At 66.4% G+C, this 110,917-nt stretch carries 116 protein-coding genes (2 of these 116 running past the window's edge); 53 read left to right on the plus strand and 63 right to left on the minus strand.

Going from position 1 to position 110,917, the window contains the following annotated elements; translation table 11 throughout:
* A protein-coding gene (locus CAL19_RS13905; RefSeq protein WP_094797082.1) for a DUF748 domain-containing protein crosses the window boundary here: on the minus strand, positions 1-3,254 show its 5' portion. 214 nt of this gene lie to the left of the window's left edge; the window shows 3,254 of its 3,468 coding nt (coding positions 1-3,254); the start codon lies at positions 3,252-3,254; its stop codon lies off the left edge, out of view.
* A gap of 128 nt (positions 3,255-3,382) precedes the next feature.
* Here CAL19_RS13905 and moaC point away from each other — a divergent pair, with 128 nt between their 5' ends.
* The 5 genes from moaC to CAL19_RS13930 are packed head-to-tail and all read left to right on the plus strand — an operon-like array spanning position 3,383 to position 6,320.
* Positions 3,383-3,871 carry a cyclic pyranopterin monophosphate synthase MoaC gene (moaC, locus tag CAL19_RS13910; RefSeq protein WP_026639734.1) on the plus strand — a complete coding sequence of 163 codons (489 nt, stop codon included), beginning with the start codon at positions 3,383-3,385 and terminating at the stop codon, positions 3,869-3,871.
* The gene (locus tag CAL19_RS13915) at positions 3,852-4,103 is read left to right on the plus strand and encodes a MoaD/ThiS family protein (protein ID WP_026639735.1); all 252 of its coding nucleotides are present in this window, start codon (positions 3,852-3,854) and stop codon (positions 4,101-4,103) included. Before moaC ends, CAL19_RS13915 begins: the two co-directional genes overlap by 20 nt.
* A complete protein-coding gene (locus CAL19_RS13920; RefSeq protein ID WP_094797083.1) occupies positions 4,100-4,588 on the plus strand; it encodes a molybdopterin synthase catalytic subunit in 489 nt (162 codons plus the stop codon). The genes CAL19_RS13915 and CAL19_RS13920 overlap by 4 nt, the downstream gene beginning before the upstream one ends.
* Positions 4,585-5,106: a molybdenum cofactor biosynthesis protein B gene (moaB, locus tag CAL19_RS13925; protein WP_026639737.1), complete on the plus strand. Its 522-nt coding sequence runs from the start codon at positions 4,585-4,587 to the stop codon at positions 5,104-5,106. Before CAL19_RS13920 ends, moaB begins: the two co-directional genes overlap by 4 nt.
* Positions 5,107-5,114: 8 nt before the next feature.
* Positions 5,115-6,320 (plus strand): molybdopterin molybdotransferase MoeA, encoded by a 1,206-nt coding sequence (locus CAL19_RS13930; RefSeq protein WP_094797188.1) that lies wholly within the window; start codon positions 5,115-5,117, stop codon positions 6,318-6,320.
* 188 nt (positions 6,321-6,508) lie between these two features.
* On the opposite strand, the gene moaA is transcribed toward CAL19_RS13930, so the two are convergent.
* Positions 6,509-7,621: a GTP 3',8-cyclase MoaA gene (moaA, locus tag CAL19_RS13935; RefSeq protein ID WP_026638607.1), complete on the minus strand. Its 1,113-nt coding sequence runs from the start codon at positions 7,619-7,621 to the stop codon at positions 6,509-6,511.
* Positions 7,622-7,628: 7 nt separating this feature from the next.
* Positions 7,629-8,744, minus strand: a complete 1,116-nt coding sequence (locus CAL19_RS13940) for a substrate-binding domain-containing protein (protein ID WP_026638608.1) — start codon at positions 8,742-8,744, stop codon at positions 7,629-7,631.
* Positions 8,745-8,897: 153 nt separating this feature from the next.
* On the opposite strand from CAL19_RS13940, the gene CAL19_RS13945 reads away from it, so the two are divergent.
* The 7 genes from CAL19_RS13945 (at position 8,898) to CAL19_RS13975 (ending at position 17,283) form a co-directional block, all read left to right on the plus strand.
* Positions 8,898-9,458, plus strand: a complete 561-nt coding sequence (locus CAL19_RS13945; protein WP_094797084.1) for a formate dehydrogenase subunit gamma — start codon at positions 8,898-8,900, stop codon at positions 9,456-9,458.
* Entirely contained in the window at positions 9,455-11,023 is a 1,569-nt protein-coding gene (locus CAL19_RS13950) for a formate dehydrogenase beta subunit (protein WP_094797085.1), read from the plus strand. Before CAL19_RS13945 ends, CAL19_RS13950 begins: the two co-directional genes overlap by 4 nt.
* 16 nt (positions 11,024-11,039) lie before the next feature.
* Positions 11,040-13,916 (plus strand): formate dehydrogenase subunit alpha, encoded by a 2,877-nt coding sequence (fdhF, locus tag CAL19_RS13955; protein ID WP_026638611.1) that lies wholly within the window; start codon positions 11,040-11,042, stop codon positions 13,914-13,916.
* Between the two features lie 8 nt (positions 13,917-13,924).
* Positions 13,925-14,758 (plus strand): formate dehydrogenase accessory sulfurtransferase FdhD, encoded by an 834-nt coding sequence (fdhD, locus tag CAL19_RS13960; protein WP_026638612.1) that lies wholly within the window; start codon positions 13,925-13,927, stop codon positions 14,756-14,758.
* A gap of 5 nt (positions 14,759-14,763) precedes the next feature.
* The gene (locus CAL19_RS13965; protein WP_094797086.1) at positions 14,764-15,018 is read left to right on the plus strand and encodes a formate dehydrogenase subunit delta; all 255 of its coding nucleotides are present in this window, start codon (positions 14,764-14,766) and stop codon (positions 15,016-15,018) included.
* 105 nt (positions 15,019-15,123) lie between these two features.
* On the plus strand, positions 15,124-16,251 hold the full coding sequence (locus tag CAL19_RS13970) for a methyltransferase (protein WP_094797087.1): 1,128 nt from the start codon (positions 15,124-15,126) through the stop codon (positions 16,249-16,251).
* 141 nt (positions 16,252-16,392) lie between these two features.
* Positions 16,393-17,283, plus strand: coding sequence for an EamA family transporter (locus CAL19_RS13975; RefSeq protein WP_094797189.1), 891 nt, complete (start codon positions 16,393-16,395; stop codon positions 17,281-17,283).
* A 34-nt stretch (positions 17,284-17,317) separates the two neighbouring features.
* On the opposite strand, the gene CAL19_RS13980 is transcribed toward CAL19_RS13975, so the two are convergent.
* On the minus strand, positions 17,318-17,701 hold the full coding sequence (locus CAL19_RS13980; protein WP_094797088.1) for a COG4315 family predicted lipoprotein: 384 nt from the start codon (positions 17,699-17,701) through the stop codon (positions 17,318-17,320).
* 98 nt (positions 17,702-17,799) lie between these two features.
* Positions 17,800-18,282 (minus strand): YajQ family cyclic di-GMP-binding protein, encoded by a 483-nt coding sequence (locus tag CAL19_RS13985; RefSeq protein ID WP_026638616.1) that lies wholly within the window; start codon positions 18,280-18,282, stop codon positions 17,800-17,802.
* A 145-nt stretch (positions 18,283-18,427) separates the two neighbouring features.
* Between CAL19_RS13985 and CAL19_RS13990 the strand changes: the two genes are divergently transcribed.
* Positions 18,428-18,895: a CopD family protein gene (locus CAL19_RS13990; protein ID WP_026638617.1), complete on the plus strand. Its 468-nt coding sequence runs from the start codon at positions 18,428-18,430 to the stop codon at positions 18,893-18,895.
* A gap of 6 nt (positions 18,896-18,901) precedes the next feature.
* On the opposite strand, the gene CAL19_RS13995 is transcribed toward CAL19_RS13990, so the two are convergent.
* From CAL19_RS13995 to CAL19_RS14035, 9 genes are all read right to left on the minus strand, one after another.
* Entirely contained in the window at positions 18,902-19,885 is a 984-nt protein-coding gene (locus CAL19_RS13995; RefSeq protein ID WP_094797089.1) for a Bug family tripartite tricarboxylate transporter substrate binding protein, read from the minus strand.
* A 167-nt stretch (positions 19,886-20,052) separates the two neighbouring features.
* Complete coding sequence (locus CAL19_RS14000) at positions 20,053-20,475, minus strand: nuclear transport factor 2 family protein (RefSeq protein ID WP_051423656.1); 423 nt, start codon at positions 20,473-20,475, stop codon at positions 20,053-20,055.
* A 23-nt stretch (positions 20,476-20,498) separates the two neighbouring features.
* A complete protein-coding gene (locus CAL19_RS14005) occupies positions 20,499-21,740 on the minus strand; it encodes an NAD(P)/FAD-dependent oxidoreductase (protein ID WP_094797090.1) in 1,242 nt (413 codons plus the stop codon).
* Positions 21,737-22,057 carry a non-heme iron oxygenase ferredoxin subunit gene (locus CAL19_RS14010; protein WP_026638621.1) on the minus strand — a complete coding sequence of 107 codons (321 nt, stop codon included), beginning with the start codon at positions 22,055-22,057 and terminating at the stop codon, positions 21,737-21,739. The genes CAL19_RS14005 and CAL19_RS14010 overlap by 4 nt, the downstream gene beginning before the upstream one ends.
* Positions 22,058-22,059: 2 nt before the next feature.
* Positions 22,060-23,328 (minus strand): aromatic ring-hydroxylating dioxygenase subunit alpha, encoded by a 1,269-nt coding sequence (locus tag CAL19_RS14015; protein ID WP_026638622.1) that lies wholly within the window; start codon positions 23,326-23,328, stop codon positions 22,060-22,062.
* 22 nt (positions 23,329-23,350) lie between these two features.
* On the minus strand, positions 23,351-23,839 hold the full coding sequence (locus CAL19_RS14020; protein WP_026638623.1) for an aromatic-ring-hydroxylating dioxygenase subunit beta: 489 nt from the start codon (positions 23,837-23,839) through the stop codon (positions 23,351-23,353).
* A gap of 78 nt (positions 23,840-23,917) precedes the next feature.
* The gene (locus CAL19_RS14025) at positions 23,918-25,015 is read right to left on the minus strand and encodes a cupin domain-containing protein (RefSeq protein WP_094797091.1); all 1,098 of its coding nucleotides are present in this window, start codon (positions 25,013-25,015) and stop codon (positions 23,918-23,920) included.
* A gap of 74 nt (positions 25,016-25,089) precedes the next feature.
* Complete coding sequence (locus CAL19_RS14030) at positions 25,090-26,085, minus strand: ornithine cyclodeaminase family protein (RefSeq protein ID WP_026638625.1); 996 nt, start codon at positions 26,083-26,085, stop codon at positions 25,090-25,092.
* Positions 26,078-26,956 (minus strand): fumarylacetoacetate hydrolase family protein, encoded by an 879-nt coding sequence (locus CAL19_RS14035; protein WP_026638626.1) that lies wholly within the window; start codon positions 26,954-26,956, stop codon positions 26,078-26,080. The genes CAL19_RS14030 and CAL19_RS14035 overlap by 8 nt, the downstream gene beginning before the upstream one ends.
* 190 nt (positions 26,957-27,146) lie before the next feature.
* Here CAL19_RS14035 and CAL19_RS14040 point away from each other — a divergent pair, with 190 nt between their 5' ends.
* A complete protein-coding gene (locus CAL19_RS14040; protein ID WP_026638627.1) occupies positions 27,147-27,872 on the plus strand; it encodes a GntR family transcriptional regulator in 726 nt (241 codons plus the stop codon).
* A gap of 13 nt (positions 27,873-27,885) precedes the next feature.
* Here the strand turns inward: CAL19_RS14040 and CAL19_RS14045 are convergent, their stop codons facing one another.
* From CAL19_RS14045 to CAL19_RS14060, 4 genes are all read right to left on the minus strand, one after another.
* Entirely contained in the window at positions 27,886-28,941 is a 1,056-nt protein-coding gene (locus CAL19_RS14045) for a mandelate racemase/muconate lactonizing enzyme family protein (protein WP_094797092.1), read from the minus strand.
* A gap of 23 nt (positions 28,942-28,964) precedes the next feature.
* Complete coding sequence (locus CAL19_RS14050; protein ID WP_026638628.1) at positions 28,965-30,050, minus strand: ABC transporter ATP-binding protein; 1,086 nt, start codon at positions 30,048-30,050, stop codon at positions 28,965-28,967.
* Positions 30,051-30,060: 10 nt separating this feature from the next.
* On the minus strand, positions 30,061-31,791 hold the full coding sequence (locus CAL19_RS14055; protein WP_081745630.1) for an ABC transporter permease: 1,731 nt from the start codon (positions 31,789-31,791) through the stop codon (positions 30,061-30,063).
* A gap of 87 nt (positions 31,792-31,878) precedes the next feature.
* Positions 31,879-32,910 carry an ABC transporter substrate-binding protein gene (locus CAL19_RS14060; protein WP_170941538.1) on the minus strand — a complete coding sequence of 344 codons (1,032 nt, stop codon included), beginning with the start codon at positions 32,908-32,910 and terminating at the stop codon, positions 31,879-31,881.
* A gap of 182 nt (positions 32,911-33,092) precedes the next feature.
* On the opposite strand from CAL19_RS14060, the gene CAL19_RS14065 reads away from it, so the two are divergent.
* Positions 33,093-33,809 carry a GntR family transcriptional regulator gene (locus CAL19_RS14065; RefSeq protein ID WP_094797095.1) on the plus strand — a complete coding sequence of 239 codons (717 nt, stop codon included), beginning with the start codon at positions 33,093-33,095 and terminating at the stop codon, positions 33,807-33,809.
* Positions 33,810-33,842: 33 nt separating this feature from the next.
* On the opposite strand, the gene CAL19_RS14070 is transcribed toward CAL19_RS14065, so the two are convergent.
* From CAL19_RS14070 to CAL19_RS14090, 5 genes are all read right to left on the minus strand, one after another.
* The gene (locus tag CAL19_RS14070; RefSeq protein ID WP_026638632.1) at positions 33,843-34,832 is read right to left on the minus strand and encodes a Bug family tripartite tricarboxylate transporter substrate binding protein; all 990 of its coding nucleotides are present in this window, start codon (positions 34,830-34,832) and stop codon (positions 33,843-33,845) included.
* Between the two features lie 92 nt (positions 34,833-34,924).
* Positions 34,925-36,154, minus strand: a complete 1,230-nt coding sequence (locus tag CAL19_RS14075) for a pyridoxal phosphate-dependent aminotransferase (protein WP_026638633.1) — start codon at positions 36,152-36,154, stop codon at positions 34,925-34,927.
* A 29-nt stretch (positions 36,155-36,183) separates the two neighbouring features.
* Entirely contained in the window at positions 36,184-36,534 is a 351-nt protein-coding gene (locus tag CAL19_RS14080; RefSeq protein WP_026638634.1) for a RidA family protein, read from the minus strand.
* Positions 36,531-37,454, minus strand: coding sequence for an NAD(P)-dependent oxidoreductase (locus CAL19_RS14085; RefSeq protein ID WP_026638635.1), 924 nt, complete (start codon positions 37,452-37,454; stop codon positions 36,531-36,533). Before CAL19_RS14085 ends, CAL19_RS14080 begins: the two co-directional genes overlap by 4 nt.
* 23 nt (positions 37,455-37,477) lie before the next feature.
* Entirely contained in the window at positions 37,478-38,224 is a 747-nt protein-coding gene (locus CAL19_RS14090) for a GntR family transcriptional regulator (RefSeq protein ID WP_094797096.1), read from the minus strand.
* 146 nt (positions 38,225-38,370) lie between these two features.
* On the opposite strand from CAL19_RS14090, the gene CAL19_RS14095 reads away from it, so the two are divergent.
* Both CAL19_RS14095 and CAL19_RS14100 read left to right on the plus strand, forming a co-directional pair.
* A complete protein-coding gene (locus tag CAL19_RS14095; RefSeq protein ID WP_094797097.1) occupies positions 38,371-40,032 on the plus strand; it encodes a thiamine pyrophosphate-binding protein in 1,662 nt (553 codons plus the stop codon).
* Between the two features lie 322 nt (positions 40,033-40,354).
* Complete coding sequence (locus tag CAL19_RS14100) at positions 40,355-41,044, plus strand: GntR family transcriptional regulator (protein ID WP_249276315.1); 690 nt, start codon at positions 40,355-40,357, stop codon at positions 41,042-41,044.
* 55 nt (positions 41,045-41,099) lie between these two features.
* Here CAL19_RS14100 and CAL19_RS14105 read toward each other — a convergent pair whose 3' ends face one another.
* Positions 41,100-41,780 (minus strand): TetR/AcrR family transcriptional regulator, encoded by a 681-nt coding sequence (locus CAL19_RS14105; protein WP_094797190.1) that lies wholly within the window; start codon positions 41,778-41,780, stop codon positions 41,100-41,102.
* A gap of 262 nt (positions 41,781-42,042) precedes the next feature.
* On the opposite strand from CAL19_RS14105, the gene CAL19_RS14110 reads away from it, so the two are divergent.
* The 4 genes from CAL19_RS14110 (at position 42,043) to CAL19_RS14125 (ending at position 43,857) form a co-directional block, all read left to right on the plus strand.
* Entirely contained in the window at positions 42,043-42,357 is a 315-nt protein-coding gene (locus CAL19_RS14110; RefSeq protein WP_094797099.1) for a DUF4148 domain-containing protein, read from the plus strand.
* Positions 42,358-42,438: 81 nt separating this feature from the next.
* The gene (locus CAL19_RS14115) at positions 42,439-42,753 is read left to right on the plus strand and encodes a DUF4148 domain-containing protein (protein ID WP_094797100.1); all 315 of its coding nucleotides are present in this window, start codon (positions 42,439-42,441) and stop codon (positions 42,751-42,753) included.
* Positions 42,754-42,832: 79 nt separating this feature from the next.
* Complete coding sequence (locus tag CAL19_RS14120) at positions 42,833-43,168, plus strand: DUF4148 domain-containing protein (RefSeq protein WP_051423665.1); 336 nt, start codon at positions 42,833-42,835, stop codon at positions 43,166-43,168.
* Positions 43,169-43,284: 116 nt separating this feature from the next.
* Entirely contained in the window at positions 43,285-43,857 is a 573-nt protein-coding gene (locus tag CAL19_RS14125; RefSeq protein WP_094797101.1) for a TetR/AcrR family transcriptional regulator, read from the plus strand.
* Between the two features lie 75 nt (positions 43,858-43,932).
* Here CAL19_RS14125 and CAL19_RS14130 read toward each other — a convergent pair whose 3' ends face one another.
* Entirely contained in the window at positions 43,933-44,508 is a 576-nt protein-coding gene (locus CAL19_RS14130; RefSeq protein WP_094797102.1) for a TetR/AcrR family transcriptional regulator, read from the minus strand.
* Between the two features lie 141 nt (positions 44,509-44,649).
* On the opposite strand from CAL19_RS14130, the gene CAL19_RS14135 reads away from it, so the two are divergent.
* Positions 44,650-45,306, plus strand: a complete 657-nt coding sequence (locus tag CAL19_RS14135; RefSeq protein ID WP_094797103.1) for an HD domain-containing protein — start codon at positions 44,650-44,652, stop codon at positions 45,304-45,306.
* A gap of 32 nt (positions 45,307-45,338) precedes the next feature.
* A complete protein-coding gene (locus tag CAL19_RS14140; protein ID WP_094797104.1) occupies positions 45,339-46,406 on the plus strand; it encodes an NADH:flavin oxidoreductase/NADH oxidase in 1,068 nt (355 codons plus the stop codon).
* 37 nt (positions 46,407-46,443) lie between these two features.
* Here CAL19_RS14140 and CAL19_RS14145 read toward each other — a convergent pair whose 3' ends face one another.
* Complete coding sequence (locus CAL19_RS14145; RefSeq protein ID WP_038852037.1) at positions 46,444-47,685, minus strand: MFS transporter; 1,242 nt, start codon at positions 47,683-47,685, stop codon at positions 46,444-46,446.
* Between the two features lie 185 nt (positions 47,686-47,870).
* Here CAL19_RS14145 and CAL19_RS14150 point away from each other — a divergent pair, with 185 nt between their 5' ends.
* From CAL19_RS14150 to CAL19_RS14165, 4 genes are all read left to right on the plus strand, one after another.
* The gene (locus tag CAL19_RS14150) at positions 47,871-48,971 is read left to right on the plus strand and encodes an NAD(P)H-dependent flavin oxidoreductase (RefSeq protein WP_094797105.1); all 1,101 of its coding nucleotides are present in this window, start codon (positions 47,871-47,873) and stop codon (positions 48,969-48,971) included.
* Positions 48,972-49,064: 93 nt separating this feature from the next.
* The gene (locus tag CAL19_RS14155) at positions 49,065-50,471 is read left to right on the plus strand and encodes a cytochrome ubiquinol oxidase subunit I (protein ID WP_026638646.1); all 1,407 of its coding nucleotides are present in this window, start codon (positions 49,065-49,067) and stop codon (positions 50,469-50,471) included.
* Positions 50,461-51,468: a cytochrome d ubiquinol oxidase subunit II gene (cydB, locus tag CAL19_RS14160; protein WP_026638647.1), complete on the plus strand. Its 1,008-nt coding sequence runs from the start codon at positions 50,461-50,463 to the stop codon at positions 51,466-51,468. Before CAL19_RS14155 ends, cydB begins: the two co-directional genes overlap by 11 nt.
* Positions 51,468-51,599, plus strand: a complete 132-nt coding sequence (locus CAL19_RS14165) for a DUF2474 family protein (RefSeq protein ID WP_081745634.1) — start codon at positions 51,468-51,470, stop codon at positions 51,597-51,599. The genes cydB and CAL19_RS14165 overlap by 1 nt, the downstream gene beginning before the upstream one ends.
* Before the next feature lie 4 nt (positions 51,600-51,603).
* Here CAL19_RS14165 and CAL19_RS14170 read toward each other — a convergent pair whose 3' ends face one another.
* The 10 genes from CAL19_RS14170 to CAL19_RS14215 form a co-directional block, all read right to left on the minus strand.
* Positions 51,604-52,128 carry a GNAT family N-acetyltransferase gene (locus CAL19_RS14170; RefSeq protein WP_051423659.1) on the minus strand — a complete coding sequence of 175 codons (525 nt, stop codon included), beginning with the start codon at positions 52,126-52,128 and terminating at the stop codon, positions 51,604-51,606.
* 122 nt (positions 52,129-52,250) lie between these two features.
* Positions 52,251-52,820, minus strand: coding sequence for a helix-turn-helix domain-containing protein (locus CAL19_RS14175; protein WP_026638648.1), 570 nt, complete (start codon positions 52,818-52,820; stop codon positions 52,251-52,253).
* A 107-nt stretch (positions 52,821-52,927) separates the two neighbouring features.
* Positions 52,928-53,221, minus strand: coding sequence for a hypothetical protein (locus CAL19_RS14180; RefSeq protein ID WP_094797106.1), 294 nt, complete (start codon positions 53,219-53,221; stop codon positions 52,928-52,930).
* Between the two features lie 90 nt (positions 53,222-53,311).
* Complete coding sequence (locus tag CAL19_RS14185) at positions 53,312-53,698, minus strand: DUF488 domain-containing protein (RefSeq protein ID WP_094797107.1); 387 nt, start codon at positions 53,696-53,698, stop codon at positions 53,312-53,314.
* 43 nt (positions 53,699-53,741) lie between these two features.
* On the minus strand, positions 53,742-54,404 hold the full coding sequence (locus CAL19_RS14190; protein ID WP_094797108.1) for a thiopurine S-methyltransferase: 663 nt from the start codon (positions 54,402-54,404) through the stop codon (positions 53,742-53,744).
* Positions 54,405-54,591: 187 nt separating this feature from the next.
* Complete coding sequence (locus CAL19_RS14195) at positions 54,592-55,068, minus strand: hypothetical protein (protein WP_026638652.1); 477 nt, start codon at positions 55,066-55,068, stop codon at positions 54,592-54,594.
* Positions 55,046-55,435 (minus strand): phage holin family protein, encoded by a 390-nt coding sequence (locus tag CAL19_RS14200; RefSeq protein ID WP_026638653.1) that lies wholly within the window; start codon positions 55,433-55,435, stop codon positions 55,046-55,048. Before CAL19_RS14200 ends, CAL19_RS14195 begins: the two co-directional genes overlap by 23 nt.
* A 61-nt stretch (positions 55,436-55,496) precedes the next feature.
* Positions 55,497-56,075 carry a YceI family protein gene (locus tag CAL19_RS14205; protein WP_094797109.1) on the minus strand — a complete coding sequence of 193 codons (579 nt, stop codon included), beginning with the start codon at positions 56,073-56,075 and terminating at the stop codon, positions 55,497-55,499.
* A 112-nt stretch (positions 56,076-56,187) separates the two neighbouring features.
* Positions 56,188-57,651 (minus strand): amidase, encoded by a 1,464-nt coding sequence (locus CAL19_RS14210; RefSeq protein WP_094797191.1) that lies wholly within the window; start codon positions 57,649-57,651, stop codon positions 56,188-56,190.
* Between the two features lie 77 nt (positions 57,652-57,728).
* Positions 57,729-57,956: a DUF3079 domain-containing protein gene (locus CAL19_RS14215; RefSeq protein ID WP_094797192.1), complete on the minus strand. Its 228-nt coding sequence runs from the start codon at positions 57,954-57,956 to the stop codon at positions 57,729-57,731.
* 218 nt (positions 57,957-58,174) lie between these two features.
* Here CAL19_RS14215 and CAL19_RS14220 point away from each other — a divergent pair, with 218 nt between their 5' ends.
* Positions 58,175-58,609 (plus strand): GNAT family acetyltransferase, encoded by a 435-nt coding sequence (locus CAL19_RS14220; RefSeq protein WP_094797110.1) that lies wholly within the window; start codon positions 58,175-58,177, stop codon positions 58,607-58,609.
* 166 nt (positions 58,610-58,775) lie between these two features.
* Here the strand turns inward: CAL19_RS14220 and CAL19_RS14225 are convergent, their stop codons facing one another.
* Positions 58,776-60,251 carry a SulP family inorganic anion transporter gene (locus CAL19_RS14225; RefSeq protein WP_094797111.1) on the minus strand — a complete coding sequence of 492 codons (1,476 nt, stop codon included), beginning with the start codon at positions 60,249-60,251 and terminating at the stop codon, positions 58,776-58,778.
* 318 nt (positions 60,252-60,569) lie between these two features.
* Here CAL19_RS14225 and sodC point away from each other — a divergent pair, with 318 nt between their 5' ends.
* A complete protein-coding gene (gene sodC, locus CAL19_RS14230; protein ID WP_094797112.1) occupies positions 60,570-61,100 on the plus strand; it encodes a superoxide dismutase family protein in 531 nt (176 codons plus the stop codon).
* A gap of 77 nt (positions 61,101-61,177) precedes the next feature.
* Here the strand turns inward: sodC and lon are convergent, their stop codons facing one another.
* The 3 genes from lon to CAL19_RS14245 form a co-directional block, all read right to left on the minus strand.
* Positions 61,178-63,517 (minus strand): endopeptidase La, encoded by a 2,340-nt coding sequence (gene lon, locus CAL19_RS14235; protein WP_094797113.1) that lies wholly within the window; start codon positions 63,515-63,517, stop codon positions 61,178-61,180.
* Complete coding sequence (locus CAL19_RS14240; RefSeq protein WP_026638661.1) at positions 63,514-63,921, minus strand: Hsp20/alpha crystallin family protein; 408 nt, start codon at positions 63,919-63,921, stop codon at positions 63,514-63,516. The genes lon and CAL19_RS14240 overlap by 4 nt, the downstream gene beginning before the upstream one ends.
* Positions 63,922-64,098: 177 nt before the next feature.
* Complete coding sequence (locus tag CAL19_RS14245; RefSeq protein WP_094797114.1) at positions 64,099-65,121, minus strand: aldo/keto reductase; 1,023 nt, start codon at positions 65,119-65,121, stop codon at positions 64,099-64,101.
* A 218-nt stretch (positions 65,122-65,339) separates the two neighbouring features.
* Here CAL19_RS14245 and CAL19_RS14250 point away from each other — a divergent pair, with 218 nt between their 5' ends.
* The 3 genes from CAL19_RS14250 to CAL19_RS14260 all read left to right on the plus strand — a co-directional run bounded on the left by CAL19_RS14250 (position 65,340) and on the right by CAL19_RS14260 (position 68,159).
* Entirely contained in the window at positions 65,340-66,128 is a 789-nt protein-coding gene (locus CAL19_RS14250; protein ID WP_026638663.1) for a class II aldolase/adducin family protein, read from the plus strand.
* 112 nt (positions 66,129-66,240) lie between these two features.
* The gene (locus CAL19_RS14255) at positions 66,241-67,200 is read left to right on the plus strand and encodes a Bug family tripartite tricarboxylate transporter substrate binding protein (RefSeq protein ID WP_026638664.1); all 960 of its coding nucleotides are present in this window, start codon (positions 66,241-66,243) and stop codon (positions 67,198-67,200) included.
* Positions 67,197-68,159, plus strand: coding sequence for an NAD(P)-dependent oxidoreductase (locus CAL19_RS14260; protein ID WP_094797115.1), 963 nt, complete (start codon positions 67,197-67,199; stop codon positions 68,157-68,159). Before CAL19_RS14255 ends, CAL19_RS14260 begins: the two co-directional genes overlap by 4 nt.
* Positions 68,160-68,212: 53 nt before the next feature.
* On the opposite strand, the gene CAL19_RS14265 is transcribed toward CAL19_RS14260, so the two are convergent.
* The gene (locus tag CAL19_RS14265; protein WP_026638666.1) at positions 68,213-68,464 is read right to left on the minus strand and encodes a hypothetical protein; all 252 of its coding nucleotides are present in this window, start codon (positions 68,462-68,464) and stop codon (positions 68,213-68,215) included.
* 240 nt (positions 68,465-68,704) lie between these two features.
* Here CAL19_RS14265 and CAL19_RS14270 point away from each other — a divergent pair, with 240 nt between their 5' ends.
* On the plus strand, positions 68,705-69,184 hold the full coding sequence (locus CAL19_RS14270; protein ID WP_094797116.1) for a carboxymuconolactone decarboxylase family protein: 480 nt from the start codon (positions 68,705-68,707) through the stop codon (positions 69,182-69,184).
* 27 nt (positions 69,185-69,211) lie between these two features.
* Here the strand turns inward: CAL19_RS14270 and CAL19_RS14275 are convergent, their stop codons facing one another.
* The gene (locus tag CAL19_RS14275) at positions 69,212-69,700 is read right to left on the minus strand and encodes an RrF2 family transcriptional regulator (protein WP_026638668.1); all 489 of its coding nucleotides are present in this window, start codon (positions 69,698-69,700) and stop codon (positions 69,212-69,214) included.
* A gap of 136 nt (positions 69,701-69,836) precedes the next feature.
* Here CAL19_RS14275 and CAL19_RS14280 point away from each other — a divergent pair, with 136 nt between their 5' ends.
* Genes CAL19_RS14280 through CAL19_RS14295 form a run of 4 tightly spaced genes read left to right on the plus strand, consistent with a single transcriptional unit; the run spans position 69,837 to position 74,223 of the window.
* A complete protein-coding gene (locus CAL19_RS14280) occupies positions 69,837-70,568 on the plus strand; it encodes a DUF3348 domain-containing protein (RefSeq protein ID WP_026638669.1) in 732 nt (243 codons plus the stop codon).
* 10 nt (positions 70,569-70,578) lie between these two features.
* Positions 70,579-72,906: a DUF802 domain-containing protein gene (locus CAL19_RS14285; RefSeq protein ID WP_094797193.1), complete on the plus strand. Its 2,328-nt coding sequence runs from the start codon at positions 70,579-70,581 to the stop codon at positions 72,904-72,906.
* On the plus strand, positions 72,903-73,550 hold the full coding sequence (locus tag CAL19_RS14290; protein ID WP_026638671.1) for an OmpA family protein: 648 nt from the start codon (positions 72,903-72,905) through the stop codon (positions 73,548-73,550). The genes CAL19_RS14285 and CAL19_RS14290 overlap by 4 nt, the downstream gene beginning before the upstream one ends.
* Positions 73,543-74,223 (plus strand): DUF2894 domain-containing protein, encoded by a 681-nt coding sequence (locus CAL19_RS14295; protein WP_249276316.1) that lies wholly within the window; start codon positions 73,543-73,545, stop codon positions 74,221-74,223. The genes CAL19_RS14290 and CAL19_RS14295 overlap by 8 nt, the downstream gene beginning before the upstream one ends.
* 9 nt (positions 74,224-74,232) lie before the next feature.
* Here the strand turns inward: CAL19_RS14295 and CAL19_RS14300 are convergent, their stop codons facing one another.
* From CAL19_RS14300 to CAL19_RS14310, 3 genes are all read right to left on the minus strand, one after another.
* A complete protein-coding gene (locus CAL19_RS14300; RefSeq protein WP_094797118.1) occupies positions 74,233-74,865 on the minus strand; it encodes a Vgb family protein in 633 nt (210 codons plus the stop codon).
* A gap of 48 nt (positions 74,866-74,913) precedes the next feature.
* On the minus strand, positions 74,914-76,131 hold the full coding sequence (locus CAL19_RS14305) for a helix-turn-helix domain-containing protein (RefSeq protein ID WP_094797119.1): 1,218 nt from the start codon (positions 76,129-76,131) through the stop codon (positions 74,914-74,916).
* A gap of 133 nt (positions 76,132-76,264) precedes the next feature.
* Entirely contained in the window at positions 76,265-76,876 is a 612-nt protein-coding gene (locus CAL19_RS14310) for an NAD(P)H-dependent oxidoreductase (protein ID WP_026638675.1), read from the minus strand.
* A gap of 131 nt (positions 76,877-77,007) precedes the next feature.
* On the opposite strand from CAL19_RS14310, the gene CAL19_RS14315 reads away from it, so the two are divergent.
* The 3 genes from CAL19_RS14315 (at position 77,008) to CAL19_RS14325 (ending at position 80,405) form a co-directional block, all read left to right on the plus strand.
* Positions 77,008-77,622, plus strand: coding sequence for a TetR/AcrR family transcriptional regulator (locus tag CAL19_RS14315; RefSeq protein ID WP_026638676.1), 615 nt, complete (start codon positions 77,008-77,010; stop codon positions 77,620-77,622).
* Positions 77,623-77,837: 215 nt separating this feature from the next.
* Positions 77,838-78,779 (plus strand): Bug family tripartite tricarboxylate transporter substrate binding protein, encoded by a 942-nt coding sequence (locus tag CAL19_RS14320; protein WP_051423660.1) that lies wholly within the window; start codon positions 77,838-77,840, stop codon positions 78,777-78,779.
* A gap of 24 nt (positions 78,780-78,803) precedes the next feature.
* Positions 78,804-80,405, plus strand: a complete 1,602-nt coding sequence (locus tag CAL19_RS14325; RefSeq protein WP_026638677.1) for a gamma-glutamyltransferase family protein — start codon at positions 78,804-78,806, stop codon at positions 80,403-80,405.
* A 30-nt stretch (positions 80,406-80,435) separates the two neighbouring features.
* On the opposite strand, the gene CAL19_RS14330 is transcribed toward CAL19_RS14325, so the two are convergent.
* The 10 genes from CAL19_RS14330 to CAL19_RS14375 form a co-directional block, all read right to left on the minus strand.
* A complete protein-coding gene (locus tag CAL19_RS14330) occupies positions 80,436-80,936 on the minus strand; it encodes a MarR family winged helix-turn-helix transcriptional regulator (protein WP_051423661.1) in 501 nt (166 codons plus the stop codon).
* Between the two features lie 94 nt (positions 80,937-81,030).
* Positions 81,031-82,005 (minus strand): 2-hydroxyacid dehydrogenase, encoded by a 975-nt coding sequence (locus CAL19_RS14335; RefSeq protein ID WP_094797120.1) that lies wholly within the window; start codon positions 82,003-82,005, stop codon positions 81,031-81,033.
* A 25-nt stretch (positions 82,006-82,030) separates the two neighbouring features.
* Positions 82,031-83,104: an Ldh family oxidoreductase gene (locus CAL19_RS14340; protein ID WP_094797121.1), complete on the minus strand. Its 1,074-nt coding sequence runs from the start codon at positions 83,102-83,104 to the stop codon at positions 82,031-82,033.
* Positions 83,101-84,780 (minus strand): ABC transporter ATP-binding protein, encoded by a 1,680-nt coding sequence (locus tag CAL19_RS14345; RefSeq protein WP_094797122.1) that lies wholly within the window; start codon positions 84,778-84,780, stop codon positions 83,101-83,103. The genes CAL19_RS14340 and CAL19_RS14345 overlap by 4 nt, the downstream gene beginning before the upstream one ends.
* Positions 84,777-85,706 carry an ABC transporter permease gene (locus CAL19_RS14350; protein WP_038852039.1) on the minus strand — a complete coding sequence of 310 codons (930 nt, stop codon included), beginning with the start codon at positions 85,704-85,706 and terminating at the stop codon, positions 84,777-84,779. The genes CAL19_RS14345 and CAL19_RS14350 overlap by 4 nt, the downstream gene beginning before the upstream one ends.
* A gap of 2 nt (positions 85,707-85,708) precedes the next feature.
* Positions 85,709-86,623, minus strand: coding sequence for an ABC transporter permease (locus CAL19_RS14355; protein WP_094797123.1), 915 nt, complete (start codon positions 86,621-86,623; stop codon positions 85,709-85,711).
* A gap of 68 nt (positions 86,624-86,691) precedes the next feature.
* A complete protein-coding gene (locus CAL19_RS14360) occupies positions 86,692-88,200 on the minus strand; it encodes an ABC transporter substrate-binding protein (protein ID WP_026638684.1) in 1,509 nt (502 codons plus the stop codon).
* A gap of 103 nt (positions 88,201-88,303) precedes the next feature.
* On the minus strand, positions 88,304-89,209 hold the full coding sequence (gene kdgD, locus CAL19_RS14365) for a 5-dehydro-4-deoxyglucarate dehydratase (protein ID WP_026638685.1): 906 nt from the start codon (positions 89,207-89,209) through the stop codon (positions 88,304-88,306).
* A gap of 63 nt (positions 89,210-89,272) precedes the next feature.
* Complete coding sequence (locus tag CAL19_RS14370; RefSeq protein WP_026638686.1) at positions 89,273-90,022, minus strand: FadR/GntR family transcriptional regulator; 750 nt, start codon at positions 90,020-90,022, stop codon at positions 89,273-89,275.
* Positions 90,023-90,135: 113 nt separating this feature from the next.
* The gene (locus CAL19_RS14375) at positions 90,136-91,680 is read right to left on the minus strand and encodes an argininosuccinate lyase (RefSeq protein ID WP_026638687.1); all 1,545 of its coding nucleotides are present in this window, start codon (positions 91,678-91,680) and stop codon (positions 90,136-90,138) included.
* 223 nt (positions 91,681-91,903) lie between these two features.
* On the opposite strand from CAL19_RS14375, the gene CAL19_RS14380 reads away from it, so the two are divergent.
* The 13 genes from CAL19_RS14380 to CAL19_RS14440 all read left to right on the plus strand — a co-directional run bounded on the left by CAL19_RS14380 (position 91,904) and on the right by CAL19_RS14440 (position 103,648).
* Positions 91,904-92,641, plus strand: coding sequence for a GntR family transcriptional regulator (locus tag CAL19_RS14380; protein WP_026638688.1), 738 nt, complete (start codon positions 91,904-91,906; stop codon positions 92,639-92,641).
* Positions 92,638-93,387, plus strand: a complete 750-nt coding sequence (locus tag CAL19_RS14385) for an ABC transporter ATP-binding protein (RefSeq protein ID WP_026638689.1) — start codon at positions 92,638-92,640, stop codon at positions 93,385-93,387. The genes CAL19_RS14380 and CAL19_RS14385 overlap by 4 nt, the downstream gene beginning before the upstream one ends.
* A complete protein-coding gene (locus CAL19_RS14390) occupies positions 93,384-94,199 on the plus strand; it encodes an ABC transporter permease (RefSeq protein WP_026638690.1) in 816 nt (271 codons plus the stop codon). The genes CAL19_RS14385 and CAL19_RS14390 overlap by 4 nt, the downstream gene beginning before the upstream one ends.
* A 17-nt stretch (positions 94,200-94,216) precedes the next feature.
* A complete protein-coding gene (locus tag CAL19_RS14395; protein ID WP_094797124.1) occupies positions 94,217-95,212 on the plus strand; it encodes an ABC transporter substrate-binding protein in 996 nt (331 codons plus the stop codon).
* A gap of 46 nt (positions 95,213-95,258) precedes the next feature.
* Complete coding sequence (locus tag CAL19_RS14400) at positions 95,259-96,263, plus strand: zinc-binding dehydrogenase (protein WP_212589901.1); 1,005 nt, start codon at positions 95,259-95,261, stop codon at positions 96,261-96,263.
* Positions 96,264-96,277: 14 nt separating this feature from the next.
* Complete coding sequence (locus CAL19_RS14405) at positions 96,278-96,703, plus strand: PaaI family thioesterase (protein ID WP_026638693.1); 426 nt, start codon at positions 96,278-96,280, stop codon at positions 96,701-96,703.
* Positions 96,704-96,717: 14 nt separating this feature from the next.
* Entirely contained in the window at positions 96,718-98,226 is a 1,509-nt protein-coding gene (locus tag CAL19_RS14410) for a class I adenylate-forming enzyme family protein (protein ID WP_094797126.1), read from the plus strand.
* A 27-nt stretch (positions 98,227-98,253) separates the two neighbouring features.
* On the plus strand, positions 98,254-99,333 hold the full coding sequence (locus CAL19_RS14415) for an ABC transporter substrate-binding protein (protein ID WP_094797127.1): 1,080 nt from the start codon (positions 98,254-98,256) through the stop codon (positions 99,331-99,333).
* On the plus strand, positions 99,330-100,625 hold the full coding sequence (locus tag CAL19_RS14420; protein WP_094797128.1) for an acyl-CoA thioester hydrolase/BAAT C-terminal domain-containing protein: 1,296 nt from the start codon (positions 99,330-99,332) through the stop codon (positions 100,623-100,625). Before CAL19_RS14415 ends, CAL19_RS14420 begins: the two co-directional genes overlap by 4 nt.
* Positions 100,622-101,380 carry an ABC transporter ATP-binding protein gene (locus tag CAL19_RS14425; RefSeq protein ID WP_026638697.1) on the plus strand — a complete coding sequence of 253 codons (759 nt, stop codon included), beginning with the start codon at positions 100,622-100,624 and terminating at the stop codon, positions 101,378-101,380. The genes CAL19_RS14420 and CAL19_RS14425 overlap by 4 nt, the downstream gene beginning before the upstream one ends.
* On the plus strand, positions 101,373-102,185 hold the full coding sequence (locus CAL19_RS14430; protein ID WP_094797129.1) for an ABC transporter permease: 813 nt from the start codon (positions 101,373-101,375) through the stop codon (positions 102,183-102,185). The genes CAL19_RS14425 and CAL19_RS14430 overlap by 8 nt, the downstream gene beginning before the upstream one ends.
* A gap of 157 nt (positions 102,186-102,342) precedes the next feature.
* Positions 102,343-102,786, plus strand: coding sequence for an SRPBCC family protein (locus tag CAL19_RS14435; RefSeq protein ID WP_026638699.1), 444 nt, complete (start codon positions 102,343-102,345; stop codon positions 102,784-102,786).
* Between the two features lie 82 nt (positions 102,787-102,868).
* Positions 102,869-103,648, plus strand: a complete 780-nt coding sequence (locus CAL19_RS14440) for an alpha/beta fold hydrolase (RefSeq protein WP_026638700.1) — start codon at positions 102,869-102,871, stop codon at positions 103,646-103,648.
* A 1-nt stretch (position 103,649) separates the two neighbouring features.
* Here the strand turns inward: CAL19_RS14440 and CAL19_RS14445 are convergent, their stop codons facing one another.
* The 8 genes from CAL19_RS14445 to CAL19_RS14480 all read right to left on the minus strand — a co-directional run.
* Positions 103,650-104,249: a helix-turn-helix domain-containing protein gene (locus CAL19_RS14445; protein ID WP_026638701.1), complete on the minus strand. Its 600-nt coding sequence runs from the start codon at positions 104,247-104,249 to the stop codon at positions 103,650-103,652.
* Between the two features lie 67 nt (positions 104,250-104,316).
* On the minus strand, positions 104,317-105,237 hold the full coding sequence (locus tag CAL19_RS14450; protein WP_094797130.1) for an N-carbamoyl-D-amino-acid hydrolase: 921 nt from the start codon (positions 105,235-105,237) through the stop codon (positions 104,317-104,319).
* Positions 105,238-105,257: 20 nt separating this feature from the next.
* The gene (locus CAL19_RS14455; RefSeq protein ID WP_094797131.1) at positions 105,258-106,709 is read right to left on the minus strand and encodes an N-acyl-D-amino-acid deacylase family protein; all 1,452 of its coding nucleotides are present in this window, start codon (positions 106,707-106,709) and stop codon (positions 105,258-105,260) included.
* Positions 106,710-106,732: 23 nt separating this feature from the next.
* Positions 106,733-107,722 carry an ABC transporter ATP-binding protein gene (locus tag CAL19_RS14460; RefSeq protein ID WP_094797132.1) on the minus strand — a complete coding sequence of 330 codons (990 nt, stop codon included), beginning with the start codon at positions 107,720-107,722 and terminating at the stop codon, positions 106,733-106,735.
* Positions 107,723-107,754: 32 nt separating this feature from the next.
* Positions 107,755-108,732 (minus strand): ABC transporter ATP-binding protein, encoded by a 978-nt coding sequence (locus tag CAL19_RS14465; protein WP_094797133.1) that lies wholly within the window; start codon positions 108,730-108,732, stop codon positions 107,755-107,757.
* 12 nt (positions 108,733-108,744) lie between these two features.
* Positions 108,745-109,611, minus strand: a complete 867-nt coding sequence (locus CAL19_RS14470; protein WP_094797134.1) for an ABC transporter permease — start codon at positions 109,609-109,611, stop codon at positions 108,745-108,747.
* A gap of 5 nt (positions 109,612-109,616) precedes the next feature.
* Complete coding sequence (locus tag CAL19_RS14475) at positions 109,617-110,552, minus strand: ABC transporter permease (protein WP_026638707.1); 936 nt, start codon at positions 110,550-110,552, stop codon at positions 109,617-109,619.
* A gap of 39 nt (positions 110,553-110,591) precedes the next feature.
* Positions 110,592-110,917: the end of an ABC transporter substrate-binding protein gene (locus CAL19_RS14480; protein ID WP_094797135.1), read on the minus strand. Its footprint extends 1,258 nt past the window's final position; 326 of the gene's 1,584 nt are visible here — the last part of the coding sequence; the start codon falls outside the window, past its right edge; it ends in the stop codon at positions 110,592-110,594.

A 110,917-nucleotide genomic window follows, 5' to 3' on the forward strand; every position in this document is an offset into this window, starting at 1 on the left:
ACTGATTTGGAAAAGCCCAGGAAGTTGCGCGGCTTGTCTTCGATGTCGGTATCGTCGTAGGCCTCTTCAAGATACTTGGCGCGCTCCGGGCCGGAAACGGTGATGCCGGCGGGGTCGGGCTGCCGGCCCCGGCCTGCGGTGGCGGCGGCCTTGGCCTTGCGTATCTGCAGATCCACCCATGCCTGGCGCAGGCCTTCGATATCGGTTTGCGGGTCGGCGCGGCCGATGATGTCCAGCTTCAGGCCCGGCCGGTCGTTCAGTGCCTGGGCCAGGGTGGCGATACGCTCGTCGGCGTCGGCGCCCGGTATGGCGCTGCCCGGCTCGAAGTTGATATACGACAGTTCCTCGCCCCCGCCGAACGCCGATGCAAGCAGCGAGAACGGCGAGCTCACGGCCTTGACCACCAGGTTGACCAGCACGCGCACGATGATGCCGCCCACGGAGAACTGCGGGTCGTCCAGCGAGCCGGAAATGGGCAGGTTGATATCGATATTGCCGCGGCTGTCCTTGAGCAGGGCAACGGCCAGCATCACCGGCAGCTTGGTGGCGTCCGGGCTGTCGGTCTTGTCGCCGAAGGTCAGCTGGTTGAGCACCACATGGTTCGACGCCTGCAGGCTGCGGCCTTTGAGCTTGTATTCCAGGTCCAGCGACAACTTGCCGCGCTTGATGGGATACCCCACGTATTTGGACGAATACGTGGTAAAGCGAGGCAGATCCACGCCCTTGGCCGAAGCCTTCAGGTCCAGCGACAGGTACTCGGCGAACGGCTGCACGGCGCCACTGATGGAAAGCGGCGCCGTGCCGTAGACGCGCCCGGTGACCTTCACCTTGGCCGGCTTGGGGTTGCGCGAAGACACGGCCGACAGGCCCCCTTCGATGCGCGACAGCTCGGCCGTGTAATTGGGCTTGACGAACCGGTCGGTGAAGTTCATGCGCCCGTTGGCCAGCGTAATGCTGTTGACCGTAATGTCGGGCAACTGGCCCGACGTATCGGGCTGACGCGCCGCACGGCCGCGCGTCTGCGTGTCTTGCGTAATGGAGCCGCCCGCCTGGCCCGGCTCTGCCACCAGGTCCATCACATTGAGCCGCCCTTCGGCGCTGAGCACCACGCGGCCATAGAAGTCGTCAAGCGTGATGTCGCCCAGGTTGGCCGCGTAGCGGTCGCCATTGACGGACACATGCATGTTGGCCAGCGCCAGGCGTTTCCATTTGAGAAAGTCGTCGCGGTTGACGCGGTCTGCCAGATCCAGCCCGCTGATGTCTATGGCGCCCTGCCAGCTGGCTTTCATGGGGTTGCCGCCCGCAGGCGCGGCGTATACCGCCTGCCCGCGCGCCCCCACGGCCACGCTGCGCACCGTGGCGTTCAGGCTGGACGCCACATAGGGCGCCAGTGACGCCACGTCCAGATTCTGCAGATCCACCTGGGCCTGTACGGCCAGGGGTTGCACGGCCAGCGTGCCCTGTACCTGCAATTGGCCCGCACCCTGCACGCCCGTGGCTGCCAGCGTAAACGGCGAGGCCTGCGCGTCCAGCGCCACGCGCTCGGCCGCCAGGTTCAGACTGGCAAGCGACAGATTCACCGCCGGCTTCACCGATTCGTCGCGCAGCGACAAATCGGCCAGTTCTGCCTGTACATTGGTGGCCGATACGGCGGTGGCCCCTTCCTGGCCGGCCACGCGAACCTGCGCCTGCAGACCCAGGCTGCCGTCCAGCAGCTGAATGGGCGCCTGGCTGCGCAGTGCCGCGGCAAACGGCGCCAGCGCCAGATGGCCGGCGCGGACATCCAGGTTCAACGCCAGCGGACTGAGATGCAAAGGCCCCTTGGCGCGGATCCAGGCGCCATCGGACGCGTTGTCCATCGTGAGCCACAGATTGATGGGTTGGTCGGGCGGCTGCGGGAACTGGACGTTCTCGACAGTAAGCGCCAAGCCAGCCAGCGTGTAGTCAAGCTGGGTGGGCGTATCGCGCAGGCGCAGTTCGGCGTCATTGATATTGATGGCGTCCACCGCTACCTGCCAGCCGTCCGGCGTGGCGGCCGCCACGGGCGCCGGGCTCGCAAGCGCCGCCGCCTGCGACATGTCGGGCGCGGCTGGCGCGGATGTCGATGCGGGGGCCGATGCGGTATCGGCGGCAGCCTCGGCGGGCTTCCCGGCAGGCGCCGTCCCGTCGGGGGGCTGGCCTGCTCCCAACGCCTGGATGCCTTCGATGACCTGCAGCCAGTTCACGCGCGCGCTGGCATCGCGACGTGTCTGCGCCACGGGCGACCACAATTCGACCTGGCCCACGGCAAGCTGTCGGGCCATGGGGTCCAGCGCGATGCGGCGCACATTCAGGGTGCTCCAATGGAGCAGGGCGTCGCCGGACGTTTCGCGCACGTCGAGCTGCCGCAGGCCCAGCTCGCCCATTACCTTGATCTTGGGCGCGGCGTCGCGTGGCTGCTCGAACACGATCTGCAGGTCGGAATCGAGCAGCGCGCGCTCGACCTTTACCGGCAATTGCACCGGCCACGCGTCGGCCAGTTTTTCAAGCTCCAGGCCGCTGAACTGCACATTCAGCGTAGACGCGGGCACCACATCGAACGGGCGCGCCACGCCGTACAGATCGAAAGGGCTGCCGTTGATGCGCAGATGCACGCGCGGCTGCACGTCGATATCGGTGGCATAGCCGAAAGTGGAAATGAAGGGCACGCCCAGCGTGATTTCGTCTACCTGATGCTGGCGCCCGGTAACCTGGTCATCCAGCGTAATTGCGCCGTTCTCGAGCACCAGGTTGTTCAGCGAGAAGCGCGCCATGGCGCCATCGTCGGGCTCATCGGGCCGGGGCCGCGCCGCCGCGTCCGCGGCCAGCTTCTGCTGGATATCCGAAAAGTTGAAGCTTGCGGCGTCGTTGCGCACCAGGGCCAGCCGCGGCCCCTGGACCCGCACCGAATCGACCACGGGCGCGAACCAGAACAGCGACATCCAGGACGCGCTGACTTCCAGTTGTTCGACATCAAGCAACGGGCTGGCCGCGCCGGGCTGTTCGATGGCAAGATCACGGGCCCGCACGGTAAGCGTAAACGGGTTGAAACTGATGTGGCCAACCTGTACAGGCCGGCCCAGCAGGCCCGCCACGTCGGCGGTCAGGGCGTTGCGCAACACCTTGGGCACTTGCCAGGCGGCCAGCCCCATCAGCACGAGCACCACGGCCACAGTGGCCAGAACGATTTTTCCGAAACGCCGCGTAAAAATCCACGTGGGCATTCTGAAGGCCATGCGTAAGCTCCTGGTACGGGCAAGGGGATTATCGCGCCTGCGACACAGCTCGTCTATCATAGGGTGCGAGCCCCCGCAGTCGCGGCCGGAGCCGCCACGTACTTTCAATACTTAACATTTGCTGCCCCATGTCTTCGTCTACTCCCGCCCTCAGTCACCTGGATGAATCCGGCCAGATCCGCATGGTCGACGTCGGCGACAAAGCCGCCAGCGACCGCGTGGCCATCGCGCGCGGCGCCGTGCGCATGAACGCGCAGGCCTATGCGCTGCTTACGGCGCCCGGCCAGGGCAAGGGCGAAGTGCTGAACACCGCCCGGGTGGCCGCGGTGCTGGCCGCCAAGCGCTGCGCCGAACTGATTCCGCTGTGTCACAGCCTGCCGCTGTCTTTCGCCGGGGTCGACTTTGCGCTCGACGACGACACGCATACCGTAGAAGTGCGCGCGACGTGCCGCACACACTACACCACCGGCGTCGAAATGGAAGCCATGACAGCGGCCAGCGTGGCCGCGCTCACCATCTACGACATGTGCAAGGCTGCCGACAAGGGCATCGTCATTGAACAGATACGCCTTGAATACAAGGCAGGAGGTAAAAGCGGTGAATGGCGCCACAATTAATCTTTTGTACTTTGCGCGGATCGCCGAACTGGTAGGCACGCGCAATGAAGTCTGGCCCCTGGCCGAGCCTTCCACCGGCGCCGAGCTGCTCGAGGCGCTGCAGGCACGATACCCGCAGCTCGCCCCGGCCGCGCGCCTGAAGCTGGCCATCAACCAGACACATGCCAAGCCGTCGTCGCCGATCCGGCCGGGCGACGAAGTGGCGGTTTTCGAGCCGGTCACCGGAGGCTGAACGCCATGATCATCGTTCAGGAAGCCGACTTCGACGGCGCGGCCCTGCTTGCGCAGTTGCGCGAACAGGTAGGCGCCGAAGCTGGCGCCATCGTCACTTTCACCGGATACGTGCGCGATTTCGCGCCGGGGCAGGCCACCGAAACGCTCTTTCTCGAACATTACCCCGGCATGTGCGAACGCGAACTGCAGGGCATCGCAGACACCGCGCAGCAGCGCTGGAAGCTGGCCGGCACCGTCATCGCCCACCGCGTGGGCGCGCTGCCGCGCAGCGCGCAGATCGTGTTCGTGGCGGCGGCCAGCGCGCATCGGGGCGACGCGTTCCGCGGCTGTGAATACATGATCGACGCGTTGAAAACGCGCGCCCCATTCTGGAAGCGCGAAACGCTGTCGGGCGGCCGCAGCTTCTGGGTAGAGCAACGCGACGCCGACCATGATCGCACCCGCGCCTGGGAAACCGGCGGCACCCCCCCGGACTCGCCATGAACTCCCCCGCCGAGAAAGTCTCGCTTGCCTGCGCCGTGCTCACCGTCAGCAACACGCGCACAGCCGGAGACGACACGTCCGGCAACCTGCTGGCGGAAAGCCTGGCGCAGGCCGGCCACGAATGCGTGCGGCGCGACATCGTCAAGAGCAATCGGTACGAGATCCGCCGCGTCCTCAGCGACTGGATCGCCGACCCCGACGTACAGGTCATCATCACGTCAGGCGGCACGGGCTTCGCGCACGACCACGGCGTACCGGAAGCCGTGCGGCCGCTGTTCGACCGCGAGATCAGCGGTTTCGAGGCCCTGTTCCGCCAGGTGTCGTACGCCGAGATCGGCAGTTCGGCGATCCAGTCGGGTGCGCTGGCGGGCATGGCCAACCAGACGCTGATTTTCTGCCTGCCCGGCTCGAACAATGCCTGCCAGGCGGCCTGGACGCACATCCTGCGCGAGCAGCTCGACAGCACCCATCAGCCCTGCAATTTCGCGACCCTGTTTCGCAAGCCCCTATCAGCATGAAAGACGACCTGCTTGATTTCGACCGCGCCCAGACCTTGCTGGCGCAAGCCGCCAAGCCGCTCACCCGCCTGCAACTGGTTGCGCTGGCCGACGCCGTGGGCCGCGTGCTGGCCGTTGACATGTCGGCCACGCTGGACCTGCCGCCCGCCGACAACAGCGCCATGGACGGCTACGCCATCCGCCACGCCGATTACCGGCCCGACGTGGTCCTGCCGGTGCAGCAGCGCTGCTACGCGGGCGACATGCCGCAGCCCTCGCTGCCGGGCCAGGCCACGCGCCTGTTCACGGGCAGCCTCATCCCCGAAGGCGCCGACACGGTGGTGATCCAGGAAAACACCCGCGAAGCCGACGGGCAGGTGCAGATCCTGCAAGAGCCCGCGGCAGGCCAGTTCGTGCGCAAGCGCGGCATGGACACCACGGCCGGCAAACCCCTGCTGGCGCGCGGCACGTTGCTCGAGGCTGCGCACATTGCGCTGCTTGCGTCGCAGGGGCTGACCCATGTGCAGGTATACGACCGCCTGCGCATCGGCATCCTGACGACCGGCGACGAGCTCGTGCCGCCGGGCGCCGAGCGCGCCGCCCAGCAGATCTACAACTGCAACGGGCCCATGCTGGCCGCGCTGGTGCAAAAAACCGGCGCGCATGCCGTGCATGTGCTGCATGCGCGCGATAACGAGCCCGACCTGCGCGCCGCCATCGGGACCATCCTGGCCGACTGCGACCTGCTGCTGAGCATAGGCGGGGTATCGGTAGGCGAGAAAGACCTGGTCAAGCCCGTGCTGGAATCGCTGGGCGGCAAACTGGCGTTGTGGAAAGTGCGCATGAAGCCCGGCAAGCCCGTGGCGCTGGCGCACATCGACGGCAAGCCGGTGGTCTGCCTGCCGGGCAATCCGGTATCGGTGTATGCCGTGTACGCCACGCTGGTGTCGCCGCTGGTGCGCCGCATGCAGGGGCGCGCGCAGGTGTTCCCGCCCGTGGGCGCCGCGCCGCTGCGCACCGAGCAGCCGCGCCAGGACAGTCGCGAGGAATTCCTGCGCGTGCAATGGCGCCAGGAACCGGGGCAGGCGGCGGAACTGGTTCCCTACCCCAACCAAGATTCGTCGGTGATCAGTTCCATGCCCTGGGCCACCGGCCTGGCCCGCCTGCCCGCCGGCATGCCCGTGCACGACGGCGACGTCGTGCCGTACTACGACGTCGCGCACTGGCTGAGTTGATGCATCGCGCAGGTCACAGACACCGCACCGTGTTCTAACGGCTGGCGGGTGCGTGGGTGGCGGCGGTGTCTGACTCCGAAGGTGTCAGACACCCTTCGGGAGTCAGACACCGCACCGTGTTTTGACGGCTGGCGCGTGCGTGCGCGGCGGTGTCTGACTCCGAAGGTGTCAGACACCGGCACACTCGGCTATCCGCCGATGTAGCTCATTTCGACTTTGCGTTCGCCCAGGGTGGGCATGGGGGTGCCGCGGCCGCGGAGTTCGGAGTAGTGGTCGTCGCGCCGGGCCCAGACGCCGGCGATGGCGCGTGCAATGTGCTCGTCGTCTGCGCCGCTGCGCAGCAGGTCGCGCAGATCGTGGCCTTGCGTCGCGAACAGGCACAGAAACACTTTGCCTTCCGGCGACAGGCGCGCGCGCGTACAGCCGCCGCAGAAGGCCTGTGTGACACTGGAGATCACGCCGATTTCGCCGCCGCCATCGGCGTACCCCCAACGTTCGGCCACGCGGCCCATGGGGTCGGTTTCGAGCGGCCGCAACGGATGCGCCCGCCCGATAATCTGCAGCACTTCGCTGCTGGGCACCACTTCCTTGAGGTTCCAGCCGTTGGTCGTGCCCACGTCCATATATTCGATGTAGCGCAGCACGTGGCCAGTATGGCGAAAGCGCTGCGCCATCGGCAGGATCTGGTCGTCGTTCAGCCCGCGCCGCACCACCATATTGACCTTGACCGGCGCAAGCCCGGCTTCGGCGGCCGCATCAATGCCGCGCAACACATCGTCGGGCGTGAACGCGCTGTCGCTCATGCGCGCGAACATCGCCGCATCGAGCGCATCCAGGCTGACCGTGACACGACTCAGGCCGGCCTGCTTCAGCGCGCGCGCCTTGCGCGTGAGCAGCGTGCCGTTGGTGGTGAGTGTCAATTCGAGCGGAAGCCCGGCCGGGGTGCGCACTTCGGCCAGCATTGCGATCAGCGCCTCGATATTCTTGCGCAGCAAGGGCTCGCCGCCGGTGAGGCGGATTTTTTCGACGCCCAGTTGCGCGAACAACCGCGCCAGGCGTGTGATTTCTTCGAACGACAGCAAGGCCGACTGCGGCATGAACGCATAGTTGCCGTCGAAGACTTCGCGCGGCATGCAATACGTACAGCGGAAATTGCAGCGATCGGTGACCGAGATGCGCAGGTCGCGCATGGGCCGCGCGCGCGTGTCGCGAGCAGGCTGGCCCGCTGCCGGCAACGGTGCCTGCGGCAAGAGGCCCGCGCCTTGCGCGGACCGGTCAGCCAGGTAGATCACTTTGCTCATTCGCACATCATAGCGTGCCATGCCCGGCCCGTGCTCCGTACAGGGACGGGAAGGCCGCGGCCATGGTCTGCAGCTTGCCGGTGTCGGTCGCGTCGTAGCCCGCCAACTGGCGGATATAAGAAAGGTACTCGTCTCCCCGCATGATGCCAAGCAGATCCTGCATGGCGGGCGTATCCAGGGCGTTGCGCCGGATGGCGAAAAAGTAGCGTTCGCGCACCAGCGGGATGAAGTCCAGTCCGAAACGCCAGGCCGCGGTTTCCACGCCGACGCCGGTATCGGCCATGCCGCTGGCGATGTGCGCCGCGATGGCCATGTGGGTGAATTCATTGGTGTCGTAGCCGCTGACATCGCCAATGGCCACGCCGGCCTGCGCCAGCATGACTTCAACCAGGAATCGCGTGCTGGAACCGATCTGCCGGTTCACGAAACGCACGTCGGCCCGCGCCAGGTCGGCCATGCAGCGGATGCGCTTGGGATTGCCCTGCTCGACGAACAAGCCCGTGTTGCGCACGGCCAGGTGGATCAGCAGATAGTCATCGGGCATCAGCCACGACGCATAGCGCGCCATGATGGGCGCCTCGAAATCGCCCGTGGGAACCTGGAAGCCGGCCAGGTCGCACTCGCCGCGCTCAAGCGAGGCCAGCGCCTCGATGGCGGTGCGGTAGCGCAGTTCCAGGCCCGGCTGGCGGCCGCTCATGTGCTGCATCAGCGCTTCTACCGCGAAGCCGTGGCTGGCATGCAGGCGCAAGTGGGACGCCGGTTCCGGCAGCAGTTTTTCGAGCTCTTCCTGAAGTTCGGAAGCCAGGCTTTCCAGGGTGGGCATCAGACGCGCCTGAATGCGGCGATTGGCCCACAACAGGCGCTGCGCAAAGGGCGACAGCACGGTGCCCTGCCGCCGCCGTGTGATCAGCAGCTGCGTACCGAACAGGGTTTCGAAGCGCCGCAGTATGCCCCATGCATGGCGATACGACAGCCCGCAGGCGCGGCACGCGCCGGCGATGTTCCCCGTGGCGTCGATCGCCGACAGCAGGGCCAGCATGTCCGGCAATGGGTGGGCCGGATGACCCGGATCACCCTCGAGCACCCATTCGGGGCGCAGTCCGACACGAAACTTATATGTCATTTATTTCTTATTGAAGACCGTACTTTTGGCGATTAGAGTACGCCCATCCGGCGATGGCAAGCGATTTATATGTTTTTATTAGCATATTAGTCCGTGTCATGCGCGAAACAAGAACCATGGCGGCCTGCCCAAGGCCGCTGTACGGAGATAGCCATGTCCACGCCAATGGCGCCACCCGACCCTGCCAAGTCCGGCCCCGCGCCGGGCCGCGCAGCCGCCATTCCCATCGCGAAGGAATCGCCCGCCGCGACCGCCGCGGCTCGCATCGCCGAGCGCCTGCGCCACCAGCCCGGCGCGCTCCTGCCCATCCTGCACGCCGTGCAGGAAGAACTGGGCTGTATCCCGGCCGACAGTGTTGCGCCCATTGCCCGGGCGCTGAACCTGTCGCGCGCCGAGGTGCACGGCGTGCTGACCTTCTACCCCCACTTCCGCACGCAGCCGGCGGGCCGCCATGTGCTGGAAGTGTGCCGGGCCGAATCCTGTCAGGCCATGGGGGCCGAGCAGCTGGCCGAGCATGCCCGCCGGACGCTGGGCTGCGATTTCCACGGCACCACGGCCGACGGCGCCGTGTCGCTCGAACCCGTATATTGCCTGGGGCTGTGCGCCCAATCTCCGGCCATCATGCTGGACGGACAGCCGCATGCGCGAGTGACGGCGGACACACTCGGCCGCTTGCTGGACCGTGCCGCACAAGACAGCGGAGCCCGGCCATGAGTACGCCCGTCACCGTGTATCTGCCTCGCGACGCCGCGGCGTTGGCGATGGAAGCCGATGCCGTGGCCCTGGCCATAGCGCAAGAGGCGGCGCGCCGCGGCCTGGCCGTGAACCTGGTGCGCAATGGGTCGCGCGGCCTGCTTTGGCTTGAACCCCTGGCCGAAGTCGCCACACCCGCCGGACGCATCGCGTATGGCCCCGTTCAGCCGGAGGACGTGCCGGGGCTGTTCGACGCAGGCTGGCTGCAAGGCGGCGCGCACCCGTTGTGCCATGGCCCCACGCAGGAAATCGGCTACCTGAAGAACCAGCAGCGCCTGACCTTTGCGCGGGCCGGCATTACCGACCCCTTGTCACTGCAGGACTACGCCGCGCACGAAGGCCTGCAGGGAGTGCGGCGCGCACTGAGCCTGTCGCCGCAGCAGATCGTCGACGAAATCACCGAATCCGGTCTGCGCGGGCGCGGCGGGGCGGCCTTTCCCGCCGGCATCAAGTGGAAGACCGTGCTGGGCACGCCTTCCGACCAGAAGTACATCGTCTGCAATGCAGATGAAGGCGATTCGGGCACATTTTCGGACCGCCTGATCATGGAAGGCGATCCGTACGTGCTCATCGAAGGCATGATCATCGCCGGGCTCGCCGTCGGCGCCACCTACGGGTACATCTATGTGCGGTCCGAATACCCGCATGCCATCGCGACGCTGAACGCCGCCATCGAGCGCGCCCGCGCGGCGGGCTGGCTGGGCAGCGATATTCAGGGCAGCGGCCGCGGGTTCGACCTGGAAGTGCGCAAAGGCGCCGGCGCCTATATCTGCGGCGAAGAAACGTCGCTGCTCGAAAGCCTGGAAGGCAAGCGCGGCGTGGTGCGCGCCAAGCCGCCGCTGCCCGCCATCGCGGGCCTGTTCGGCAAGCCCACGGTCATCAACAACGTCATATCGCTGGCTACGGTACCCATCATCCTGGCGCGCGGCGCGGCGTTCTATCGCGACTACGGCATGGGCCGTTCGCAGGGCACGCTGCCGTTCCAGCTGGCGGGCAATATCAAGCGCGGCGGGCTGGTCGAAGTGGCCTTCGGCATCACCTTGCGCGAACTGCTCTACGACTACGGCGGGGGCAGCGCGTCGGGCCGGCCGCTGCGCGCGGTGCAGGTGGGCGGGCCGCTGGGCGCATACCTGCCCGAATCGCAATGGGACGCGCCGCTGGATTACGAAGCCTATGCCGCCATCTCGGCCATGGTCGGCCATGGCGGCATTGTGGCGTTCGACGACACGGTGGACATGGCCCGCATGGCGCGCTATGCCATGGAGTTCTGCGCAGTGGAGTCCTGTGGCAAGTGCACGCCATGCCGCATCGGCGCGGTGCGCGGCGTCGAAACGCTGGACAGGATCGCGGCGCGCGGCGCCGGCCACGAGCAGCAGGTGCACCTGCTGCGCGACCTGTGCGACACCATGCTGGGCGGATCGCTTTGCGCGCTGGGGGGCATGACGCCCTACCCGGTGCTGTCCGCGTTGAACCACTTTCCTGAAGACTTCGGGCTGGCCGCCACCGCGGCCGCGCACCCGGCCTGACCATAGCGAGACCGCAATGCTCGAAACCGTCATCAAGCGCGAACGCGACCTGGGCACGCCGGCCCGGGTGTCCGAAAACATGGTGACGCTCACCATAGATGGCCGTCCGGTAAGCGTGCCCGAAGGCACCTCGGTGATGCGCGCCGCAGCCGAGTCCGGCATCAATATCCCCAAGCTGTGCGCCACGGACAGCCTGGAACCCTTTGGGTCGTGCCGCCTGTGCCTGGTGCAGATCGACGGCCGGCGCGGCTATCCGGCATCGTGCACCACGCCGGTCGAAGAGGGCATGGTGGTGCACACCGAAACCCCCAGACTGCACGAGCTGCGGCGGGGCGTGATGGAGCTGTATATATCTGACCACCCGCTCGATTGCCTGACCTGCCCGGCCAACGGCGATTGCGAATTGCAGGACATGGCAGGCGTGGTGGGGCTGCGCGCGGTGCGCTACGGATTCGACGGCGCGAACCACCTGCATGACAAGACAGACGATTCCAACCCGTACTTTTCGTACGACCCATCCAAGTGCATTGTCTGCAACCGCTGCGTGCGCGCCTGCGAGGAAACGCAGGGCACGTTTGCCCTGACGATATCCGGCAAGGGCTTTGCGTCGCGCGTGTCGGCCGGCCAGGACCAGCCTTTCCTGCAGAGCGAATGCGTATCGTGCGGCGCCTGTGTGCAGGCCTGCCCGACTTCCACGCTGCAGGAAAAGAGCGTCATCGCCATGGGCCAGGCCGAGCATTCGGTGATTACCACTTGCGCCTATTGCGGCGTGGGCTGCGGCTTCAAGGCCGAAATGAAGGGCCAGGAAGTGGTGCGCATGGTGCCCTGGAAAGACGGCCAGGCCAACCGCGGCCATGCCTGTGTGAAGGGCCGCTTCGCCTGGGGCTATGCCACGCACAAAGACCGCGTGCTCAAGCCCATGATACGCAAGCGCATCACGGACCCGTGGCGCGAGGTTTCCTGGCAGGAAGCCATCGACTATGCCGCATCGGAATTCCGCCGCATCCAGGCCGATCACGGGCGCGACGCCATCGGCGGCATCACCTCGTCGCGCTGCACGAACGAAGAAACCTGGCTGGTGCAGAAGCTGGTGCGTGCGGCGTTCGGTACCAACAACGTGGACACCTGCGCGCGCGTGTGCCACTCGCCCACCGGCTATGGGTTGAAGCAGACGCTGGGCGAGTCGGCCGGCACGCAGACGTTCGACTCCATCATGCACACCGACGTGGTCGTCCTGATGGGCGCCAATCCCAGCAGCGCCCATCCGGTGTTCGCCTCGCGCATGAAGCGGCGCCTGCGAGAAGGGGCGCGCCTGATCGTGATCGACCCGCGCCGCATCGAACTGGTGGATGCGCCGCACATCAAGGCCGACTTCCACCTGCCCGTGCGCCCCGGCACCAACGTGGCGCTGCTTACCGCGCTGGCGCACGTCATTGTCACCGAAGGCCTGGTCAACGAGCCTTTCGTGGCGCAGCGCTGCGAAGCAAAAGCCTTTGAGCAATGGCGCGAATTCGTGGCGCGGCCCGAGAACTCGCCCGAAGCCACCGAAGCCACGACTGGCGTGCCGGCCGCGCATGTGCGCGGCGCCGCCCGCCTGTATGCCACCGGCGGCAACGGCTCCATTTACTACGGCCTGGGCGTCACCGAGCACAGCCAGGGTTCTACCGCCGTGATGGCCATCGCCAACCTGGCCATGGCCACCGGCAATATCGGGCGCGAGGGCGTGGGCGTGAATCCCTTGCGCGGCCAGAACAACGTTCAGGGCTCGTGCGACATGGGTTCGTTCCCGCACGAATTGCCCGGCTACCGCCACGTATCCGACGCCCGGGTGCGCAGCGAGTTCGAGGCCGATTGGGGCGTGACGCTGCAGGCCGAGCCGGGCCTGCGCATTCCCAATATGTTCGACGCGGCGCTGGGCGGCAGCTTCAAGGGCCTGTACTGCCAGGGCGAGGACATCGTGCAGTCCGACCCCAACACTCAGCACGTGGCCGCAGCGCTGTCGGCCATGGAATGCATCGTGGTGCAGGACCTGTTCCTGAACGAAACCGCCAAGTATGCGCACGTGTTCCTGCCCGGTTCGTCGTTCCTGGAAAAGGACGGCACTTTCACGAACGCCGAACGACGCATCTCGCGGGTGCGCAAAGTCATGGAGCCGCGCAACGGCATGGCCGACTGGCAGATCACGGCCGCGCTGTCCAACGCCCTGGGCTACCCCATGAATTATCGCCATCCCGCCGAGATCATGGACGAGATCGCGCGCCTGACGCCGACATTCGCAGGTGTGTCGTACGACAAGCTCGAACGCATGGGCAGCCTGCAGTGGCCGTGCAACGCCCAGGCCCCCGAAGGCACGCCCATCATGCATATCGACGAGTTCGTGCGCGGCAAGGGCAAGTTCTTCATTACCAAGTACGTGCCCTCGGATGAGCGCAGCACGCGCAAGTACCCGCTGCTGCTGACCACGGGCCGGATACTGTCGCAATACAACGTGGGAGCGCAAACCCGCCGCACCCCCAACGTGGTGTGGCACAGCGAAGACGTGCTCGAGCTCCATCCCCAGGACGCGGAAGACCGCGGCATCGCCGAAGGCGACTGGGTAGGAGTGCAGAGCCGCGCGGGCGAAACGGTGCTGCGCGCCACGCTGACCGACCGCGTACAGCCCGGCGTGGTGTACACCACGTTCCACTTCCCCGAATCGGGCGCCAACGTGGTGACCACCGACAGTTCCGACTGGGCCACGAACTGCCCCGAATACAAGGTGACGGCGGTGCAGGTGATGCGCGTATCCCAGCCGTCGGAATGGCAGCGCCAGTGGTCGCGGTTCACCGAAGTGCAGCACAAGCTGCTGCGCGAGCGGGAACGCGGCGCAAAAGCCGTGCTCGGCGGCAAGTAGACATGGCCATGGACTGCCAGACTCCTGCCGGCGTGGCGCGCCCGGACTACGCCGATGCCACCGTGGTGCGCGTGCGCGGCGGCGCCGCGGATGCCGCCACGCAGCAAGACAGGGTGGCCGAGGAAACGCCCGTCGCGCTCGAATACAACGGCATCAGCCACGCCACCATGCTGGCCACGCCCGGCGACCTGGAAGACTTCGCGCTGGGCTTCTCGCTGACCGAAGGCATCGTCGGCCAGCCCGGCGACATCCGCGGCATCGAGATCGCGCCGCAGTTCAACGGCATCGTGGTGCAGATCGAGATTTCCAGCGCCTGCGAGGCGCGCCTGAAGCAGCGCCGCCGGGCCATGGCCGGCCGCACCGGCTGCGGTCTGTGCGGCGTGGAAACCCTGGGCGAGGTGCTGCGGCAGTTGCCGCCCGTGGCCGCCGGCGCCCGGCCCATTCCCCTCGCCTCGGTGTTGCGCGCCATGCGCGCCCTGCGGGCGGGCCAGCCGTTGCACGACCTGACGGGGGCCACGCACGCGGCCGGCTGGGCCGATGCGCAAGGCCGGGTGCGCCTGGTGCGCGAAGACGTCGGCCGCCACAACGCGCTGGACAAGCTCGTGGGCGCGCTCGCCCGCCTGGGCGAGCCGCCCGGCGCCGGCATGGCGCTGGTGTCCAGCCGGGCGAGCTTCGAGATGGTGCAGAAATGCGCGGCGGCGGGCATCGGCGTGCTGGCCGCCGTGTCGGCGCCCACGGCGCTCGCCATCCGCGTGGCGCAGACCACAAACGTGGCGCTGCTGGGCTTTGTGCGCAACGCCGACGCCACCCTGTACACCCACCCTGAACGCATCGCATCCTGACCGACATGGACACCGCAAACCTGATACGCATGGCCAACCGCATCGGCGACTTTTTCGGCGCCCAGCCCGACCGCGAAGAAGCGCTGGAGGGCATCGCCAGCCACATCCAGAGATCGTGGGAACCGCGCATGCGCACCGCCTTGCTGGAATCCCTGGCCCGGCATGCCGACGGACAGCACGACGACGTGCGCCTGGACCCGCTGGTGCTCGAGGCCGTGACGAAGCATCGCGAGCGCCTGACGCCGGCCCCGGCCCGATGACGCGCATGCCCGGATAGCCGGCACGGCCGCAACGCGCGCGTACGCCGCGGCAGCCCAAGGAACCTGCTACAGTGCCGGCAGTCCCAGCGCCCGCCCCCTGCCCGCATGCCGTCTCTACCTATTGTCCACTGGACAGAATCCGGCCAGGCTTGCAGCGCCTATTGGCGTTCCGAGTCTGGCGCTGCACCCCCCGCCCGCATCGACATTGCCGACGACCGCATGCCGGCGTCGGTGGCATATCGCCATGTGTGCGCAGGCACGCACCTGCTGTGGCGGGGCGACTTCCATAATGCGCGCCAGCTGCTGCAGGCCCTGGCGCGCCGCATCGACCAGAAGCCGCGCAAGCCCGCGGCCAATGCGCTGGATGCGTTCAACCGCCACCGCATGGCCCAGGCCCAGCGGGCGCGCCTCTTGGGCAGCCTGCTGCTGCCGTTCGAGGCCGACCATGGCATCGCGCTGCGGCGCGCGCCCGATGCCCGGCAAGCCTGCATGCAGGCATACGGCCCCGCGCCCGGCCCTTACCTTGCGTCGCTGCGCGAACTGCAGGGCGTGATCGGCGCGCACGAATGGCGCAAGAAGGGCGTGCCCATCGCCGCACTGCAGGCTCGCATTCACCCGCACTATGGCGTGTTTTCGCCGGTGCGCGGCGAATACATCGACCTGGTGGCTCGCGCGCCGCTGCCGGCCGGTGTGCCGTCGCTGGCCTTTGACATCGGCACGGGCACCGGCGTGCTTGCCGCCGTGCTGGCCCGCCGCGGCGTGCCCCGCGTCGTCGCCACCGACCAGGATCCGCGCGCCCTTGCCTGCGCGCGCGAAAACCTGGAACGGCTGGGGCTGCAACCGAACGTCGCGCTGCAGCAGGCGGATCTGTTTCCCGAAGGCAAGGCGACGCTGATCGTGTGCAACCCGCCCTGGCTGCCGGCGCGGCCCGGCGCACCCGTGGAATACGCCATCTACGACCCCGAAAGCCGCATGCTCGCGGGCTTTCTGCAGGGGTTGACAGCGCACCTGGAAGCCGGCGGCGAAGGATGGCTGATCATGTCCGACCTGGCCGAGCACCTGGGCCTGCGCCAGCCCGGCGAGCTGGCCGACCGTTTCGCGCAGGCCGGGCTGCGCGTGGTGGGCCGCCTGGACGCCCGCCCCAGCCACCCGCGCGCCGCCGATGCGAGCGACCCGCTGCACGCCGCGCGCTCGGCGGAAGTGACCTCGCTGTGGCGGCTGGCCGCCGCCTGAAGCCGCGTCGCCCGCCGCGCCGCTCCCGTAGAATGGCCTAGCTGCCGGCCATCTTCGGCCCGGCATCCACGCAGCATGCCTTCGTCCGCCCCGCGCCAACCTGCTACCGCGCTCGTTCCCGTTCTGTTGCTGATGGCCGCCATGGTGTCCATCCAGGGCGGCGCCGCTTTGGCCAAGCATTTGTTCCCTGCCGTCGGCGCGCAGGGCACGGCGGCGCTGCGGCTGGCCTTGTCGGCGCTGCTGTTGCTGGCTTACTTCCGGCCCTGGCGCGTCCGCATGGCGCCGTCCGCATGGCCGCTGGTCGTGGCGTACGGCCTGTCGCTGGGCGGCATGAACCTGATGTTCTACATGTCGTTGCGCACGATTCCGCTGGGCATTGCGGTGGCGCTGGAATTCGTGGGGCCGCTGGCCGTAGCCCTGCTCAGCTCGCGCCGGGCGGCCGATTTTGCATGGATCGCGCTGGCCGCCGGGGGCCTGCTGCTGCTGATGCTGCATGGCGCCGATGCGCACAACCTGGACCCGGCCGGCATGCTGTATGCGCTGGCGGCGGGGCTGGGCTGGGCGCTGTACATCGTGCTGGGCCGCCGGGTGGGCGTGCGCGTGGGCACACAGGCGCTCGCCATCGCCGCCACCGTGGCGGCGCTTGCCGTCCTGCCCTTCGGGCTGGCGCAGGCCGGCGCCGCGCTTTTCTCGCCGCAGTTGCTGCCTGTTGCGCTGGGCGTGGCGGTGCTGTCCAGCGCCCTGCCCTATGCCCTGGAAATCACCGTGTTGACCCGCATGCCGGTGCGCATCTTCGGCACCTTGCTCAGCCTGGAACCGGTGTTCGCCGCCCTGTCGGGGCTGATGTTCCTGGGCGAAACGCTCACCCTGATGCAATGGACGGCCGTGGTGGCCATTGTGCTGGCGTCGGCTGGCATCACCGCCGGCGCGCGCCCGCCCGCGCAGGCGTCCGGGCGCGGCGGCGCAGAACCTGCGGCAAGCGTGCCGGCGGCAAGCCGCCCCGCCCGCTGCCGGCAGCGCGGCCGCAACTGAAGCAACCGGGCCGCCCCCTGGCGGCCCGGTTGCTTCAGGGCTTCACAACATGCCAGATGTCCCGCACCTTGTCGCCCGTCATGTCGCCGGGCTTGGTGTCTTTCACGAACAGATAGAGCGGCTTGCCCTTGTAGGCCCATTGCCGCGTGCCGTCGTCGCGGTTGATGATGGTGTAGTCGCCGTCGGGCTTGGCGTCGGCGGAAGCGACCAGGGGTGGCCAGTTCTGCGCGCACTGCCCGCTGCAGGCGCTCTTGCCGTCACTGTCTTTATCGAAGGTGTACAGGGTCATGCCGGCCGAATCGGCCAGCACCCCGTTCTGAGTCTTGACGGGAGCCTGGGCGTAGGCCGAGGCGGCAAACAGGGTGCACGCGGCCAGCAGGGCGGCCTGGCGGGCGCCAGCAAAACGTACGGCAATCATGGTGGTCTCCTTGGGTGGGATACAGCACGAGGTAGACGTCTGCCGCAACCGTTTTATTCCCGGGCGCGCGGCCAACGCAGGCCCGGGGCGCGCCTGGCTCAGTCGCGGAAATTCTGGAACTGCAGCGGCAAGTCGACGTCGGTCTTGCGCAGCAGGGCAATGGCTTCCTGGAGATCGTCGCGCTTCTTGCCGCTGACGCGCAGCTTGTCGCCGTTGATCTGGCTTTCGACCTTGAGTTTGGCCGCCTTGATGGCGGCTATCAGCTTCTTGGCCACAGGCTGTTCGATGCCTTGGCGCACCGTGACTTTCTGGCGCGCGCCGGCCAGGTTTTCGAGGGGGTCGGCCACTTCCAGGCAGCGCACGTCGATGCCCCGCGCCGACATGCGGCCTCGCAGGATGTCGAGCATTTGCCTGAGCTGGAATGCACTGGGGGCCACCTGGGTCACCACGAACCCTTCGAGCTCGAACTTGGCGTCGGTGCCCTTGAAGTCGAAGCGGGTGGCCAGTTCGCGATTGGCCTGGTCGACCGCGTTACTGAGTTCGTGCTTATCCACTTCGGAAACCACGTCGAAACTGGGCATGGCTGTAACCTGTATAAAGAAATCAAACCAGGCGGCCCGTCGCCGCCCTTCCTGCATAAAGTTTATGTCGTTTTGGCCTTGGGGGGCCAGGCGGGCGATATGATGCGGCAGGACCGTCCTTTCATGCCGCCAACGGAATACATTTATGTTCTATAGCCTTTTGAAGCTCGTGCACGTCCTGGCCATCATCCTGTGGGTAGGAGGCATGATCTTCGCATACTGTTTTCTCAGGCCGGCCGCCACGTGCCTGGAGCCCCCGCAACGGCTGACGCTGATGCGCGAAACGCTCGGCAGGTTCCTGAACGCGGTCATGCTGGCCGTCGCCGCGACGCTGCTCAGCGGCGCCTGGATGATCGGGCGCTCGGCCCGCCAGGCGGCCGAATCGGGCGGCAGCTTTCACATGCCGCCGTCATGGACGGCCATGGCGGCCCTGGGGGTCGTCATGGCCGCCATCTTCGGACATATCCGCTTCGCGCTTTACCCGCGCCTGTCGGCCGCCGTGCAGGCCGGCCAATGGCCGGCCGCGGGCGCCGCCATGGGGTCGATCAAGACCTGGGTGGCGGTCAACCTGCTGCTGGGGCTCGCCACCGTGGCGGTGGTCATGCTGGGATAGCCGGCTTCAGTCGACAGCGGCGCCCGCCGACTGCACGACCTTGCCCAGGCGCTCGTATTCCACGGCGCCGAACTCGGCGAACTCCTTGCGCGAGGTCGCGGCCGGCGTCGCGCCGCGCGCCTCCAGGGCCTGGCGCACTTCAGGCCGCTGCAGCGCACGCTGCACCGCGGCGTTCAAAGTGTCCAGTACGGCCGGCGGCGTACCTTTGGGCGCGTACAGGCCATCCCAAGCAAAAAATTCGTAGCCCGACACGCCGCTTTCGCCGATGGTCGGCACATCGGGATGCGAGGCCGCGCGCTCGGGCGTCGTGACTGCCAGCGCCCGCAACTTGCCCGCGCCGACTTGCCCCGCCACATTGGGCATGACGTCGATCAACAGCGAGATGCGCCCGCCCAGCAGGTCGGTCATGGCAGCGGCTCCGCCCTTGTAGGGAATGTGCCGGATGTCCACGCCCGTCATCTGCTTGAGCAATTCACAGGCCAGGTGCGACGTGGTGCCATTGCCCGCCGATCCACAGGTCAGCTCGCCCGGGTTCTGCTTAGCGTAGGCAAGCAGTTGCTGCAAGGTCTTGAACCGTTCGTCGTCGCCCTTGACCACCAGTGCCGCCGCGATCGTGGTAAAGCGCGATACCGGCTCGAAATCCTGCGGCGTATAGCCTGGCGACTTGTACAGCCAATGGTTCATCGCCTGCGTGCCGTTGGTGCCGTAGGTCAGCGTGTACCCGTCCGGCGTGGCGCGCGCGCCCATGGCCGAGCCGATATTTCCGCCCGCGCCCGGCCGGTTCTCCACGACGATGGTCTGTCCGAGTTCGCGGCCGAGGGGGTCCGCCACCATGCGGGCCAGCGTATCGCCGCCCCCGCCCGCGGCAAAGGGCACGATCAGCGTCAACGGCCGATTGAAAGTGGTGTCGGCGTGCGCCGGGGCGGCGGCCACGGCGGCAGCCACCAGCAAGGCCCGCAAGCCATGCACCATGGCGTTAGCAGTCTTCATGAGTGTCTCCTGAGTAAAAGCGTCACATCGAGGTTTGCCAGTCGCCGCCGCATGCTTGGCAGCACGGCGGTCGTTATGGATCGTTATGGAAGCGGCACGGTACGGCTGCCGAGTCGCAACTTCATCTAGCCAGCGCTGGTCCGGCAAGAACCGTAAACAGCACAGATTCATTCAGGCGGCAGGTGCCGCCGGCTTTGCTTGTCGGCCAGGCGCCACCCTTGCGGCGTCTGCACCAGCGTGTCGCGGCAATCTCGAATGGCCACCAGGCGTGGCGCGCCGGCCGTACCGTCCTGGGCCACGCTTTCATAGGCTGTCAGGTAGTAGCCCAGCTCGGCACGACCGGCGCTGGCCGACAGCAGCCGCAAGTTGGTGATGACATGACAGGTGGCGCGCCCGGCGGGACGGGCGTGCAAGGCCTGCAGGACCTCCCGCGGCCCGCGCAACGCCTTGCCCTGCCGCATCCAGACGCCGTCTTCGGCCATCAAAGCGGCAACGTCTTCATGGCGACGCTGGTCCAGGGCGTGGAAGAACGCCAGCACCACGGCTTCGCAGTCAGCCTTCACGGCATGGTCGGGATAGTTTTTGTCCATGGTCTTGCTCCTGAAATCAATGCTTACGCCGTCGCAGCGGCCGGACGCAGCTGGGCCGTGGCGAGCGGGGCATCCGTACGCGCCAGCACCGACGCATCCAGGCACGCCGCCTCGGCCACCCACTTGCGCAGCTGGCGCACATCCCGACCGGCGTTGATCGCCACCGCCGATACCGCGCGGCCGTCGGCGTCCAGGCCGACGGAAAGCAGCCCGTTCTGCGAAGCCAGCGGGCGCAAAGCCTCGGCGGCTGCCCGCTGCACGAATCCGACACTCTGGATCATGGCGTCGTACTGCTCCGACCACACCGCGCCGGTGGGCGCGTAAGGCGCGCCCTGGCCCAGCGCGGCTCGCGCAGCGGCAATACCCTGGTCCTGCGCGTTCTGCCAGGACTCCAGCCGCACCCGCATGCCGGCCTGCAAGGTCATCACCGCGACATCGCCCGCGGCGTACACATTGGGCGCCGAGCTGCGGCAGTACTCGTCAACCAGCACACCGCCATCGCAGGCAATACCCGCGGCGCGGGCCAGTTCGTCGCAGGGCTGCAGCCCCACGCCCAGCACCACCACATCCGCCGGCACGCGCCGTTCATCGGCCAGCACCAGTTCGAGCGCCGGGCCGTCTGCCTGGATCCGCAACAGCCCCGCACCCATCGCCAGATCGACGCCGTTGGCGCGATGCAGGTCGGCCAGATAGGCAGACACCCCGGGCGGTACGCTGCGCGCGCACAGGCGATCGGCCTGCTCGATAACGGTGACGCCGCAGCCCATCTGCCGCGCAGTGGCAGCGACTTCCAGCCCGATCCAGCCGCCGCCGACGACGGCCAGGCGCTTGCCGCCGGCCAGCGCCTGCCGCAGCCGCATGGCGTCATCGCGGGTGCGCAGCACATGCACGCCCGGCAGGTCCGTGCCCGGCACGGCGGGCACCCGCGCGCGGCCGCCGCTGCATAGCAGCAGCGCGTCATAGGCGAAAAGCTGCCCGTCCGCCGCAAGCACCGCCTGTTCGGCAATGCGCAATTCCGTAGCAGCCAATCCGGCACGAAATTCGATATCCAGCCTGCTCCACTCGTCTGCCGGCCACAGCGCGGCTGATTCCGGCGCGGCCGCGCCCGCCAGCACGGCTTTGCTGAGCGGGGGGCGTTCATACGGAGCGTGGGCCTCGGCGCCCAGCAGGATGACGCGGCCGCCATAGCCGCACTCGCGCAGGGTGCGGGCGGCCCAACCGCCCGCCTGGCCGGCGCCCACGACGACGATGGCGTCCGCGCTCATGCCGGCTCGGACCGCAGCATGATCGCCTCGCCTTCCACCTTGACCTCGTAGCACTTCAGGTCTGTGGTGACAGGCGGGCACTGCGGTTTGCCGCTGCGGATGTCGAACACGCCCTGGTGCAGCGGGCACTCGATGGTGCCGTCTTCCAGGTAGCCATCGGCCAGGCTCGCATTGCCGTGCGGGCAACGATCCTGCGTGGCGCAGATTTCGCCGTCCAGGTTGTACAGGCACACTGCCTCGCCATCGAGCGTGACGCGCAGCGTATTCGTATCGGGCGAGATATCGTGGATCATCGCCACCGGTTTCCAATTGCTCATGGCTACAGCCCCATTGCTTCGCGGTAATACTGGTAGAAGGCGCGGATCAGCACCTCGGTCACCATGTAGTCGGTGGGCTGGGTATCGCGTCCGCCCATTTCCACGATGCCCTTGCCGTCGGGGTATCCGCCCACGCCGATCTGCATCTGGTTCAGCATTTCGCTGTCGTCCATCGACACAAACCCGGCCGGCCCCAGCAGGTTGGCATGCTTCAGGCGCAGGCGCGTCATTTCTTCGTCGTCATCTTCGTAGCCGTAATAGGTGAACACCAGCTCGTGTTCGGTGGGACTGCGCGGAATGACATGACGCGTCTTGAGCGAATTGGCCTGGATGCCGAACTGGGCGGCCGGGAACACCCAGGCTCCGCCTACGCGACCGCGGTTGAATTCCGCGCGCGGGGTCACGGTTTCCAGGTCCAGCAGCTCCAGGTCGTCGCGGAAGCGGCTCATCTCGGACGTGGCTTCGGTTTTCTTCTTGCCCTCGTTGTGCGAGACCATCACGCTGTGCGCCCCGCCGCCGGTGGGAATGCACTCGGACTTGGAATCGGCGCGCCACAGCCCGAAGGTGATATAGAAGGTATGCAGCAGCGTGGCGTGGTAGGGATCTTTCAGGTTTTCCAGGTACATCTTCCAGTTGCTGGGAATCAACTGGCGCGTATAGCCCAGCAGCTTGAGCTTCTTGCCCGGCAACATGTGGTCGATCTCGGCCAGCACTTCCGGGCCGCAATAGTCTTCGAAGCTCGGCGCATCGTCGGCAAAGGTCGCCCAGACCGAGCCGCCGCGGTTCACGCTGCGCAGCTTGCGTATGCCGTTCTGCTTGGGATCGAAATCTTTGGGCATGCCGCCCTTGCCCATCGCGCCGCGGCGAAAGGGCACGCCCTGCAGGTTGCCATTGAGGTCATAGTTCCACTGGTGATAGGGGCACGTGAAGTCTTTCACTTTGCCGGTGTTCTGCCAGCAGATCTGCGCGCCGCGATGCGCGCAGCGGTTTTCCAGCACCGAGATATCGCCGCTTTCGGTGCGCACCATGATGACCGGCCGGTCGCCTATCCAGTTGCGCTTGTAGCAGCCGGGTTCCGGCACTTCGCAGTCCAGGCCCACGTAGTTCCAGGTCTTGCCGCCAAAGAACACATCCATTTCTTTGCGGAACACGTCGGGATCGGTGTACACCCAGTTGGGGATGCGCGTGTGGCCTTCCTGGGGCCACTTGCGTTTGATGTGAATGGGGGCCTCGGCGGCCGCGCCCTGCACAGGAGTATCGGGACAGGTCATGGCTGTTCCTTGAAAAGCGGGTTCAAACGGGAATGATCAAAGACGTGCGCACGCGGTAGTTGTCGTGCACGCAGTCGCGCCGGCGCAGCAGGAAGCCCCCGCCGTCGCGCACCAGTACGTCCCGGTAGATGCCCACCATGTTCAGCACAGGCTCGCGGTCGGACAGGGCTTCGGTGATCATGAAGTTGGCCTGGGCGACGATTTCGTCGGCTCCGGCTTCAATCACCCGCACCCCGCTGACAAAATGCCGCAATGCGCGCGGCTCGTAGACGGTGGTTTCGCGCAGCGCCGTGACGCGGTCTTTCAGCATGTTCTTGTTCATGCAATAGATCAGGCCGATGGGCAGGCCGGCGTCGTAGTTCTCGCGCGACAACACGCGGTAATGGCAGTCTTCGGTAAAGAAGGCCGGCCAGTCTTCCAGGCGGCCTTCGTCCAGGCAGGCCGCGTAGTCATCGTAGAAATCGCGCAATTGCGCCCGCAGCGCGGACGTATCGGTAACAGTGGTCGTCATGTTCAGTTCAGCAATAGTGCGGACCGGAGGTCCGGGTGCGCGCCCGCCGGCACAGGTCGATCGAGCGCGCGCCAGTTATCACGATGCGGCCAATTGAGCGCGGTTGCTCTCGAAGCCGCCCTGGCTGCCCAGCGCCAGGATGGGTTCCTGCATGCGCTCTTGCCAGATCAGCGATTCCATCGCAATCTGCAGCGGATGGTCCTGCACGGTCAGGGCCGACGTGGTCTCCGTGCCCGAATGGTGCGAATGGATCGCCCAGCCGGGCGCCGACAGGATCAGGTCGCCTGCCTTCCAGTCGAGCCGCTGCTTGCCCACCTGGCTGTAGCCGTTGCCGCGCAGGTAATAGTTGATGGCCGCGGAACTGTGGCGATGCGGCACGTGGTGGTTATCGGGCGGCGACGAAGAAATCGTCGCAAAGTAGCTGTGCGTAGTGCCAATGCGCCGCTCGGTGGCGGGGTTGTACAGCACGAACAGCCGCCGGCCGTTGTACCCCTTGGCGATCTCTTCCACGCTGGGCAGATGCCGCGACACTTTTTCCCAGGGCCAGTGCAGCGCCTTGGATTCCAGCACATCGATGTCGATCAGCCATTCGTAGCCCAGCAGGCTCGCGCCGTCTTCGCCGATCTGCTCGCGCAGCGCCAGGTCGCGCGCGCGCTGCGCCCCGGCGGGACGAGGCTCGGGCCGCCGGGTATTCGCGTCGGCCGGCGGCACGTCGCCCTCGAACTCTTCCACATAATGCACTTCCAGCTTTTCGAGCAGCGGCGCATTCGAATACGACAGCCGCACCCAGGGCTCCTTGCCGTCATTGCGGTACGAATGAACCTGCATCGACGGCGTGTTCCAGACGTCCCACTTGGAAATGCGCAGTTCGCGGCCGTTGACGACCGCCACGCCGGAACCCTGAATACAGATCTCGAGCATGTTCGAGTTCTTGCGCAGGTTCAGCGTGGATTCGCCCGGGTTGACGACATTGATGGTCACATCCGTGCCGGGCGTCAGGCCAAGAACGGGCCCCGTGGCGCGCGGGTGCACGATCAACGACGCGCGGCGGCCATTGGCCGGCCGCGGCGCCGCGATCAGGCGTTCGATCTCGCGGTCGATGTCTTCCTTCGGGATCAACACCGGATCCCACTGTTCCTGCGGGCGTGGGGCAACCCCACTGACGTCTACAAACATAATGTCTCCTTGCCGGTTCGATGCATGCCGGCGGCCGCCGGCGCTATAAAAGAATGTGCGAGTCGGGCTGGTGCCTACAGGCGCGACAGCAACAGGTTTTCGCGCGTCTGCCGGGGCAACGCGTGTCCCAGGTCACGGGCGCAGGCAGACTCATAAACCACGCGGGCCATGGCCAGGTCGGACAGGCCCATGCCCATGCCCTTGAATATCGTCAGGCGCGCGCCGTCGGGCCGCATGGCGCCGCCGGCCAGTACATTGCCCAGCACCTGCACGCCCTGCCAAGGCGCGCCGTCGCTGCCATAGCGTTCACGCAGCTCACGCGATCCGCGCCGGGCGTTTTCCATGTCATCTACGACCACCATGTCCGCCAGGTCGAACACATCCTGCGCAAACTCCGCCTTGGCGGGCAGAATCGCCCCCACCGCGTTCAGATGGCGGCATGCCGCCAGGTCTGCAGCCGCCACGAACGGTTCGGACGCCCGCGTGATCAACGTCACGATCTCTGCGCCATCCAGAGCCTCTTGCAAGGTGTCCGCGGCCTGTACGGCAAACGGATACCTGGGCGCCACGCGCTCGACAAAGGCGCGACGCTTCTCGGGGGTGGGGCTGTATACGCGCACCGATCGCAACCCGCGCACCGCAGCCAGGGCGGCAAGCTGGGTCAGCGCCTGCGGGCCCGTGCCCACCAGCGCGGCGGTGCTTGCCTCTTGCGGGGCCAGCACGCGGGTCGCCACGCCACTGATCGCCGCGGTGCGCAACATGCCCAGCGCGCGCGCCTCGATGATGGCCAGCAATGTGCCCGCATTCGCATCGAACAGACTGAACACCGACCCGCCGCCCGCCTTGGTATGCACCCAGGTCTTGAACCCGGCATATCCGCCGGCGCTCATCAACGACCCCAGCGCGTGCATCGAACTGCCGTCGCCCCACGTCGCCAGGCTCTTGGGCAGATTGCGCGCCTCGTCGCGCCCCTGTGCGGCAAGAACATCCTGCAGCGCGTCGATCGCGCGCGGCATATCCAATACCGACACTACGTCGTGTTCACTCAGGTAACGCATTGGTTCAGCCATTGCCGTGCTCTTCCGTGGATTCTTCAATGGGGTCGGCCGGCTCGTCGGCCACCCGGTTGCTCAGCCGGCCCACGCCGGGAATATCGACCTCGAGCACATCGCCAGCCACCATGAAACGCGGCGGCGTGCGGCGCGCGCCCACGCCTTCCGGCGTGCCGGTGGCGATCACGTCGCCCGGCGCGAGCGGCGTGAAAGTGCTGATATAGGCGATCAGTTCAGGTATGGGGAAGATAAGGTCGGCCACCTGGCCGTCCTGCATGACTTCGCCGTTCAGGCGCGTAATGACTTGCAAGGCTGCAGGGTCGGGAATCTCGTCGGACGTGGTCACCCACGGCCCCAGCGCGCCACTGCGCAGGAAATTCTTGCCCGGCGTGACCTGCGCGCTGTGTTTCTGGAAGTCGCGCACCGAGTTTTCCGCCATACAGGTATAGCCCGCCACGTGGGCCAGCGCGCGCTCCGCCGGAATGCGGCGGCCGGCCTTGCCGATGACCACTGCCAGCTCGCCTTCGAAGTCATAGCGGGTCGAGGCCAACGGCCGCCACACATCGGCCTGGTGCCCCACCAGCGTGTCGGCAAAGCGCACAAACAGAGACGGGTGCCTGGGCAGTTCGCCTCCCGTTTCGGCCACGTGGCGTCCGTAGTTCAGCCCTACGCACACGATTTTTCGCGATGCCGCGACGGGCGGCAGAAACGTCAGTCCGGCGATGGGCAGGCGCTCGCGGCTGGCCTGCAAGGCCTGCCCGATGGCCTGGCTTCCGGCCTGCAGCGCTGACGCCAGATCCGGCCATTGCGAGGTCAGCACGGCAACTTCATCGCCCTGTGCCACGCCCCAACCGGGCTGGCCCCGATGCAGGAAGCTAAGCAGCTTCATGGTGTCTCCCAGAAAACAATAGATTCCAAGCAAGTTCTTTTTGCATGCATTCCTGGGCTGTTTTCGACTCAGGAGCGCCGTTTTTTCTATTATTGCATGCAATTTTGATCTCGCACAAGGATTTGCACCGGTTTAATCTGCCGTTTGCATGCAATGTTTGGGTACACTGGGCGGTTGCATAGGAGTTCCCATGGCTGCACAAATCGACAAAGTCGTATCCGAACTGCGAGACCTGGTGCTTTCTGGCGAATTGCAACCCGGCGATCGCGTCATCGAGCTCCAGTTCGCCGCCAGGCTGGGGGTGTCACGCACACCGCTGCGCATCGCCATGGCCGAACTCGAAAAAGAAGGACTGCTGGAACGATTGCCCTCCCGGGGGTTCCGGGTGCGGTCGTTTACCGTTGACGAAATCGCCGACGCGGTAGACGTGCGCGGCGTGCTCGAAGGCATGGCCGCGCGGCTGCTGGCCGAACGCGGCGCGTCGCAGGAAACCCTGGACGGACTGCGCGACGCGGTCGAAGCAGGCAAGAAACTGCTGGCGGCCGCCGAGCGCGACCCCAACGTCACCGTCGACGCGCGCGCGTGGGGCCGGATCAACCGGCGGTTCCACGAGATCCTGTACGAAAGCGCGGGCAACCGCGCGCTGGTCGCTGCGCTGGAACACAACAACAAGACCCCGCTGGCCGGCCCGGCCGCCTTGACGCTGCCCTCTACCCCATCGGTACTGGAAACGCCGTTTGTATTGCGCGCCCAGGCCGACCACGAAGATCTGCTGCGCGCCATCACCCGTCGCGAGGCCGTCCGCGCCGAAAGCCTGATGCGCGAGCACGCGTATCGCAGCCGGGAAAACAAGCGCATTCTGCTGGCCTCGATGCGAATGGGCAGGACTGCCGCCCATCCGCCCGACAAGGATTGACGCCTACTGCGGATCAGTTCGTGTCCCACCAGCCCTGCAGATCGACGCCCAGGCCCGGCGCCGACGGCACGGTCATGGCGCCGCCGACGATGGGCGGAGGATCGGCCACGTCGGACTTGTAGAAGCGCGCCGTGCCGAGCCCGCAAGGCTCGATGGGGCCAGGCAGCAGCGCAGCGCAGTGCAGCGCAACGTGCAGGCCCACCGATGTTTCCAGGCTGGCCGTCACCACGCAGCGCACGTTGCGGCGCCGCGCCTCTTCGATGATTTCCCGGGTGCGATCCGGTCCGCCTACGCGCGGCGGCTTCAGGATCAGCACTTGCGCGGCATTCAGTTCGATGGCGCGGCGCGCGTGAAACAGCGAGCGGATGGAATCGTCCAGCGCAATGGCCACCGAGGTCTCGCGGCAGAGTTCCGCATACACCGTCAGGTCGGTGCCGCGCGGCAGCGGCTCCTCGATGTAGTCGATGCCAAAGGGCTCCATCGCGCGGATCTGCTCCAGCGCCCACGACACGTCCCACGACTCGTTCGGATCCAGGCGGATACGGATGTCCGGATATGCCTCGCGAATGGCGCCAACCCGCGCGATATCGAGCTCGCGTTCGGTGGTGCACTTGATCTTGACAGTGTCCTGCCCGATTTTCAGGGCGTCGGCCACGCGGCTGACGCACACTTGCGGATCGGCATCGCCGATCAGGTCGTTGACCGGCACCTTGCTGCTGGCCTCGCCGCCCAGGAACTTGGCCAGCGGCAGGCCTGCATGCGCAGCCTGCGCGCTCATCAATGCCGACGAAATGCCGCAGCGCAGGCGCGCCGGAATTTCGCGCAGTTCGAGTTCATGCAACAGGTCGGCGCCCGGTTTCAGGCCGTCGAGCATGGACGAGCAATGTGCCGCATAGGCCCAGCCGTCGAACAGCACGTGCGGGGGCAGCGCGGCCTCGCCCCAGCCCACCGCGCCATCCCATTCGGCCCGCACCAGTATGCCGCGCCGCACATACTGCGTGCCCTTGGACCATCGGTAGGGCACTTGCAATTGCTGTACGTAGGGTTTGATGGATAAGGAATACGTCATTGCAGAGATCCTGGAGATAAAAGTCAGTCTGCCGGCAGCAGCACGCACCGCTCGGGAGGGAAATGCAATTTCACTTTGTCGCCCGCCGTGCGCAGCGGCCCCGAGGACGCGCTGGCGGATACGACCCTGTCCTGGTCCAGGCGCAACCGGTATTCGACCCGGGCGCCCACGAAAACGCTGCGCTCGACGACTGCGTCGAAGCAGTTCACGGCGTCGGCAAACGCGTCGCCGATTTCGATGGACTCGGGCCGTATCATCACGTTGCGTGCGGCCGAGCCCAGGTGCGCGTTCTGCGTGGCCACAATGCGCCCCAGCGCCGTCTGCGCAACAACGCCCTGGCCATCGACTCGTTCGACCTCGCAGGGAAATATCTCGGCCTTGCCGATGAACGTGGCCGTGAACACGCGCTGCGGGCGCTGGTACAGTTCAACCGGCGTGCCCTGTTCGACGATTGCGCCCTGGTTCATCACCACGATACGGTCGGACATCGCCAGCGCCTCGTCCTGATCGTGCGTGACGAACACCGTGGTGGTGCGCAGCCGCCGCTGCAATTCGCGCAACTCGTCGCGCATCTGTTCGCGCAGCTTGGCATCCAGGTTGGAAAGCGGCTCGTCCAGCAGCAGGACCTTGCCGCCGCGCACGATGGCGCGGGCCAGCGCCACCCGCTGCTGCTGGCCGCCCGAAAGCTGCGTGGCCGAACGCTGCGCGAAACTGGCCAGCCCCACCATATCCAGAGCCCGCGTGACCTCGCTGCGCGTGCGGTCGCCGGAAGCGCCCGCGGCTTCCAGCGGAAACGCCACGTTTGCGTACACCGACATGTGCGGCCAGATAGCATAAGACTGGAACACCATGCCCAGGTCACGTTTGTGCGTGGGGATTTCCACGCCGGCGCCCGAGTCGTATACCGGCTGCCCGCCTATCGAAATGCGGCCGCGGGTAGGTGTTTCAAGTCCGGCAATACAGCGCAGCGTTGTGGTCTTGCCGCATCCGCTGGGGCCCAGGAAGGTGCAGAACTCCCCTTCCTGCACCGACAGAGATATCGACTTCACCGCCTCGACCGGTCCGCGATCGGTCTGGTAATGCACTTGCAGATCAGACACTTCCAGCATGTTTTCCTTCCTATTGCGCATTGCGCATCTTGCGTGCACCGGCCCACTGCCATACCAGCATGGTCACGAACACCAGCACCACCAGCCATATCCCCACTGCCGCGGCCTTGTTCGGCTCGCCGCCCACCCAGAAATTCCACAGCACGACGGGCAATGTCTGGTTGCCCCCGCCTTGCAGCAGCAGCGCCGAAGACAGCTCGCGCATGCAATGGGCGATAACCCAGATCCACACCGCCAGGGCTGCGGGCAAGGCCAGCGGCATCACCACGCGCCGCATGACCCGCCACCAGCCGGCGCCCGAGGTGCGCGCAGCCTCCTCGAGCTCGCGGTGCAGCTGCATCAGCACCCCATTGGTCGTGCGCGTGCCGAACGGGATATACGTGGTGACGTAGGCAATGGCGATGATCCACACGCTGCCGTAGATGTTCAGCAGCGGCATGTTGAGATACACGTAGATCAGCGCCACGCCTATCATCGTGCCGGGGATGGCGATGGGCAGGAAAGCCAGGAAGTCCACCAGCTTGCCGGTGACGCCGCGCCGCCGCACCACAATCCACGAAATCAGCACGGAGAAGGCGGCCACCACGGTGGATGCCACCACGCCGATCAAGAGCGAGTTGCCCAGGGCCGTGAGCGTGAGCGGATCGGTAAAGAAGGCCATGTGGTTGGCCCACGACGCCTGCATGGCGGCCTCCAGCGAAGGCGGCATCATCCAGGGCATCAGGCTGGTCCAGCCCAGCATGGCAAGCGGGATGACGGTGGCGAGCATGAAATACAGGCCCACGAATCCCAGCGCCACCCATTTCCAGCGCCCCAGCCGCGACAGGCGCGGGCGGAAGTTCTTGCCCGTTACCGTGACAAAGCGGCTGGCGTTGCGCGTCAGCCTCTGGTAGCCCCAGGCCTGCAGCAGCAGGATGGCGAGGAAGAACACCGATATTGTGCTGATGACGTGATATGCCGACATGCCGCCCGCCGTATCGGTGGCCAGGTACAGGATGCGGCTTGACAGCACGAAGATGTTCACCGGCATGCCCAGCGTGCCCGGAATATCGAACACCAGGAAGCCGACCATCAGCATGAAGGTGGCCGCGGCCAGCACGGCGGGCGCCAGCAGGGGCACGAAGATGCGCGCGAAAATCCGGTAGCGGTTCGCGCCCGAGGTCATGGCAGCCTCTTCCAGGCTGGGGTCCATGTTGCGGAACGCCGGTGAAAGAATCAGAAAGGTCGACGGCACCAGCGACAGCGCCTGCACGAAGACCATCCCCGTGACCGAATAAATATTGAACGGCGCCTGCTCCAGTCCCAGCGTGTCGCGCAGAAACACATTGATGACGCCGATGCGCGGGCTGAGCAGCAGGATCCAGCCGATGGCCAGCAGGAATGGCGGGATGGCCATCGGCAAGGTCAAGAGCACCCTGATGGGCGTCTTGGCGGGCAGGTCGGTACGCTCGACCAGCCAGGCCAGGGCCACGCCCAGCAACAGCGCCCAGAACATCGACCCCACGGCGAACCGCAGCGTGATCCACACCATGGACCAGAATTCCGGGTCGCCGTAGACCTGCAGATAATTGAGCAGTGTCCAGCCCGCGTCGAAAGGCAGGCCGGAAGGCGTCAGGCTGCTGATCACCAGAATGCCCAGCGGCACCAGCACCAGATAGGCAAGTACGAGCAGCACGACCAGCGCCGGCAGACTGCGCGCGATATTTGACCGGCCGAGGCCAGTCGACTTCATTGCGTGCATGAAACAGATCCTGAGATGGGAACGGGGCGGCCGCGCCGCCGCCCTGCCGCGCGGCAGCGCCGGGCAGGCAGGGCGGGACGCGTGCGATTACATTGCCGGGCGGGCTTTTGCCAGAATGGCGTTGTATTGCTCGTTCAGGGTCGCCAGCTTTTCGACGTCGTCAAACGGCCATTCGGCGACCTTTACGCCTTGCAGCATCTGGTACGTCTTGGTGGACGACACCAGCGGGTTGCCGCGCGAGGTGGCCTTCTCATAGACTTCTGCGCCTTCCGGCCTGGCCAGCCACAGCATCAGCAGCGTGGCGCCGCTGGGGTTGCGGGCAGATTTGCTGACGCTCGACGAGATGGTGTGCATGGGGGTCGGGTCCAGCATGCGGTACTTGACCGGCGCGCCCGCATCGAACACCGGCTGGGCCGAATGATAAAAGCCCACGGCAACGTCCACTTCGCCCGAAGCCACGCCCTGCGCAAGCGGGAAAGTGGACTTGAACAGGTAGGGCTTGAGCTTGACGAAGTTGTCCAGGCTGGACTTGGCCTTGTCTTCGCCCCACGCGCTGGCCAGCTGCGCAAACGCCGCCGCGCGCACCCACGAGCCCATGCGCCCGGTCCACTTTTCGTTGATGACCTCATCCCAGTTCCGCGGCGCCTGGTCGTCGGCGACCTTGCGGCTGTTCCACAGCAGCACGTACACCGAGGCGGTGGTCGGGACTGCGTAGTTCACCGGCAGCAACTGAGACGGCAGGCCCAGGTTGTCTTGCGACAGGTCGCGCAACAGGCCGCGCTGGTTCAATTGCCAAAGATGGTCCGGGCCGCCCGTCAGCAGGTCTGCGGTATGGCCGCGGGCCTGCACTTCCTGGATGGCGCGCGAGGCAAGCTCATTGCCGCCGACCATGCGCACATACTTGACCTTGACGTCGGGATAACGTGCGTTGAACGCCTTGAGCACTTCCACGATCTGGCTCTCGGGCGAGCTCTCGTACCAGACCACAGGCTCTGCCAGGGCCGCCTTCGCGGCAAGAGCCTGCATGGCATCGGCGCTCTGGGCCGCTGCCGTGCTACAGGTGGCCGCCAGGATAGCGGCAGGGATCATCCGGCGCAGCGCGCCACGCAACAGCTTCATGGGTCTCTCCTCGATTCCAACTTGGTAATGCCATACCAGCATGCTAATTGCATGCAAATTAAGCGTTTATTTGGTGATTTTCCGGTTTAACCGGTTTTTTTGGCTTATATTGCATGCAATGAATTGAGGTGTCAAGAAATCTTCGCGCGTTTTGCGCGTCATCGTCCGGAGCACGGCAAGCCATGTCCAGCCAAGTGAACTATGTGGTCTCCAGCCTGCGCAGCATGATCCTGGGCGGGCAACTCGAACCGGGCGATCGCATCCGCGAACTGCACGTCGCGGCGCAGCTGGGCGTGTCACGCACCCCGATACGCCTGGCGTTCAGCCAGCTCGAGAGCGAGGGCCTGCTCGAACGCCTGCCCACCCGCGGGTTTCAGGTGCGGGCGTTCTCTGTCGAGGAGATTGCCGATGCCATCGAAGTGCGCGGCGCCCTGGAAGGTATGGCCGCGCGGCGGCTGTCCGAAAGCGGCGTGCCGCCCGGGCTCGTGGGCGAACTGGAAGACTGCGTTCGCCAGGGCCGGCGGCTGCTGGAGGCGGCCGATGCCCGCCCGGGCAGTTCGGTGGACCCCTACGAATGGAGCCGCATGAACGGCCGTTTTCACGGACTGATCGTGACAAGCGCCGGCAGCAACGCGCTGGCACGGGCCATCGCCCAGAACAACAAGACGCCGCTGGCCGCGGCCAGCGCGCTGGCGCTTACCGCCAAGGCCGGCCTGGAGACGACGCTGTTGCGATCAGCGCAGGCCGACCACGAGAAAATCGTCGAAGCCCTGCGCGAAGGCGGCAGCGCACGGATCGAGTGGCTGCTGCGGGAACACGCGCGCCTGAGCGCCGACAGCAAGCGCCAGCTGATAGGCAATATGCGCAACATGGCCGACCATCACGTCGCCGCCGCCTGATGGCAAGCGGCGCCGTGCGGCCGCCCGGACCGGTCAGTCGACGCGGGCGCCCGATTGCTTCACCACGTCGGCCCAACGCTGGATGTCGGCCTTGTGCACGCGTTCGAACGCAGCCGGGCTTGGGTCGGTCGGCGGCGTGATGCCTTGCGTGTCGATCAGCCAGCGCTGGAACTCGGGCTTGGTGATTTCGGCGATGACCGCGTCACTGAAGCGTTTCTGGATATCGGCAGGCAGGTTGGCCGGGCCGAACAAGCCATACCAGGTGCTGCTTTCATAGCCGGGCAGGCCGCAGCCCTCGGCCACGGTGGGAACGCCGGGCAGCGCTTCCAGCGGCTTGGACGTGGTGACGGCAAGCGCGCGCACCTGGCCCGCTTTGGCCGCGGCGATGCTGGGCGCGCTCTGGTTGAAGAAGAAGTCGACCTCGCCCGACAGCAGGGCGGTCATGGCCGGGCCCTGGCCACGATAAGGCACATGCATGATGTCCACCTTGGCCTGGTTCGCGAACTGCGCGCCGGCCAGATGGCCTGATGTGCCGTTGCCCGTGGATGAATAGTTCAGTTTGCCCGGGTTCTTGCGCGCCAGCGCGAGCAGGTCTTTGCAGGTCTTGATGTCGGGGTGCTTCTCGGGGTTGACGATCAGCACGTTGGGCACATCGCCCAGCAGCGCGATGTGGCTGAAGTCTTTCCAGACATCGAACGACAGGCTGCTGTACAGCGCCGCGTTGATGGCATGCGTGCCGGCCGTGCCGAACAGGAAGGTGTAGCCGTCGGGCTGCGCGCGCGACACCACGTCGGACGCAACGTTGCCGCCGGCGCCGGTGCGGGCTTCGACGACGATGGGCACGCCCAGTGTTCCGGTCAGACCCTGCCCCAGCTTGCGGGCGTACAGGTCCACGCCGGATCCGTTCGGGAAGCCCCCGACGATGGTGATCGGCCGCGATGGCCATTTGTCTTGCGCGGCTGCCGGCGCTGCGGCCGCTAATGTGGCCGCGGTGAACGCGGCGATGCTGAGGATGCGCAACATGATGGATTTTTCCCCTTGTGAAAGTTGCTGCGAAAAACCGCCGGCGGCCGGCGAACCGGCGGCCGGCGAACCGGCGGCTGGCGGAATATGACTTAAACCAATTGAGCCACCGCCCGTCCGATGCGTTCCAATGCCGTCTGCAGCTGGGCCTGCGAGGTCGCATAGCTGATGCGGAAATACGGCGCCAGCCCGAACACCGTGCCCGGCACCACGGCCACATCGTGATCCTGAAGCAGATATTGGCAAAAATCGATATCGGTATGCAAAACCTGTCCGCCCGGCGTACGCCGCCCCATGACCCCCGCGCAGCTAGCATAGGTATAGAACGCCCCTTCCGGACGGCGGCACGACAGCCCGGCAATGGCGTTAAGGCCGTCCACCACCAGGTCGCGGCGTGCCTGGAACGATCGCCGGCGCTCGGCCAGGATGTCCTGCGGCCCGTCCAGCGCCTCGATGGCGGCCGCCTGGCTGATGGAACACGGGTTGGACGTGCTCTGGCTCTGCACGACGGCCATCGCGCCTATCAGGGGTTTCGGCCCGCCGGCGTAGCCGATGCGCCAGCCGGTCATGGCATAGGCCTTGGACAGCCCGTTGATGGTGAGCGTGCGGGCCTTCAGGCGCGGCTCGACCTGCGCCATGGTGCGAAACGCAAAGTCGCCGTAGATCAGGTGTTCGTAGATGTCGTCGCACATCAGCCAGACATGCGGGTGGCGCAGCAGCACCTGGGCGAGTTCGCGCAGGTGCGCCTCGGAATAGGCCGCGCCGGTGGGGTTCGACGGCGAGTTCAGCATGACCCACCGCGTGCGCCCCGTGATCGCACGCTCGAGATCGGCCGCAGCCATGCGAAACCCGTTTTCTTCGCTGCATGGCACTTCGATGGTTTTTCCGCCGGCGATGGCGATCATGTCGGCGTAGGACGTCCAGTACGGCACGCCCACCACGACTTCGTCGCCTTCGTCGAGCGTGGCCATCAGGGCATTGTGGATCACCTGCTTGGCGCCCGCCCCCACCGTGATCTCGTCCGGCGCATACGACAGGCCGTTTTCCCTTTCGAACTTGCGCGCGATGGCCGCCTTGAGCGCCAGGGTGCCATCCAGCAGCGTGTACTTGGTCTGGCCCTCCTCGATGGCGCGCACGGCTGCCTGCTTGACGTTATCCGGGGTATCGAAGTCGGGTTCGCCCGCCCCCAGCACAATGACGTCGCGCCCTTCGCGCTTGAGCTGCGCGGCACGCGCGCCGATGCGCAGGATTTCGGACACCGCGATGCTGGCGATACGGCTGGCGCGCCGCAATGCCGGCGCCTGTGAGGTATCGGTATTCATAGATTGCCTGGGCTCCTGAAATGCGCGCGCTATAGCGCGGCGACCACCATGATCTCGACCAGGATGTCCGGCGCGGCCAGCTCCAGCGCCCCGCAGCACCGCGCGGGCGCCTGGCCCTGCACAATCCAGGCATCATAGACTTCGTTCATGGCCTGGAAGTCGGACATGTGCTGCAGCCAGATGGTGACGTTGAGCAGCCGCGACTTGTCGGTGCCGGCGGCTTTCAACATTTCGTCGATCTTGGCCAGCACCTGGCGCGTCTGGCCGGCCGCGTCGGCGCTGCGGTCATCGGCGGTATGGCCGGCCAGGTACACCGTGCCGTTATGGATGACCGCGCGCGAGCGGCGCGTATTCTGGTCCAGGCGGGTGATGGCGCTCATTGTTGCTCTCCTTGGCCCGAGATGCGGCGGCAGTGGTTCAGCGCTGCCTGGATGAGGTTGTCGCTGGCCTCGGGCGTGCGGAACGCCGAGTGCGCCGACAACGTGACGTTGTCGAGCCTGGTCAGCGGATGGTCCTGTGGCATGGGCTCGGTGACGAACACGTCCAGGCCCGCATGCCCCAGCTTGCCGGACTGCAGCGCTTCGATCATGGCGTCTTCGTCCACCAGCGCGCCCCGCGCGGTGTTGATGAGAATGGCGCCGTCGCGCATGCGCGCGATGCGTTCGCGCGAGATGATGCCGCGGGTTTCATCGGTAAGCAGCAGGTGCAGCGACACGACATGGCTGGCGCCCAGCAATTCGTCGAGTTCGACAAAGCGCACGCCGGGATGCGACTTCGGGCTGCGGTTCCAGGCGATGACTTCCATGCCCGCGCCATTGGCCAGGCGCGCCACTTCAGCCGCGATGCCGCCGAAACCCACCAGGCCCAGCGTCTTGCCGGTAAGCTGCATGGCGTCGGTGCGCAGCCAGTTGCCGGCGCGCATGCCGCGGTCCATGCGGCTGAAACCCTTGGCCGACGCCCACATCAGGGCAAAGGCGCATTCGGCCACCGCCGTGTCGCCATACCCCTTGATGATGTGCACGTCGATGCCCGCCTGCGCCAGTTCTTCGGGGTTCATGTACGAACGCGCGCCCGTACCCAGAAATACGACGTGCTTCAGGCCGCTGCACTGGCGCGCGATATCGGTGGGCAAGTGCGTATGGTCGATGATGGCGATCTCGGCGTCGCCCAGCACCCCGGGCAATTGCTCGGGCGTGATGTCGGGCTGGCGGTTGACCACCAGCGGCAGGTCGTCCGCGCGATGCAGCCGCTCGGCCACGGCCGACAAAGTGGGGTTGGCGTCTACAAAAATGGCTTTCATAAAGCAGCTTCCTGTTCAGGGGTTCAGAGAGATCGGTCCAGGCCGGGTTCGGCGGCCTGCGTGAAAAGCGATTCGGCGTAATCGGCCAGCGCATTGCCCATGTAGATTTCGGCAAAGCCGGCGCGCGCCAGGTCTACGACGTGGTCCAGGTGTTTGTCGATGTGCTGGCTCATCATGGCCTGCGCGGCCGCCACGTCGCGCGCCTGCAGGGCGCGCACGATATCGGGATGGTCGTTGCGGGTGTGGCTGCGGCGGGCCTTCAGGTCGATCCAGCGCGGAAAGCGGATGCGTTCATTCAGGGACCGCACCGAGCGCACGAATTCGGGGTTGCCGGACAGCACCGCCAGACGTTCGTGAAACGCCTCGTCGCGCGACAACAGCCGCAGCGCCTGCGCATCGGTTTCGATTTCGTCGCGGCTGCCCTGAACGTAGCTGGCAAGGTCTGCCAGGGCCTGGTCGGAGGCGCGCTCGCACACCAGCTTCACCACCCCCAGTTCGACAGTGGCGCGGTATTCATAAAGCGCCATCAACTGCTGGGCGTCAAGCGGGCGCACGGTATACCCACGGTTGGGCGTGGCCTGCAGGAAGCCTTCCGCGGCGATGCGGTTGAGCGCTTCGCGCACGGGGGTGCGGCTGACGCCCAGGCGGCGCGCCAGTTCCAGCTCGTTGACGCGTTCGCCCGGGCGCAGGCGGAACGTGGTGGCCATGGCCTTGATGCGCTCGTAAACCTGGGCGGCTGTGGCGGGGTGGGGTGCGAGGACGGTGTTCATAAGCCGGCTGGACGGGCGGGCGGCAAGCTGCACACCCAAGTGTGGACATATGATGAATATTGTTTTGTATACAGTCAAGTGTTATGCTGCCTGCGCCTTTCTATCCGCGCCCCCGGCGCTGCTTTTCTCAGACACGGAACCCGAACATGGCCACCAGCCCCAGCGTCCGCACCGGCGGGCAGATACTGATCGACCAATTGCGCTGCCAGGGCGTCGAACGCGTGACCTGCGTGCCGGGCGAAAGCTACCTGGCCGCGCTGGACGCGCTGTACGACGGCGGCGTGCAGGTCGTCATATGCCGCAACGAGGGCGGCGCCGCGATGATGGCCGAGGCCTACGGCAAGCTCACCGGCCGCCCCGGCGTCTGCTTCGTGACCCGCGGCCCCGGCGCTACCAATGCGTGTCACGGCGTGCATATCGCCATGCAGGATTCCACGCCCATGCTGCTGTTCATCGGCCAGGTAGACCGGTCGATGCGCGAACGCGAAGCCTTCCAGGAAGTGGACTACCGCGCAATGTTCGGCGGCATGGCCAAGTGGGTGGTAGAGATCGACCGCGCCGACCGCATCCCGGAACTCGTGGCCCGGGCCTACCGGGTTGCCATGCAGGGCCGGCCGGGGCCCGTGGTGATCTCGCTGCCTGAGGACATGCTGGTCGATACCTGCGATGTGGCGGACGCCCCCCGCGTCGAGCCCGTGCAGGCGTGGCCCGCGCCGGCCGACCTGCACACCCTGCAGGACATGCTGGCGCAGGCCCGGCAGCCCATCGCGGTGCTGGGCGGTTCTGGCTGGGACGAGACCGCCTGCCGGGAGTTCGCCGACTTCGCGCAGCGCGCGGGCCTGCCCGTGGCGACGTCATTCCGTCGCGCGGCGCTGTTCCCGGCCGACCATCCCTGCTATGCGGGCGATCTGGGCATCGGCCCGGACGCACGCCTGAAAGCCCGGGTAGCCGACGCGGACCTGCTGTTGCTGGTGGGCGGCCGGCTGTCCGAAATGCCTTCGTCGTCGTACACGCTGCTCGACATTCCCGTGCCGCGCCAGAAACTGGTGCACGTGCATCCCGGCGCCGAAGAACTGGGCCGGGTGTACCAGCCCGCCCTGGGCATCCAGGCCGGCCCGCGCGCTTTCAGCGCCGCGCTGGCGCAGGTGGATGTGCCCGCGGCGCCGGCCTGGCAAGGCAGCGCCGCGCAGGCCCATGCAGACTACCTGGACTGGACCGAAACCCCGCGCCACCTGCCCGGCGAATTCCAGTACGGCCAGGCCCTGGCGTGGCTGCGCGAGCGGCTGCCGCGCGACGCCATGGTGTGCAACGGCGCGGGTAATTACGCGGGCTGGCTGCATCGCCATCATCGCTTCCACACGTTTGGCACGCAGCTCGCCCCCACCAGCGGGTCGATGGGATACGGCGTGCCGGCCGCCGTGCTGGCCAAGCTGCAGTTCCCGCAACGTACCGTGCTGGCCTTTGCGGGCGACGGCTGCTTCTTGATGAACGGGCAGGAATTCGCGACCGCCGTGCAGTACAACGCGGCCATCATCGTGATCGTGCTCGACAACAGCCAGTACGGCACCATCCGCATGCACCAGGAACGCGATTACCCCGGCCGGGTGGTAGGCACACAGCTGCGCAACCCGGATTTCGCCGCCATGGCCATTGCCTTCGGCGGACACGGCGAGCGCGTCGAGCGCACTGAAGATTTCGCGCCAGCCTTCGAACGCGCGATCGCGTCGGGCAAACCGGCCATCCTGCACTGCAAACTCGACCCCCGCGCCCAATCCCACGCACGCGACTTCACCCCCACAGCCGCCTGACCGCCCGCCACGGTGTCTGACACCCTACGGGAGTCAGACACCCACTCATGTCGCAGCGCTGCCCGCGGTGTCTGACACCCTACGGGAGTCAGACACCTGTTCGTTGCATTACGGTATTTGGTGTCTGACTCCCGAAGGGTGTCAGACACCGACCGGTTGGCAGCACCTGCGGCGATTTCCCCTGCCTTTCAAGGGAAACCCGGCGCCGACGTCTCCGGATGATCTAATATCCGCCTTGATGCCCAGGCGCACGCTTCCCCACCGGGGGGCACCGCGCAATTCCCCACGCCCTACCCGGGCGGCTGCACCAGCCGGAGATCTCGTGAGCGCCGTATCCGACAGTACCGTCGACCGTGTCTACATCCAGCTTCGATCCATGGCCATCGGCTACGAGTTCAAGCCGGGCGAAAAACTCAATGAAGTGGCGTTGGCCAGGCAACTGGAAGTCAGCCGCACGCCACTGCGCGAGGCGCTGAACCGGCTGGGCATTGAAGGCCTGCTGCGCTTCCAGCCCGGCAAGGGGTTTTACTGCCGTGACCTGGACGTGCATGAAATCTTCCACCTGTACGAACTGCGCAAAGTGGTCGAAGTCGCGGGCGCCCGCCTTTCGATGGCGCGAGCCCGCGACGAAGACATACACGCATTGATGCAGTTCCTGGACGACACCGGCCCCGAGCCCGGCGACCGCAGCGTGGCCGAGCTCGTTGATCTGGACGAGACATTCCACGAACGGCTGCTGGAGATGTCGGGCAACAACGAAATGCTGCGGGTGCTGCAGAACATCAATGCGCGCATCCGCTTTGTGCGCTGGATCGACATGCGCCTGGGCGACCGCGCCAATACTCAGCGCGAACACCGCCTGATCCTGCAGGCCCTGCTGGCGCGCGACGACGGCAGTTGCACGGCGTTGCTGGAAAAGCACATCGACCGGCGGCTTGACCAGATTACTTCGGCCATTCGCGAGGGCTACGCCCAGATCTATATGGGTGCGCAGGTGCAGGCCGCAGCCTGAGCGTGGCGCACGGCTAGTGGCGCACGGCCAGTGGCGCGCGGTCAGCGGCGCATCGCTAGCCGCGGTCGCCAGGCGTCCGTCCACCCTGCGCGTGTTGCGGATGCGGCGCTGCGGGCACACGATCCGCCTGGCCCCTATCGCGCGGACGAACGCCGTTCATCAGCAAATCGCTGATGAAGGCCGACAGCTCGCCCAGGCTGGCAGCAGCCTGCTCAAGCATGGCGAATCGCTCCATGATGCCCACAAAGGCCTGCGACAACCAGTAAGGCGACACGTCGCGGCGCAGCAGGCCCATCTGCTGTTCTTCTTTGACCTTCTGCGCCAGCAGATCCACCAGTTCGCTCTTTAGCGCTTCGGCATGTTCGGAATGCTGGAAGCCCAGCTTCGCAAGACTGTGGTTTTCGTGCAGCACGCCCAGCAATCTCCGCACGCTGTTGCGCGCCCGGCCTTCAAGCAGCTCTATCGGCGTATCTTCAGGAATTTTTGCCTGTTCGACCGCTTGGCGCAGTCGCACCGCAAACATATCGATCAGTTCGTCGTAGATGGATCTCTTGCCGCCGAAATACTGGTAGAACACGGACTGCGTGATGCCCGCCTTCGACGCGATTTCAGACACGCGGACACGCTCATAGCCGAGCCGCGCGAATTCTTCGCAGGCAATGTCGAGCAGACGCTGGCGGGTACGTGCGCCCTTTCCCGCGCGGAACGCTTCTGCGGACTGATAAGTGGCTGGCATATCGTCTTGTGCGCAAATGGGCCAACAATGGTACATGTCGACCACGGCCAGTTGCGCCCCGCATGGGCAGGGCTGCCTGCATAGATACAAATTAATACAATTTAAGTTTGACATATCTACCTATGAGTAGGTAAGATTCGTTCCATGGTCGGGAAGCAAGCAGTCATCCCAACCAAGCGCCCTGAAGCCGGGCGTTTTTTCGAAACCTGCAGTCTACCTACACATAGATAGTTTTTACTCCTCACTCTCTTTAGGAACCGTCATGAAAAACTTTGCTTCCCTCCTGCTGATCTCCGCTTCCCTGGCCGGCACCGCCGCCTACGCGCAAGAACCCTCGGGTGAACTGGACTATCCGCCCGAAGTCGTTCAAACCAGCTCGCTGTCCCGCGCTGAAGTCGTTGCCGAACTGCAAGCCGCTAAAGCCGCCGGCCTGGTGACTTTCGGCGATATCGAGGAACCCGCGAAGCAAGCCGCCGCCAGCACGCTGACCCGCGAGCAAGTGCAGGCCGAAGCCGCCGCCGCACGTGCCCATCGTTCGGCCTCGAACAGCCAGTTCATCACTTTCACCGGCGCCTGATCGCTTTTTTATTTCCCTGTACATCTATCTACATATAGATAGCCGTCAAAGACCACACTACACACCTACTGGAGCATGACCATGAAAAACCTCGCCACCCTGCTGCTGATCTCCGCTTCCCTGGCCGGCACCGCCGCCTACGCGCAAGAACCCTCGGGTGAACTGGACTATCCCCCCGAAGTCGTTCAAACCAGCTCGCTGACCCGCGCTGAAGTCGTTGCCGAACTGCAAGCCGCTAAAGCCGCCGGCCTGGTGACTTTCGGCGATATCGAGGAACCCGCGAAGCAAGCCGCCGCCAGCACGCTGACCCGCGAGCAAGTGCAGGCCGAAGCCGCCGCCGCACGTGCCCATCGTTCAGCCTCGAACAGCCAGTTCATCACCTTCACCGGCGCCTGATCGCTTTTTTATTTCCCTGCACATCTATCTACATATAGATAGCCGTCAAAGACCACTACACACCTACTGGAGCATGACCATGAAGACCCTCGTATCCGCCGTAATGCTGTCGATGACCATGATGGGCGCCGCCTACGCCGCCGAACCTTCGGGAGAGCTCGACTATCCGCCCGTGCAACAGAACATTGGCGATGTGACGCGCGCCCAGGTGCTGGCTGAACTGGCCGCCGCCAAGGCTGCCGGCCAGGTTGTTTTCGGCGAAACCGAGCAACCCGTCGCCGTGCAAGGCTCGGATGCCGTTCCCAGCCGCGCCGAAGTGCGCGCCGAAGCGCAGGCCGCCCAAGACCGTGGCGATGCGTTCGGTGAACTCGATTACCAGGCCAGCTACAACCCGACCGCCGTGTCGAACGGTTAAGGACCGCACCATGTGGTGCGACGCGGCGCCGCCCTGCCCCCCCGGCACGGCGGCCCGCCCCTGGACCACGCACACTCCGGGCCCTTCTACTCGTCTACTTACTTGGTGTCCCGATCATGAAGACCGAAACGACCCGCACACAGATCTTGCAACTTGCCGAGCGCCTGATTCAGGAACGCGGCTGTAACGGCTTCAGCTACCGCGACCTGGCCGCGATAGTCGGCATCAAGACGTCCAGCATCCATTATTACTTTCCGCAGAAAGAAGACTTGTTGTTGGCTGTCGTGCAGCAGTATCGCGCGCGCTGGCAGGCTGCGATGGCGGCCATCGACCCGGCGTTGAGCGCCGAGGCGAAGTTGCGCGCCTATGTCGATACGCACCGACGCGCCTTCTGCGGCACCGAACGCATCTGCCTGGGCGCGGCCCTGGCGGCCGAACTCGCGTCATTGCCTGCCGCCGTCAGGCAGGCCGTGCAGGATTTTTACCGGGCCAATGAAGATTGGCTGGCCGGCGTGCTGGAACAGGGTTCGCGCGAAGGCAGCCTGCGCGTGCCGGGCGACCTGCGCACGGCCGCGCGCGCCACCTATGCTGCCCTGCAGGGCAGCCTGGTCACGGCGCGGCTGTTCCAGAGCAGCGAACGCATTGAAGAGTCGTTGCCCACGACGCTCAGCCTGCGCGAGTCAGCGTAAATGAAAGGGCGGCCGGCGGCCGTTGCGATGACCAGATGTGCGCAACCCGCCGGCACAGCGAGCGGCGGCCCGGCGTCAGGCCGGGCTGGCCACGCCGCAGCGCCCTTGCACGGATGTCAGCACATCGCGCAGCCGCGCCGGGTTCTGGAACAGGCGCGACCCCATCAACGCCCCCTGGAAGGCGGCAAACAGGCAACGGCCCGCGGCTTCGGCATCGCCGGCCCATTTGATGGTGCCATCGCGCTGCCCATCGGCCACGACGCGCGCCAGCCAGGTTTCGTTCAGGCAGAAAAAGCCTTGCAGGGACCGGCGCGCGCGTTCGGACAGCGACGCGAAATCGGCGGCCAGCATGCCGCACAGGCAAACCTGATCGGTGGGGCCGCCTTCGAACAGCGCTGCGTAACGCTCGAGCCGTTCGGCGGCGGGCAGGCTGGTGTCGATGCCATGGACCAGGCCGGACACATGGGACGTGTAGCTGTCGATCGCTTCGATCAGCAGGTCGTCTTTACAGGGAAAGTAATAGTGAATGCTGGCCGTCTTCACACCCACGTGCTCGGCCAGATCGCGATAGCTAAAGCCGTTGTAGCCACGCTGGCGAATCAGGGCCTGGGCGTGGCATACAAGTTGTTCACGGGTGGTAGAGGCATTCATGCGCGTATTGTTACCTACTAGTAGATCGGGGGTCAACCCGGAAAGTCCCCGAGAGCGAGGGCGCGTATAGCGTCGTATCCTGCTGCACTGCGCTAAGCTTGTGCCACCTAACCCGGCCCCGATTTGCGAACATTCGCCGCCATGCTCCTGCCCGATGTCTGGACTTCCCGCCTGATTGCCATCGCCGCCGCGCAAGCCCAGGACGACGGGGCGCACGACCTGAACCACCTGCACCGCGTGTGGCACCTTGCCCGGCAACTGCTGGCCAGCCACACCGACGCCGACGCACTGGTCGTGCAGGCTGCCTGCTATTTGCACGACCTGGTCAATCTGCCCAAGAACCACCCCGAACGCGCACAGGCATCGCGCATGGCCGCACGCCAGGCGCAAGCCCTGCTCGCGCAGGCCGGTTTTCCCGCCGACAAACTGCCGGCCGTGGCCCACGCCATCGAGGCGCACAGCTTTTCGGCGGGCATCGCGCCCCAGACGGTGGAAGCCCGGATTGTGCAGGACGCCGACAGGCTGGACGCCCTGGGCGCGGTCGGGCTGGCGCGGCTGTTCTATACGGCCGGGCGCATGGGCTCGGCGTTTGCGCATCCCTCGGATCCACGCGCAGTATCCCGGCCCCTGGATGACCGCGCCTATGCGCTGGACCACATCGAAGCCAAGCTCGCCACGCTGCCGGCAACCATGCATACCGGGGCCGCCCGGCAGCTGGCAGATGAACGCCTGAACTGGCTGCGGGCGTTTCGCGACACGTTCATCGACGAATGGAGCGCGGGCGCCCCCGGCCGCTAGTTTTTTGCCCCTTCATGTCTACGGAATCGAGTATGCCCAGTCTTTTGTTTACACCCCTGCAATTGCGCAGCGTGACGTTCAAGAACCGGATCGGTGTGGCTCCGATGTGCCAGTATTCCTGTCAGGACGGCCTGGCCAGCCATTGGCATCTGGTGCACCTGGGCAGCCGCGCCGTGGGCGGCGCCGGCATGGTCATGGTCGAGGCATCGGCGGTTTCGGCCGCCGGCCGTATCAGCCCGGCAGACCTGGGCATCTGGAGCGATGCGCACGCCGCCGCGCTCGCGCCGATTGCGCAGTTCATCGCCGAACAGGGCGCCGTGCCCGCCATACAGCTTGCGCATGCCGGCCGCAAGGGCTCTACCCAGATCCCTTGGGAGGGCCGCGCCATGGTGCCGCCCGAAGAAGGCGGCTGGCAAGTGGGCGCGCCCAGCGCGCAGCCCTTCAACGATGAATACCCCACGCCGGCCGAAATGACCGAGGCCGACATCAGGCAGCTGGTGGACGACTTTGCGGCGGCCGCGCGCCGCAGCCGCGAAATCGGCATGCAGGTGGTCGAGCTGCACATGGGCCATGGCTACCTGTTGCACCAGTTCCTGTCGCCGCTGAGCAACCAGCGCAACGACGCCTACGGCGGATCGTTCGAAGGCCGTGTGCGCGCGCCGCTGGAAGTGGCGGCCGCCGTGCGTGAAGCCTGGCCCGGCGACCTGCCGCTGTTTGTGCGTATTTCGGCCACCGATTGGGTCGAGGGCGGATGGGACGTGGCGCAGTCTGTCGAACTCGCACGGCGCATGAAGGCGCTGGGCGTGGACCTTGTGGATTGCTCCAGCGGGCATATTGTGCCCGGCTCGCAAGGCCAGCCCGCGCCCGGCTACCAGGTGCCATTGGCCGAGCAGATACGCCGCGAGGCGCAGGTTGCCACCGCCGCCGTGGGCTTGATCACCCGGGCGCGCCAGGCCGAGGACATTCTGCAGCGCGGCCAGGCCGACATGGTGCTGCTGGCCCGCGAGTTGTTGCGCGACCCTTATTGGCCGTTGCGCGCCGCGGCCGAACTCGAAGAGCCGCCGCAGTGGCCGGTGCAGTATCTGCGAGCCGTCAGCTAGCCGCCGGGGCCGGCCTCGCGATAGCGCCGGGCGCGTGCTATCGCGAGGGTGTCACTTCGCCCGAGAGCTGCACGCGCTTCACCTCGGAAAAATACATCACGATCAGCGACACCCACACCACGCCGTATAGCAGCATGAAGCAGCTGGACCGGATCTGCAGCAGGTCGGCAATGGCGCCGAACATCAGCGGCAGCAAGAATCCGCCCAGCCCGCCCGCCAGGCCCACGATGCCCGTGACCACACCCATGTTCTCGGGGAAATCATCTGCCACGTACTTGAAGGTGGACGCCATGCCGAACGCGAACACGGCGCCGAGCAGGAACAGCAGCAAGGTGAACAGCCAGACCGGCAGATAGATGTGGAAGTCCGCCGAGCCGCCAAGCGTCTGTACCGTGAGCGTAGTGTCGGGATACGACAGGATGAACAGGCACACCCAGGCCACCCACAGACACCACCATGTCATTTTGTGTGCGCCGAACCGGTCGGCCAGGCTGCCGCCGACGGCGCGCAGCACGGCGCCGGGAAGTGAAAACCCCGCCGCCAGCGCCGACGCAGCCACCAGGCTCAGTCCGTATTCGGCCTGGAAATACTGCGGAATCCACAGCGACAACGCGGTGAAGCCGCCGAAGGTGATCGAATAGTATTGGCAGTAGCGCCACACGCGGGGGTTCTTCAGGACCTTGAACTGGTCCGCCAGCCGCCCGCCCGATTTGCCGGCGCCCGGGTCGGGCGCGGCCACCAGCCAGAACATCAGCGCGGTTGCCAGCAGGGCAACTGCATAGATCTTGGGCACCGCGCGCCAACCGAAGGTTTCGAGCAGCACCGGCGTGATGAACAGGTTGACTGCGGCGCCCACCGTGCCCGCGCCGAAAAACCCCATGGCAAAGCCCTTGCGCTCGGCCGAAAAGAAGCGAGCCACGTACGGAGTGCCCACCGCGAAGGATGCGCCCACCAACCCCAGGAACAGCCCGATCAGCAAGAATTGCCACAGCGCCTGCGCGTAGCTGACCAGGTACACCGGCACGGCGCACACCACCAGCAGAATCGTCATGACCACGCGGCCGCCATAGCGGTCGGTCCATAGGCCCAGCGGCAGCCGGAACACTGCGCCGGTAAGCACGGGGGTCGAGGTGAGCAGGCCGAATTGCAGCGCATTCAGGCCCAGTTCTTCGCGGATGCGTATTCCCAGCACGCCGAACATCATCCACACCACAAAACACACCATGAAAGCGAAGGTACTGCTGTACAGCACCGCGTACGCCCTGGGGTGGTTGTTCATTGCGTTCTCCGATGTATGCGTGCGTGGCCCGGATGGCAAGGAACTGCAGTGGCACCAACCGTACCGCGTAATTACGCAGACCGTCAACGCCGCCGGGCTTACCCAGGAAGGCGGGATGGACAAGCTTTGCCCCGCGATCGCGTTCGAGTACTTTAGCTGCCAGGGTCAACTTCTTCGGGGCTGCCATGTCCGCACCACACAGCGATACCACGTCTTGCCTGCCGGAGCGCCTGGGGCTTGCCGTTCCCGTCATCCAGGCGCCCATGGCCGGCACCAGCACGCCCGCGCTGGCCGCCGCCGTGTCCAATGCCGGCGGCCTGGGCTCGCTGGGGCTCGGGTCCAGTTCGGCAGAGGTGGCGCGCGACATGATCGCGCAGACGCGCGCGCTGACCGACCGGCCCTTCGGCGTGAATGTGTTCTGCCACCGGCCCGACGCGCCCGATGCGGCGCGCCAGGCCCGCTGGCTGGAATACCTGGCGCCCGCCTTCGGCGAGTTCGGCGCGCGGCCGCCCGCCGCCCTGCGCGAGATCTACACCAGTTTCCTGGCCGACGATGCCATGTTCGAGATGTTGCTGGCCGAAAGGCCCGCAGTCGTGAGTTTCCATTTCGGGCTGCCCGACGAACGGCGCATCGCAGCCTTGCGTGACGCGGGCATCTACCTTATGGCCACCGCCACCAGCCCGGACGAAGCGGCGCGCATCGCGCACGCCGGCCTCGATGCCATCGTGGCACAAGGCGTGGAAGCAGGCGGCCATCGTGGCATCTTCGAGCCGGAAGGGCCCGATGAACAATTGGGCACGCTCGCGCTGGTGCGGTTGCTCGCCACGCGCTTCAGGCTGCCTGTCGTGGCGGCGGGCGGCATCATGGACGGCGCGGGCATCGCGGCCGTGCTGGCGCTGGGCGCTCAGGCGGCGCAGTTGGGTACCGCCTTCGTGTCGTGTCCCGAGTCGGCCGCCGATTCCGCGTACCGTCAGGCCTTGCTCAATGGCACGGTAACCACGGTGTCCACCCGCGCCATTTCTGGACGGCCGGCGCGCGGCATTGTCAACCGACTGACGGCGCTGGGTTCGGCGCCAGAGTGCCCGCCCACGCCAGGCTATCCCCACACGTACGACGCAGGCAAGGCGCTGCATGCCGCCGCCAAGGCGCAGGGGTCGGCCGACTTCGCGGCGCAATGGGCCGGCCAGGCCGCCGCGCTGTCGCGGGGGCTGCCCGCCGAGGCGCTGGTGCGCCAGCTGCGCCAGGAACTCGCCGACACGGCAAGCCGGCTGGCCGCCTGGCGATAGCAGGCCGCGGCGCCGCGAGGGTACGGGCACTGACGGCATGCGATTTGCTGCGCGATCGCTCGCCGTCACACCACCCGCAGACTACGGAGGCAAATGGACGCGCTACTGCTGGCCCGTATTCAATTCGGCTTCACCATCTCGTTCCACATTCTGTTTCCGGCCCTGACCATCGGGCTGGCCAGCTATCTGGTGGTGCTGGAAGCCCTGTGGCTGCGCACCGGCCAATCGCGGTACCTGGAGCTTTACCAGTTCTGGCTCAAGCCGTTCGCGGTGGCGTTTGCCATGGGGGTGGTGTCGGGCATCGTGATGGCCTACCAATTTGGCACCAACTGGTCGGAGTTCTCGCGCTTTGCCGGCGCCATTACCGGGCCGCTCCTGACTTACGAAGTGTTGACCGCCTTCTTCCTCGAAGCGGGTTTCCTGGGGGTAATGCTGTTCGGCCTGAAGCGCGTCGGTCCCGGCCTGCATTTTCTGTCGACCTGCGTGGTGGCGCTGGGCACACTGGTGTCGGCCACCTGGATCCTGGCTTCCAACAGCTGGATGCATACGCCGCAGGGGCACGAGATCATCGACGGGCGGGCGGTGCCCGTGGACTGGCTGGCGGTTATCTTCAATCCGTCATTTCCGTATCGGCTTGTCCATATGGTCATCGCGGCCTACCTGGCCACGGCCCTGGTGGTGGGCGGCACGGCCGCGTGGCACCTGCTGCGCGGTCGCGACCATCCACAGATACGCACCATGCTGTCGATGGCGATGTGGATGATCCTGGCGTGCGCGCCGCTGCAAGCCGTGGTGGGCGACCTGCACGGGCTGAATACGCTGCGGCACCAGCCCGCCAAACTGGCCGCGATGGAAGGCCACTGGTCGCCCACGCCGCCCGGCACGGGCGTGCCGCTGATCCTGTTCGGCTGGCCTGACATGCAAGCGGAAACCACGCGGTACAAAGTGGAGATTCCCCGGCTGGGCAGCCTGATCCTCACGCACAGCTGGGACGGACAGATCCCGGCATTGAAATCTTTTCCTCCCGAAGACCGGCCGAATTCCACCATCGTGTTCTGGACGTTTCGCATCATGGTCGGCCTGGGGCTGCTGATGATCGCCTTGGCGGTGTGGGGCAACGCGCTGCGCCGCTCGGCGCGCATGTACCTGTCACGACCGTTCCTGCGGTTTGCGCTGGCCATGTCGCCGGCGGGGCTGGTTGCCTTGCTGGCGGGCTGGTACACCACGGAAATCGGCCGCCAGCCATGGATCGTGTACGGGCTGCAGCGCACCGCCGACGCCGTATCGCCGCACCCCGCCGGCGAGGTGGGTTTTACGCTGGCCCTTTTTGTGGTTGTCTATCTTGCCGTGTTCGGCGCCGGCACCGCCTACGGCATGCGCCTGCTGGCAGCCGGCCCGCAACAGGCCGGCGACGACCCGGGGCCCGGCGGTGCGGGCCAGCCGCGCCAGCCGATGCGACCGCTTTCCGCCGCAACAGAGGAGCCTCGAAATGGGCGTTGACCTGCCATTGATCTGGGCCGTCATCATTCTGTTCGGCGTCATGATGTATGTCGTGATGGACGGCTTCGACCTGGGTATCGGCATCCTGTTTCCCTTCTTCCAGGACACGGCCGACCGCGACGTGATGATGAACACCGTCGCGCCGGTATGGGACGGCAACGAGACCTGGCTGGTACTGGGCGGCGCGGGGCTGCTGGCGGCCTTTCCGCTGGCCTATGCCGTGGTGCTCAGCGCGCTGCACCTGCCGCTGATCCTGATGCTGACCGGGCTGATCTTCCGCGGCGTGGCTTTCGAATTCCGCTTCAAGGCCCGCGCGGGCCGCCTGCGACTCTGGGACAAGGCTTTTGCGGGCGGCTCGCTCACCGCCACGTTCTTCCAGGGCGTAACGCTGGGCGCGTTCCTGAACGGCCTGCCCGTAGCCGACGGCCGCTATGCCGGCAGCTCGATCAGCTGGTTGGCTCCCTTTCCGATCTTTACCGGCCTGGGCCTGATCGTGGCCTATGCCCTGCTGGGCGCCACCTGGCTCGTCATGAAAACCGAAGGGCCGCTGCAGCAGAGGCTGCGCGCCATCGCCCGGCGCCTGACTATCGCGCTGCTTGCCGTGATCGTCGCCATCAGCCTGTGGACGCCGCTAGCCCACCCTGCCATCGCCGACCGCTGGTTCAGCCTGCCCAACCTGTTCTGGTTTGCGCCCGTGCCGCTGCTGGTGCTGGGCACGACGTGGCTGCTGCTGGCCCGCCTGCGCGGCCCCGGCCACACCGCGCCCTTCCTGCTGACGCTTGCGCTGGTCTTCCTGGGCTATAGCGGCCTGGGCATCAGCCTGTGGCCTTATGTCATCCCGCCTTCGATCACCATCTGGGACGCGGCGGGTCCGCCGCAAAGCCTGGGCTTCACGCTGGTGGGAGCGCTGTTCATCATTCCCATCATCCTTACCTACACCGGCTGGTCGTACTGGGTGTTTCGCGGCAAAGTGCGCCACGGCGAGGGCTACCACTGATGGCCGGCCCCCGCCATCGCTGGGCGCGGCGGATGGGCTGGCTGCTGTTGCTGTGGGCCGCCGGCGTGGCGGCGGTGTTCCTGCTGGCGCAGGTGCTCAAGGGCGTCATGCGGTTCAGCGGCATGGGCTGAGACGCTAGCGCAGCCACTTGTACATGAGCGTCGTAGCGTCATAACGCTGGCGCCGCACGTCCAGCGCAAACCCCGGAATCACGCCTGCGGGCTGGTATCCCAGCGACACGTACAAGGGCTCGGCGTTGTCGCCCGTGCGCGTGTCCAGGGTCAACAGGCGGCGGCCCAGGATGCTGGCGCCGTCTTCCAGCGCCAGCATCAACCGGCGGGCAATGCCCCGTCTCCGAAAATCCGGGTGTACCAGCAGCTTGCGCACTTCGGCGCGGTGCGGCTGATTTGCGGGCGTGTCCCAGTCGAGCTGCACGGTGCCGGCCACCGCATCCGCGACGCGCGCCACCCAGAGCGCGCGGCCGCCCGCCTGCATGGCCGGCGCCACCTGCCGTTCCCAGAATGCCCGCGCATCGGCAGCGGTAAACGGCCACACAAAGCCAATGCTGGCTTCGTCCTGCACGCAGGCATGCAGCAAGGCATCCAGGCCATTCTGCTGTTGCCGGACTTGCCCGGGTGTCCAGCGCTCGACTGCGATCATGGTGTCCACCACGGCCTCACACGATGAAGAGCAGGTAATGCAAGGCATCCAGGCCATTCTGCTGTTGCCGGACTTGCCCGGGTGTCCAGCGCTCGACTGCGATCATGGTGTCCACCACGGCCTCACACGATGAAGAGCAGGTAATGTGCGCCGCGATCCGGCGGCGTAACGAACGCGCTGGCGCCTGCCAGCTGGTAGCGCAGGCAATCGCCGGGGTGCAGCACGTAAGTGCGCTGGTCTATGGAAAGTTGCAGTTGGCCTTCGAGCAGCAGCAGGTGGTGCTCCAGGCCATGGCGCGGCGGATCGCGATAGTCGATGCGCACGCCCGGCGCCAGGCGGCACTGCAGCACTTCACCGGCCAGGCGCTGCGCGGGCGGCGACACCGAGCGGCGCTCGAACCCCACGGTATCGTCGGTCCAGACGGGCTGCTGCGCATGCGTGACCAGCGGCTCGAAATCGTCTTCGACCATGCGCATCAGGCGCGACAGCGTCAGCCCGTAGGCCGCGCAAAGCCGGCCCAGCACGCTGGCGGTGGGGCTGACGGCGCCGTTCTCCAACCGTGATAGCGTGGCCCGGCTGACGCCCGACTGCTGCGCGAGTTGATCCAGCGACCAGCCCCGCTCGGCGCGAAGACTGCGCAGCCGCTGGGCCAGCTGGCGGTCAATGTTCAATATGTCGGGCGCAGATTCCATAAAAGAGATTATTTCTCAAATATGGAATATCCACAATAGCTGGTTCGGCGGGTTTGCCTGGCGCCGCCAGGGGCATAGCGCGCCCCCATGCGGCGCTCTCTTGCAAGTCAGCTGTCGTCGCCCGGCGGGGTACGCCCGCCCTTGCGGCCCGGATCGTCGCGGCCGGTGTCGGGCGGCGTGAAATTGCCTTCTTCGGTGATGCCCCCCGTACGCGCGCTCTGGTCGGCAGCGGCAGTGCCGCGGTCGAACACCGGCTGGTCGCTGCGCTGCGCGCGCGGCGGGTGATCCATATCGGGGCGAGGCGGATCGTCGTCGGACACGCGTCGCGGCCTCGGCGCACCGCGATTCGGATCAGGTTGGGGCAGCCCCTGCGCGTTCGCAGGCTTGTCGGCGTCGGACATGGCGGGTCTCCTGGTGGGTGATGCGGGCGGCGCCTGCCGCCGCCACCGGTGCGGCGCAAGTCGTATACCCGCCCACTGCGCCCCCCGCACCTATGCCAGATGCGCCTTGCGCTCGCGCAGCAGTTCGCGCAGCACGCTGCGGTGGCAGCGGCTTTCATCCTCGCAATAGCAGCCCACCGAGAAATTGGTCGTGGCCGACAAGGCGGCCAGCAGGTCGAGCACCTTGCCGGCTTCGCCGCCCTGTAGTTCCTTGCGGATCTTGCTTGCCACTTTGCGCCATTCCGCATCCGTGCTGGCGGCCAGGGCGGCCTTTACCAGCTCGGGGCTCGGGGACAGGATGGGCAGCCATACATCGTAGAAATTGCGCCGCGCAAACTCTGCCTTGGGCACCCCGCGCGGCGGCCGCCGCACCGTGCCGATGCGCAAGCCCTCGTCGCGCAGCCGCGCGGACCCCAATTGCACAATGTATATGCTCACGATGCCCCCTTTTACAAAAAGCGCGGCGTGGCGTTCACGAATTTCAGCCTGCGCGCCGGCTTAGCCGATACACCAGTGTGTCCAGTTGGGTAAGGCCACGCTCGGCAAATTTGGGTTCTTTATCCAGGATATCGCGGCGATCGATCAGCTCGGCATGAGAGTGCGCGGCGTACAGCGCCTGCACTTCGTCGTCGCGCACCGAAAACGGCGGCCCGTCCATCTGCGATTGTTCGTAGTCGAGCGTAATGAGCAACCCACGGTACGACTCGGACAACTGGCCATACACATGCCTGGCGTAACGCGCGCGCATGTCCGCGGGCAATGCCACCAGTGCGGCACGGTCGTAGGCGCCCGCGCATTCCGACAGCACATCTGCACCCAGGTCGAAAATATCGCCGCAGTAGATCTCGATGTCGCCCGCGCGGTAATACTGCCCGTGGCCCGCCTGGCGGATGTCCGGCTGCAAGGCCTGCTCGGCAAAAAACTGCTCGACCGCCAGCGGCGAAAGCTCTACGCCCAGTACGCGATAGCCCTGCTCGGCCAGCCACACCATATCGATGGATTTGCCGCACAGCGGCACCAGCACGCGACTGCCGGCGGGCACGCGCAGCGTCGGCCAGTATTTGGCCAGCAGCGGCGTCACCCGCGATTGATGGAAATGCGTGCGCCCTTCGCGCCAGCGCTCGTGCCAGAATGCCGCGTCCATGCGTCAGTTGCCTTATGTTTGTATGCCCGGCCCGCGCGCACGGCTTGCGACATACATGCCGAAGCCGTGCGCGAAGGAACACACTATTTTGCAATAAAAGCAGAAAACCCGCGCCAGGGCACGGGCTTGGGAGCGGGCGCGCGCACGTATGCGCGGTGATCCGGGCAGGCGCCGGCGGGCCGGGGAATCAGGGCTGGCGCGCGGGCGCAACGCCGGGCGCCGGCGTTACTTCAGGTAGCTGCGCGCCGCGCGCTTCGCGCAGTTCGCGCAGGCGCAGCACCTGGGCGTCGAGCTCGGCGCGCAGGCGCTCTACTTCTTGTGGATTGGCCGCGCGCTCGGCGGCCAGCCGCAAATCGGCCATCAGCTTTGCCAGCTGCGCAATTTCGGCATCGGGCAATGGAGCGCTTACACGCCGTTGGCGGCGACGCCTGAGTACGCCGGCGAGCCGTTCGCGCAGTGCCACCACCGCCATCGCGCGCAACGGCTTTTTCAGAAACGGCGGCCAGCCCACGACTGCGCCGGCGGCAAGCGCCGTGGTAGACGCCCAGCCACGCGCCGAGGGGTCGGGCCCGGTCGCGCGCCCGAACGCATCGGCCAGTTCGCGTCTGTCTTGTTCCATCTTGGCAAGCAGCGCCTGCTTGTCAGCCTGGGTGGTCTTGGTCATAGTGGCTCCGGGCGGCGGCGGTGTCCAGGCGTACCTGGCGTGTGAGTTCGGCAAAGGGCGACGTTCTGGGCACGTTGCGCTTGGCCATGAACAACGCGATCAGCGTCACGAGCAGCCAGGCGCCGGCCACCAGCCACGCGGCCAGCGTACGGTGTTCGGTGTCCCAGAAACTGACGATCGACGCAACGGACAGAAACGCCAGCGTACCCAGCGCGCAGAACAACAGCGCCACGCTGCTGACCAGCGTCGTCACCAGCGCCGATCGGTACAGCGACAGTTCGATACCGGTAAGTTCAAGGTAGTCGCCGCTGCGCTCGGCCACGAACTCGGCAATCTGGCGCAGACGCCGCAGTCGTTCTGAAATCATGGCATCTCCTTCGTGAGGCCAGCCCACGCAGCAAATGCCATTCCTGCTTCACGGCCCCGCGCTAGGGGCGGCGCAGCGCCTCGACCTGGATCTCGAGTTCGACCTCGGGCTTGAAACCCATGTCCAGGCCGAAATCCAGCCCGTAGTCGCCCCGGTTGAACGACGCCGACACATCGGCGCCGCAGGCCTCGCGCTTTTCGAGGGGATGGTGCATGCACTTGAAATCGTCGATGTCGAGTTCCAGCGTACGGGTAACGCCCCGCAGCGTGAACTCGCCCACCGCCGTTTCGGGACGGTCGCCGTCGAACTCGGTGAACCGGCCCTTGAAAGTTGCCGTGGGGTAGCGGGCAGCGTCGAAGATATCCGGCGCCACGGCATGGCGGTTCATTTCGTCGTGTCCGAAGTCGACCGAGTCGATCTGCACGGTGATGTCTATCGTGCCGGTGCGGGCCGCGCGGTCCAGCACGATGACGCCGGACGTCTTGTTGAACTTGCCGCGCCAGGTCGACAGCCCGCCCAGGTGGTCGGCCTCGAAGCTGGGATAGGTATGCGAAGGATCGATGTCGTAGGTAACCGGCTCGGCGGCGGCGGGCATGGCCAGGGCGGCGGCGGACAGCATGATGGGAAAAATCAACTTCATAGTTCTGGCTCCAAGGTCGGGACGCATGACCGGGATGATGCGCCCGGATGCCGATAAGAGACCGCGAATTCGTGCTTCAGTTCAATGCGGGCGGGCATGTGCCGCCCTTGCATCACGCCTGCAGCAATGGGCTGCGCATGCGACTGTAGCCACTGGCGCGGTCGTAGGCCAGGCCCAGCTGCAGGACTTCCAGATCGTGCTGCGCAGGCCCGATGATCTGGATGCCGGCCGGCAGGCCGCCGGCGCCGAAACCCGCTGGCGCGGCCAGCGCGGGCAGGCCGCCCATGGTCGCGGGCACCACGGCTTGCATCCAGCGATGGTAGGTGTCCATCTCGCGCCCGCCCACCGAGGCCGGCCAGTGCAGTTCGGCATCGAAGGGAAAAACCTGGGCGGCCGGCAGCACCAGATAATCGAACTGCCCGAACAGTTGCCGAACTGCGCCGTACCACTCCGACCGCGCCACGGCGGCGCGATACACATCGGCGCCCGACAGCTTCAAGCCGCGCTCTATCTCCCATGCGGCCTCGGGCTTCAGCAACGCGCGGGTGCGCGGGTCGTGGTACAGACCGGCATTGGCGCCCGCGAAAGTAAAGCTGCGCAAATCCAGCCAGGCGCGCCACAGCCGTTCCATATCGAACGCGGGCGCCGCGGCATCGACCTGGCAGCCGATGGCACGGAAATGACTCAGCGACTGCTCGCACACCTGCAGCAGCCCGGGTTCCGTAGGCAGATGCCCGCCCAGGTCGCCCAGCCAGCCCACGCGCAGGCCCCGGCAATCGCGCTCGAGCGCGTCGGCGAACCGCCGCGGGTCATCGCCGCGCCGCGTCAGCGGGTGCCGGGCATCGAAGCCCGCTTGCGCCGACAGCAGCAGGGCAAGGTCCGGCACGTTGCGCGCCATGGGCCCGCAGACGCTGAACTGCTGGAAGAACACCTCGTCGGCGGGCCCATATGGCACGCAGCCCGGTGTCGTGCGAAAGCCATAGACATTGTTGAAGGCCGCCGGCGTGCGCAGCGACCCCATCATGTCGGACCCGTCGGCCACGGGCAGCATGCGCAGCGCGACGGCCACGCCGGCGCCGCCGCTGCTGCCGCCCGCGCTGCGCGTGGGATCGAAGGCATTGCGCGTAATGCCGTACACGGAGTTGTAGGTATGGCCTCCCAACCCGAATTCCGGGCTATTGGTGCGGCCGATGAACAACGCGCCGCCGGCCCGCATGCGCTCGAGCACAAACGCATCGGCCTGCGTTACCTGGCCCGCATAGATGGGCGAACCTTTTGTGGTGACCATGCCGCGCGCCGGCACGATGTCTTTGGGCGCTTGTGGAAAGCCATGCAGCGGGCCCAGCCAGTTGCCGCGCGCGAGTTCGGCATCCAGCGCGGCGGCCTGTTGCGCCAGCGTCGCGCGGTCGAGCGCCGCCACAATGGCATTGACGTGGGGGTTGAATCGATCGATCTGTTCCAGGAACGCCTGCAGCACTTCTGCGCACGACACCTGGCGCTCGCGTATGGCCGAAGACAGCTCGACTGCATCCAGTTCGACAATGCCGCGCGGCGCGGCGGCGGACGAAGCATTCATGGTGCCCGTGCCCCTGAGTTGCAAAGCCCCCAGTATATCGACCCACCCCAGCGCGTGGATCGCCGCGCCGCGCCGGATCAGCCAGGCCCGCCGGGGCTTGCCGCCGCGCCGGCGGAACACGGTGCGGCGGGCTCGCCGAGATCCCAGTCGCCCACGGTGTACCAGTCGTCGCCCAGGAGCTCGGCCGGATGCATGGTGCGGCTGGACCCGTTACCGCACATCATGGAATCGGCGGCGCAGTATTTGTCGCAACCCCAGCAGACGCGCTCGGGATGCTTGGGGTGCAGCGGAAATTTCTTAGCCATGGACGGCTCGGCAGTGGCAAGGACAGATATCAAGGTACTGCCGCGCGCGCGGCCCTGCCTTTGATCTTGCACAAACTTGATGGCCGTTTCCGGCATGCCGGGCGGCGCCACGCTGCCCATGGCGAACCGCGGCGTTGCAGTATGCTGACTTGTTGTCTTGCCATGCGCGCATGGCAACGCCGCCCGCGTTATCGGCCCGCCCCGGCCTGGAGCCAAGCATGACCCCGCCTGCGTTAACCATCCGCCCGTACCAAACGCCCGACGCCGATGCCGTAGTACAGCTATGGCATGACTGCGGCCTGACGCGCGCCTGGAATGACCCCTACAAAGATATCGACCGCAAGCTGGGCGTGCAGCCCGAGCTTTTCCTGGTGGGCGCCCTGCAAGACCAGGTCGTCGCCTCTGTCATGGCGGGCTACGACGGACATCGCGGCTGGGTGAATTATCTTGCCGTTGCCCCGGCCGTGCGCCGGCGCGGTTATGCGAGCCAGCTGATGAACGCCGTGGAGCAACGGTTGCTGGCGATGGGCTGCCCCAAGATCAATCTGATGGTCCGCACCGGAAATACAATCGTCGTGGATTTTTACAAGGCCCTGGCGTTCCGCCAGGACGAAGTCATCACCCTGGGCAAGCGCCTGATTCCCGACAATTAGAACGGGCCGGCCTATCCGGGGGCCGGCCTATCCGGGGGCCGGCCTTCCGGGGGCCGGCCTTCCGGGGGCCGGCCTTCCGGGGGGCCGGCCTTCCGGGGGCCCGGCCTCCCGGGGGCCCGGCCTCCCGGGGGCCCGGCCTCCCGGGGGCCGCCTTCCGGGGAGCCGCTCAATGCGCCGGTGCCGCCGCCCCGGGCTTGTGATGCGTCCCGTACCGCTCGACCATGGTGCTGCTGGCGCGATTGAGTCCCGTCACCTGCACGTCAATACCGTTGCGCCGGAACTTGTGCACCACGCGGTCCAGCGCATCCACGGCGGTGATATCCCAGAAGTGCGCCCGCGTCAGGTCGATGCGCACCTTTTGCAACGCCTCTTTGAAATCAAACTCCGATACCAGCGCCTCGGATGAAGCGAAGAACACCTGACCCTGCACCGCATACACGCGGCAGCCGGCGTCTGCGTCCAGCCGCGATTCCAGCGTAAGAACGCCACGCACCTTGGACGCAAAGAACACCGCGCTCAGGAGCACGCCCACCAGCACGCCCAGCGCCAGGTTGTGCGTGGCCACCACCACGATCACCGTCGACAGCATCACGGCGGAAGACGATTTGGGATGCGTGGCCAGATTGCGCAGCGATGCCCAGCTGAACGTACTGATGGATACCATGATCATCACCGCGACCAGCGCCGCCATGGGGATCTGCTTGGCCCACGGCCCCAGAAAGACCACCAGCACCAGCAACACGGCGCCGGCCGTAAAGGTGGACAGGCGGCCACGCCCCCCCGACTTTACGTTGATGACCGACTGGCCGATCATCGCGCAGCCCGGCATGCCCCCCAGCAGGCCGGCCACGATGTTGGCCAGCCCCTGGCCCTTGCATTCGCGGTTCTTGTCGCTGGGCGTGTCCGTGTAGTCATCGATGATGGAGGCCGTCATCAACGATTCCAGCAGGCCCACGGCCGCCACCGCGACGGCATAGGGAAAAATGATGTTCAACGTCTGCCACGTCAGCGGCACCGCGGGCAGCGCAAAGGCAGGCAGCTGGTCGGGGAACGCGCCCATGTCGCCCACGGTGCGTATGGGCAAGTCCAGCCACATCGCCAGCCCTGTCAGCACCACAATGCAGACCAGGGGCGAAGGGATGGTCTTGTTGATGAGCGGAAACAGATAAATGATCGCCAGCCCGCCGGCTGTCATGGCGTACACCGTCCAGGGCATGTCGGCGAGCTCGGGAAGCTGCGCCAGGAAGATCAGAATGGCCAGCGCATTGACGAAGCCGGTGATCACCGAGCGCGACACGAACCGCATAAGGGCGCCCAGCTTCAGCCAGCCTGCGCCTATCTGCAACAGGCCGGCCAGCACCGCCGTGGCAAATACATACTGCACGCCATGGTCCCGCACCAGCGACGCGATCACCAGGGCAACCGCGCCCGTGGCCGCCGAAATCATGCCCGGCCGGCCGCCCGCGATGGCGCATACCACCGCAATGCTGAAAGCGGCGTACAGGCCCACCTGGGGGTCCACACCCGCGATGATCGAAAAAGCCAGCGCTTCGGGAATCAACGCCAGGGCCACAACCACGCCGGCCAGCAGGTCGCCGCGGACATTACCGAGCCAGTCTCGGCGCAATGTCGATATTGTCATGAAATCAAACTCAGGAAGCCGCGTGCCAGCACGCGTGGGCATCAGGGGAAAGACTGCGGGATTGCCGCAACAGGCGCATCGCCCGCGCCGTTACCGGGCGGACATCAGGCAAGACTGACGTAGGGCGTCACATCGGAGGGGTACCAAAGGCGGCGGGACGCCCGGCATTGTACCGTTGTCACAAATCGCTCCGTTCAGTAGCGATGTCGGTGAAGGATTGCCGCTACCATTTACGAAATGCGTCGCCCTGGATACCAACCCCCCGGGGCGACGCTATTGCTTGCTATTGCTTCTGTCCAATCGACCAGGGAGACAACAATGCAGTCTTATCTGAAGTTCGCGCTGCTGGCCGGCGCTATCGGCGTGACGGCCGTTGCGCGCGCCGAGGTCACTGTGCCGGTACACCAAGCCACCGCCCAGGGCCCAGGCGCCGAAGTCGGCACGGTGTCGCTGGCCGACAGCAAATACGGTCTGGTGCTCACGCCCGACCTGAAAGGCCTGCCTCCCGGCGTTCACGGTTTCCACGTACACGAGAACGGCAGCTGCGACGCCAAGGAACAGGCCGGCAAGCCCGTGCCCGCCGGGGCGGCAGGCGGCCACTACGATCCCGACGGCACGAAAAAGCACGGCACGCCGTGGTCGGACGACGGCCACCGGGGAGACTTGCCGGCGCTGTACGTATCCGCCGACGGCACCGCCACCACGCCCGTACTCGCGCCGCGCCTGAAGCTGGCCGACGTGCAGGGCCGCGCCCTGATGGTGCACGCGGGCGGCGACAATCACAGCGACCACCCGCAACCCCTGGGCGGGGGCGGGGGGCGCATCGCCTGCGGCGTCATCCCGAAATAATCGGCCGGGGCGGCGCGGCCGCCCTGGTTTGCGCGTGCACCGCCCTGCCCGCCCCCTGCGCGGGCGGGCAGGCATGGTCAGACCGTCTCGGCCTCCTGCGGCGCTTCCTGGCCATCGATCGCATACCGGATCGCATCCTCGATCCGATCCAGCAAGACGAACTTCAGCTTGCCCCGCGCTTCAGTTGGCACGTCGTCCAGGTCTTTGGCATTGCGGCGCGGCAACATCACGGTTGATATCCCAGCGCGCAAAGCCGCCAGCGTTTTTTCCTTGACCCCGCCTATCGGCAGCACCAGCCCGCGCAGGCTGACCTCGCCGGTCATGGCCACGTCAGAACGCACCGGCCGCCCCGACAGCAACGACGCCAGCGCCAGGAACATCGCAACGCCGGCGCTGGGGCCATCCTTGGGCGTTGCGCCAGCCGGCACGTGGATGTGCACATCGGTTTTTTCGAGTGATTCGCCCGTCCATATCTTGGCCAGCGTCAGCGCGGTCTGGGCGGATTCCTTCATCACATCGCCCAGCTGCCCGGTCAGTATCAGTTTGCCGGAGCCCGGCGTCTTTGAAGCCTCGATAAAGAGAATGTCGCCGCCCACGGGCGTCCATGCCAGGCCGGTGGCCACCCCGGGCAGCCCGGTGCGCAATGCCACTTCGTTTTCGAAGCGCTGTGCGCCCAGAATGGGCGGCAGGTCGGCGGCATCGATGCGCACCTGCACAGTCTTGCCTTCGGCCACCTGCATGGCGGCGTGGCGCAAGGCCGCCCCGATCTCGCGCTCGAGCTGGCGCACGCCGGCCTCGCGCGTGTAATCGCCCACGATCGACGCCAGCGCGGCGTCAGTCAGCTCGGCCTGCCCCGCGGCCAGCCCGTTGGCTTCAAGCTGGCGCGGAACCAGGTAACGCCGGGCGATCTGCAGCTTTTCATCCTGGGTATAGCCGGGCAACTGGATGATCTCCATGCGGTCGCGCAGCGGGCCGGGTATGGTGTCGAGCACATTGGCCGTGCAGATGAACATCACGCGCGACAAGTCGAAATCCACGCCCAGGTAGTTGTCGCGGAATTTGCTGTTCTGCTCCGGATCCAGCACTTCGAGCAGCGCGCTGCCCGGGTCGCCATGAAAACCGCCGGCGCCGAGTTTGTCGATCTCGTCCAGCATGATCACCGCGTTACTGGTGCCCGCGCGGCGCATGGCCTGGATGATGTTGCCCGGCAATGCGCCCAGATAAGTGCGACGGTGGCCGCGAATTTCGGCCTCGTCGTGCACGCCGCCCAGCGCCACGCGCTGGAAGGCACGCCCCGTGGCGCGCGCAATGGATTGCCCCAACGAAGTCTTGCCCACCCCGGGCGGGCCGGAGAAGCAAAGAATGGGGCTGCGGCCTTGCGGGTTGAGCTTGCGCACCGCCAGGTATTCCAGGATGCGCCGCTTGATCTTGTCCAGGCCGAAGTGGTCTTCGTCCAGCACCTTGCGCGCTTCGGCCAGGTCGATGGGCGGCGGGGGCTCGTGCTTCCAGGGCAGTTCGGTCAGCCATTCGAGATACGTGCGCAGCATCGCCGATTCGCCGCTGGATTCGCCCATGCGCTGCAGCCGCCCGAGTTCTTTGAGCGCGTGGCTCAGCACTTCTTCGGGCATGCCGGCCGCTTCGATGGCGTCTTTCAGGCGCGCGACCTCGGCGGCGTTGTCGTCGATTTCGCCCAGTTCTTTCTGGATTTGCCGCAATTGCTCGCGCAGCACGGTCTCGCGCTGGCGCTCGTCAAATTGGGCGCGCGTGCGCTCGCCGATTTCTTTGGACAGGCGCAGCACTTCGACGCGCCCGGCCAGGAGCTCGATGACGAGATCCAGGCGCCGCGTCAGGCTGAACGTTTCCAGGATGTCCTGCTTCTGTTCCGGCTTGATGTCGATCATGTGCGTGACCATGTCGGCAAGCAACCCGGGCGAATCAATACCGCGGACCACGCCGATGAGTTCATCGGGCACATTGGGCAGCAACGCAATGGCGCTGATGGCCTGTTCTTTCAGCTGCAGGAAACGCGCCTCGGTCTGGCTGTCTTGCTCCTGTGCTTCGGGTATTTCGGCCACGCGCGCCACCATGAAGGGCCAGCCTTCCAGGAATTCAAGCACACGGAACCGCGACTGCCCCTGAACCAGCAGATGATGCGCGCCTTCCTGCCCTGTGATATAGCGAGCGATGGGGCCTTCGGTACCCACCCAGCGCAGGTCGTCGGGGCCGACGTCGGCCTTGCCCGGGTCGCGCTGCAACAGGAAGCCCACCGGACGTTCGGTTTTGACAGCCTCTTGCGCCGCCGCCACGGACGACTCGCGCCGCACCGTCACCGGTGACAGCACGCCGGGGAACAATACCGCGTCGCGCAGCGGAATGATGATGCGCGCGTCGTCGGGCAAAGTGCGGGTATCGCTCATGGAGCCTCCCTTAGTTTATGCAGGGTCAAGACCAGGCAGCCGTCCACGAATTCGGACGATGCGGGTTCCAGGGCGTGCAGCGGCAGCGCGATGCGGCGGCGGAAGCGGCCGTAGGGGATCTCGAAGCGGTGGATGCGGGCGTTGGCCGCGCAGGGCATGGGACGCACCCCCGCCACCGTGATACCGCCCGGGTCGAACGCCACCACCAGCGTGTCGGCGGGCACCCCCGGCAGCGCCACATACACCAGGACCGACGTGGCGGTCTCGATGACATCGACCGGGGGTTCCCAGTGCGGCGCATCGCCGGACCCGGCGCGCAGCACCTGGCGCTTGAGGCGCTCGGCGTGTTCGAGCAGCGCCAGCGCATCGCCCCAGATCCAGGATGAAAAATCTCGCGATCTCATGAACTTGCCCTCGTGGCCATAGTTCGTATCTGGCGGCGGGCCAGCAAATTTCAAGCCATGCACACCTGGCGCACGCGCACAGCGCCGCGCCGGCGCGCGGGGCCTGGGCGGCCGGGCCCGCGCCGTGTCATGTCATGATGCGCGCCGGGCGCGCCGAACGCAACCCGGCGGCAGGAGCTACGAGGCCGACTCGGCCACGGCCGTGGGCCGGCCGTAAAACGGGTAGCTCGGGTCGTTGTAGCCGGGGCTGGACGCATGCCCGGGCACGACCCAGCCATTGACCATGGCTTCTTCTTCGGGCGTGATGCCGAGTTCCAGCGCCCCGTAGTAGTCCTGCATCTGCGCCAGTGTGCGCGGCCCTGCGATCACCGCGGAAATCAGCGGGTTGGCCAGCACCCATGCGGTGGCGAAATGCCCCGGCAGAACCCCGCGCTGCTTGCAGTACTCGGTAAGCTGCGCCGCGATCTGCAACGATTCGGGACGGAATTCGGTGTCCAGAATGCGCTTGTCGCCGCGCCCGGCGCGCGTGTCCGAAGCAGGCGGCTGGCCCGGCGCGTACTTGCCCGTAAGCACGCCTCGCGCAATGGGACTGTAGGGCACCACGCCCAGGCCGTAGTGGCCGCAAGCAGGCAGGATCTCGACCTCGGGCCCCCGGTTCAGCATGTTGTAGTACGGCTGGCACACCACTGGCTGGGGTACGCCCAGCTCCCGGCACAGTCGTATCACCTCGGCAATGCGCCAGCCCCGGAAGTTCGACAATCCGAAACTGCGCAGCTTGCCTGCGCGGATCAGGTCGCCCAGCGCGTACACCGCCTCTTCCAGGTTTTCTTCGTGAAAGTCGCGGTGCAAATACAGGATGTCGATGTAATCGGTGCCCATGCGGGCCAGGCTGGCATGCACGCCCTGCATGAGCCACTGACGCGAATAATGCGAATGGTTGGGCGCCGACGAAACCCTGTTGCCGATTTTGGTGGCCAGCACCCAGTCGTAGCGCTGTCCGCCCAGCAGCTTGCCCACCACTTCTTCCGAGCGACCCTGGTTGTACACATCGGCCGTGTCGATGAAGTTCACGCCCGCCTCGCGCGCCGAGGCAACAATACGCTGCGCTTCATCAAAGGGCGTCTGTTCGCCGAACATCATCGTGCCCAGGCACAACGGCGACACACGCAGGTTGCTGGTACCAAGACGACGGTATTTCATGGCGTGAACTTCCTGTACGGATGCAGTTGAAGGTAGCGCCAAGCGTACCGCGATTGACGCGGGCACGCAGCACTGTTGGGCCGCCGTCCCGTCCACCTTCACGATCCGTGAAGTGCCCTTTACGATTGCGGACTACCGCGGCGCGCCCATCACTTTTACAGTCACTGCATCCCGATGGCGCCGGACCGGCCATATCATTCATCCAACAAGGGAAAGCAATGACCAAGAGCGGCGTACTGCAGATCCCGTCCATGCGAGACAAGTGCTCGGACGCGGAATGGAAGGCGCGCGTAGATCTCGCAGCCTGTTATCGGCTGGTAGAGCTGTACGGCATGGCCGACATGATGGCCAACCACATATCGCTGCGGGTGCCCGACGAGGACAACGCGTTCCTTATCAATGCCTACGGCATGATGTACGAAGAAATCACGGCGTCCAGCCTGATCAAGGTCGACCTCGACGGCAACATCCTGTCCCGGCCGGATTTCGGCGAGCTGGGCTACGGCATCAACAAGGCCGGCTATGTCATCCACAGCGCCATCCACGGCGCCCGCCACGATGCCAACTGCGTAATCCATACGCACAGCTGGGCATCGATGGCGGTGTCGTCGCTGGCCTGCGGCCTGGTGCCCGCCACGCAAACCGCCATGCGCTTCCTGAAGATCGGCTACCACGACTATCAGGGCGTGGTGCTGGATACCAAAGAACAGGCGTCGCTGATCGCCGACCTGGGCCAGGGCGAAGCGCTCATCCTGCGCAACCACGGCGCCCTGACCGTGGGCCGCACAGTGGGTGAAGCATTCAACTGGATGCACCGGCTCGAGCTGGCATGCCGCGCCCAGCTTGCGGCGCAGGCGACTCAGCAACCGCTGCAGCAGGTGCCGCCCGACGTGCTGGAAGAAACCTGGAACAACTATCAGCCGGGCACGCGGCGACCGTACGGCGTAATGGAGTGGCCCGCCCTGCTGCGCAAGCTCGACCGTATCGACAGCAGCTACCGCGATTGACGCCGCGGGCGCTGCAACGGCCCGCATTACCGCAACAGCACGTGACGCCGGCGCCGGCAGCGCCGCGCGTGCCCGTGCGCAACATAAGCATAACCAACGGAGAGACACCATCATGAACCCGACCTGCAGTTCCCTATTGGCGTGCGGCATCCTGGGGCTGGCCGCGGCGCTGCCCGCACAGGCCGCCTACCCCGAGCGGCCCGTGAAAGTCGTCGTAGCGTTTACGGCGGGCGGCACGACCGACAAGCTCACGCGCAGTGTCAGCGACAAGCTTGGCCAACAGCTGTCGGAATCGTTCATCGTCGAAAACCGGCCCGGCGCCGGCGGCAACATCGGCACCGAATATGTCGTGCGGTCCGATCCCGACGGCTACACGCTGATCGTCGACTCGGTGGGCCCTATCGCGGTGAACCCGTCGCTGGGCAAGCTCAGCTACGACCCGCTGACCGATCTGGTGCCCATTGTGCAGATCGCCACGGTGCCCAACGTGCTCGTCGTGCCGCCCACTCTGCCCGTCAAGGATTTTGCCGGCTTTCTGGAATATGCCAAGTCCAAGAAAAGCCTCAACTATGGCTCGACCGGGGTAGGCACGTCGTCGCATTTGTCCAGCTTCCTGCTGATGCAAGAGGTGGGCGTGCCGGACGCCACGCACATTCCTTATAAAGGCGCCGACGCGATCAACGACTTGATGGCGGGCCGGCTGGACTTCATGTTCGCCACGGCGCCGTCCGTCATGGGGCAGATCCGTTCCGGCAAGTTGCGCGCGCTGGCCGTCAGCACGAGCGCGCGCTCGCCTTCGCTGCCAGAACTGCCCACCGTGGCGGAATCCGGCTTCGCCGGCTTTGACGCCGGGTCGTGGTTCGGCTTTTTCGCCCCGAAGAATACCCCGGCCGAAGTGATCGCCACCATCAACAAAGGCGTGAACACGGCGCTGCCCGACCTGCACGAACAGCTGCTGGCCGAAGGCGCCAACCCGGTCGGCGGCTCGCCCGAGGACTTCGGCCGCTTCACCCGCGCGGAATACGAAAAGTGGAAGAAAATCCTGCAACAGGCGGACGTGAAGGCGCAATGACGGCTCCCGTCCGCATTCTTTGCTCCGCACAGGAAGCGCCCCGGCTGGCCGAGCCGCTGCGAACGCTGGCCCGCGACATCACGCTGTGCCATCCGGGCGACTCCCAGGCCGAGCTGGCCGATGTCGCCTTTGTTTCGCGTGACATCACGGGGCGTTCCACCAAGTTCGAGATCCATCCCGACACCGAGCGCTTTTATTCGGCCCTGCGGGCGGCCCGCCGTCTGCAGTGGCTGCATGTGCATTCCATCGGCCTGGATCGAGACATCTACCAGGAAGTGCGCGCACGCGGCGCGCGCGTCACCGCATCGCATGGCGCCTCGGACGCGGTGGTGGCGCAGGCGGCAGTGGCCGGGTTGCTGGCGCTGGCGCGCCATCTGCCCCACCTGTTGCGCGCCCAGCAGCGCCGCCAATGGGCGCCCTTGTTCGACGAGTGGATGCCCCGGGATCTCGACGGGCAGCACGCCGTCATTGTGGGCTGGGGCGGCATCGGCCAACGCATCGGCCAGCTGCTGCAGGCCCTGGGCCTGCGCATTTCGGTGGCGCGCCACAGCGGCCAGCCCGCCGCGCCGGGCATCCGCACGGTGCCGTACAGCGGCCTGGCAGAGTTGCTGCCCGACGCCGCGTGGCTGGTGCTGGCCTGCCCGCTCAGCGACGCGACCCGCAACCTGGTAGATGCGCGCACGCTGGCCGCGCTGCCGCCGCATGCCCAGGTGGTCAACGTCGCGCGCGGCCACGTCATCGACGAAGCCGCGTTGATTCAGGCGCTGCGGGCGCAAGCCCTGCGCGGCGCATTTCTGGACGTGTTCCAGCACGAGCCCCTGCCGGCCGACTCGCCGCTGTGGGACATGGAAAATGTGATCGTGTCCCCCCACAGCGCCGGCTTTTCGGACGGCAATGCCGAGCGGGTGCGCCGCATTTTCCTGGAGAATCTGCGGCGCTGGCTGGACGGCAGCCTGTAACCGCGGGCGTGCGGCCGGGCCCCGCACGCCCGGCCATGCGCCGACGCGGCCGCTTACGCGTATAGCGGCTCCCCGTCCTTGCCCACCCCCTTCACCCGGCGCAGGATGCGATACGCCGCGCGCTCGGCCTCGTCCTGCTCGAAGTACGGCGACGACTGGGGCGGCTCCCAGACCCGTTCGGCTAGCGGCACCCCGTCGCCTTCCGGACGCGTTGCCACCCGTATGGCAAAGCCGCCTTCATTTGCGACCACCACGTCGCAGAACACCCGATAGCCATTCAGCGAGACACCTGTAGCGATGTTCATATGCGTTGTTCCTCTAAATGCTGAACCAGCCCAATTCATGCGTGGCGCCTGTATCCCGGTTCTATGCGCTTCAAGCGGGAACGCCACGTAACGGGATGTCAGCAAATGGTGTGCCCGACTGCCTGCCCGGTCGCGCGCCGGTATTTTTTACGAATTGTTTCGATTGTGCGTGGCGCCTCCTCCCAAATACGGATATTATTTATCCTTAAGGACAATTTATATCCGCAATAGGAGAAAGCCATGAGCGCGCGCCTGAACTACGTCGAGCAGTCCCCTGAGTTTTTCAAGAAATTCGTGCAGTTCAGCAATGCCCTGGGCGGGGGCAGCATCGAAGAAAAGACGCATGACCTGGTGCAGATCCGCGCCTCGCAGATCAATGGCTGCGCGTTCTGCCTGGATATGCATATCAAGCAGGCCAAGATCCATGGCGAGAGCGAATTGCGCCTGCACCACGTGGCCATCTGGCACGAGTCCCCCCTGTATTCGCCGCGCGAGCGCGCCGCGCTGGCCTGGGCCGAGGCGCTCACCCGCCTGCCCGAAGGCGGCGTGCCCGACGATATTTACGAACTCGCGCGCAGCGAGTTTTCGGAAAAAGAAATCACCGACCTGACGTACCTGGTGATGGCCATCAACGCCTGGAACCGCATCAACGTAGCGTTCCGCAATGAGCCGGGCTCGGCGGACAAGGCATTCGGCCTGGACAAGGCAGGCCTGGGCTGACGGCAGGCGGTGTGTCGATTGCGCCGGTTACCCGGCGCGCCGCAGCACCCATTCTTGCGTGCGCTGCAGCAGTGCAGGAGACACCTCGGCCGTCAGCGTGTCCAGTACGTCGGAAATCCGCGTCTCGCGCAGCGAATTGCGCCACGCTTCGTCGGCGCGCCACATCAGGCGGGCAATGATGCAGGGCGCCTCAGCCTTGTACCCCTCGGGCCAGCACGGGTTGTTGGTCCGGATTTCCTTGCATGCAAAGGTACTGGCGGGGCCCTCGACGGCCTCGACAATATCCAGGAAGCTGATGTCGGCCGGCGCGCGGGCCAGCCGGTAGCCGCCCGACGGGCCCAGCGTCGTTTCCACCAGCCCCGCCTGCGACACGGCCTGCAGCGCCTTGGACAGGTATTCTTTGGGCACGCCGTGCAATTCGGCCAGGGCCTTGGTAGACAGATACCGGCCAGGCGGCAGGCCCGCCAAGGCGACACAGCAATGCAACGCCCATTCGACCTGGCTTTTCAGATTCATCGTTTACCCGTTGTCAGAAAGCCGGCGCGCCCGGCGCCGCGCGATGGATTAAGGATACTAGATATCCTCGAATGGCGCCCCTCGCGTGTAGCGGGGCGCGACAGCCTGTAAACTGCCGGATTTTTGACTCTGGCACATGGTGCAAGTACCCCGGCGCGCAGGTGTCAGCGGCCCTACGCTGGTACGCCTGCTTGCTCGCCTGATAGACGCCGACATTCCCGCGTCGCGGCAACCGCTGGCCGAACGGCTCAGCCAGTGGCTGAGCTGGACCGATGCCATCGCGCTGTCGGCAGTGCTCGACGGCGCGGCGCCCGCTCCGGCAGCCCCTCCGCGCGCGTTCGACGCAGCAGAGGCTCGCGAGGTGCAGCGCGTCAGGGAGTCTATCGCCCGGGCTATCGACGACGACACGCCGTTTACCGCGCCGCCGATACGTGTGTCACGAGCCGCGGCCACGCCCGCGCCGGCGCCGGCGGCCGCGGAACCGGCCTACATCATCTACCGCCAGCGTTACCAGGCCATACAGCAGACCATGGAAACCAGCATTGCCAAGTTGCGGGCGCGCCTGCGGTCGCTGTTGGCCACGCAAACACCTGCCATGGCGCGCCTGGCGGTGGTCGACGCCATCATGGAGCGCTCGCTGAGCGCGCACGAACGGCGCCTGCTCGCCACCATTCCGGGCATGCTCGAAGGCCATTTCAACCGGATGCGCCAAGCGGCCGAAGACGCGGCAGACGCCGCCGGGGCCGCCTCAGCGCCGCACTCCTGGGTGGCCGCGTTCCGCGCCGACATGCGCAGCGTGCTGCGCGCCGAACTGGACATCCGCCTACAACCCATCGAGGGCCTGCTTGCCGCCCTGCGCGCCCATTGACCCGGACACCATGACACGAAATCTCGTTGCTCTCGTTATTTTCCTGGCGGGCCTGGCCGTTGTGGGCTGGGTCGGCGCCGGCTATGTCGGCTCGAACACCCTGGCGCTGGCCGTCACGGGCCTGATCGGCATCGTCTACCTGGCCGGCGCCCTCGAGCTGCGGCGCTACCAACTGGGCACCGCCGGGCTGGCGCGCGCCACGGCATCACTGAGCACACCGCCAGCCCGTCTGGATGACTGGCTGGCGCAGGTGCCGGCCGGGCTGCGCCATATTGCGCAACTGCGCGTCGAGGGCCAGCGCACGGCCTTTCCCGGCCCCGCGCTGGCGCCCTACCTTGCCGGCATGCTGGTGCTGCTGGGCATGCTGGGCACCTTCCTGGGCATGGTGGCCACCTTGCGCGGCACGGGCGCCGCGCTGGAAGGCGCGGTCGACCTGCACGCGATCCGCTCGTCGCTGGCCGCTCCGGTGCACGGCCTGGGCTTCGCTTTCGGCACCTCGGTGGCGGGCGTGGCATCCTCGGCCGCGCTGGGTCTGCTGGCCGCATTGACGCGGCGCGAGCGCCTGCGCGCCGTACAGCAACTGGACGCCGCCAGCGCCACCACGTTGCGCGAATACTCGCAAAGCCACCAGCGCGAACAGACTTTGCAATTGCTGCAGAAACAGGCCGACGCCATGCCTTTGGTGGTCGACCGCCTGCAGGAAATGATGGCGACGCTGGAACGGCAGAATCTGGCGCTGCACGAACGGCTGGCGGCCAGCCAGGACGCGTTTCACGGCAAGGCGGACGCCGCCTATACGCGCCTGGCCGCCGCCATGGAGCAGGCGCTCAAGCAAAGCGTGGCCGACAACGCCGAGGCTGCCGGCGCCGCCATCCGGCCGGCGGTGGAAGCGACACTGGCCGGCCTGGCCCGCGAGACTTCCGCCTGGCAGGACACCCTGGCGCACGCGGTGCGCCAGCAACTGGACGACGTGACCGGCCGCTTCGAAGCCACCACCGGGAAGGTGGCTGAACTCTGGACCGATGCGCTGGCGCAGCATCGGCACGCCGGCGCGAGCCTGGCGCAGGATCTGGGCGTCACGCTGCAGCGTTTCACCGACACCTTCGAGCAGCGCTCGGCCGGCCTGCTGGATAACGTAGGCGTGCGCCTGGATACGACGGCCGCCGCCCTGCAGGCCGCCTGGGACGGCGCCTTGGCCCGGCAATCCGCCACCGGCAGCGAACTGGCCGAACAGCACCAGCGCGCACTGGCGGCCGCCACCGCCAGCCTGCAGGAACAATCGGCGGCGCTGGTGCAGAGCCTGAATCAATCGCATGCCGGCCTGCAGGCCGAACTGGCCGCCCGCGACGAGCAGCGCCTGGCCGCCTGGCAAGCCTCGCTGGGCGAGGTGGCCGGCACGCTTCGGCTGCACTGGGAGCAGGCCGCCACCCAGGCGGCCGCGCAGCAACAGCAGGCATGTGATGCGCTGGCGCAAACCGCGCGGGAACTGTCTACACAAACCCACACGCAGGCGCGCGAGACCATCGCCGAAGTGGCGCGGCTGGTGGATGCGGCCGCGCAGGCGCCGCACGCCGCAGCCCAGGCCATCGCCGGCTGGAACAGCACGCTGGACGACATGTCGGCCGCCCTGCGCGAACAATGGGACTACGCCAGCACACTGGCTGCCGAGCGCCAGCAGCAGATCTGCGACACACTCGAACGCACCGCGCAAGACCTTGCCGCCCAGACGCAGGCGCATGCGCAGCAGACGATCGCCCAGGTCACGCAGCTGGTGCAGACGGCCGCCGAAGCGCCCAGGGCCGCCGCCGATGTCATCGCCGAGCTGCGCCAGAAACTGACCGACAGCATGGCGCGCGACAACGCCATGCTCGAAGAACGCAGCCGCCTGATGCAAACGCTGGGCACGCTGCTGGACGCCGTCAACCACGCATCGACCCAGCAGCGCACGGCAGTCGACGAGCTCATCACCACATCGGCGGGGCTGCTCGAAAGGGTGGGCAGCCAGTTCACCGCCAAGGTCGAGGCCGAGACCGATAAACTCGGCGGCATCGCCGCGCAGGTGACCGGCAGCGCCGCGGAAGTCGCCAGCCTGGGCGAAGCGTTCGGCGCAGCGGTGCAGGCCTTCGGCGAATCCGGCGACAAGTTGGCCGAACATCTGCAGCGCATTGAGGCCGCGCTCGACAAATCCATGGCGCGCAGCGATGAGCAGCTGGCGTACTACGTCGCCCAGGCCCGCGAAGTGGTTGATCTCAGCGTACTGTCGCAGAAGCAGATCCTGCAGGACCTGCAGCAACTGGCCAGCCGGCAGCAACCGTCCGAAAGCGGCGAAACGGCATGAGCGACGACATCGAAGCCGGCGTCGAGCCCACCGCGCCCGCCTGGGCGGTCTTCGGCGACCTGATGTCCGTGTTGATGGGCGCCTTCGTCCTGGTGCTGGTGGGCGTCGTGGGCGTGCAGGCAGAGCTGTCTGCCCGCCTGGAGGATGAAGTCAGGCAACGCCAGCAGGAAACCCAGCGGCGCATGGAACTCGAACAGGCGCTGGCCGGCCCCCTGGCCGCGGGCAGCGTCACGCTGGTCGACGGCCGCATCGGCATCAGCGGCAGCGTGCTGTTTGCGCTGAACTCCGACCAGTTGCAGCCCGAAGGCCTGGAAGTACTCAAGAGCCTGGTGGGCCCGTTGTCGGAATACCTGCGGTCACGCGACGAAATCCTGATGGTCAGCGGCTTTACGGACAACCAGCCGGTGCACGGCAACAACCGCCGCTTCCACGACAACTGGGAACTGTCGGCCCAGCGCGCGCTTACCGTCACCCGCGCCCTGATCCAACAGGGCATCGCGCAGGACGCCATATTCGCCGCCGCATTCGGCGAACAACAGCCGGTGGCGTCGAATGACGACCCGGCCGGGCGCGCCCACAATCGCCGCGTGGAAATCGCGCCGATTGCCCGCGTGCCGAACCACAAGGCGCAGGGCGGTGACTGACCCGCGCGACGCCGCTATTCAGGCCACGCTGGCTGCCTGGCGCGACCAAGGCGTGCATCGCACGCATCCCGCGCGCTTTCGCCTGATCGAGGCGCTGGCCGGCCGCGCGCAACGCGTCGACGGCCAGGCGCGCCAGGTACTGCAGGCGCGGCTTGACGTCCTGGTGGGCGAGTTCCAGCAGGCGCTCGGCGCGAATACGCCGCCCGAGGCGCAAGCCGATGACGCCGCTGTGGCGGCCGTGTCAACAGCGGCCCAGGGCGCAGAACCTGCCCCCCCGGGCGCGCCGCAGAGTCTTTGCGAGCTCCTGGGCTACATGCAGGACCACCCCGCCGCCGCGCACGACGGCGAGGCCGCGCAAGACCGGGCGCGGTTGCGCCAGCGCTACCCCGAGCTGGACTTGCTGGATTATTTCCAGGCCACCTGGGCCCGCCTGAGCACCGACCGGCAGCTGCTCCAATCCGAAGAACAGGTTCACGAAAACGCAGGCCCGTTGAATTCCAACCACCTGGTGCACCGCGCGCTGTCGCTCATGCGCGCGCAATCGCCGGGCTATCTGCATCAGTTCCTGGCATACCTGGATGGCCTGGGCTGGGTGGACCAGCTCGTCAACAATGGCGGGCTGGCGGCCAGGCCCGCCGCGCGGGGCAAAAAGTCCGGCCGCGCCGCCCGCTAGCGGGCGGCGTCACGAACCGGGCCGCCGCACCACCCTGAGCATGCCGCTTTCGGCCCCGCCGCAGAACAGGCGGTCGGCCCCGTCGGACTCCAAGCCCGACACACACATTCCTTGCGGCATCGCGGCACTGGCCAGCACCTTGCCGGTGCGCGGATCGACGCGGCGCAACTCACTCGCGTCATCTTCCCAGGTGGCATGCCACAACTCGCCGCCCACCCACGTCACACCGGTCACATACCGGTTCGACTCCAGCGTGTTGAGCACCTTGCCCGTTCCCGGGTCCACCTGGTAGATCTTGCGGTGCCTGAAATGCGCCACCCACAGCATGCCTTCGGCCCACGCCAGGCCGGAATGGCCGTCGCCGTCGGGCGTGGGCAGCGTGGCCAGCACTTTGCCCGTCTGCGGGTCGATCTTGCGTATCTCGTTGCCCTCGATCTGGTAGAACGCCTTGCCGTCGAACGCCGTGCCCGCGGGGCATGCCGCTGCAACGGCGCGTCCCGGCGCGCCCGTGTCCGGATCAATGGCCTGCAAGCGGTCACCGGTGGCCAGCCAGACATGCCGGCCATCGTAAGTGACTCCGTTGATCTCCTTCACCTGCGGGAAAGGGCCATGTTCGTGAATGACTTCGGCTGTCTTGCTCATGCGGCACCTGGTTGGTAGATTGAAAAAAATACTCACCACGCCTGCATGCTAGTCGCCGTACCACGGCCCGGGAAGTAACAAGCTTGTCGCGAATTCCGGGATGGCCACGGCCATCCAGCGCCGCGCTCGCCCCTGCCCCACCGGGCGCACGCGGCCCAAGCGCACCAACGCCTCCAGCGAACGCTGTACCGTACGCTGGCTGGCTGCCAGCGCCAAGGCCAATGCCGAACTGGACCACGACTCACCATCGGACAGCAGGGCCAGTACCGGCGCGTGCGGCGTGTCGTCAGGCCAGGCCAGCACCGCCACCGTCGCGCCGCGGGGCGACAGCACATAGCCCCGCGCCGTGGCCTGTATGCCGGCCAGCCCGCGCAACGCGCTGCGCAGGCGGCCGATTTCTACGCGCAGCCGCGCACGGTGCGACTCGTCGCCGTGCCGCATGCGGAACACGCCGGCGATCAGGGCATCGCGCGGTGCGTCGGCGGGCCATGCGTCGGCCAGCATGCGCGCCAGCATGAACAAAACGGGGCGGCGCGCCAGGCCCACCACAGATCCACCCTGGCGCACCGCATGCCGGCACGCGTCGACCACCAGCGTTTCCGAAGCCAGCAAGGTCTCGATCTCGTCGAGCCCTGCCGCGCGACGCGCGCCAGACAGGCTCAGCCGGGCCATGGGCGCGTCCAGCGTGCGTTCGGCATTGCCGACCTCTGCCAGCAACGCGCCGATGCGCGCCTGCTGCGCGATGTGGCGCGCCTGCGCCAGGGCAGCCCGCGCGGCGTGCGCCTGCATGCGTCGCATCGCAATGCCCGCCGTCACCAGCGCATGCACGGCCCGCAGCGCCGCCGGCAGCGACGGGCCAGGCGGCCCGCCCAATGCGCTTTCGGCCTGTTCGAGCCGACCCAGCAGCAGCAGCCGCCTTGCATCGATATAGCGCGCGTGAACGACGTTGATGGCGTCGCCTTCGCGCTGCAGCACAGCGCGCGCCGCATCCAGCGATCGCGCGGGCCATGCCAGGTCACGCATGGCCAGGGCGATCTCGGCTTCGGCCACCATGCACCGGGCGCGCGCCAGCGCGGCTTGCGGCCCGAAGCCACGGGCGGCGTCGCGCATCAGCCGGCGGGCGCGTTCCAGGTCGCCCAACTGCGCCATGGCGCAGCCGCGCACCGCCAGCGCCGGCGCATCGTCGCGCAGGGCCACGCGGTTCAGCGCCCCCAGCGCATCACCCGCGGCAAGCGCCCGGGCGGCGGCGGCAATCGAAGCGTCCATGGAAATCACGCCAGATCTGTCACTCTTGGCTGACGGAGCTGCGATCCTAACCTATCGCTCAGGGCACGGCCACGCTGGCGGAGCGGTTCGATGGCCCTGTGGCACGCGCCTTTCGCCACCTGACCGACCCGATTCACGCCGCCGCGGGTACATGCACCTCCGGGGCCTCGGCCATCCGGCGGCCCAGCCGCCGGGCGGCCGACAGCACCGCATCGGGCTCATCGTGGGACTGCAGCAACAATTCCGAAGCCATGACGCGAGCCCCGCAGTAATCGAATATCCCGTGGTCGATCTGCGTGCGCATGGCGCTGGCGTAGCCATGCCGCGCATAGGTGCGGGCGTCCGCGCCCCCCACGCCCGCCAGGTAGACGGGCAGATGCCCGAGCTTCTTCTCCGGCCGGCCGCCCGTATCGTCATACGCCCAGCCGTTGGAAAACACGCGGTCTATCCACCCTTTCATCAGGGCCGGCATCGACCACCAGTACACCGGAAACACCAGCGCCAGCGCATCGGCGCGGTCGATGCGCGCCTGTTCGGCGGCCACATCGGCCGGCGCGGCCTGGGTGCGGCGGTGCGTCGCGTGGTCGGCCGCATTGAAACGCGGATCGAAACCCTCTGCGTACAGGTCGGCCACTTCATATGAATGGCCGGGGCTGGCCTGGACAATGCCCGATCCAATGCAGTGCGCGGCGGCATGGCTCAAGGAAGCGGGGTCGGGGTGCGAAACAACGATAAGGGTGTGCATGGATAAACCTCGGAGAAATGTCGCAGACCAGTCACCGCCTGATATAGTCGGTTGACCTACGCCAGGTAACTTACAGCCAGTAATCTACCACTGGTAACTTACGATTAGTAAGTTACCGATAGTACATAGCCATGTCAACCAGCGCCGCTCCCCTTTCTGCCACCCCCGCGCCGCGCCGGCGCCTGTCCAGGTCCGAGCGCCACCGACAACTGCTCGACACCGCCTGGCGCCTGGTGCGCGAAGAAGGCACCGAGGCGCTGACTCTTGGCCGGCTGGCAGACGAGGCGGGTGTGACCAAGCCCGTGACGTATGACCATTTCGGCAGCCGGGCAGGCCTGCTGGCGGCGCTGTATCGCGAGTACGACGCCAACCAGACCTCGCTGATGTCGGCCGCGTTGCGCGCGAGCGAAAACACCCTCGCCAGTCGCGCAGCGGTTATTGCGTCGTCCTATGTACAGTGCGTACTGAGCCAGGGCACGGAAATACCGGGTGTCAGCGCGGCTCTGGCCGGCTCGCCCGAACTGGAAAAAATCAAGCGCGATTACGAAGCCGCCTTCATGCAGACCTGCCGCGAAGCGCTGGCGCCTTATGCCCCTTCGGGCAGAATCGAGGCGGCCGGCCTGTGGGCGCTGCTGGGGGCGGCCGAGTCGCTGTCCTATGCCGCGGCCACGGGCGCGATCACTGCGGCGCAGGCACAGCAGGAACTCTACGAAACCATCGCCGCGATGGTGGCTCGCAACGCCTGAACATCCCCCCGTCCGCCACTCGCGCAGGCATGCCGCCGCAGGCGGACCGCCTGCGTGACGCATCTGGTTGACGTAGCAACTATATGCCCGATATGATGAGCGGCGCCCCGCCTGCGGAAGCGGCGCGCAGCCGTCTTTTTTTCATGTCGCCCAGGAGCGAATCGATGTACAAGCTGACCGGCAGTACTCATGTTTTGCGGAAAATCCTTCAATGCATGCTGGGGCTCGGTCTGGCCGCCGGCGCCGCGCCGTCGCTGGCGCAACCGGCCTTTCCGGCCAAGCCGGTAAAACTGGTCGTGCCGGCGCCGCCGGGCGGCGCGGGCGACACCTCGGCGCGCGCCATCGCCCGCCACATGTCGCAAACGCTCGACCAGCAAGTCGTGGTCGAAAACAAGCCGGGCGCGGCCACCACTATCGGCTACAAAAGCGTGGCCAACGCCGCGCCGGACGGATACACCATAGGGTTGGTGCCCCTGGCGGGGATCGCCATTGCCAGCGTCACCTATAAAGACCTGCCCGACATCGAACGCGATTTCGCCGCCGTCGCCGGCATCGCGGACGCGCCCCATATGCTGGTGGTGCCCGCGTCACTTGGGGTAACGAACGTGGACGAGCTGGTCGCGCTGCTGAAAAGCCGCCCCGGCCACTACAACTATGCCTCGCAAGGCTCCGGCTCACTGTCGCACATCGAGTCCGCGGTGTTCCTGGCAGGCGCGGGCGCGTCGGCCACTCACGTGCCGTACAAGGGCAGCTCAGAGGCCGTTCCCGGCCTGATCACGGGCGCAACCAGCATGATGTTCGACAGTGTTTCGTCGGTGCTGCCGCATGTGCGCGCAAACAAGCTGGTGCCGCTGGCCACCGCGGCCAGCAACCGCGTGCCGCAACTGCCCGACGTGCCCACCATGGCAGAACTCGGCTACGACTTGAAGGCCGACAACGCCTTCGTACTGCTCGCGCCGGCCGGCACGCCGCCCGCGAACCTGCAGGTACTTTCCGAAGCGGTGCGCAAGGCCGTTGGCGATGCGGAAGTCATCGCCACACTGGAAAACAGCGGCATCGTTGCCCGCTACACGGCACCCGATGATCTGCGTCCCGTGCTCGCCAAGGAATTCGCGTTGTGGCCGGCGTTGGCCAAGAAACTGGCGGAAACGAACTAAGCACTGGTCGACACAGGAACACAAATGGCATCTTTCAACGGCTCGCAGTGGGACTTCCCTTATACGTCGCAACGCATGCCCGTCCTGGCAGAGAACGTGGCGTGCACCGAGCAGCCCCTGGCCACCCAGGCCGCGCTGCAGGCCATGGCCGCGGGCGGCAATGCCGTGGATGCGGCCATCGCCGCGGGCATCGCACTGACGGTGGTGGCGCCCTGCATGAACGGCATCGGCGGCGACGTGTTCGCCATCGTGTGGGATGGCAAGCAACTGCATGGCCTGAACGCATCCGGACGTTCGCCCCAGGCATGGACGCCGGAATACTTTTCCAAGTACGACGCCATGCCCGCGCGCGGCTGGGATTCGGTAACGGTGCCCGGCGCGGTGTCGGGCTGGGTGGCGCTGTCCAGGCGATTCGGCAAACTGCCGTTCGCCGACTTGTTCCAGGCTGCCATCCGCTACGCGCGCGACGGCTACATCGTCACGCCCATTGTCAGCCGTCAATGGGAAACGCAGATCGCCGATATCAAGCACACCCCCGGTTTTGTTGAAGCATTTGCGCCGGGCGGGCACGCGCCGGCGCCTGGCCAGCGCTTCATATGCAAGGGCCAGGCCGCGACGCTGGAAGAAATCGCGCGCACCGCGGGCGAATCGTTCTATCGCGGCGCGCTGGCCGACCGGATCGCGGCCTATGCCCGGGCCACGGGCGGCGCGCTCACCCGCGACGACCTGGAAGCGCACGAGGCCGACTGGGTAGAGCCCATTTCGCAGCAATACCAGGACATCGCGCTACACGAAATCGGCCCCAACGGTCAGGGCATCGGCGCCCTGATGGCGCTGGGCATGCTGGATGCGTTCGGCGCGCCCAGGCTGCCGGTAGATTCCACCGAGTACTTCCACGCGCAGATCGAGGCCATGAAGCTGGCCCTGGCCGACATGCATCGCTACGTGGCCGACAGCCGCTACATGCACGAAGTCAACGCCCAGGCCTTGCTCGACCCCGGTTACCTGGCCGCGCGCGCCACAGAAATCGACCCCGCCCAGGCGCGCTATCCAGGCCCCGGCCTGCCGCTCAAGGGCGGCACCACATACCTGACCACCGCGGATGCGGGCGGAATGATGGTGTCGTTCATCCAATCGAACTTCAAGGGCTTCGGTTCGGGCCTGGTCGTGCCCGACACCGGCATCGCCCTGCACAATCGCGGCTGGGGCTTCAACCTGCTGCCGGGCCACCCCAACCAGGTCGGTCCGCGCAAGCGGCCTTTCCACACCATTATTCCGGGGTTCCTGATGCGCGGCGGCAAGCCCCTGATGAGCTTCGGCGTCATGGGCGGATCGCTGCAGGCGCAGGGCCACATGCAAGTGGCCTCGCGCATCGCCCACGGACAGAACCCGCAGGCCGTGGTCGACGCGCCGCGCTGGCGCATCCTGGAAGACAACGTCACGGTGCTGGTGGAATGGAACTTCCCGGCCGATGTCGTGGCCGCGCTGCGCGCCAAGGGCCACAAGATCGAAGTGGCGCCGCGATTCTCTGACGAGTTCGGCGGGGCGCAAGCCATCGCGAAGCTGCACGACGGCTACGTGGGCGCATCCGATCACCGCAAGGACGGGCACGCCGGCGGCTGGTAATGCCGGCTCGCCCGGTTGCCTGCACCAGGCTCAGCGGGTACGCGCCCGCTCCTGGTGGGCTTCTTGCAGCAGCGTCTCGGCCTGGCGAATAAGAGTCTGCATGGCCTTGTCGAAGGTCTGCAATTCGCGCGGACTGAGACAGCTGGCCAGGCGTTCCTGGCGCGCCAGGCTCAGGGGCATGCCCTGCTCGTACTTCTCGTATCCGGCGGCTGTCATGTCGACCAGCACGCGGCGGCCGTCGGTGGGGCTGGGCCGGGTGACGACCAACTGCTTTTCCAGCATCTCCGATACCGCCCGGCTGACCTGGCTTTTGTCGTACCGGCAGAAGTCCGCGATGTCCTGCACCGACTGCGCCCCGCGCGTGGCAATGCACAGCAACACGCGCCACTGCCGCACCGACAGCCCCAGGTGGGTATCCAGGATGACCTCGATACCGCGATTCAGTAGTTGGCTCAGCGTAAGCACGCGGTACGCCAGGAGCTCCGTCGGCTCGACACCTGGCCCGGCCTTCTTTTTGCGAGATGGCGGCATGGCAATTCCAACAATGAAGACGCGACGATAATACAGGCATTCGCGCCTGCATCCGTACCAGTCGCCGTATGGCCTGCAGGCGGCCCGGCCCTTGTTACCGGGGTAGCTGGTGTTGCGGCGCCCTGCCCTCGGCGCAAGCGTCGACGTTGGCCGCCATCATGCGGGCGCGACGATCGATGGTTCCGTGAGTCCATGCCGACATGTGCGAGGTCATGACGACGTTGTCCAGTCGTTCGAACGGCAGGTTCGATGGCGGCAAGGCCTGGCCTGCGCGCGCGGGATACTGGTACCAGGTATCGATGACGGCCCCGCCGATACGGCGTTCGGCCAGGGCATCGTATAGCGCCCGCTCGTCGACCACCGGCCCGCGTCCCACATTGATCAGCACCGCGTGCGAGCGCATGCAGGCAAAGGCGGCCGCATCCACCAGGCCCTCGGTTGCGCGCAAGAGCGGCAGCGACACCACAACAAAATCCGCCCGCGCATAGAATTCGTCGAGCTCGCCCAGGTCGAACCAGGCGTCGGCTTGATCCGGCACGGCAACCCGGCTGCGGTTGGCCGCCAGGATATGCATGCCGAAGGCCCGCGCCCGCCGGGCCACCACCTGCGCGATACGCCCGTAGCCCAGCAACCCCAGCGTAGCGCCCCCCAGCTCGCCGCGCAGCGACGATGGCTGCCCGGCGCGGTAATGCCAGTCACCGCGCGCCAGGCGGGCATGGGCCTCGGCCAGCGGCACGCACCGCCCCAGCATGGCCGCCATGACGTATTCGGCAATGGCCGGCTCGTGCCCATAACAATTGCACACGGTCGCACCCGGCGGCAGCAGCGCAAAGTCGACCCGGTCGTAGCCCGTGGCGCATACCTGGTACAGCCGCGTCCGCAGCGGCCGCGGCATGGCGGCGTCCAGCCGGTTGCCGACAATTACGTCGGCGTGCCGGTAGGCCTGCACATCGTCGTCGGCCTCCAGCATGTCCGGCACGCAGCGGATGCGCGCCGGGCTGCGCAACGCCGCGCCGAACACCTGTACATACTGCCGAGCGGTCTGCCCATGAAAAACGATATCCATCATTTTGGTTTCCTGTGCTGCGGCGCGATCACGGCAGCGGGGGCGGAAACGCCATGCCCAGCTGCCGCGCCCAGCCCGCCAGCCCTGCCTTGATGTCCGGGCCGATGAGCACCCCCTCGCGCCGCTGGCGCGCCGCGCGCGCCCACGCCGCATCGCCGGGCGCGCGCACCGGACGCGACGGATCGATGGGGCGCGACGCTCGCGTGGCATCGGCCAGCGCCTGCATTTCGTCCAGGAAGGCCTCTTTGCCTGCGAACGCATCCGGGTCGATCACTTGCAGCAGAAAACCCTGGGCTTTCTCGCCCGACAGGCGGCCCAGGCCCGGCAGGCCCAGCGACATGGCGCCCACCAGCATCGCCAGCGCATAGCCCTTGTAGCCATGGGTGACGCCGCCCAGGGGCAGGATGCTGCCCGGCGCGTCGCCGGCCAGCGCGCCAGGATCATCCGTGGCGCAGCCGTGCGCATCCAGCAGGACGGGCCACGGCAGGCGCTCGCCCCTGGCCTGCACTTGCTTTACCTGGCTATTGCTGGTGAGCGACGTGGTGGTGTCGATCAGGATAGGCGTGCCGCGCGTGGGGATGCCCGCCGCGATCGGCTCGCTGGTGACCACCGGATCAAGCCCGCCGAACGGCGCCACCGAACGCACCTTGGTATCGGTGGCCCACAACACGCCCATATAGCCCGCTTCGGTCAGGTCGGGCAGGTACACCTGCAGGGCGCCAATATGCTGGCTGTGGCGCACGGCGACACTGACAATGCCTTGCTGAGGCGCGCGCCGCAGGGCCGCGCGGATGGCCTGGTCCATCACCCAGTGGCCGGGCAGCATGCCGGCATCCCACAGCAGGCAGCCGCCCTTCTCCGACAATTGCCGGATCTGTCCGCGGCGCGCGGTCGCACCCTGCGAGATCTCTTGCAGATAGCGCGGCAGCAGCGCCAGGCCGTGCGTGCTGTGGCCGTACAAGTCCGCGTCCACGACGCGGCGCGCCACCACGGCGGCGATCTCGCTGTCCACGTCCAGCGCCAGCAGGCACCCGCGGGCAAAATCGATCAGCTCAGAATAAGCATGGCGTGCGTCGGGCATGGCGGCTCGGAAAGAGGTCATGCCACGCACTCGCCGCAAGTTTCTGCGGACGCTGCGCGCAACCACTTGGGCTGCGGCGTGGCCGCCAGCAGGCTCTGCGTGTATGCGTGGCGCGGCTGGTTGAAGATGCCTGACGTGGGCCCCTGCTCGACGATGCGGCCCTGCTGCATCACGATGATGCGATCGGCAAAGTGGCGCACCACCGGCAGATCATGGGTAATGAACACGTACGACAACCCCAGGCGCGTTTGCAGGCCGGCAAGCAGCTCGATAATCTGCGCCTGGATCGATACGTCCAGCGCCGACACCGCTTCGTCGCACACCACCAGGTCGGGTTCGCTGGCCAGGGCCCGCGCGATCGCGATGCGTTGCCGCTGCCCTCCGGAAAACTGGTGCGGATACCGAAGCGCATGCTCGGGCCGCAACCCCACTAGTTCCAGCAGTTCGACCACGCGGTCGCGCCAGCGCTGCCTGGGCAGAATGTCGCCGTGTATCGCCCAGGGTTCCGCGATGATGTCCTGCACCGCCATGCGCGGGTTCATCGACCCGAACGGGTCCTGGAACACCATCTGCACCTTGCGGCGAAACTGCTTCATCTGGCGGGCATCCATGCGGAAAATATCCACGCCATTGAAATAAGCGGCGCCCGAGGTCGCGTCGAACAGGCGCAACAGCATGCGCGCCACGCTCGATTTTCCGGACCCCGACTCGCCGACGATGCCCACCGTTTCGCCGCGGCACACATGGAAGCTGACATCGTCCACGGCCCGCAGCGAACGCCTGGCGCCAAACATGCCCGTGGGCAGCGGGTAGTCCTTCACCAGGTGCTCCACCCGCAACACCGGCTCCTGCGCCAGGCTATGCAGGCGGCGCCGGCCCGCGCCGTCCGGCGCGCCGTGGGGCAGCGCCGACGTAAGCGTACGCGTATAGTCGTGCTGCGGATGCGTGAATACCTGGCGCGCGTCGCCTGCCTCGACCACCTTGCCGCCCTTCATGACGATCACCCGGTCGGCCATCGACGCCGCGACTTCCAGGTCGTGCGTAATCAGTATCAGGGCCATGCCCTGCTCGCGTTGCAGGTCGCGCAGCAAGTCCAGGATCTGCGCCTGCACGCTGACATCCAGCGCCGTGGTCGGCTCGTCGGCGATCAGCACCTGCGGCGAAAGCGCAATCGCCATGGCGATCATCACGCGCTGACGCTGTCCGCCCGAGAACTGGTGCGGATAAAAGTCCACTCTCAGTTCCGGCTCCCGTATGCCCACCCGCCCGAGCAATTCAATCGCCCTGGCGCGCGCCTGCCCGCCGTGCGCGACGCCGTGGCACTGGAACACCTCGGCAATCTGCCGGCCCACGGTATATACCGGATTCAGGTAGGCCAGCGGGTCCTGGAAGATCATTGCAATGCGGCGGCCATTGATCTGCCGGCGCGCCTCGGCGGACAGGCGCGCCAGATCCTGCCCCTGGAACAGGATGCTGCCCGTCACGATGTCGCCCGGCGGGCAGTCCACCAGTCCCATCACGGTGCTGGTGCTGACGCTCTTGCCGGAACCGCTTTCCCCAAGAATAACCAGCGTCTCTCCGGCACGCACATGAAACGACACATCGTCCACCGCGCGCACCGGGTCGTCGTCGGACAGGAAATCCACCGTCAGGCCGTCAATGCACAGGATGGGGTGTTCGCGCTCAACGTTGTTCATCGGCTCGCCCTCTTCAGTTTCTGCAGCCGCCAACGCTGCTGCGGGTCGGCCGCGACGCGGGCCCAGCTCGACAGAATGTTCAGCGCCAGCGTGGTCAGCATGATGGCCAGGCCCGGCCAGAACGCAATCCACCAGGCGCTGCCCAGGTACCCGCGGCCATTGGCCACCATCGCGCCCCAGGTGAAGTCCGGCGGCTGTATGCCCAGGCCCAGGAAGCTCAGCGCCGATTCCGCCAGGATGACGGTGGCGAAATCAATGGCCGATATCGTCATCAGTGTGGGCACGACCAGCGGCGCGATATGGCGCAGCAGAATGCGCGCCGAACTCGCGCCCATCGACCGCGCCGCGCTGACGAACATGCGCTCGCGCAGCTCCAGCACTTCGGCGCGCGCGGTGCGCAAGTACACGGGCATGCGTGTAATGGCCAGCACGATCACCAGATTGGTTACGCTGGGCCCCAGCGTGTACAGAACGATCAGCGCCAGCAGCAGCGACGGAAAGCTCATGATGATGTCGGCGCCGCGCTGGATGACGTGGCTGTACCAGCTTTCGGAATACCCGGCCACCAGCCCCAGCAGCCCCCCTGCCAGCATCGATATAAGAACGGCGGCCGCCGCGATGGCCAGCGTATTGCTCGCCCCCACGACCAGTCGTGCGAGTATGGGGCGCCCCAGCGTGTCGGCGCCCAGCAGATACAGCCATCCGGCGTCCAGGTCGAAGGGCGCCAGGTTGCGTTGGCGCAGCCCCAGCCGGGTGGCGGCATCGCCCATCAGCCAGGGCCCCAGCACCGCGGCCGCGGCCAGCAGCACAAGAAACACGGCGGCAGCCAGCGCCAGCCTGTCGCGCCGCAGGTAGTTCAGCAATATCCGGGCGCGCGCCCCGGCGCTTTCGGAAGCAACAGAAACGGCAGACGAAATGGCAGGCATGCTCAGTACCGGACTCGGGGATCGAGCACCGCATACAGCAGGTCGATCAAGATGTTCAGGATGAAGATGGCGGTGGCTGTTACCAGAATGGTGGACTGCACCACGGCGAAATCGCGCTGGATGATCGAGTCGATCATCAGCTTGCCGATGCCGGGCCAGCCGAACACCGACTCCACAATGACCGCACCATTGACCAGCCCGGTGGCCAGGTCACCCGCCACGGTGATGACGGGCAGCAGCGAGTTGCGCAGGGCATGGCCGAACACGATCGATCGCGGCGCCAGCCCCTTGGCGCGCGCCGTCTTGATGTAGGGCGAAGCCAGCGACGCCAGCATGGTGCCGCGCACCACCTGTACCAGCAGCCCGAACGGGCGCAGCATCAGCACGAAAATCGGCATCACCCAGAATTCCCAGCCGCCCGTGCCCGACGTGGGCAGTATGCCCAGCCCCACCGCAAACACCAGGATGGCGACAATGGCCACCCAGAAGTCGGGCGCGCTGGCGCCTGCCAGCGAGACGACGCTGGCCACCCGGTCGAACACGCCGCGGGGACGCGCGGCCGCCAGCGCGCCCACCACAATGGCCAGCGTCACCGACAGCAGCATGGCCACGGCGGCCAGTTTCAGCGTCTGCGGAAAGGCCTCCAGCGCCACCTGCATGGCCGAGCGATGCTGGCGCATCGATTCGCCGAAGTCGAGCCGCAGCAAATCGGCCAGATAGTGTCCGAACTGCACATACAGCGGCTGGTCCAGTCCGTTGAGCCGTGCGAATGCCGCGCGCGCTTCGGCGGTGGAGTCCAGCGGCAGGTACAGCGCCGACGGGTCGCCGGTCAGGCGCGTCAGGAAAAACACCAGGGTAAGCAGCCCCAGCAGCGAAACAATGCTATAGGACGCCCGTCGTCCCAGGTAATGCAGCATGGTCGGGTCCTTGGCTTGCGGGTAAGGCGGATCGGCGCGCCGCCGCGGCAGCGCGCCGGCACAGCGAACTACTGCCTGAACTGGATATTGGCCAGCGGGATCTCGCTGTTGGTGGTGATGTCGGGCTTCCAATCCAGGCGATTGCCTACGCGGGTATAGCCGAGCATGTGGAACATGGGAATGTCGGGCACGACTTCCGTGCGCATCTCGCGGAAGATCGCCTTGAAGCCGTCTTCGCGCGCCTGCCCGGTGGCCGCCATGGCCGCGTCTATCTGCTGGTCCAGCGCGGGATCGCTCAGCGCGGAATACTGCCCGCTCGACCGATAGAAGATGGGTATGGTGAAGGCCGCATCGCCCTTGTTGTTGTCGTGCATCATCTGCACCAGGTTGGCGCCGCGCTCCGCCGGAAACGGCTTCTGCAAATAGCGTGTCCAGTCGGCCACGTCCAGCATCACCAGCTTGACGTTCAGCCCCACGGCCTGCCACATCGCCATCATGGCCTCCATCGCCTCGGCGCCATTGGGATAGATGCCGTTGCGGCCGATCAGCTTGATTTCGGTATCGACCTTCGTGCCGTCGGCCTTGGCTTGCTCGACGAGCTCGCGCGCCTGGTCGGCGTCGTACTTCCAGGCCGCCAGCTTGTCATTGTGGCCGATGATGCCGGGCACCACCATTTGCGAAGCGCGCTGTATGTCATCGCCGAACAACTGGGCCAGGCCTTCCCAGTCGATCGCCAGGTTCAGCGCCTTGCGGATGCGCACGTCGTCCAGCGGCGGCTGAGTCAGGTCGATGCGGATGGCGGTCGTTTCGGAATTCAGGTACGCGAAATCCGAGTCCGGATTCGTCGCGTCCTGGATCGCGATGGAAGGCGTCAGGTCGGCCTCGCCGGTTTCCACCATGGCCGCGCGTATCGATGACTCCTGCCGCCACACGTAGGTGGCCTTGGTTACCGCCGGCTTCTTGCCCCAATAGCCGTCGAAAGCCTCCACCACCACCGTCTGCGGATTGAAGGTCACCAATTTGAAGGGCCCAGTGCCAACGGGATCGTTCACCGCCTTGTCGACAGGCGTATTGGGCGACACGACCATCACCACGCTCAGCAGCGTGGGAAGAATGGGCGATGGCTGGTCGGACTTGATCTCGACGGTATGCTTATCCAATGCCTTGACTTGCAGCTTGGCATTGCCGAACTTGGCCATGTTGTTGCAAGTGAGCTTGCCGCCCGTCATACGCTCGATGGAATACACCACCGCCTGCGCGTCGAGGTCGGCGCCGTCATGAAACTTCACGCCCTGGCGCACCTTGAAGCGCCAGGTATGCGGATCGACCTGTTCCCAGCTCTCGGCCAGCCTGGGCATCGCCTTGCCCGTCTTTGCATCGATGACGGTAAGGGATTCGGTGATGTTCTGGTTCAGCACCTGGCCCACGTTGGTCATGATGCTGCCGCAGGGTTCCAGGTTGGCCGGTTGTTCCGGCAAAACGATGCGCACCTCGCGGTTGCCCTGTGCCGCGGCCGGGCCAGCCAGCGCGGCCAGGATGGCCGCCGAGGCAAGTGTAGCGATGCCTGCTCGGTTCATGTCTTCCTCCTTGGGGGTTGTGTGCCACAGTCTTGCGCTGTGATGGCCCGGCCGGCGCGAGGGCCGGGCCTGCGGCCCGCCCCTCGCCTGGCGCAGACCCGCTTCAGCCGCCGGCGCGGTCGATCAGCGCCTTCAGCATGTCTATTTCTTGCGGCGTCAGGTTGGTCAGCGGCGCGCGCACGGGGCCGGGGGTATGGCCCACCAGCTGCACACCGGCCTTGATGATGGAAACGGCGTAACCCTTCTGGCGGTCGCGGATTTCGGCGAACGGGAAAAAGAAGCTGTCCAGGATCTGCGCCATGGTCGCCTCGTCGCCGGCGTTCAGGGCGCGATAGAAACGCAGCGCCAGTTCCGGCACGAAGTTGAAGACGGCCGACGAATACGTGCTCAGGCCCAGGCCGTTGAAGCCCTGCGCATACAGTTCGTGAGTCGGCATGCCGCCGATATAGCTCAGCCGCTCGCCCAGGCGCGCGGTGATGTGGCGCACCAGGGCCGTCTGGCCGGTGCCGTCCTTGAAGCCGATCAGGTTGGGGCAGGCGTCGGCCAGCCGCGCAATGGTGTCCGCGTTTGCCACAGAATTGGAGCGGTTGTAGACGATGACGCCCAACCCCGTGGAATCGCACACCGCTTTTACGTGCTGGAAGATGCCTTCCTGCGGAACGTCCATCAGGTAGTGCGGCAACAGCAACAGGCCATCCGCGCCGGCCTGTTCGGCGCGGCGGGCGATATCCTTGGCCAGCTCGGTGCCGTAGCCGCAGCCCGCAATAATCGGCATATTGCCGGCCGCCTCTTTCGCGGCGCGGGTCAGGTCGCCGATTTCCTGTGGCGTAAGCGAGAACATCTCGCCGGTGCCGCCCGCCGCGAACAGCGCGGCCGCGTCAAAGCCCGACAGCCACGCCACGTGTTTCTGGTAGCTGGGCAGGTTCAGGCTGAAGTCATCATTGAAGTGCGTCACCGGAAAAGACAGCAAACCGGACGCGATACGAGCCTTGATTTCTTGGGGGGACATGCTTGCCTCGAAAAGTCATCATATGTATTTCGGACGAATCATATGATGACTTTTCGCGGGCTGTCAATCGCTGTCCGGTGTTTGGGCGGGGCGGCGCGTCAACGCCCGGTAGCGCTGGATGCCTATCAGCAGATGCCGGCGCATGGCGTCGCGGGCGCGATCGACATCGCTTTCGAAGATGGCCTCGGCGATGGCGGCATGCTCGGCCAGGATGGTGTGGTCGCGGTTGGGCAGCGGGTCCACCCCGCCCATCACCGACCGGAACTTCACGCGCGGAATCATGCGGCGGCCGATATGTTCCAGGAAAGTCTTGAAGCGCGTATTGTTGGTGGCCGCGGCAATCGCCATGTGGAAACGGAAATCGGCATCATCGGTGGACTTGCCCTCTGCCATCAGCTGCGCAAAATGGTCCAGCTCGGCCTGGATGGCCGCCTCCTGGGCGGGCGAGCTGCGCGCGGCCGCCAGGCCCGCGGCCTCGACTTCGATGCCGATGCGCAGTTCCAGCTCCTCGATGATGTCCGATATCTTGTCGGTGGCGTGCGAGAACAGCATGAGCGTCTCGCCCGACTGCCGGGGCCCCAGCACGAATACGCCCGCGCCCTGGCGCGATTCCAGCATCCCGTCGGCCCTGAGCGTGGCCACCGCTTCGCGGATCACCGTACGGCTGCATCCGAATTTCTCTACCAGCACCTGTTCGGTGGGCAGCTTGTCGCCCGGCGCGTACATGCCCCCTTCGATGCGGGCGCGTAATTCGTCGGCCACCCGGGAAGAAAGCGTTTTCCGGGGGGTGGATGCGGGGGCGGCGGCTGCCATGCGATTCTCCTGCGGCGACATGCAGGCGATCATACTACTGCGGCGCCACCATCATACGAATAAGGCGCTGCGGCGCCGCACCCGTCGGCGCCCGGCGCAGCGCGCCGCACCCGCTATCTGGCCTGCCCGCGCGCCGCCAGTTCGTTGAACTGCTGGTCCAGTTCGGCCAGCGCATTGTCGATGTGGGCGCGCCGCTCTTTTACCCACGCATCGCTTGCCGCCACGCGCTCGCGGGCCAGCTTGATCATGCGTTGCATCTCGGCCGGCTGGGGGCCGCCCAGGGTGGCGCGGTTTTTCACCAGCGCCACCGGATCCAGCGTGGCGCGGAACTCGGCCTGGCTCATGGGCAGCTCGGCAGGGTAGCCGCTGTCGTGCACCGCCTCGGCATAGATGCGCTGCGCCACGTCATAGGGAAAATCCAGCGGCTTGATGTTGTTGGCCTTGGCATACGACACCACCTCGGAAGCAAAATGGTGCCCCACCCTGAACGGCAGCTTGTACTTGCGCATCAGCACGTCCGCCAGTTCCTGCGAAGCCGTCCAGTCGCTGTTGAGTTCTTCCAGCGCACGCTCGGGGCTGACCACCAGGGCGTTGAGCACGCGGTCCCACTGCTGCAGCACCTGTATGGCGCTGTCCATCATGGCCGAGTTCTGTCGCACGCTCTTGGGGTCGGCCATGCCTGGCGTAATGTTGTGCGTCTGCAGCACCGGCCCCATGGCCAGCGTCAGCGCGGTGGACGCGGCACTGCGCGTGTTGTTCAGCAGCCCCGGGTTGCGCTTCTGCGGCATGGCGCTGGACACGTAAGTATTGCCGCCACCCTCTTGCAGCAAGATCCACGGCCGCGACTGCGCATACTGCGTCATCACGTCCTCGATAAAGTTGCCGGCATGCAGGGCAATGCCGGTGACGATGGACGCGGCTTCCACCGGCTGGTCCATCGATGAAATCTGCGACGCATCGTAGGCGTTGTCCACCAGTGCGGCGAACCCCAGGTATTCGGCCATGCGCTCGCGGTTCAACGGCCAGCTGGTGCCGTTGAGCACCGTAGTACCCATGGGCGAGCGGTCCACGCGGGCATAGGCCTCGCGGATGCGCTGCGCGTCTCGGTCCAGCGCGGCCGCGTGCCCCAGCAGATAGTGGCCATAGCTGTTGGGCTGCGCGGCCACGCCGTTGGTGTAGTTGGGCACCACCGTCTCGGCGTGCTTTTCCGCCAGGTTCACCAGCGTGGTGGATGTGCGGTTGAGCTGGTCGGCAAGCGCCAGCAGCTTGTCGCGCAGAATGGCGCTGCGATAGGTGGCGTGCATGTCCTGGCTGGACCGGCCCGCGTGCAGCAGCGTGATATCGGGGCCGGCGGCTTTGATCAACAGCGGTTCGAAGGTAATGACCGTTGACGGCCGCTTGCCGCCGGGCTGGTTGCCGTCGGCGATGACCTGCGCGACGCCGGCGGCCAGGCGGGGCGCCAGGGCCGGGTCGAGCAGGCCTTCATCGCTGTTGATGACCACAGTGGCCTTGTTGATCTCGCCCAACCAGAAAAACGCATCGCGAGGCGCCTGGCTGGCGGGCGGCGCGTCTGCGGTTTGCGACGATTGCGCGTGTGCGGCGGCTCCGGTGAACGACAGGGCCAGCGCCAGACCCAAGGTAGTCAAAGTGTGTCTCATGGCAGTCTCGTTATAGGTCGGATAAACAGTGTAGCGGCGCAGCCGCCGGCAGACAGCATCGCCTGTGAGCTGCCCAGTGAGCTGCTCACAGCAAGCATATGCATAGCACAAAGTTTTCGTTAGCGACGCGGATCACGCTGCCTAGAATGGTTTGTAGACAGAACTGCCGCCTTCTCTGGGCTGCTCACACTGCTCGAAACCGGGCCGCCCGCAGACCAAGCCAATGAACGACACCGACAACTCTCCCGCGAACGCCGCTGCCTGCGTCACGCTCAGCCATGGCGACGACGCCTACCGGCGGCTGCGCAGCGATGTCATCGCATGCCGCCTGCCGCCGGGAGTGATCGTCACCGAGCCCGAGCTCATGGCGGCCTACGACATCCGCAAATCCAGCTGCCGCATCGCGCTCACCCGCCTGGCGCACGAGGGCTTTGTGCGTTCGCGGCCGCGCAAGGGCTATCAGATCACCCCCATTACGCTGCGCGACGTAGAAGAAGTGTTCCAGCTGCGTGCGCAGATCGAGCCGCTGGCCGCGCGCCTGGCCGTGGGGCGCGTAGATCTCGATACGTTGCGCACGCTGGAGGCCGCCTGCCGCGTCCCCCATCCGGTTCTGCACCTGAACGACCAGATCGACGTTTTCATGGACGCCAACAAGGCCTTTCACCTGGAAATCGCCAAGGCCTGCGGCAACGAGCGGCTGCATCGCATGCTGGCCGGCCTGCTGGACGAGATGTCGCGCCTGGTGGCGCTGGGCTTCGGCGTGCAGAAGACCAAGCCGGAAATCAAGCACGACCACAACGCCATGATCGACGCCTTTGCCGAAGGCGATGCCCGTCGCGTCGAAACCATTGCGCGTCGCCATATCGAGACCTTCCAGGCCATGACGCTGGACAAGCTGTATGCCAGCCTGGCCGAGACGGGCGCGGCCATCCCGGTCCAGAACCCCGGGAGCTGGCGATGACGGCCGGCCTCACCATCGCGCCCGGCGCGGCGACGGCCGCCCTGCGGGTAGATCACGTCTCTCATCACTTCGGCAGCCTGGAAGTGCTGCGCGATGTGTCTTTTTCCATCAGGCCAGGCGAAATCGTTGCCCTGCTGGGCGCATCGGGATGCGGCAAGAGCACGCTGCTGAACCTGGTGGCCGGGCTCGAATCCCTGCAGCAAGGCGGCATAGGGCTGCCGCCGTCGGCGTCGCTGGGCTACATGTTCCAGGAAGACCGGCTGCTGCCGTGGCTGAACGTGCGCGACAACGTGGCGTTTGGCCTGGAAGCATCGCGGCTGCCGCTGCGGCAGCGTCGCCAGCGCGCGCTGGATACCCTGGCGCTGGTCGGCCTGGACGGCTTTGCGCAGGCCTGGCCGCACGAGCTGTCCGGGGGCATGCGCAGCCGGGCGGCGCTGGCCCGCACGCTGGTGATGCGGCCCGACCTTCTGCTGATGGACGAACCGTTCTCCAAGCTCGATCCACAGACTCGCACGCAAATGCACGATGAACTGCTGCGTATCCAGGCGGCCCAGCACACCACCATCCTGTTCGTGACGCACGACGTGGAAGAAGCCGTGGTGCTGGCCGACCGCATCGTGTTGCTGGCGCCGCGGCCCGGCCGCATCCGCGAGGTGATGGCGCCGGCGCTGCCGCGTCCGCGCCATGCCACTGACCCGGGCGTGGCGGAAACCGTGCGACAACTTCGCCTCAAGGTACAGACATGAGCGGCCGCCCCACGACCTTGCCTGCGCCGGTGGCGCGCCCCGGCCGCACGCCTCGACTGAAGGGCTGGCCTCGCCTGCTGCTGTGGCGCGCGCTGCTCCTGGCGGTTTTCCTGGCATGCTGGTACGCCGCGGCCAGCCGCACGCCGGCGTTTATCCTGCCCGGCCCCGACAAAGTCTGGCAGGCGCTGCTGGGCCTGATGAGCGCAGAGCGCTTCGGGCACGACGTCGGCATGACCATGTACCGCGTGGTGATGGGCTTTGTGCTGGCGGCGGCGGTCGGCACGCCGCTGGGGCTGGCGCTGGGCGCGAGCCGCGTGCTGGCCGAAGTTTTCGAGCCCGTGCTTGCCGTGCTGAACACGGTGTCTTCGGCGATATGGGCGATATTCGCCATTATCTGGTTCGGCATCTCGGACGCCACCACCATCTTCGTGGTGTTCATGACGGCCATGCCGCTGATCCTGACCAATGTCTGGCAGGGCGCGCGCAATGTCGACAAGCAGCTCATCGACCTGGCTCGTTCACTGCGGCTGTCGCGCGCGCGCATCCTGCTGCGCATCCACCTGCCCTCGATACTGCCCTATTTCTTCTCGGGCGCCCGCCTGGCCTTCGGCTTTGGCTGGCGAGTCAGCCTGGTGGCTGAAACGCTTGGCGCCTCGGACGGCATCGGATACCGCCTGCGCCAGGCCGCCGACCTGGTCCAGACCGACCAGGTGTTCGCTTGGACGCTGCTGCTGGTGGTGCTGATGCTCGTGCTGGAAGGCGGCATCCTCAAACCCCTGGAACGACATTTGTTCCGCTGGAAACCCAACTGATCTTCACGGAGTCACATATGTTCCTGCGTACATTACTGCGGGCCGCCACCGGCCTGGCCGCGCTTGCCATTACCGCCGCCGCGCCGGCCGCCCTCGCCGCCGACAAGGTGCGCATCGGCTACTGGAGCAGCGGCGTCAGCCTGGGCTACGGCTCGGTGCTGGAAGCCACCGACTTCTTCCGGCAGCGCAATCTCGATATCGAGTTCGTGCGTTTCCCCGACGTCAACGCGCCGCTGCGGGCCCTGGCCTCGAACTCCATCGACCTGGCGTTCGGCGCGCCTGCCGCTGGGGTGTTCAGCAGCGTGGCCGAAGGGGTGCCCATCAAGGTATACGCCGCCACACAGCCCGCCGACGTGCAGTTCGTCGTTCCCGAAGATTCCGATATCAAGACCATCGACCAGTTCCGCGGCAAGAAAGTCGGCATGTCGCCCGCGGGCAGTTCTGTGGCGGCGATCGCCGGGGCCATCCTGGCCGGCAACCATGGCATCGGCCTCAATGATTTTTCGCTGGTGGGCGGCAACGAATCGCGCCTGGTGCAGTTCCTGGCGCAGCGCCAGGTCGACGCGGCGGCCCTGCGTTCGGTCACTCTTGCTCAACTGGACGAGCTGAAGGTGCGCAGGCTGGGGTCGTTCGCCCAGGAATGGCAGCGGCTGACTCAATCGGACTCCGTGCCCTACATCGGCATTGGCGCCGTGCGCAGCCACTTCATCGCCGAGCAACCCGAAGTGGTCGCCCGCGTGATCGCGGCGCTGCGGGACGCGGTGCAGTGGGGCGGCGCGCATCCCGGTGAAGTGGCCGCCATCCTGCAGAAATCCGCCAACCTGCCGGCGGCCGACGCGCGCGCCTACGCCGAACAGTGGACCAACATGTATCGCGTGGCCTTCGAGCCCGCCGACATCGCCACTCTGAAACGCCAGCACGAAGTCTTTGCTTCCAGCGGCCTGATCAAAGGCGAGCTGGACGCCTCGCTGTTCGTGACCGGCCCCTACGAACAGTCCAAATCCCTGCATTGAACCTGAACCCTATCCATCCAAAGGAACATCGAAGATGAGCAAGACCATGAAAGCCCTGGTGCTGACCGAGCATGGCGGCCTGGACCGCCTCGCCGTTGTCACCGACAAACCGGCGCCCGCCGCCACTCCCGGCCACGTGGTGATCCGCGTCAAGGCCTCGTCGTTCAACTACCACGACGTCTTCACGGTACAAGGCATGCCCGGCATCAAGGTGCCGCTGCCTGTGGTCATCGGGCTGGACATGGCCGGCGAGATCGCCGAAGTGGGCCCCGAGGTGGACGGCTGGAAGGCGGGCGACCGCGTACTGGTCAATCCGCTGAACAAATCGCGCGGCCTGATGGGCGAAATGCTCGACGGGGGCATGGCCGAGTACTGCCTGGTGTCCCAGGACCAGTTGATCGCCCTGCCCGACGGCGTGGACTACGACGACGCCGCCGCATTGCCCGTCGCCTACGGCACGGCCCACCGCATGCTGGTCACGCACAACACCGTGAAGGCCGGCGACAAGGTCCTGATCCTGGGCGCCAGCGGCGGCGTGGGCACGGCCTGCGTGGTGCTGGCCAAACTGCTCGGCGCCGAGGTCATCGCGTGCGCCGGCAGCGATTCCAAGCTCCAGGCCCTGCAGGCGCTGGGTGCGGACCATCTCGTCAACTATCGCGAAACCGACTTCTCGAAGTGGGCCATCGGCCAATACGGCAAGCCCCAGCGCCGCAACTATGAAGGCGGGGTGGACGTGGTCATCAACTTCACGGGCGGCGATACCTGGGTGCCCTCGCTCAAGTGCATCAAGCGCGGCGGCACCCTGCTGGTGTGCGGCGCCACCGCCGGCCACGCGCCCGCCGAAGACCTGCGCTACGTGTGGAGCTTCGAGCTCAACATCAAGGGCTCCAACAGCTTCTACGACGACAACCTCAAGGCCCTGCTCGACCTGATCGCCCAGAACCGCATCAAGCCGCTGATCGATCGCCGCGTGCCGCTGGAGCAGGCCGCCGACGGCCTGGCGCTGATCCGCGACCGCGAAGTGCTGGGCAAAGTCATCGTCAACCCCTGAACCGGATACCAATCATGAGCGACAACAACACTGCCCTGCCCACCCCCGAAGCTATCCAGGAGCGGCTGCTGCGCGGGCCCTACCACCAATGGCTGGGCCTGGAAGTGAACTCGGTGGGCACCGGCGAAATCGAACTGACCGCCCGCTGGCGCGAAGAATGGGTGGTCAACCCCGACAAGCGCTACACGCACGGCGGCATCCTGGCCGCGCTGGTGGACCTGGCGGCCGACTGGGCGCTGGTTTCGCAGACCGGACGCGGCGTGCCCACCATCGACCTGCGCGTCGACTACCACCGGGCGGCCATGCCGGGCGACCTGCGCGTGCGCGGAAAAGTCATCAAGTTCGGCTCGCAGGTATCCACGGCGGAAGCCCACGTGTACGACGGTGAAGGCAAGCTGGTGGCCAGCGGCCGCGGCGTCTATTCCACGCCGCGCGCCTGATCACCGGAGCAATCATGGCCACGTCCGCAGACAACCTCGGCACCGTGCTCGACGCTACCGCACTGGCGGCGCCGGATCGGATAGCGCTGGTCGACCTCGACGCCGGCGAATCCGCCCGGACCTGGACCTACGCGCAGTTGCGAGCGGCGGCCTGCCGCGTGGCCACGGCAATGCGCGCGCGCGGCTACGCGCCGGGCGACCGCATTGCCATCGTCGCGGCGAACTCGGCGCACTACCTGGCGGCGCTGCTGGGCATCCAGCGCGCCGGCCTGGTGCCCGTGCCGGTGAATTTCAAGTTTCCGCCCGAGACCATCGCCTATATCCTGCGCGACAGCGGATCCAGGCTGGTGCTGCACGACGCCGCGCGAGCGGGCGGCATTCCCGCAGATATCGAGGCGTTGCCGATCGATGGCGCCAGCTGGACCGGTCAGCCCGACGACGGCGTGGCGCCTGTCGCCCCGGCAGCGGACGATCTGGCGCTGATGCTGTATACGTCCGGATCGACCGGCCGCCCCAAAGGCGTGCGCCTGACGCACGCGGGGCAATACTGGACTGTGCGCATGCGCCAGTCCGCCACGCCGCTCGATGACGAGCGCACATTGATCGCGGCGCCGCTCTATCACATGAACGCGCTGGCGCTGTCTCTGCTCGTGCTCGCCTGCGGGGCCAGCGCGGTGCTGTTGCCGCAGTTCCAGGCACAGGCCTACATACGCGCCATTGAACGCTATCGCGTCACCTGGCTGACCGCCGTGCCGCCGATGATCGCGATGATGCTGCGCGAACATGACCTCCTGACTGCCACCGACCTGTCGTCGGTGCGGGCCATACGCATGGGCTCGGCGCCCGTCAGCGCGAGCCTGTGGCAGCAGATCCGCGAGATGCTGCCCAATGCGCGCATCATCAACGCCTACGGCACAACCGAGGGCGGCCCCGTCGTGTTCGGGCCGCATCCGGACGGCCTGCCCACTCCCCCCGCATCGGTAGGCTATCCGCATCCCGCAGTGCGGGTGCGGCTGAGCCAGGGCCCCGAAGACGGCGACAACACCGGTGTGCTCGAACTGAAGAGCCCCGGCCTGATGCTGGGCTATCACCAGCGGCCCGACCTCGGCACGCCATTCACGGACGACGGGTATTACCGTACCGGCGACGTCTTTCATCGTGACGCCGACGGGTTCTATACCTTCATGGGCCGGCGCGACGACATGTTCGTGTCCGGCGGCGAGAACATCTATCCCGCCGAAGTCGAGCGCATGCTCGAACGGCACCCGGCAGTGCAGCAGGCCTGCGTGGTGCCCATAGACGACGATATCAAGGGCACCAAGCCGGTCGCCTTCATCGTGCTGCGGGCTGGCGCCGCCGCCGACGAAGCCGCGATCAAGCAGTTTGCCCTGGCCCATGCCCCGGCTTACCAGCATCCGCGGCACGTGTGGTTCGTCCCTGCGCTTCCGCTGGCCAGCACCAACAAAATCGACCGACCGGCGCTGGCGCGCATGGCTGCCGACTATATCCGCCGCGCGGCCTGACGCCCGCGGCAATCACAGGAAAATCGCATGAAAAACATCCGCCATCTATTGCGCGCCGCTTGCTGCGCGGCGCTGGGCCTGGCTGCCGGCGGCGCACATGGCGCCGACGATGTCACCGTGGCACTGGCCATCCCACCCGCCGTGCACGACGGCGCGCCCTATGCGGCAGCCGAGGCGCTGGGCTTCTTCAAGCAGGAAGACCTCAACGTCCGGACCATCGTATTCCAGGGCGCGGGCGCCCTGTTGCCGCAGGTGGCCAACAAGCGTGTCACGCTGGGCTACCCCACGTCGGAACCGGTGATCTCCAGCTACTTCAACAGCAAGAACCCGTTGCCGCTGCGCTATTTCTACAACGGCGTGCCCACCAACACCATGGAGTTCGCGGTGCTGGCCGACGGCCCCATCCAGTCGCTGGCCGACCTCGAAGGCAAGACTGTCGGCGTCGGCGCGCTGACCTGGGGCACCATTCCGGGCGGCCGCGCCGCGCTGCGCACCGCCGGCCTGCAGCCGGGCCAGAACGTGGAATACGTGGCGGTCGGCGCCCTGGCGGCGGGCTTCCAGGCGCTGCGCACGGGCCAGGTCGATGCACTGAATTTCAACAGCAGCTGGCACGACATGCTGGAAATGTCGGGCACCAAGATCCGCCGCATCGGCTATCCCGCAGTCTTCAGCGAAACGGCCGGCAACGGCTTCATCGCGCACCAGGACACGTACCGCGACCAGCCCGACCTGCTGGTTCGTTTCGCCCGGGCCTACACCAAGGGGCAGATCGCCTGCGAGGCCAACCCGCGCTTCTGCGTCCAGGCCTATTGGCGCGCGCACCCCGAAACCCGCCCGGCCCAGAACGAGGCCGCCGAACTGGAAAAGAACAGCACGCTGCTGGCGCGCCGCCTCGCGCGCGTACTGCACAAGCCCGACGGCACGGCGCGCGTGCCGGGCCAGTACGACATCGCCGCCATCCGCGCCGGTATCGAGGCCATGCACGCCGCCGGCGAGTATCCGTCTGCAGAGGTTCCGGTCGAGGCCATCTTCTCGAATGACCTGATCGCACAGATCAACGACTTCGATGCCCAGGCCGTGCGCGCACAGGCCAAGGAGCAGCAATGATCCAGGCCGGCTCCGCCAGTTTGCAGATCACGCCCGCCGATGCCCTGATCGACATGCCGCGGCGCATCGTGGCCAGCGGCCTGCCCGCGGGCACCGCGCATGTCACCGCCACGCTGCAGCATCCCGATGGCAGCCGCTGGCGCAGCACTGCCGATTTCGAGGTCGGGGCCGACGGCGTGCTGGACCTGGATGCCCGCGCCCCGCTGCGCGGCGACTGGGACGTGGCCGACGCCATGGCCGTGGTCTGGGCCATGCGCCGCGAAGCCGCGCCCACCGCTGCCGAACTCAGTGAAGAAACGGCCGCACTGCAGATCGTGGTCGAGGTCGTCGCAGGCCCGCAACGCCTGGAGGCCAGCTTTGTACAACGCTACGAAAGCGCAGGCGTCTCGCGCAGCGAGCTGCGCGGCGAGATCTCCGGCACGCTGTTCACGCCCGCCACACCCGGGCCTCATCCTGCCATCGTCGTCATGAATGGCTCGGGCGGCGGCATCCCGCGCCAGCGCGCGGCGCTCTACGCCGCGCACGGCTACCTGGCGCTGGCGCTGGGCTATTTCAAGGCGCCCGGCCGTCCCGACTATATCTCCGAGACCCCGCTCGAATATTTCGAGCAGGCGTTGCAATGGCTGCACCGCACCCATGCGCCGCGGCGCGGCTTTGTCGCGGTCACGGGCCAATCGCGCGGCGGCGAATTGTCGCTGCTGCTGGGCTCGCGCTTTCCCCGCCTGGTGAGCGCGGTGATCGCCTACGTGCCGAGTTCGGTCGTGCACGGCAGTTTGCGCGCCGGCCGGCCGGGCCAGGCGCCCGACGCCCCGGTATGGACCTGGCAGGGCGAACCACTGCGCAACGTCTGGCAGGACAACCCCAACGCTGACTGGACCGCCTTCCTGCAGGCGCCTCCTGACGGCGCCCCGGTGCGCCAGGAACCCGCCTTCCGCACCGCCATGACGCACGCACCCAGTGTCGCGGCCGCTCGCGTTCCGGTCGAGCAGATTGCAGGCCCGGTCATGCTGGTGTCGGGCACCGACGACGGGTTCTGGCCATCGGCCGAGTACTCGCAACAGATCGCCGCCACGCTGCACGCGCACGGCCATCAATGGGCCGTGGAACACGTGCGCTGCGAAGGCGCAGGCCACGCCATCGGCGTGCCGCACCACCCGGCCACGCTGATCGCCAAGCCGCATCCCGTGGCGGGGCTGGTGCTCAGCGGCGGAGGCACCGCCCGGGCCAACGCGCACGCCAACCGCAGCGCCTGGACGGCAGTACTGCGCTTTCTTCGCGAGGCATCTGCATGAGCCTGGACCTGCACCTGGACGGCGTGCAGCTGGTCTACCCCACCCGCCGGGGCGATATCGACGCGCTGGGCCCCATCGACCTGGACGTACGGGCGGGCGAGTTCGTCGCCGTGCTGGGGCCGTCGGGCTGCGGCAAGTCGACGCTGGTAAAGCTCGCCTCGGGCCTGCTCGGCCCCAGCGCGGGCGAAGTCAAGCTGGGAGGCCAGCCCGTCACCGGCCCCAGCCGGCGCACCGGAGTGGTGTTTCAGAAGCCCAACCTGCTGCCCTGGAAAACCGTGGCGCAGAACGTGCTGCTGCCCGCGCGCACCCTGGGCCTGCCGGCCGCGCCCGCGGCGGCGCGCATGCGCGAGCTGCTGAAGCTGGTCGGCCTGGACGGGTTCGCCGACAACTATCCGTACGAACTGTCGGGCGGCATGCAGCAGCGCGTGGGCATCGCCCGCATGTTGCTGTCCGACCCCGACGTGCTGTTGATGGATGAACCCTTTGCAGCCCTGGACGCCCTGACCCGCGAATTGCTCACGCTGGAACTGCAGCGCATCTGGAGCCAGTCGCGCAAATCGGTGCTGTTTATCACGCACAGCATTCCCGAAGCCGTGTTCCTTGCCGACCGCATCATCGTGCTGTCGCCGCGCCCCGGGCGCATCGTCGAAGATTTCCGTCCCGGACTGGCGCGCCCGCGCACACCCGACACTCTCGGCCAAGCCGATTTCAACGAGGCCTGCCAGCACCTGCGGCAGCATTTCCTGCATGTCTGATCCCATCACCCGTCCTGCCCGGGGGCGCCGGCCGCGCCTGCCCGCTGCCGCCTATCCCCTGATCAGCCTGACCGTTCTGGTACTGGCCTGGGACATGGCCATACGCCTGTTTGCCATTCCCGACTATCTGCTTCCCACCCCGGGCGCCGTGTTCGACGCGCTGGCGCAGGGTTTCGCCAGCGGCGCACTGTGGCCGCATATCGGCGCCACGCTGGCCGAAGCGCTGTACGGCTACGCGGTGGGCTGCGGCCTGGCCATCGTGTTCGGCGCGCTGCTTGCCGAGTCGCGCACCTTCGAACGCTTCTGCTACCCCATCTTCCTGGGGTTGCAGGCCATGCCCAAGGTGGCGCTGGGCCCCATCATCCTCGTGTGGTTCGGATTCGGCATGAGCTCGAAGGTCGTCCTCGTGGCGCTGGTGTGCTTTTTCCCGCTGTTCGTCAACACAATCAACGGGATCAAGCGCATCGACCTCGAATTGCTGGATGCCTGCCGCGCCTACTCGGCCAGCCGGCTTTACCTGCTGCTGCACGTGAAGATTCCCGCCGCCGCCGGCGACATTTTCTCGGGCCTGCAGATCGGCGTATCGCTCGCGCTCATCGGCGCGGTGGTGGGAGAGTTCCTGTCTGCCCAGCAGGGCCTGGGTTACATGATCGCCTCGGCGTCGGTCAGCATGAGCCTGTCCACGATGTTCGCCGGCGTATTCCTGCTGGCGGCGCTGGGGCTCTGCGGCTCGCTGCTGATGCGCCGCCTGCACCGGCGCGTGGTGTTCTGGGAAGGCGAAGCCCGGGCCCGCGACCGCGCCTGACACGCGCGTGCCGCGCCCCCGCGGGCGCGCCGGCGCCCTCGAAACGCTCTGCGCCCGAGGCCGGTATATATACGGGTTATCCCTGACAGAATAATGTCGAAAGCGGCGCCGCCTGCACGTCGTGTCGGTACATCCACTCTTTCAGAAGGTGCCTGTCATGCCTGCCGGAACCGTACAACTCCACCGTATCCTGCGCGCCGCCCCGGAGCGCGTCTACCGTGCTTTCCTTGAAGCAGACGCCCTGGCCAAATGGTTGCCGCCCTATGGCTATACCTGTCAGGTCCATCACCTGGACGCCCGGGTAGGCGGCGGCCACAAGATGTCGTTTCGCAATTTCGGCACCGGGCAAGGCCATTCGTTCGGTGGCGAATATCTGGAACTCGTGCCCCACGAGACAATCCGCTACACCGACAAATTCGACGAAGGCCTGCCGGGCACGATGCACGTCACCGTGTCGCTCCGGGCCGTTTCCTGCGGCACTGAACTGAGCATCACGCAGGAAGGCATCCCCGAGGAAATCCCCACCGAAATGTGCTACCTGGGGTGGCAGGAATCGCTGCGGCAGCTGGCAAGACTCGTGGAGCCCGATATTGCCGAATAAGGCCGAGGCCCGGCATGCGCGCCCGGCTGGTTATGATCGGCATTACGTCCATCACCAGCCAAGGTTGCAGTTGGAAAAACGCATGCCCACCGTCATCACCGAGGAATACCACGTCGACGCCGGCCCCGGCCGGCTTTATGTCCGCCGCTGGCAGCCCGCCACGCCCGCCTCGCCACCGCCGGCCATCGTGTTGTTCCACGATTCGCTGGGCTGCGTGGAGCTGTGGCGCGACTTTCCCGGGCGGCTGGCGCACGCCACCGGGCGGCCCGTGGTGGCCTACGACCGCCTGGGCTTTGGCAAGTCCGACCCGAACCCAGGCACGCTCGACATGGATTTCGTCGAACAGGAAGCGCGCCACGGTTTTGCCGCCGTGCGCGAGGCCTTGCGGCTCGAGGAATTCGTGGCCCTGGGCCACAGCGTCGGCGGCGGCATGGCCCTGGCAAGCGCCGTGGAACATGCGGCGCGCTGCCGCGCGCTCATCACCGAATCGGCGCAGATGTTCACCGAAGAACATACGCTGGCCGGCATCCGGCAAGCGCGCAGCGACTTCGCACAGCCCGGCCAGGTCGATCGCCTGAAGAAATACCATGGCGAGAAAGCGCCATGGGTACTCAGCGCCTGGACCGATACCTGGCTGTCGCCCGGCTTTGCCGACTGGCGGCTCGATGACTGTCTGCGCGCAGTGCGTTGCCCCGTGCTGGCGTTGCATGGCGACAATGACGAATACGGGTCGCTCGCGCACCCGCAGCGCATGCAGGCACTGGCTGGCGCACAGGCGGTCATACTGCAGGATTGCGGCCACGTCCCGCACCGCGAAATGCCCGACACCGTCATCGCGCACATCGCGGGCTGGCTGAAGTAGTTCAGCCTCGGCGCCGCGCGGCCTGGGCCACGTCCACGCCGCGCTCGGGCACATCCGTACATACGGCCAGCACACGCGCCGGGGCCTTGCTGGTAGACAGATAGACGTGGCCCACCGAACTGTCGAAATACGCGGCCTCATTGCGCTTGAGGCGGATTTCCTGGCCGTTCTCGAACACCAGGCGAATGGCGCCCGACAGCACATAGGCGAACTCCTGGCCTGGATGCCGGATGTACTCCGAAAACTCATCCAGGCTGCGCGAGAACACTGTCGCCACGATGGGCGTCATGTCCTTGCCCGAAATTTCGCTGAAGAAGAACTGATGCCGGTAGGTGGCCGTCTGGTAGTCGCGCTGCTCCTGCGAGCTGGCCTTGATCACGGTGCCGTTGAGCCGGTTGGGGGCCTGCTCGCCCCCGGGCTGCAGCAACAGCGACATATCGACATCGAGCGCCAGGGCGATGGCCACGAACTTTTCGTAGCTCAGCGCCGTCTGTCCCAATTCCGCCTTCGACAAGGTAGACAACGCCACCCCCGACGAGTGGGACAGCTGCTTCAACGTAAACCCTTTTTCTTTGCGGATGGATCGCAGCCGGGCGCCCATGGCCTCTTTTGAGTAGCTTTTATGCGTGCCCGCCCCCATGCCCGACCCCATCCGCACTCCGTATGGTTTACAACGGCTGCCGGCTGGCGCCGACTCTTTCGACGATGGCACGATAGTGCTCCGGCCGCCGATGCCGCTCGAAATAAAATATGTTACTCCGGTAGCCGTCGGCCAGCGTCATATCGCATACATAGTTGATGACTTCATCGTCTTCGGAAAGCGCCTGGACGGCGATTTCGCCGGTGGGCGCCACGATGCACGAGCCGCCGATCATATGGATGCCTTCTTCTACGCCGGCCTTGGCCGCGGCGGCGATCCAGCAGGTGTTCTGGTAGGCAGAGGCCTGCAGCGAAAGATGGTTGTGATGGCCCGGCAGGTGCCGTGGCTCGCCCAGGCGCCCGTATCCGGTGGGCGTGTTGTAACCCACCATGACCAGGTCCACGGCCTGCAGGCCCATGACCCGGTAAGTCTCGGGCCAGCGGCGATCGTTGCAGATGCACATGCCGATACGCATGTCGCCCGCGTCGAATACCGGAAAGCCCAGGTCGCCCACCTCGAAGTACTTCTTCTCCAGGTGCTGTATGGGATAGCCGTCCTGCGACTGCGCATCGCCCGGAATGTGGATCTTGCGATACTTGCCGATGATGGCGCCGTTGCCGTCCACCAGAATGCTGGTGTTGAACTGGCGATCGCCATCGAGTTCGGCGTAGCCCAGGTAGAACCCGACACCCAGCGTGCGCGCCAGGTCGAACAGCGGCCGGGTTTCCTTGCCCGGCATCTCGGTTTCGAAGAACCCGCGTATCTCTTGCGGATCGTCCATCTCCCAACGCGGAAAGAACGTGGTCAACGCCAGCTCGGGGAAAGTCACCCACCTGGCGCCGCGGCCGGCGGCGTCCTTGAGCAGGTCGCACAGGCGCGCAACCGTCTGCGCGCGCGTGTCCGCGCGCTGGATGGGGCCCATCTGGGCCACGGCGATATGCATCTTCATCTGTAGGTTCCTCGAGCCAGTCAGCCGCGCGACAGCACGCGGCCTGGGAAGTTGCCGGTGAAAAGGCCATCGGCGTCCCACACCTTGGCGCCGTTGACGTACACATGGTGGATGCCGCGCGAGCGCTCCATCGGCGTCTCGAACGTCGCGGCGTCGGCCACGGTGGCCGGGTCGAACACCACCAGGTCGGCATAGGCATCCTGCTGGATCACGCCGCGGTCTTTCAGGCCGAACCGGCTGGCGGTCAGGCCCGTCATCTTCCATACGGCGGTCTCGATGGGAAACAAGCCCAGGTCGCGGCTGTAATGGCCCAGCACCCGGGGGAATGTCCCCCACAGGCGCGGATGCGGATGCGTATCGTGCGGCAGCCCGTCCGAACCGATCATGGTGTCGGGAAACGCCATGATGCGCTGCACGTCGTCTTCGTCCATCATGAAGTAAATGGCGCCCGCCGGCATCAACTCGTCCACCACGTCCCAGCGATCCTTGCCGCGTTCCCTGGCGATGTCGTCCAGGTCTTTGCCGGTGTACTGCGGAAACGGCTTGCACCACGTAATGATGGTCCGTGCCGACAGCAGCGCGCGGTCTTTCTTCAGCATGGTCGAGCCGGCGATGTACGGGTACGCGTCCAGCGAGATTTCCTGGTTCTTCATTGCCTCGGAAATAATGGCCAGCGTCTCGGCGGACCGCCCGAAGTTCTGTCTGCCCATCAACTTGTGATGCGATATCACTACGGGTACGTCCAGCGTCTTGCCGATGCGGAACGTCTCATTCAGGGCATCGACGATATGGTCGCCTTCGTCGCGCATGTGCGTGGCGTAGATGCCGTTGTGGGCAGAAAGCGGGCGGCACACTTCGATGATTTCTTCCGTAGTGGCATTCGCCGCCGGCGGGTAGAAGGTGCCCGTGGAAATTCCGATCGCGCCCGCCTGCATGCCTTCGAGCGCCAGGCGCTGCATGCGGTCGATCTCTTGCGGCGTGGCATTGCGATGCAGGTCCGGCATGATGGCGGCGCGCAGGGTCGAATGGCCCAGCATGCACGCGCAGTTCACCGCGGGCGGCGAGTCACGCAGCGCCCCCAGATAATCGGCGAAGGTCGAGAACGCATAACTGCCGCCCAGGTCCAGCAAGTCCAGCGGCGCAGGCGGGCTGTCGTGCAGCAGCGGCGCCAGGCTGATGCCGCAGTTGCCGGTCACGACCGTGGTGACCCCTTGCGAGATCTTGGGCTCCATGGCGGGCTTGCGCAGCAGCAGGTTGTCGTCATGGGTGTGCGAATCGATGAATCCGGGCGATACGGCCATTCCCGACACATCGGCCCGATGCGCGGCGACGGCCCGGCTAAGGTCGCCGACGGCGGCGATCCGGTCGCCTCGCACGCCGATGTCGGCGACGAAAGGCTTGGAATTCGTGCCGTCGACCACCAGGCCGCCCGCCAGGACGAGGTCATACGTTTCATTGGTAGGATGCGTCATACCCTGCTCCCGCGGAAAATTGACTAGGCAAAATGACACGCCACGACGTGGCTGTCGCTGAAACGCCGGGCTGCCGGCTGCGTCTCGGCGCAAACCGCCTGCGCGTTGGGGCAGCGCGTCCGAAAAGCGCAGCCCGACGGCGGCGACAGCGGGCTGGGAATCTCGCCCGACAGCCGCATGGCCTTGGCCTGGCCCTGGCTGGCTTGCGAAAAGCGCGGCACCGCCGCCATCAAGGCGCGTGTATACGGGTGCCGCGGCGTGTTGAAGATCTCGTCGCGCGTGCCGGTTTCCACCACACGCCCCAGGTACATCACGGCCACCGAGTGGCTCAGGTGCCGCACCACGCTCAGGTCGTGCGAAATAAACAGATAGGTCAGGCGCAGCGACTTCTGCAGGTCGACCAGAAGGTTGATCACCTGGGCCTGCACCGACACGTCCAGCGCCGAGACGGGCTCGTCGCACACCACAAACTCGGGCTCCAGCGCCAGGGCCCGCGCGATCACCAGCCGCTGCCGCTGCCCTCCGGAGAACTGGTGCGGGTACTTGTCCAGCGAATCGGGCTTCAGGCTCACCAGGCGCAGCAGCTCTTGCAGCCGTTGCTCGATGCTCGCCGAGGGCACGGAAAAGTTGCGCAGGGGCTCGGCCAGGATAGCGCGCACCCGCATGCGCGGGTTCATCGATGAATACGGATCCTGGAAAATAAACTGGATCTTCCTGCGCAGCTGGCGCAGTTCGCCGTGCGCCAGTCCGCCGATATCCCGGCCTTCGAACAGCACCTGGCCGCCGGATGGTTCGAGCAGGCGGGCAATGCAGCGGCCCAGGGTGGATTTTCCGCAGCCCGATTCGCCAACAATGCTGAAGGTCTCGCCTTTGCGCACCGTGAACGACACGTCGCTCACGGCATTCAATACCGCGTTCTTGCCGCGGCTCCTGACGGTAAAGCGCTTGCTGAGCCCGACGACCTCCATCTGGACATCGCCATCAGGCGCGGCGCGCATATCTTCGTAAGCCATTTTGCTGTTCGCTCAGATGTTCATGGGCGCGGCTAGGCCGCCACGCGGCACCAGTACGTGTGCGCGCCGCCGTCCTGCAGGGGCACTGGCGCGACAGACTGGCAACTATCCACCGCCTGGGGGCAGCGCGATGAAAACGCGCAGCCGCGCGCCTGGGGAGTAATGGTGGGCACAATGCCGGGCAGTTCGGCCAGGCGCGGCTGGTCGCCATCCGTGTCCACGAAAGCGGGCAGCGCGCGTATCAGGGCCTGGGTGTAGGGGTGGCGCGGCCGGTACAGCACATCCGACACCGAGCCCTCTTCTACCTTGGATCCGGCATACATCACCATGACGCGGTCACAGGCCTCGGCCACCACGCCCAGGTCGTGCGTGATCAGCACGATGGCCGTGCCCAGCTGCTGCTGGATGTCTTTCAGTATCTGCAGTATCTGCGCCTGTATCGTCACGTCCAGCGCCGTCGTGGGCTCGTCAGCGATAAGCAGGCGCGGCTTGCATGCCAGGGCGATGGCAATCATGACGCGCTGGCGCATTCCGCCCGACAGCTCATACGGATAGTTCGCCAGGCGCTTCTGCGGGTCGGATACCTGCACGAGCTCGAGCAGCCCCTGGGCCTCCGACAATGCCTGCTTGTACGTCCGGCCCTGGTGGCGCACGATAGATTCGGCGATCTGCCGTCCCACCGTGAACACCGGGTTCAACGACGTCATCGGTTCCTGGAAGATCATCGACAGCTGGTTGCCGCGCACGCCGCGCATCTGGCGCTCGCTCAAGGCAAGCAGGTTCTGCTGCTCGAAATGCACGGCGCCGCTGACCACCCGCGCCGACTTCGCGAGCAGCCGCATAATGGCCAGCGACGTGACGCTCTTGCCGCAGCCCGACTCGCCCACGATGCCCAGCGTCTCGCCGCTGCGCACATGGAACGACAGATCATTTACAGCCACCACCGTGCGCGCCAGCCCTTCGAAATGCACGCTCAGGTGCTCGACACGCAGAATTTCCTTATCGCTCATGACGTCCGTGCCTCAGATCTTCTTGGCCAGCTTGGGGTCCAGCATGTCGCGCAGCCCGTCGCCCAGCATGTTGACGGCCAGCACTGTCATCGCCAGGAACAGGCCCGGGAACAGGATGATGTGGAACGCGATCGACAGGAAATTGCGGCCATCGGCCATGATGTTGCCCCAGCTTGGCGTCTGCGGCGGTATGCCCACGCCCAGGAAGCTGAGCACGGCCTCGGTGATGATCGCCGACGCGGCGATGAAGGTCGCCTGCACCATGAGCGGAGCAAACAGGTTGGGCAGAATATGCATCGCCAGGATCTTGTGCGTGCGCGTGCCCAGCGCGTGCGCCGCCTCGACGTAGGGCTGGTTGCGTATCGACAGAACCAGCGCGCGCACCAGGCGCACCACGCGCGGCACCTCGGGGATGACGATGGCGGCGATCACGGTCAGCAGGCCGCCCCTGAAAACGGCCATCAGGGCAATGGCAAGCAGAATGTTCGGGATGGCCATCAGCCCGTCCATCACCCGCATGATCACCATGTCGAGCCTGGAAAAATAGCCCGCCAGCATGCCTATCGCCACGCCCAGCGCCACGCTGAGCACGGCCACGGCGATACCCACCACCAGCGACACGCGCGCGCCCCACATCACGCGGGAAAAGATGTCTCGCCCGAGAGCGTCGGTGCCGAATATATGGGCCGCGGACGGCGGCTTCATGCGCGCCAGCGGGTTGATGTCCAGGGGGTTGTACGGCGCGATGGCCGGCGCGAAGATGGCGACCAGCGCCAGCGCGGCCAGCACCGCGATGCCGATATACATGGCCGGCTGCTGGCGCAACGCAAAGGCGATGCGCCTGCGGCTGCCGACGGAATGGGAAGCAAGGGCTTGCATGGCGATCAGCTGTCCATACGGGGGTCGAAAATGCGATAGCTCATGTCTACCAACAGGTTGATGAGCACGTAGACTGCCGACGAAATCAGCAGAACACCCTGTATCACCGGGTAGTCATGGCGCAATACGGCATCTACCGTCAGCCGACCCAGTCCCGGAATGGCGAACACGGTTTCAGTGACGACCACGCCGCCGATCAACATGGCAACACCCACGCCTATCGTCGTGACGATGGGGTTTGCGGCGTTCTTCAGCGCGTGCCAGATAACCAGGCGCGAGCCCAGCCCCTTGGCGCGCGCGGTGCGGATGTAGTCTTCGCCCAGCGCCTCCAGCATGGTGGCGCGCGTCATGCGGGTCAGCAGCGCCATGTACACCAGGCCAAGCGACACACAGGGCAGCACCAGATGCCTGGCGTACGCGCCCAGTCCATCGGACATGGGCTTGTAGCCCTGCACCGGCAGGGCGCCCATCTTCACCGAGAACACATAGGCCAGCCCGTAGCCGATCAGGAACACCGGTATCGAAAAGGCCACCACCGACCCCAGCATGATCAGCCGGTCTGTCAGGGAACCGGCCTTCCAGGCGGCAATGATGCCCAGCGGCACGGCCAGGAAAACCGCCAGCACGATGGTAAAGAGCGCGATGGACAGCGTCGGCCCCATGCGTTGCTGGATAAGCGTCAACACCGGCATTCTGGTCGACGTGGAAACGCCCAGGTCGCCTCGCAGGACGTTGCCGCCCCACGTCAGGAATTGCTCGATGAGCGGCTTGTCCAGCCCCATGGCGGCGCGGATCTTTTCCACGTCTTCGACGGTGGCGTTGTCTCCCGCCAGCACGGCCGCCGGGTCTCCCGGCGACATGTGGGCCAGCAGGAAAACAAACACCGCCACCACCGCCATCACCGGGATGGTTGCGACCAGCCTACGTATCAAGTACCGCAATTCATCACTCCTTGGGCCGTTTCCCGTGGGCGGGCGCGCCTACTTTTTCTCGACGTTCCACATGACGGGGATGCCGATCTTCATCAGATCGGTGTTGGCCAGCCCGCGCGTGGCGATCACCGGCTTGAACTCGCCCCAGATCACATACGGCACCGTCTCGTAGGCGCGCGCCTGGATCCTGGCGGCAAGCTCCTTGCTCTTGGCGGGATCGCTTTCGGCGATCCACTGGGCACGCAGCTTGTCGAGTTCTTCATCGCACGGCCAGCCCGGCAGGCCATTGCCGCACGGCGCCGACAGCCAGGGGTTGGTGACCGGCGTATTGGCGTCGAAGTAGCCGCCATGCGTGATGAAGATGTTCCAACCGC

The sequence above is a fragment of the Bordetella genomosp. 7 genome (assembly GCF_002261265.1).
GTDB lineage: Bacteria > Pseudomonadota > Gammaproteobacteria > Burkholderiales > Burkholderiaceae_B > Bordetella_A.

Bases quoted from the DNA above. Each gene is read 5' to 3' on its own strand.
- CAL19_RS14255 (WP_026638664.1), top strand. From the start codon at position 66,241: ATGAACCCGACCTGCAGTTCCCTATTGGCGTGCGGCATCCTGGGGCTG.
- CAL19_RS14370 (WP_026638686.1), bottom strand. From the start codon at position 90,022: ATGGCAGCCGCCGCCCCCGCATCCACCCCCCGGAAAACGCTTTCTTCC.
- CAL19_RS14345 (WP_094797122.1), bottom strand. From the start codon at position 84,780: ATGAACAACGTTGAGCGCGAACACCCCATCCTGTGCATTGACGGCCTG.
- CAL19_RS14000 (WP_051423656.1), bottom strand. From the start codon at position 20,475: ATGGACAAAAACTATCCCGACCATGCCGTGAAGGCTGACTGCGAAGCC.
- kdgD (WP_026638685.1), bottom strand. From the start codon at position 89,209: ATGTCCCCCCAAGAAATCAAGGCTCGTATCGCGTCCGGTTTGCTGTCT.
- CAL19_RS14220 (WP_094797110.1), top strand. From the start codon at position 58,175: ATGACCCCGCCTGCGTTAACCATCCGCCCGTACCAAACGCCCGACGCC.
- CAL19_RS13990 (WP_026638617.1), top strand. From the start codon at position 18,428: ATGTTCTATAGCCTTTTGAAGCTCGTGCACGTCCTGGCCATCATCCTG.
- CAL19_RS14020 (WP_026638623.1), bottom strand. From the start codon at position 23,839: ATGACGACCACTGTTACCGATACGTCCGCGCTGCGGGCGCAATTGCGC.
- moaA (WP_026638607.1), bottom strand. From the start codon at position 7,621: ATGAGCAAAGTGATCTACCTGGCTGACCGGTCCGCGCAAGGCGCGGGC.
- moaB (WP_026639737.1), top strand. From the start codon at position 4,585: ATGAACTCCCCCGCCGAGAAAGTCTCGCTTGCCTGCGCCGTGCTCACC.
- CAL19_RS14280 (WP_026638669.1), top strand. From the start codon at position 69,837: ATGGTGCAAGTACCCCGGCGCGCAGGTGTCAGCGGCCCTACGCTGGTA.
- CAL19_RS14330 (WP_051423661.1), bottom strand. From the start codon at position 80,936: ATGCCGCCATCTCGCAAAAAGAAGGCCGGGCCAGGTGTCGAGCCGACG.
- CAL19_RS14310 (WP_026638675.1), bottom strand. From the start codon at position 76,876: ATGCACACCCTTATCGTTGTTTCGCACCCCGACCCCGCTTCCTTGAGC.
- CAL19_RS14210 (WP_094797191.1), bottom strand. From the start codon at position 57,651: ATGAATGCTTCGTCCGCCGCCGCGCCGCGCGGCATTGTCGAACTGGAT.
- CAL19_RS14075 (WP_026638633.1), bottom strand. From the start codon at position 36,154: ATGAATACCGATACCTCACAGGCGCCGGCATTGCGGCGCGCCAGCCGT.
- CAL19_RS14190 (WP_094797108.1), bottom strand. From the start codon at position 54,404: ATGGACGCGGCATTCTGGCACGAGCGCTGGCGCGAAGGGCGCACGCAT.
- CAL19_RS13965 (WP_094797086.1), top strand. From the start codon at position 14,764: ATGGACACCGCAAACCTGATACGCATGGCCAACCGCATCGGCGACTTT.
- CAL19_RS14170 (WP_051423659.1), bottom strand. From the start codon at position 52,128: ATGATCGCAGTCGAGCGCTGGACACCCGGGCAAGTCCGGCAACAGCAG.
- fdhD (WP_026638612.1), top strand. From the start codon at position 13,925: ATGGACTGCCAGACTCCTGCCGGCGTGGCGCGCCCGGACTACGCCGAT.
- CAL19_RS14275 (WP_026638668.1), bottom strand. From the start codon at position 69,700: ATGAATCTGAAAAGCCAGGTCGAATGGGCGTTGCATTGCTGTGTCGCC.
- CAL19_RS13995 (WP_094797089.1), bottom strand. From the start codon at position 19,885: ATGAAGACTGCTAACGCCATGGTGCATGGCTTGCGGGCCTTGCTGGTG.
- CAL19_RS14155 (WP_026638646.1), top strand. From the start codon at position 49,065: ATGGACGCGCTACTGCTGGCCCGTATTCAATTCGGCTTCACCATCTCG.
- CAL19_RS14420 (WP_094797128.1), top strand. From the start codon at position 99,330: ATGATCCAGGCCGGCTCCGCCAGTTTGCAGATCACGCCCGCCGATGCC.
- CAL19_RS14125 (WP_094797101.1), top strand. From the start codon at position 43,285: ATGAAGACCGAAACGACCCGCACACAGATCTTGCAACTTGCCGAGCGC.
- CAL19_RS14270 (WP_094797116.1), top strand. From the start codon at position 68,705: ATGAGCGCGCGCCTGAACTACGTCGAGCAGTCCCCTGAGTTTTTCAAG.
- cydB (WP_026638647.1), top strand. From the start codon at position 50,461: ATGGGCGTTGACCTGCCATTGATCTGGGCCGTCATCATTCTGTTCGGC.
- CAL19_RS14440 (WP_026638700.1), top strand. From the start codon at position 102,869: ATGCCCACCGTCATCACCGAGGAATACCACGTCGACGCCGGCCCCGGC.
- CAL19_RS14110 (WP_094797099.1), top strand. From the start codon at position 42,043: ATGAAAAACTTTGCTTCCCTCCTGCTGATCTCCGCTTCCCTGGCCGGC.
- CAL19_RS14400 (WP_212589901.1), top strand. From the start codon at position 95,259: ATGAAAGCCCTGGTGCTGACCGAGCATGGCGGCCTGGACCGCCTCGCC.
- CAL19_RS14215 (WP_094797192.1), bottom strand. From the start codon at position 57,956: ATGGCTAAGAAATTTCCGCTGCACCCCAAGCATCCCGAGCGCGTCTGC.
- CAL19_RS14325 (WP_026638677.1), top strand. From the start codon at position 78,804: ATGGCATCTTTCAACGGCTCGCAGTGGGACTTCCCTTATACGTCGCAA.
- CAL19_RS14430 (WP_094797129.1), top strand. From the start codon at position 101,373: ATGTCTGATCCCATCACCCGTCCTGCCCGGGGGCGCCGGCCGCGCCTG.
- CAL19_RS14205 (WP_094797109.1), bottom strand. From the start codon at position 56,075: ATGAAGTTGATTTTTCCCATCATGCTGTCCGCCGCCGCCCTGGCCATG.
- CAL19_RS13970 (WP_094797087.1), top strand. From the start codon at position 15,124: ATGCCGTCTCTACCTATTGTCCACTGGACAGAATCCGGCCAGGCTTGC.
- fdhF (WP_026638611.1), top strand. From the start codon at position 11,040: ATGCTCGAAACCGTCATCAAGCGCGAACGCGACCTGGGCACGCCGGCC.
- CAL19_RS14395 (WP_094797124.1), top strand. From the start codon at position 94,217: ATGTTCCTGCGTACATTACTGCGGGCCGCCACCGGCCTGGCCGCGCTT.
- sodC (WP_094797112.1), top strand. From the start codon at position 60,570: ATGCAGTCTTATCTGAAGTTCGCGCTGCTGGCCGGCGCTATCGGCGTG.
- CAL19_RS14360 (WP_026638684.1), bottom strand. From the start codon at position 88,200: ATGAACCGAGCAGGCATCGCTACACTTGCCTCGGCGGCCATCCTGGCC.
- CAL19_RS13975 (WP_094797189.1), top strand. From the start codon at position 16,393: ATGGTGTCCATCCAGGGCGGCGCCGCTTTGGCCAAGCATTTGTTCCCT.
- CAL19_RS14385 (WP_026638689.1), top strand. From the start codon at position 92,638: ATGACGGCCGGCCTCACCATCGCGCCCGGCGCGGCGACGGCCGCCCTG.
- CAL19_RS14175 (WP_026638648.1), bottom strand. From the start codon at position 52,820: ATGGAATCTGCGCCCGACATATTGAACATTGACCGCCAGCTGGCCCAG.
- CAL19_RS14225 (WP_094797111.1), bottom strand. From the start codon at position 60,251: ATGACAATATCGACATTGCGCCGAGACTGGCTCGGTAATGTCCGCGGC.
- CAL19_RS13985 (WP_026638616.1), bottom strand. From the start codon at position 18,282: ATGCCCAGTTTCGACGTGGTTTCCGAAGTGGATAAGCACGAACTCAGT.
- CAL19_RS14260 (WP_094797115.1), top strand. From the start codon at position 67,197: ATGACGGCTCCCGTCCGCATTCTTTGCTCCGCACAGGAAGCGCCCCGG.
- CAL19_RS14120 (WP_051423665.1), top strand. From the start codon at position 42,833: ATGAAGACCCTCGTATCCGCCGTAATGCTGTCGATGACCATGATGGGC.
- CAL19_RS14320 (WP_051423660.1), top strand. From the start codon at position 77,838: ATGCTGGGGCTCGGTCTGGCCGCCGGCGCCGCGCCGTCGCTGGCGCAA.
- CAL19_RS14390 (WP_026638690.1), top strand. From the start codon at position 93,384: ATGAGCGGCCGCCCCACGACCTTGCCTGCGCCGGTGGCGCGCCCCGGC.
- CAL19_RS14140 (WP_094797104.1), top strand. From the start codon at position 45,339: ATGCCCAGTCTTTTGTTTACACCCCTGCAATTGCGCAGCGTGACGTTC.
- CAL19_RS14460 (WP_094797132.1), bottom strand. From the start codon at position 107,722: ATGGCTTACGAAGATATGCGCGCCGCGCCTGATGGCGATGTCCAGATG.
- CAL19_RS14045 (WP_094797092.1), bottom strand. From the start codon at position 28,941: ATGACGTATTCCTTATCCATCAAACCCTACGTACAGCAATTGCAAGTG.
- CAL19_RS14315 (WP_026638676.1), top strand. From the start codon at position 77,008: ATGTCAACCAGCGCCGCTCCCCTTTCTGCCACCCCCGCGCCGCGCCGG.
- CAL19_RS14265 (WP_026638666.1), bottom strand. From the start codon at position 68,464: ATGAACATCGCTACAGGTGTCTCGCTGAATGGCTATCGGGTGTTCTGC.
- CAL19_RS14150 (WP_094797105.1), top strand. From the start codon at position 47,871: ATGTCCGCACCACACAGCGATACCACGTCTTGCCTGCCGGAGCGCCTG.
- CAL19_RS14095 (WP_094797097.1), top strand. From the start codon at position 38,371: ATGGCCACCAGCCCCAGCGTCCGCACCGGCGGGCAGATACTGATCGAC.
- CAL19_RS14300 (WP_094797118.1), bottom strand. From the start codon at position 74,865: ATGAGCAAGACAGCCGAAGTCATTCACGAACATGGCCCTTTCCCGCAG.
- CAL19_RS14455 (WP_094797131.1), bottom strand. From the start codon at position 106,709: ATGACGCATCCTACCAATGAAACGTATGACCTCGTCCTGGCGGGCGGC.
- CAL19_RS14030 (WP_026638625.1), bottom strand. From the start codon at position 26,085: ATGGCTGAACCAATGCGTTACCTGAGTGAACACGACGTAGTGTCGGTA.
- CAL19_RS14070 (WP_026638632.1), bottom strand. From the start codon at position 34,832: ATGTTGCGCATCCTCAGCATCGCCGCGTTCACCGCGGCCACATTAGCG.
- CAL19_RS14285 (WP_094797193.1), top strand. From the start codon at position 70,579: ATGACACGAAATCTCGTTGCTCTCGTTATTTTCCTGGCGGGCCTGGCC.
- CAL19_RS14065 (WP_094797095.1), top strand. From the start codon at position 33,093: ATGTCCAGCCAAGTGAACTATGTGGTCTCCAGCCTGCGCAGCATGATC.
- CAL19_RS14090 (WP_094797096.1), bottom strand. From the start codon at position 38,224: ATGAACACCGTCCTCGCACCCCACCCCGCCACAGCCGCCCAGGTTTAC.
- CAL19_RS14115 (WP_094797100.1), top strand. From the start codon at position 42,439: ATGAAAAACCTCGCCACCCTGCTGCTGATCTCCGCTTCCCTGGCCGGC.
- CAL19_RS14355 (WP_094797123.1), bottom strand. From the start codon at position 86,623: ATGCTGCATTACCTGGGACGACGGGCGTCCTATAGCATTGTTTCGCTG.
- CAL19_RS14025 (WP_094797091.1), bottom strand. From the start codon at position 25,015: ATGTTTGTAGACGTCAGTGGGGTTGCCCCACGCCCGCAGGAACAGTGG.
- CAL19_RS13940 (WP_026638608.1), bottom strand. From the start codon at position 8,744: ATGACATATAAGTTTCGTGTCGGACTGCGCCCCGAATGGGTGCTCGAG.
- CAL19_RS14470 (WP_094797134.1), bottom strand. From the start codon at position 109,611: ATGCAAGCCCTTGCTTCCCATTCCGTCGGCAGCCGCAGGCGCATCGCC.
- lon (WP_094797113.1), bottom strand. From the start codon at position 63,517: ATGAGCGATACCCGCACTTTGCCCGACGACGCGCGCATCATCATTCCG.
- moaC (WP_026639734.1), top strand. From the start codon at position 3,383: ATGTCTTCGTCTACTCCCGCCCTCAGTCACCTGGATGAATCCGGCCAG.
- CAL19_RS14015 (WP_026638622.1), bottom strand. From the start codon at position 23,328: ATGACCTGTCCCGATACTCCTGTGCAGGGCGCGGCCGCCGAGGCCCCC.
- CAL19_RS14200 (WP_026638653.1), bottom strand. From the start codon at position 55,435: ATGATTTCAGAACGACTGCGGCGTCTGCGCCAGATTGCCGAGTTCGTG.
- CAL19_RS14055 (WP_081745630.1), bottom strand. From the start codon at position 31,791: ATGCACGCAATGAAGTCGACTGGCCTCGGCCGGTCAAATATCGCGCGC.
- CAL19_RS14035 (WP_026638626.1), bottom strand. From the start codon at position 26,956: ATGAAGCTGCTTAGCTTCCTGCATCGGGGCCAGCCCGGTTGGGGCGTG.
- CAL19_RS14335 (WP_094797120.1), bottom strand. From the start codon at position 82,005: ATGATGGATATCGTTTTTCATGGGCAGACCGCTCGGCAGTATGTACAG.
- CAL19_RS14305 (WP_094797119.1), bottom strand. From the start codon at position 76,131: ATGGACGCTTCGATTGCCGCCGCCGCCCGGGCGCTTGCCGCGGGTGAT.
- CAL19_RS14425 (WP_026638697.1), top strand. From the start codon at position 100,622: ATGAGCCTGGACCTGCACCTGGACGGCGTGCAGCTGGTCTACCCCACC.
- CAL19_RS14450 (WP_094797130.1), bottom strand. From the start codon at position 105,237: ATGAAGATGCATATCGCCGTGGCCCAGATGGGCCCCATCCAGCGCGCG.
- CAL19_RS14180 (WP_094797106.1), bottom strand. From the start codon at position 53,221: ATGTCCGACGCCGACAAGCCTGCGAACGCGCAGGGGCTGCCCCAACCT.
- CAL19_RS14145 (WP_038852037.1), bottom strand. From the start codon at position 47,685: ATGAACAACCACCCCAGGGCGTACGCGGTGCTGTACAGCAGTACCTTC.
- CAL19_RS14375 (WP_026638687.1), bottom strand. From the start codon at position 91,680: ATGAGACACACTTTGACTACCTTGGGTCTGGCGCTGGCCCTGTCGTTC.
- CAL19_RS14010 (WP_026638621.1), bottom strand. From the start codon at position 22,057: ATGAGCAATTGGAAACCGGTGGCGATGATCCACGATATCTCGCCCGAT.
- CAL19_RS13945 (WP_094797084.1), top strand. From the start codon at position 8,898: ATGTCCACGCCAATGGCGCCACCCGACCCTGCCAAGTCCGGCCCCGCG.
- CAL19_RS14415 (WP_094797127.1), top strand. From the start codon at position 98,254: ATGAAAAACATCCGCCATCTATTGCGCGCCGCTTGCTGCGCGGCGCTG.
- CAL19_RS14080 (WP_026638634.1), bottom strand. From the start codon at position 36,534: ATGAGCGCCATCACCCGCCTGGACCAGAATACGCGCCGCTCGCGCGCG.
- CAL19_RS14290 (WP_026638671.1), top strand. From the start codon at position 72,903: ATGAGCGACGACATCGAAGCCGGCGTCGAGCCCACCGCGCCCGCCTGG.
- CAL19_RS14105 (WP_094797190.1), bottom strand. From the start codon at position 41,780: ATGCCAGCCACTTATCAGTCCGCAGAAGCGTTCCGCGCGGGAAAGGGC.
- CAL19_RS14240 (WP_026638661.1), bottom strand. From the start codon at position 63,921: ATGAGATCGCGAGATTTTTCATCCTGGATCTGGGGCGATGCGCTGGCG.
- CAL19_RS14245 (WP_094797114.1), bottom strand. From the start codon at position 65,121: ATGAAATACCGTCGTCTTGGTACCAGCAACCTGCGTGTGTCGCCGTTG.
- CAL19_RS14165 (WP_081745634.1), top strand. From the start codon at position 51,468: ATGGCCGGCCCCCGCCATCGCTGGGCGCGGCGGATGGGCTGGCTGCTG.
- CAL19_RS14050 (WP_026638628.1), bottom strand. From the start codon at position 30,050: ATGCTGGAAGTGTCTGATCTGCAAGTGCATTACCAGACCGATCGCGGA.
- CAL19_RS14340 (WP_094797121.1), bottom strand. From the start codon at position 83,104: ATGACCTCTTTCCGAGCCGCCATGCCCGACGCACGCCATGCTTATTCT.
- CAL19_RS14350 (WP_038852039.1), bottom strand. From the start codon at position 85,706: ATGCCTGCCATTTCGTCTGCCGTTTCTGTTGCTTCCGAAAGCGCCGGG.
- CAL19_RS14085 (WP_026638635.1), bottom strand. From the start codon at position 37,454: ATGAAAGCCATTTTTGTAGACGCCAACCCCACTTTGTCGGCCGTGGCC.
- CAL19_RS14410 (WP_094797126.1), top strand. From the start codon at position 96,718: ATGGCCACGTCCGCAGACAACCTCGGCACCGTGCTCGACGCTACCGCA.
- CAL19_RS13980 (WP_094797088.1), bottom strand. From the start codon at position 17,701: ATGATTGCCGTACGTTTTGCTGGCGCCCGCCAGGCCGCCCTGCTGGCC.
- CAL19_RS14130 (WP_094797102.1), bottom strand. From the start codon at position 44,508: ATGAATGCCTCTACCACCCGTGAACAACTTGTATGCCACGCCCAGGCC.
- CAL19_RS14195 (WP_026638652.1), bottom strand. From the start codon at position 55,068: ATGACCAAGACCACCCAGGCTGACAAGCAGGCGCTGCTTGCCAAGATG.
- CAL19_RS14005 (WP_094797090.1), bottom strand. From the start codon at position 21,740: ATGAGCGCGGACGCCATCGTCGTCGTGGGCGCCGGCCAGGCGGGCGGT.
- CAL19_RS14405 (WP_026638693.1), top strand. From the start codon at position 96,278: ATGAGCGACAACAACACTGCCCTGCCCACCCCCGAAGCTATCCAGGAG.
- CAL19_RS14445 (WP_026638701.1), bottom strand. From the start codon at position 104,249: ATGGGCGCCCGGCTGCGATCCATCCGCAAAGAAAAAGGGTTTACGTTG.
- CAL19_RS13950 (WP_094797085.1), top strand. From the start codon at position 9,455: ATGAGTACGCCCGTCACCGTGTATCTGCCTCGCGACGCCGCGGCGTTG.
- CAL19_RS14250 (WP_026638663.1), top strand. From the start codon at position 65,340: ATGACCAAGAGCGGCGTACTGCAGATCCCGTCCATGCGAGACAAGTGC.
- CAL19_RS14060 (WP_170941538.1), bottom strand. From the start codon at position 32,910: ATGAAGCTGTTGCGTGGCGCGCTGCGCCGGATGATCCCTGCCGCTATC.
- CAL19_RS14465 (WP_094797133.1), bottom strand. From the start codon at position 108,732: ATGAGCGATAAGGAAATTCTGCGTGTCGAGCACCTGAGCGTGCATTTC.
- CAL19_RS14380 (WP_026638688.1), top strand. From the start codon at position 91,904: ATGAACGACACCGACAACTCTCCCGCGAACGCCGCTGCCTGCGTCACG.
- CAL19_RS14135 (WP_094797103.1), top strand. From the start codon at position 44,650: ATGCTCCTGCCCGATGTCTGGACTTCCCGCCTGATTGCCATCGCCGCC.
- CAL19_RS14435 (WP_026638699.1), top strand. From the start codon at position 102,343: ATGCCTGCCGGAACCGTACAACTCCACCGTATCCTGCGCGCCGCCCCG.
- CAL19_RS14040 (WP_026638627.1), top strand. From the start codon at position 27,147: ATGGCTGCACAAATCGACAAAGTCGTATCCGAACTGCGAGACCTGGTG.